Origin of the sequence: Streptomyces sp. WP-1, assembly GCF_030450125.1 — a bacterium.
GTDB classification, from domain to species: Bacteria; Actinomycetota; Actinomycetes; order Streptomycetales; family Streptomycetaceae; genus Streptomyces; species Streptomyces incarnatus.
The window spans coordinates 682243-795549 of record NZ_CP123923.1 but is presented as its reverse complement, the minus strand read 5'-3'; the positions used below and the strand labels follow the sequence as shown (position 1 = coordinate 795549).

Sequence of the window (113307 nt, the reverse complement as noted above, 5' to 3'; positions counted from 1 at the left end):
ACCCGCTGCGCACCGACACCTACAGCGAGACCGGCGCCCAGCTCAGCGGCATCGACCCGCGCGCCGTCGGCCCCTACCGGCTGCCCGCGAAGGAACGCGCCGCGCTGGAGTCGCTGGCCACCCGGGACAGGCAGTGCTACGCCCGCTACGGCCTGCGGACCACCGTGCGGCACACGCCCAGCGGGCGCCCCGTGCTCACCGGCGGCGACGGCTCCGACCCGTCCCGCTACGGCGTGGCGGCGTGCGGGGCCGACGGGTTCGACGCCCCCACGCCCACCGAGACCCGGGCCCTGGACACACTGTCCGGGCTCGCCCGCCCCTGTCTGCGGCAGGCGGGTCTGGACGTCGGCGGCGGCCCGCTGTTCCTCGCCTTCGACCCGCAGGCCGAGGACCACTTCGGCGGTGGCCCGCTGCTCGCCAAGGTCGGGGGCAAGGACAAGGAGGCGACCGTCCGCTCGGCCCAGAGCTGTGTGCTCGGCGCGCGCCGCGCCCAGCTGGAGCCCTATGTCGCCCCGGCCGCCGACCTCTTCCTCGGCATCGGCGACCAGAACCCGTCCCGCTTCGACATCTCACCGGCGAACAAGTCCAAGGTGGTCTCCGCGGCCGGGCTGGTCCTCGCCGTCACCGTCGCGGTGACCGCCGCCGTCGCCATCCGGCTGGTACGGCCGCTGCGCGCGCTGACCGAGGCCGCGCAGGCGCCGCCCGAGCAGCATGTCAGGGTGCCGGTGACCACGCGGGACGAGACCGGCATCCTCGCGGAGGCGTTCAACGAACTCACCGAGCGCCGTGCACGCCTGGAGGCCCAGCGCAAGGCCATGGTCAGCGACATCGCGCACGAACTGCGCAGCCCGCTCACCAATATCCGCGGCTGGCTGGAGGTGATGCGCGACGGCGTCGTCGAGCCGGATCCGGGCCTGCTGGACTCGCTGCACGAGGAGGCGCTCGTCCTCCAGCGGATCATCGACGACCTCCAGGACCTGGCCGCCGCCGACGCGGGCACCCTGCGCCTGCACCGCGAACCGCTGGCCGCGGGCGAGCTGCTCGATCAGGTCGCCGCGGCCCACCGGGTGGCCGCCGACGCGGCCGGGGTCGCGCTGCTGACCGAGGCCGACCCGGCGGTCTGGCTGGACGCCGACCCGGTGCGGATGCGGCAGGTGCTCGGCAACCTCGTCTCCAACGCGCTGCGGCACACCCCGGCCGACGGCACGGTCACCCTGACGGCCCGCCGGGACGACACCGACGCCGTGCTCACCGTCGCCGACACCGGCGCCGGCATCGCCGCCGAGGATCTGCCGCATGTCTTCGAACGGTTCTGGCGCGCCGAGAAGTCCCGCAGCCGCCGCACCGGGGGCAGCGGCCTCGGACTCCCGATCGTCCGCCAGCTGCTCACGGCCCACGGGGGCACGGCGCATGCCACCAGCGAGCACGGCGAGGGCGCGGTCTTCACCCTCCGGCTGCCCGCGACGCAGGCACCGGGGGAGGAGCCGTAGGGCGGGCTCGAACTGCTCCGAGTCCGGGTGCACCCCGGCCCCGCGAAGGCCCTTGTCGTCACGCCGGTTCAGCCCGAGCGGGAGTGGGAGCGGGCCCGGCGGCGCAGCTTGCGGCGTTCCAGTTCGGTGGTGCCGCCCCAGACACCGATGGCCTGACCGGTGTCCAACGCCCAGTCCAGGCACTGCTGTCGGACCGGGCACCGCTCGCACACCCGCTTGGCCTGCTCGGCCTGCACCTGCGCGGGCCCGGTACTGCCGATCGGGAAGAACAGATCGGGGTCCTCGTAACGGCACGCTGCTTCTTCGCGCCAGTTCTCCATGGGAGTCTCCTTGGTGTGGATCGGGAGTCGTCCGCGTTCTGCCGAAGTCGTTCTGCCGTATGCGGGTCACCGGTCACGGCGCTGTGAAACGGCCCGGCCTCAACTCCGCAGTGCCGCCGCCGCAGTTGCCGTCACCGCCGCGGCCAGTGCCGCCAGCGCGGGGGAGTCGAGCCTCCACTGCTGCCAGTACAGGGTGACGTCCATCCACTCGCCGGGCGCGAGCAGGGCCAGCCGGCCGTCGGCCAGCAGGGGGCCGGCCTGGACCTCCGGGACCATGCCCCAGCCGAGGCCCGCCGCGACGGCGTCGAGGAAGCCCTCCGAGGTGGGCACATAGTGGCGCAGCGGGGCGGCCGAGGTGCCGCCGAGCCGGCGGACATAGCCGTCCTGGAAGTCGTCCTTGCGGTCGAAGACGATCACGGGCTCCGTGGCGAGGGCGTCCGGCAGGGGGCGCCCGGCGACCCTGGTGCGGGCGAACTCCGGTTCCGCGACCGGGAGATAGCGCATCCGGCCGAGCGGCCGCGCCGTGCAGCCCGGGACCGGGTCCGGCGAGGAGGTCACCGCCGCCATCACCAGTCCCTCGCGCAGCAGGACCGCCGTATGCCCCTCGTCCTCGCGGTGCAGCTCGAAGCAGAGCCCCGGCGCCCGGCTCAGCGCGGGCAGGAACCAGGTCGCCAGCGAGTCCGCGTTCACCGCGACCGAGACCCGGGTGGGCTCCCCGGCGCCGCTGAGCCCCAGCTCGCCCCACGCGTCCCGCTCCAGCCGGGCGAGCTGACGGGCGTAGCGCACCAGCACCGCGCCCGACTCCGTGGGCCGGACCGGCTTGGTGCGCTGGAGCAGCACCCGGCCGGTGCGCTGTTCGAGGGCCTTGACCCGCTGGCTCACCGCCGACGGCGTCACATGCAGGGCGGCGGCCGCCGCGTCGAAGGTGCCCTCGTCCACCACCGCGAGCAGCGTCCGCACCTGATCCAGGGGAAGGTCCATCACGAGCGCTAAGGATACGTAAGAATCTTTAGCTGTACTTGAGAGCCCAGGTGTCCTTAGCTTCGAGCCATGAACCACACCGCCCTGACCGCCGCGGTCGCCGGCTTCGGCACCGGCCTCTCCCTGATCGTCGCCATCGGCGCCCAGAACGCCTTCGTCCTGCGCCAGGGGGTGCGCCGCGACGCCGTACTCGCCGTGGTCGGCATCTGCGCCCTGTCCGACGCGCTGCTCATCGCGCTCGGCGTGGGCGGCGTCGGCGCGGTGGTGGTGGCCTGGCCGGGCGTGGTGCGGGCGGTCGGCATCGTCGGCGGCGTCTTCCTGCTCTGCTACGGCGTGCTGGCCGCCCGCCGCGTCGTACGGCCGGCCGGGTCCGCACTGACCGCGGCGGGCGGGGCGGCTGGGTCGCCGCGCCGGGCCGTGCTCACCTGCCTCGCCATGACCTGGCTCAATCCGCACGTCTACCTGGACACCGTCTTCCTGCTGGGCTCGCTCGCCGCCGACCGGGGCCCGCTGCGCTGGACGTTCGGGCTCGGGGCCGCGTTCGCCAGCCTGTGCTGGTTCACCGCGCTGGGCTTCGGCGCCCGGCTGCTCGGCCGCTTTCTGGCCCGCCCCGGCGCCTGGCGCGTCCTGGACGGCCTGGTCGCCCTCACCATGCTCGTCCTCGGCGTCTCGCTGCTCGCCGAGGGCTGAGACCGGAAGCCGGGACCGGTGGCCGGGCCCGGTCTTCCGGACCGAGACGTTCTCCCGCCGGTGCGATGAGATAGTTAGGCTCTCGAATCGAAAAGATGTAACGAGCAACCAGGACATCCGTGAACACCAGCGAGAGCAGTACCGAGACCGGCGACGACGCCCCCGCGGCCGCGCCCCCGCCCCACCGCGGCTGGCGCCGCTGGGCCATGGACACCCGCCCGCTGCGCATCCCCGCCTACCGGCGCCTGTGGTCCTCCACCATCGTGACGTCCGTCGGCAGCCAGCTCACCGCCGTCGCCGTGCCCAAGCAGATCTACGACATCACGCACTCCTCCGCCTGGGTCGGCTACGCCAGCCTCGCCGGGCTCGTGCCCATGGTGCTGTTCGCGCTGTGGGGCGGCGCGGTCGCGGACACCGTGGACCGGCGCAAGCTGCTGCTGTGGACCAACATCGGGATCGCGGTCACCTCGCTGCTGTTCTGGGCGCAGGCCGCGACCAAGCTGGACTCCGTCGTGGTCCTGATGGTGCTGCTCGCGCTCCAGCAGGCGTTCTTCGGCCTCAACTCCCCGGCCCGCAACGCCTCCATCGCGCGGCTGGTCCCGGCCGCGGAACTGCCCGCGGCCAACGCGCTCAGCTCCACCGTGATGCAGACCGGCCTGGTGGCGGGCCCGCTGCTCGCCGGTGTGCTCATCCCGGTCATCGGCCTGCCCGAGCTGTACCTCATCGACGCCCTCGCGCTGTGCGTCACCGTGTGGGCCGTCTTCCGGCTGCCCGCGCTGCCCCCGCTCGGCGACGCCCCCACGCGCCGCGCCGGGGTGCGCGAGATAGCCGAGGGCTTCCGGTACATATCCCGGCACAAGGTGCTGCTGCTGTCCTTCCTCGCCGACATCGTCGCCATGGTGTTCGGCATGCCCCGCGCCCTGTTCCCGCAGCTGGCCGCGCAGACGTACCACTCCTGGGGCTCGGGCCTCGCGCTCGGTGTGCTGTTCGCGGGCATCCCGGTCGGCGCGGTGCTCGGCGGCCTGTTCTCGGGCGTGTTCTCCCGCGCCCGGCGGCACGGCTGGATGGTCATCGGCGCGGTCGTCGCCTGGGGCGTGGCCATCGCCGGGTTCGGGCTCAGCGGCAACCTCTGGATCGCCCTCGCCTTCCTCGCCGTGGCCGGTGTCGCCGACATGGTCTCGATGGTGTTCCGCGGCGCGATCCTGCTGTCCGCCGCGACCGACGAGATGCGCGGCCGGATGCAGGGCGTGTTCACGGTCGTGGTGGCCGGCGGCCCCCGCCTCGCGGACGTGCTGCACGGCACCGCCGGCGCCGTGTTCGGGCCGCGCGCGGCGGTGGCGGGCGGCGGTGCGCTGGTCGTCGTACTGATGCTGGCGCTGGCGGCGATGGTGCCCGCGCTGCGGCGCTACCGGATCTGAGGAAGCGCGCAGGCCGCCGCGCCCGTGATCTACAGCGGGCTGCGGCGGCCGAGCGCGTACTGGTCCATCAGCTTGCCGCGGGTGGTCTCCAGACGGTGGGCGAGGATCTCGGCCACCGAGCGCACCAGGGACAGCCCGAGCAGCGGATCCTCCACGCACAGCGCGAGCACCGAGGGCCCGTCGAACTCGTAGGCTCGTACGTTGCTGAAGGCCACCGAGCCGAAGTCCCACTGGTACGGCGGGAAGAGCCAGGACCACCCCAGCAGGTCGCCCGCGCCGAGCGTGGCCACGGTGACCCGCTGCCGCGAGGTGACCTGCTGGTCCAGATGGACCGCGCCGGAGCGGATCACCCAGAACCGGTCGGCCGTGCCGCCCGCCTCGAAGATGCGGCTGTCCTCCGGGAAGGACACCTCCTTGGCCAGCTCCATCAGGCGTTCGCGCTGCGCCTGGGGCAGGGCGGTCAGCAGTTTTATCGCTTTGGTCATGGCGCGGGCTCCTCGCCGGCGACGGTTCGGGTGCTGCGGTGCCTCGTGTGGGGGCCGGTGCGTTGCGTACACCCATTTCATCCGCTGGCGGCGGGCAGGGCACCTCGAAGGAAGCGGATTTCTTTCCGCCGGCCGTCGTCCGGGCAGAAAAAAGCCCTGGCTGGACGGGGGAAGCCAGGGCCGCTGAGGGTGACACGGCGGGCTCCGAGGCCCTGCCGCCATCACGTATGGATGAACGATAAACCATTTGAGGGCTGTTCTGGTAATCGGACACTGATCTAAATAGTCCGTCTCACGCCGTCCTCCTCCGCGGGGTTCGCCGCCGGATGCGCGCCCGGCCGCACGATCTCGTCCAGCACCCGCAGCACGGCCTCGTACGCCCTGGCACTGGCCGCGGCGTCCCGGGCGCCGTCCGGCTCGGTCGCCGCGAGGCGCCCCGCGCGGTCCGTCCAGCGTGCCTGCTCCTCGGCCGCGCGGTCCCTGCCCCGCCGGATGCGTCGCAGCAGTTCGTCCGCGTCCACGACATCGCTCATGTGGGGCGGGTACCCCGTCCGGGCCCGGTGATGACTTCCGTACCCAGCGTGTTTGAGGGCGCCGCCGGTGGTCAGCCGAAAGGGGAGAGAGCGCGACGCCGGCACCGCCCAGGGAGGGAAGGGATGCCAGAAACGTACTCCATACCCGTCGACGAGGCCCGGCCGAGGCCGCCGTGCCGCCCGGCCGACGCCCGTCGCACCGTACGGCGCGTGGTCGCCGAACGCTGCCGGGCCCGTCATCAGCGGCTCGGCCCGGGGGCCATGGACGATGCCCTCCTGGTCGCCTCCGAACTCACCACCAACGCGATCGTGCACGGCGGCGGCATCACCGGTTTCGACGTCGACGTCGACTCCGCCGGTGTCCGCGTCTCGGTCAGCGACCACAGCACCGAACTCCCGGTCGCGCGGACCTCCCCGCCCGGCCACGCCCAGTGCCACGGCCGGGGCTGGCCGATCGTCTGCCACCTCGCCCGTGACGTCCGGGTCAGCGAGCTGCCCTGCGGCGGCAAGCGCATCACCGCGGTGGTCCCGCTGGCGTGAGCCGCCCGAGCACCCCCACTTATCCCTTCGACACCCCCCTGACCTCGGGTTTCACCCCGTCCACCGGATTCCTTCCGACAAGGGTGTTTGCCCTCCGGGGCAGCGGGCAGGCGGAATCTCGTGCTTCGGACCGGAGGCGCAAGCCCAGCGGGTGAACCGACCGTTGGGGCCCCCTCCGGGCGGGCCCCGGCATACCCGCGGCGAACCTGACAAGCACCGTTCGGGCTTGGACCGGAATCCCCATTCCGGCCGTGCCCAGACACCACGTTCAGGAGCGATTCCGCATGCTGACCGATATGTCGACAGGCCGTCCCGGCACGCCCGACCCCGCCACCCACACCGCGCGCCGGAGCCATGACGACGCCCCGGAGACCGCGGAACTGTTCACCCGGCTCGCCGACCTGGAAGAGGGTCCCGAGCGGGACGCCGTACGCGATGAACTGGTCAACGCCTGGCTCCCCATGGCGCACCGTATCGCCGGCCGGTTCCGCGACCGCGGCGAGTCCGTGGAGGATCTGCGCCAGGTGGCGGCGCTGGGCCTGGTCAAGGCCGTCGATCGGTACGACCCCTCGCGCGGCGCGTTCGAGAGTTACGCCGTGCCGACCATCACCGGCGAGGTCAAGCGCCACTTCCGGGACCGGATGTGGGCGCTGCGCGTGCCCCGCCGGGTACAGGAACTGCGCAACCGGGTGCGCGTGGCCCGCCGCGAGCTGACCCAGAACCCGGGCAGCCCCGAACCCACCAACGCCGCGATCGCCGCCCACACCGGGCTCACCGAGGAGGAGGTCGCCGCGGGCCTGGAGGCGCTGGAGAGCTTCAGCACGCTCTCCCTCGACGCCGAACTGGCCAGTGGCGACGACGGCTACAGCCTCGCCGACACCCTGGGTGCCACCGACACGTCGTACGACGTCGTGGTGGACCGGGAGGCCGCCAAGGAGGGGCTGCGCCGGCTGCCCGAGCGGGAGCGGGCCATCCTCTACATGCGCTTCTTCGAGGACATGACGCAGAGCCGCATCGCCGATCAGCTGGGCATCTCGCAGATGCATGTCTCCCGGCTGATCAGCCGCAGCTGCGCCCGTGTCCGCGACGAGGCGGTGGGCCGCCGTTCCGGCGGCGCCGAGTGAGCGCCCGCCGATCCGGCGTCCGCCGGGCGACCCGTCACCGCTGCTTCGCGGGCACCGCCTCCGGCCGCAGCCCCAGCGGGCGGGCGAGACCGGAGACCGCCTCGTCGAGGCGTTGCAGATGTCGCAGCACCCGGTCGGTGACCCGGCCGTAGCGCGGCGTACGCAGAGTTCCCGGCTCCAGCATCGAGGCGATGCTGGGGCCGGTCTCGATCTCCCCGTCCGCACGCGGGTCCGCCACCTGCGCGGCGATCGTCTCGATGTTCCGCACGATCCGCGCGCCCGCCCCGCGCAGCCGGGGGTCCGCCGCGATCGAGGGATGCGTGGGCAGCAGCTCCGCCGTCGCCGCGAGGGACCGCCCGTGGTAGGCGCAGGTCTCCAGCAGCGCCACCACATAGCGGGCGGTGTCGCGCCGGGCCCGCATCGGGGTGATCGGATGCGTCAGCGGCTGGGTGGCGGCGCGCAGATCCGCCAGCGCCTGGTCCAACTCCCGCGCCCGCTCCACCAGATCGCCGCCCCACCCGCCGCTGAGCTGGTCGACCGCGCCCCGGGTGACCTCCGCGAGCCGGTCGAGGACCTCCACCAGCAGCTCGTTCGTCCTGCGGTCCGTGTGGATCGGCAGCACCAGCGCGGCCGCGATCACCCCGCAGGCCGCGCCCAGCGCCGTCTCCTCGATCCGCAGCACCAGCACGGCCGCGGTGTAGGTGTTGAGCAGCGTGTACAGCAGCCCCAGCGCGGCCGTCACGAAGAACGACATCAGGGTGTACGACAGCGGCGCGGTGTAGAACATCGCGAACACCAGCAGCAGCACCAGCGCGAACGCCGTCCAGGTGTGGTGTCCGACCAGCCCGGCGAGCCCGATACCGGCGATCACGCCGAGCACCGTGCCGAGGAGCCGCCGGTAGCCCTTGACCAGGATCTCCCCGGTGGACGCGGTGTTGATGAACACGATCCAGCAGGTCAGCACCGCCCAGTACCAGCGCTGGCTGGACAGCAGCTCGCCGCCGACGATGGCCAGCGAGGAGCCGACGGCGATCTGCACGGCGGCCCGGGTGGTGGGCCGGCGCAGGCCACCCGGCTCCGTCTCCTCGGGCTCGGTCTCCTCGCTGACCTCGATCGCGGCGTCCTCCGCGTCCAGCTCCTCGCGCGAGCGGGCGGTGGCGGGGGAGTCCTCGGACTCGTCCTGCGGCCCGTCGAGCGCGAGCCGCAGCCCCAGCGCGGCGCGCGCCGTCTCACCGAGGCCCCGGAAGACGTCCTGCACGGCCGGGGCGGCCTGCGGCAGGTTCTCCTCCTCGCGGTAGCCGAGCAGCCGGTTGCGCACCTGCGCGAGCGCGACGCCCGCGGCCTCGCCGGCCGGGCGCAGCGCCAGCAGCCGCAGCGCCTTGAGATCCCGGCGCAGCTCGGCCCCGGCCTCGTCCCGCACCGGCAGCTCGCCGCCCGAGGGCAGCGGGGCGCCCGGCAGATGCAGCGTGAGGGTGTCGGTGCGCTCGGCGCTGCGGGCCGTGAGCAGCAGCAGACCGAGCCGCTCGGCGGCGATCTCGGCGTCCGCGATCCGGCGCTGGAGCAGCCGGGCCGTCGTCTCGTCGGAGGTGCCGTCGTCCAGCCGGCCCTGGATCAGCAGCGCCGTCTCGTGCAGCCGCGCGGTGCCGGTGCGCAGCTCCTCCAGAACCTTCTCCGCGTCCTCGGGCCCCGCGTCCAGCAGCTCGATCTGGGTGTCGATCAGCTGCGCGAGCCGGGCCCGGAACGCCTGCCGCAGCCGGTCCAGCGTGCCCGCCGGGGTCTGCGGCAGCAGCACGAACCGGGCCAGGGCGGCGCAGCCGAACGCCACCGCCACGACGCCGTACAGCTTCGGCAGCAGGTCCGGGGTGGCGTGCACGAACAGGGAGAGGAAGTACGTCTGGAAGCCGATCAGCCCGAGGGCATGGCCCCGGTCGCCGAACCGGCGGCTGTAGACCGCGCTGAACATGAGCGCGACGAAGAACAGGTCACCCGCGACGACGTACCGGCTCAGCAGCGTGCCCAGGGTGACCGAGACGAGCGCCACCGGCAGTCCGATCGCGAGCGTGAGGGCCTGCTGGTGGCGTTGCTTCTCACGGATCGCGAACGTCGCGACCATCGCCGCGATGGCCCCGGCGACCAGCAGGGCCACCGGGGCGCCCAGCGCGGCGAGCACGGCGAGGGTCAGGGCGATCGAGACGACCGTGCGCAGCCCCGCGGTCAGTCTGAGCAGCCCGGGATCCCATGCCGCGACCCGGTCCCAGATCCGTACCCGCCCCGACCGCCCCGCTGCCCTCACGCCGCCGCGCTCTCCCGTCCGTGAACCCGTGCCAGAATCGATCTTTGCTCCAGCATCGCACGTGCGGCCGGACTACCTGCCCTCGGCCAGGTTCGCGGCCACCAGCGCGTCGGCGTGCCCGTGCCCCAGACCGTGCTCGGCCCTGAGCCGGGCGACCAGCTCCATGTGCCTGGTCGGCGGCGAGGAGCGGATCGGCTCCTGCCACGCCCCGGTCGGGCGCCCCGGGAAGCCCGCCGATCGCGCGTGCACTGATCGGCGGCCCTCGGTGATCCGCGTCACATCAGGGGCTGTCGATCACATCAGGGGCTGTTGACGCCGCCCTCCGCCCGGGCCCGTACCTGCTCCGGCGTCAGATACGAGTCCGTGAACTCGAAGTCCTTCAGCCGGGCGGGCTTGCGGGCCTGGAAGCCGGTGCGCACGAAATCGTCGCCGGCCAGCGCGTTGAGCGTCCAGTTGGTCATCACCCGGGCCTTGGCGACGCCGGTGCGCAGCGCCGACCAGTGGTAGCCGCGGGCCACCGCCTGCGCCGGCATCCCGCTCAGTTCGATGCCGAGCGGCTTGGACACCGCGTCCTTGCCGCCGAGGTCCACGACCAGGCCGAGATCCTTGTGGTGGTACGGCTGGAGGGGCTCGCCGCGCAGGGTCGCGATGACGTTCTCGGCGACCCGCTTGCCCTGGCGCGAGGCGTGCTGCGCGGTCGGCGGGCAGACCGCGCCCTCCTGGCCCTTGGCGAGATCGGGCACGGCGGCCGAGTCGCCGAGCGCGAACACCCCGTCCTGCCCCGGCACGGTCAGCTCGGGATCGACGGCGAGCCGGCCGCGGACCGTCTCCGCGCCCAGCGTGGCGATCAGCGGACTGGCCACCACACCCGCGGTCCAGATCAGGGTGTGCGTCGGCACCACCCGGCCGTCGGTGAAGGTGACCTCCTCCGCGCCGGCCTTGTCGATCGACACCCCGAGGGACACGTCGATGCCGCGCCGCCGCAGGATCTCCTGCGCACTGCGCCCGAGCTTGTCGCCCAGCTCCGGCATCAGCTTGGGCGCGATGTCGATCAGATGCCAGCGGATCAGCCCGGGGTCCAGGCGCGGATAGCGCCGTACGGCGGCGTGCGTGAGCCGCTGGAGGCAGGCGGCGGTCTCGGTGCCGGCGTAACCGCCGCCGACCACCACGAACTGGAGCCGCGCGGCCCGTTCGGCCGGGTCGTCGCTGGCGTCGGCGAGGTCCAGCTGGGAGATGACGTGGTCACGGATGTACGCCGCCTCGGCGAGCGTCTTCATGCCGAAGGCGTGCTCGGTCAGGCCCGGGATGTCGAAGGTGCGGGTCACACTGCCCGGGGCCAGCACGATGTAGTCGTACGGCTCGTCGACGATCTTGTCGGTGATGGTGCGCACGACACAGACCTTGGCCTTCAGGTCCACGCCGATCGCGCCGCCCGGCAGGATCCGGGTGCGGTAGCGCCTGCTGCGGCGCAGGGAGAGCGCGATCGACTGCGGTGTCAGCACACCGGAGGCGACCTGCGGCAGCAGGGGCAGGTACAGCTGGTAGGAGACGGGCGTCACCAGGGTGACGTCGGCCTCGTCGGGGGCGAGTTTCCGCTCCAGCCGGCGGACGCACTCGACTCCGGCGAAGCCTGCGCCGACCACGAGGATCCTGGGTCGTGTCACGGTGTCCATCCCTTTCCGCGGTTCCGGGTGGTGGCCCGGCTCGACGCCGTTCGCATACCCCGGAGCGCTGCGCACCAACTCCGATACCACCGCGACCCGGGCCGCTGCGCCAGTCGGGTGCGGCACGCGGTGGAGTAACCGCTCCACACGGAGTTACACCTCGCGGCCCTCACCAGGGCAGGAACACATGGATGTCCTTGCCCGCGTCGTGCACCACCACACTGACCTGGCTGCACAGCGTGTGCACCAGATGCCAGCCGATGCCGCCGCCGCCCGTGCGCGGATGGAAGGGCCGGGGCTCCGGCCTGGTGGTGCTGGTGTCGCGCATCGTCACGTGCACACCGTCGAAGGTGCGCCGCATCCGCAGATCGAACGGGCCGGGCGCGTACTGGATGACGTTGGCGGCGAGTTCGGTCACCACCAGCAGGATGTCGTCCCAGTACTCGTGCTCGCCGGGCGGCGCGACCCGGGCCAGTGCGCCCAGGAAGTCCTCCGCGGCGAGCCGCGCCTCCGTGACGTTGCGCAGTTCACCCGCGAAGGAGAACTCACGCTCGTACGTCTCCTCCGAAGGCGGTGTCTCGTCCCCTCGCGGCTCCGTCGTCATCTCCGCATCCCCCGGCCTCGGCCACACGCGGGGCCCCTGTGCTGCCCCATCGCGGCCAGGACGGTCGTCGTCGCTGATCTCTCGCTGCGCTGCGGGTTCCCACAGCCGGGCCGGATATCCGTCCTTCTGATCGCCTGCGGCACGGTCTCACGGGCTGCGAGCAGCCCGTCGCGCGGTGCGAACGGCTCCGGGGGACCACCGTAGACCCTGGGACACCCGGCGCGGCACACCGCCCTGTCGGCCGCTCGGACGGCCGCGCAATCGACCGGTGAGACGGGCGCCGGTGGGGACTCGGTGGACATGAGTGCAGACATGAGCCATGTGAGCCCGGATCCGGACCCCGAGAGCACCACCGGACTCGAACCCGGCGGCTCGGTGCCGCCCGGCGAGACCCCGCCCGCGGAGAGCAGCATGCCCCAGGCCGCCGTGCGCGAGCGGGGCGCCACCCAGCGCGGCTGGGCCAAGGCGCCGCTGGCGCTGATCCTGGCCCTCGTGGTGCTGTTCGCCGCGTTCTTCCTGGTGTACGCCCTGGTCCTGATCCGCTGACCGATCCGCCCCGATCGGCGGCCCGGCGCCGATCAGCCCGGCCCGGTGGGCCCGCTCACCCCTGCGTGTGCCGCACGCACTCCGTGACGACGTCCCGCAGGGTGCCGCCGCCCTCCATGATCCGCCGCTGCTCGCGCGCGCCGTTGCCGTGCCGGAGCAGATCCTCGACGCCCTTCTCGGCGCGGTCCGTGTCCCCGCAGGCGTCGAGCGCGTCCCCGACCGTGTCGAGCAGTGAGTACAGCACCCGCGCGGCGGGCCGGGGCCGCAGGCTCACGGGGTCCAGCAGCTTCTCCTCCAGTCCCGAGCGCGCCGCCTGCCAGGAGGCGAGCCGGAGCAGGCTCACGCTGTGGTCGGGCGCCGGCCGGCCCGCCCGCCAGTCCCGGGCGGCCGTCTCCACCAGGCCCCGGGTCAGGGTCGCGACGAGCAGCGCGGTGTCCGCGCGCAGACACACGTCCGAGACCCGCACCTCGACCGTCGGATAGCTCGCCGACAGCCGCGCGTCGAAGTAGACCATGCCCTCGTCCAGGATCACCCCGGTGGACACCATGTCCGCGACCCGGCGGTGATAGTCCTCGGGCGAGCCGAACAGCTCGGTCGGCCCGGCCGAGGGCCAGCGCGACCACACCCGGCTGCGATAGCTCTCATAGCCGCTGTCGTGGCCTTGCCAGAAGGGGGAGTTGGCGCTGATCGCGGTGAGCACCGGGAGCCAGGGCCGCAGCCGGTCGAGCACCGCGACGCCCTCCTCGTCGGACTCCACCGACACATGCACATGGCAGCCGCAGACCAACTGGTCCCGGGTGCCGATGCCGTAGCGCTCGGACAGCCACTGATAGCGCTCGTTCACGGTGAGCGAGGGGTTCACCGGAAGCGGCGAGGTGGCCAGCGCGGCGACCGTGCAGCCGATCTGCCCGGCGTGCCGGGCCGCCTCCTTGCGGCAGCGCACGATCTCGTCGCCGAGGTCCGCCATGTCCGACTGCGGATGCGTGGCGAACTCCAGCATCTGTCCGAACAGTTCCTTCTCGAACACGTCCTGACCGGGATCGTCCCGGTCGGCCCGTGCGAGTACGGGCGCCGCCAGCGCCTTCGGGTCGCCCGTGTCCGGATCGACCAGAAGGAGCTCCTCCTCCACTCCGACCGTGCGCACTCGGTGCCGCCTTTCCGCCCTGTGACCAGGGGCAGCCAGGATCTCGTATGAACCCCGACTGCCCCTGCGACGGGCGCCGACACCTGCGGCTTCAGCGCGCCGGGCCCAGGAACACCGTGGCCAGCGGCGGCAGCGTGAGCCGCAGCCCGCCGTCGGCCGGCTCCAGCGGCCCCGGCGCGCCGACCGGGATGCCGCCGCCCCCGTAGCCGATGTCGTCGGTGTTCAGCAGCTCACGCCAGGCCGGCACCTCCGCGGGCACCGGCAGCCGGTAGTCCTCGCGGACCACGGGCGAGAAGTTCGACACCGCGAGCAGCGGGGTGCCGTCGGCCGCGTAGCGCAGGAACGCGAAGACGTTGTCCTCCGCCGCGTCGCCCAGCACCCAGCAGAAGCCGCCCGGGTCGGTGTCGCGCTGCCACAGCGCGGGCGTCGCCCGGTACAGCGCGTTCAGGTCCCGCACCAGCGCCCGCACGCCCCGGTGGTCACCGGCGGAGTGGTAGTCGTCGGCCAGCAGCCACCACTCGGGCCCCTGCTGCTCCGCCCACTCGGCGCCCTGCGCGAACTCCTGTCCCATGAACAGCAGTTGCTTGCCCGGGTGAGCCCACATGAAGCCCAGGTAGGCGCGGTGGTTGGCGCGCCGCTGCCACCAGTCGCCCGGCATCTTCGACACCAGCGCCTGCTTGCCGTGCACCACCTCGTCGTGCGAGATGGGCAGCACGTAGTTCTCGCTGTAGGCGTACACCATCGAGAAGGTCATCTCGTTGTGGTGGTACTTGCGGTGCACGGGCTCCTTCTGGATGTACTGGAGCGAGTCGTGCATCCAGCCCATGTTCCACTTCAGCCCGAACCCGAGCCCGCCGCTGTCGGTCGGCCGGGTCACCCCGTCCCAGGCGGTGGACTCCTCGGCGATGGTCACCACACCCGGGCAGCGCCGGTAGACCGTGGCGTTCATCTCCTGGAGGAACGCCACCGCGTCCAGGTCCTCGCGCCCGCCGAACACATTCGGCTCCCACTGCCCGGAGTCCCGGGAGTAGTCGAGGTAGAGCATGGAGGCGACCGCGTCCACCCGCAGGCCGTCGACATGGAACTCCTCGCACCAGTAGACGGCGTTGGCGACAAGGAAGTTGCGCACCTCGATACGGCCGTAGTCGAACTCGTACGTCCCCCAGTCGGGGTGCTCGGCGCGCGTCGCGTTCCCGGGCTCGTACAGCGGGTCCCCGTCGAACCGGGCCAGCGCCCAGTCGTCCTTGGGGAAGTGCGCCGGCACCCAGTCCATGATCACGCCGATGCCCGCCCGGTGCAGCGCGTCCACCAGGTACCGGAAGTCGTCCGGCGAGCCGAGCCGGGGGGTCGGCGCGTAGTACGAGGTGACCTGGTAGCCCCAGGAGCCGCTGAACGGGTGGCCGGCCACCGGCATCAGCTCCACATGCGTGAAGCCCATCTCCACGACGTACGCGGGCAGTTCGTCCGCGAGCTGACGATACGTCAATCCCGGTCGCCAGGAGGGCAGATGCACCTCGTACACGGAGAACGGCGCCTCGTGGACCGGGATGTCACCGCGGTGCGCCATCCACCGCTCGTCGCCCCACGCGTAGTGCGAGACCGTCACGATCGAGGCGGTGTCCGGCGGCACCTCGGTGCGCCGGGCCATCGGGTCCGCCTTGAGGAAGCGGTGGCCGTGGCGGGAGGTGATCTCGAACTTGTAGCGGTCGCCCTCGCCGATCCCGGGCAGGAACAGCTCCCACACCCCGGACGCGCCGAGCGAACGCATCGGGTACTGGGTGCCGTCCCAGAACGTGAAGTCCCCGGCCACCCGCACCCCTCGGGCATTGGGCGCCCACACGGTGAACCGGGTGCCGGCCACGCCCTCGTGGGTCATCGGCTCGGCGCCGAGCGCCTGCCACAGCTGCTCGTGCCGGCCCTCGCGGATCAGGTGCAGGTCCAGCTCGCCGAGCGCGGGCAGGAAGCGGTACGGGTCGTGCACCTCCCGCTCGTCCTCGTCGTACGTCACCAGCAGGGTGTACGGCGGGATCTCCGGGTAGGGCAGCACGGCCGCGAACAGCCCGCCGCCCTCGGAGACGAGCGGGTTGGCCATCCCGTCGACCAGGACGCTCACCGCCCGCGCGTTCGGGCGCAGCGCCCGGAACAGGGTGCCGCCCGGCACCGGGTGGGCGCCCAGCAGGGCGTGCGGATCGTGGTGCGCCCCGGCCAGCAGCCGGTCGCGCTCGGCGGGGTCCAGCGCGGTGGCCGCGGCCTGCCCCGGGCCCGCGGTCTCGGGCGGCGTCGTGTCGCGCAGTGCCATGCCCTCAGCCTCCCCAGACCGCGAGCCGCTTGATCGCGGCCATCGGTACCGGCAGCCAGTCCGGCCGGTGTCTCGCTTCGTACAGCACCTCGTACACCGCCCTGTCCGTCTCGTGTGCGCGCAGCAGCGCGTGCTTCTTGCGTGGATCCCAGCCCGCGCGGGCCGCGTAGCCCGCGCAGAACGCCTCCCGGCAGCGGCGCGCCCACTCGGGTCGCCAGGGGCGGCGCTGCCGGGCCGCGTAGTCGAAGGAGCGCAGCATCCCCGCCACGTCCCGCACCGGGGACTGCGGAGCCCGCCGCTCGGTCAGCGGCCTGGACGGCTCGCCCTCGAAGTCGATGACGAACCAGTCGCGGCCCGCCCGCAGCACCTGTCCGAGGTGCAGATCGCCGTGGATGCGCTGGGCGGGCGGCCCGGTGTCGCAGGTGGCGAGCGCCCCGAACGCGGCCCGCAGACCGGGCACGAAGGGCTTGAGCCCCGGCACGGCGTGCGCGGCGGCCTCCAGGCGGGCGCACATCGCGTCGGCGGTACGGCCGTTCTCGCCGGGCCCGGCCGACGGGAACGCCTCGGCCAGCGCGAGGTGCACCTCGGCCATGGCGCGGCCCAGTTCACGGGCCTCGGCGGTGAAGTCGTCGCCCGCGGCGAGCGCGCCCAGCGCCAGCGTCCAGCCGTCGGTGGCGTCCGGCAGGAACGGCTGGAGCACCCCGAGCGTGGCCGGGCGCGGCGCGCTGGTGGAGAACCAGGCGACCGGCGCCGGTACCCGGGTGCAGCCCTGCGCGGCGAGCGCCGCCGACACCTCCAGGTCGGGGTTGACGCCCGGCTGGATGCGGCGGAAGAGCTTCAGGATGTACGCGTCGCCGTACACCAGCGAGGTGTTGGACTGCTCGGCGTCCAGCAGCCGCGGCGGCAGGCCCCCGGGCACCGGGGCGGCGGGGTCCGCCTCGAAGCGCAGCGGGCCCGCGCTGCCCGGCCGGCGCAGCCGCTCCAGGAGCAGGCTCGCCGCACGCGGGTCGTAGAGCGCGTCGTAGACCGCGAGCCCGGCCAGCGGTCCCGCGGCGGACCGCCCGATGAACGCCCGTTCCAGGCGCGGCGCGAGTTGCTCGCGCACCCCGAGCAGCAGCTGGTAGCAGTCGCCCGGCGGGGGAGTGCCGCCGGGGGCGGGCACCGGCGCGTGCGAGGCGTGCACCAGCAGATGCAGACACCCGGGGAACAGCTCGGTCACACTGAGCACCGACAGATCGGTCACGGGCCGGTCCTTGCCCGCGAACCAGCGCTGGCGCGGCAGCCACTCGCGCAGCAGCCCGCCGAGCGAGGCGAGGGGACCGTCGACGCCGGCCGCGGTTCTCGGCCGGAGGGTGATGGTCTTCGGCATGGTGACGCGTCCTTTCCTCGGCGCCGTGCGCTCAGCGGCGGCGGCCGATGCGGGATGCGACTCGGGTGAGCCGGAACCAGTAGAAGCCGTGGCCCTGAAGGGTGAGGAGATAGGGCAGTTCACCGATGGCGGGGAAGCGCACCCCGCCGATCAGCTCCACCGGATGGCGGCCGTCGTAGGCGCGCAGATCCAGCTCGGTGGGCTGGGCGAAGCGGGAGAAGTTGTGGACGCAGAGCACGAGGTCGTCCTCGTACTCGCGCAGGAAGGCGAGCACCGCCGGGTTGGACGAGGTCAGTTCGGTGAACGAGCCGAGTCCGAAGGCGGGGTTCTGCTTGCGGATCTCGATCATGCGCCGGGTCCAGTGCAGCAGCGACGAGGGCGAGGACATCGACGCCTCGACGTTGGTGACCTGGTAGCCGTGGACCGGGTCCATGATCGTGGGCAGATACAGCCGCCCCGGGTCGCATGTCGAGAAGCCGGCGTTGCGGTCGGGGGTCCACTGCATGGGGGTGCGGACGGCGTCGCGGTCGCCGAGCCAGATGTTGTCGCCCATGCCGATCTCGTCGCCGTAGTAGAGGATCGGCGAGCCGGGCAGGGACAGCAGCAGGGCGGTGAACAGCTCGATCTGGTTGCGGTCGTTGTCGAGCAGCGGCGCGAGGCGGCGGCGGATGCCGATGTTGGCGCGCATGCGGGGGTCCTTGGCGTACTCCGCCCACATGTAGTCGCGTTCCTCGTCGGTGACCATCTCCAGGGTCAGCTCGTCGTGGTTGCGCAGGAAGATGCCCCACTGGCAACCGGACGGGATGGCCGGGGTCTTGGCGAGGATCTCGGAGACGGGGTGGCGGGACTCGCGCCGAACGGCCATGAAGATGCGCGGCATCACGGGGAAGTGGAACGCCATGTGGCACTCGTCGCCGCCGCGTGCGTAGTCGCCGAAGTAGTCGACCACGTCCTCGGGCCACTGGTTGGCCTCGGCCAGCAGCACGGTGTCCGGGTAGCCCGCGTCGATCTCCCGGCGCACCCGCTTCAGGAACTGGTGGGTGGCCGGCAGGTTCTCGCAGTTGGTGCCCTCCTGCGCGTAGAGGTAGGGGACCGCGTCCAGCCGGTAGCCGTCGATGCCCAGGTCCAGCCAGAACTTCAGGGCGGCCAGGATCTCCTCCTGCACCGCCGGGTTCTCGTAGTTGAGGTCCGGCTGGTGGGAGAAGAAGCGGTGGAAGTAGTACTGGCCGCGCACCGGGTCGTACGTCCAGTTGGAGGCCTCCGTGTCCACGAAGATGATCCGCGCGTCCTCGTACCGCTTGTCGTCGTCGGCCCACACGTAGTAGTCCCCGTAGGGGCCGTCGGGGTCCTTGCGGGACTCCTGGAACCACGGGTGCTGGTCGCTGGTGTGGTTCATGACGAAGTCGATGATCAGGCGCATGCCCCGCTGGTGGGCCGCGTCGACGAACTCCACGAAGTCGGCGAGGTCACCGAACTCCGGGAGCACGGCGGTGTAGTCCGAGACATCGTAACCGCCGTCCCGCAAGGGCGATTTGAAGAACGGCGGCAGCCACAGGCAGTCCACGCCGAGCCACTGGAGATAGTCGAGCTTGGCGGTCAGGCCCTTCAGGTCGCCGACGCCGTCGCCGTTGCTGTCGTGGAAGGAGCGGACCAGGACCTCGTAGAAGACGGCACGCTTGAACCACTGCGGGTCGCGGTCCCGGGCGGGGGTGTCCTCGAAGGTGTCCAGTACGGGTTCGTTCACGGTCATGACGCTGCGGGCCCTCCGTTGCGGTGCGTCGATCGCTGGACGTGGAGCACATGCGCCGGCGCGCGGCCCGGCGTGAGGCGCACGTAGTTGGTCCTGCCCCAGTGGTACGCCTCGCCCGACAGTTCGTCGTGTACGGGCAGGTCGGCGTCCCAGTCCAGGCCGAGTTGCGGCATGTCCAACGAGACCGTGGCCTCCTGGGCGTGATGCGGGTCGAGATTGACGACCACGATGACCGTGTCCGTCCCCGTGCTCTTGCTGTAGGCGAGCACGGCGTCGTTGTCGGTCCGGTGGAAGCGGAGGTTGCGCAGGCGCTGTAGCGCCGGGTGTGCGCGGCGGACGGCGTTCAGCCGGGTGATGAGCGGCGCGATCGTACGGCCCTCACGTTCGGCCGACTCCCAGTCCCGGGGCCGCAGTTGGTACTTCTCGGAGTCGCGGTACTCCTCGCCGCCTTCCCGCAGGGGGGTGTTCTCGCACAGCTCGTAGCCGCTGTAGATGCCCCAGGCGGGGGAGAGGGTCGCCGCGAGCACGGCACGCACCTCGAAGGCGGGCCGGCCGCCGTGCTGGAGGTGACCGGGCAGGATGTCCGGGGTGTTCGCGAAGAAGTTGGGCCGCATGTAGGCCGCCGCCTCGCCCGACAACTCACCCATGTATTCGATGAGTTCCTGCTTCGTCTCGCGCCAGGTGAAGTAGGTGTACGACTGCTGGAAGCCGATCTGCGCCAGGGTGTGCATCATGGCCGGGCGGGTGAAGGCCTCCGCCAGGAAGATCACGTCCGGGTCCTTGCGGTTGATCTCGGCGATGACCCGCTCCCAGAACACCACCGGCTTGGTGTGCGGGTTGTCGACCCGGAAGATCCGCACCCCGTGGTCCATCCAGTGCCGCAGCACCCGGACCGTCTCCGCGATCAGCCCGTCCATGTCGGCGTCGAAGGCGATCGGGTAGATGTCCTGGTACTTCTTCGGCGGGTTCTCGGCGTAGGCGATCGTCCCGTCCGGACGGTGGTGGAACCACTCCGGGTGCTTCTGCACCCAGGGGTGGTCCGGGGAGCACTGGAGGGCGAAGTCCAGGGCGATCTCCAGGCCCGACTTCCGCGCCTCGCCCACGAAGTGGTCGAAGTCCTCGATGGTGCCGAGGTCCGGGTGGACCGCGTCGTGCCCGCCCTCGGGGGAACCGATCGCCCAGGGGACGCCGACGTCGTCCGGACCGGCGCCGAGGGTGTTGTTGGGGCCCTTGCGGAACGTGCTGCCGATCGGGTGAACCGGCGGCAGGTAGACGACGTCGAAGCCCATCTCCGCGATCGGCTTCAGCCGCCGGGCCGCCGTACGGAACGTACCGTGCGGATGCTCGGCGGTCCCCTCGCTGCGCGGGAAGAACTCGTACCAGGAGCCGTACAGGGCCCGCTCCCGCTCGACCAGCAGCGGCATCGGGTCCGAGGCGGTGACCAACTCCCGCAGCGGGTAACGGTCCAGCACCTCCCGCACACCGGGGGAGAGGGCGGGCCGGAAGCGCTCGTGGACCGAGAGGGAGTCGTCGCCGAGGGCGCGGGCGGCGGCCGCCACCAGTTCGCGCTCCGGGCCCTTGGGCACCCCGGCGGCGGCGCGCTCGTACAGCTCGGCGCCCTCCTCCAGGACCAGCCCGGTGTCGATCCCGGCCGGCACCTTCACCGAGGCGGTGTGCCGCCAGGTCGCCAGCGGATGGCTCCACGCCTCCACCCGGAAGGTCCAACGGCCGGTCACGTCCGGGGTGATCTCGGCGCCCCACACATCGCTGCCGGGGGACAGCTCGCGCATCGGGGTCCAGGGGCCGCGCCGGCCCCGGGGATCGCGCAGGACCACATTGGCACCGACGGCATCGTGTCCCTCCCGGAACACGGTGGCGGTGACCTGGAAGGTCTCCCCGGCCACCGCCTTCGCCGGGCGCCTGCCGCACTCCACGGCCGGCCGGACGTCACGTACCGGTACACGGCCGATGGCCGGGGTCCTGCGCATGTCATCACCTCCGCCGTGCGCGAAGCCGGGCACCGGCCCGGCTTCGCGCTCCGAGAGCGGGGCCGGCCCGTGCCGGTCCCCGAAGGGAACGCCTTGTACGGTGCCAGCTCAGGAGCTCGGCGCCGTGGAACGCCGCTCCGAAGCCGGCGCCCTTCGCACCGAACGGCGCGACACCGGCCGGCCGTCCTGCTCGCGCAGGTGGCCGACCCGACTCGTGCGCAGATACCGCTCCGCCGCGTCCGCCGCCTCGCGGGCACAGCGTTTGCCCATCAGAACGCACAAGGTGTAGCCCGAGTCCTCGAACGTGGCCCGGACCGTGCGGTCGTACGGCGAGGCGAGCATCACGCGCTCCCACGCCCGGTAACGCCGCAACTGCCGGGCCACTTCGGCCTTGGCGGGTAGCAGCATGGCCCTGTTCACCCTCCACGCTCTCGACTGGGCGCGTTCCCGACGGTCGGGTGGCGTCCGCGCAGGGGTGGGCACGGCACCGTTACGGCGATCGAGGCTTTCACTCATGGTGCACGCGCGTGGACGCAGCGTCTTGTTGGAGCTTCAACCATTGGGAACGGTGTGTGCTCGTGTTGCACGAATGGCGTAGCGCCCGCACCGTTGGAGATGACTCAGAAGCGATCACCGCTCACGCTGTGTGTCCGGGATCCCTCCCGGACAGGGCGAGGGGAGCGAGAGCTTCGCCGGTGAGGAGCAAGCGACGATGAAGACCGCAGTGCCCTGCTACTACCACCTCGACGTGGAAGTCAGCCCGGAACGGGTGGGACAGGTCAGCCGCATCCTGGCCGCCCACCTCCGCCACTGGGACCTCGACAATCTCGTGGCCCCCGTCTGCCGCGGCGCCGAACTGCTGCTGCGGGCGATCGACCAGCACGCCCGTGACAAGCACACCTCCATCGAGATGTGGTGGAACGGCCAGCACCTCATCACCGCCTTCGGTGACGACGACCCGGAACTGCGCCCGGACCAGGATCTGCGCGCCGCCCTCGCGGACATCGCCGCCATGAGCGACGGCTGGGGCTGCTGCGCCGCCGAGACCGGAGCCAAGATCATCTGGTTCTCGCAGCGCGCCCGCGCCGGCGAACGGGTGCCCCTGGTGCCGCTGCCGCCGGAGCCGTTCCTGAGCACGGGTCTCAAGGAGCCGCGGCGGCATCAGGTGGCCGTCCTCGCCGCGCCCGTGCCCGTCGGCGACCACAGCCTGGAGGGCAGCCGGTGAACGCCCGCACCACCAGGAAAGGGCTGCCCGTCTGGAGCGGGCAGCCCTACCCGTTGGGCGCCTCCTACGACGGACAGGGCACCAACTTCGCGCTGTTCAGCGAGGTCGCCGAGCGGGTCGACCTGATCCTCGTGGACGAGGACGGCCGGCAGACCTCCGTGCGGCTGCACGAGGTCGACGGCTTCGTCTGGCACGCCTATCTGCCCGGCATCGCCCCCGGGCAGCGCTACGGCTACCGGGTGCACGGCCCCTGGCAGCCCTCCCTCGGCCACCGCTGCAACCCGAAGAAGCTGCTGCTCGACCCGTACGCGCGCGCCGTGGACGGCCAGATCGACAACCACGCCTCCCTGTACGAGCGCGCGCCGGACGGCCCGGCCCCCGCCGACAGCGCCGGGCACTCCATGCTGGGCGTGGTCACCGACCCGTACTTCGACTGGGGCGACGACCGGCCGCCGCGCACCGCGTACGCGGACTCCGTGATCTACGAGGCCCATGTGCGCGGACTGACCCGCACCCACCCGGACGTCCCCGAACAGCTGCGCGGCAGCTACGCGGGCCTCGCCCATCCCGCCGTCGTCGAGCACCTGACCTCGCTCGGGGTGACGGCGGTCGAGCTGATGCCGGTGCACCAGTTCGTCCAGGACGGGGTGCTCCAGGACCAGGGCCTGTCCAACTACTGGGGCTACAACACCATCGGCTTCTTCGCGCCGCACAACTCCTACGCCGCCTTCGGCACCCGGGGCCAGCAGGTCAACGAGTTCAAGGCCATGGTGAAGGCGCTGCACGCGGCCGGCCTCGAAGTCATCCTCGACGTGGTCTACAACCACACCGCCGAGGGCAACGAGTTCGGCCCCACGCTGTCCTTCCGGGGCATCGACAACGCCTCCTACTACCGCCTGGTGGACGGGGACTGGGCGCACTACTACGACACCACGGGCACCGGCAACAGCCTGCTGATGCGGCACCCGTACGTGCTCCAGCTGATCATGGACTCGCTGCGGTACTGGGTCACCGAGATGCGTGTCGACGGCTTCCGCTTCGACCTCGCGGCCACCCTGGCCCGGCAGTTCCACGAGGTGGACCGGCTCTCGGCGTTCTTCGACCTGATCCAGCAGGACCCGGTGATCAGCCGCGTCAAGCTGATCGCCGAGCCCTGGGACGTGGGCGAGGGCGGCTACCAGGTGGGCAACTTCCCGCCGCTGTGGTCGGAGTGGAACGGCAGGTACCGGGACGCCGTACGGGACTTCTGGCGTGCCGAGCCCGGCTCGCTGGGCGAGTTCGCGTCCCGGCTGACCGGCTCCTCCGACCTGTACCAGCACAGCAGGCGCCGGCCGCGCGCGAGCGTCAACTTCGTCACCGCGCACGACGGGTTCACCCTGCGCGACCTGGTGTCGTACAACGACAAGCACAACGAGGCGAACGGCGAGGACAACCGGGACGGGGAGAGCCACAACCGGTCCTGGAACTGCGGGGCGGAGGGGGACAGCGACGATCCCGCCGTGCTCGAACTGCGCGGGCGCCAGCAGCGCAACCTCCTTGCCACGCTGCTCCTTTCGCAGGGCATCCCCATGCTCTGCCACGGCGACGAACTCGGGCGCACCCAGCGCGGCAACAACAACGCGTACTGCCAGGACAACGAGATCTCCTGGGTGGACTGGGAACTCGACCACGAGCAGCGGAACCTGGCGGACTTCACCCGGAACCTCATCGCGCTGCGCGCCGCGCACCCCGTGCTGCGCCGGCGCCGCTTTTTCCGAGGCGAGACCGCGACGAACGCCGCGCAGCCGCTGCCCGACCTCATGTGGCTGCGGCCCGACGCCCGCGAGATGACCGCGCGAGACTGGCAGCGCGGCGACGCGCACTCCGTCGGCGTCTTCCTCAACGGCGACGCCATCGCCGAACGGGACCCGTACGGAGGGAAGCTGACCGACGACTCCTTCCTGCTCCTCCTCAACGGCTACTGGGAGCCGGTGGACTTCCGGCTGCCGGACGAGACGTTCGGGGAGCGCTGGACGACACTCGTCGACACCGCGGACGCGGAGGGCGTGCCGGACGAGCGGGAGCGGAAGGCGGGCACGAGGCTGCGGGTCGAGGCCAGGAGCCTGGTCCTGCTGACCCGTCCCTCACGGGCGGCGGATTAGCGGATCCCGGCACGCGGGCCCGCGGGGCACGATCCGCGGGCCCGCGGAAGTCGGCGCGTGGGCCCGCGGAAGTCGATCGGCGGGCCTGCGGATCTCGGCGCGCGGGCCCGCGCGGATTCTCAGCGCGCGGGCCGCGACATCACCGTGAACTGGGCGCCGTCGGCGTCCCGCAGGATCGCCTCCGTGTCGTTCTCCTTCAGGACGCTGCCCCCGTGCTTCTCCGCCGCCCGGGCGCACCCGGGCACGTCCGCCACCGCGAAGTGGACCTGCCAGTGCGGCCGTACGGAGGGGTCGGGGGCGGCCTCCACCGCGCCCGAGTCGATGCGGGCCACCGCGTCCCCCTGGCTGCGCAGCACCACCTCGTCGCCGTCGTACTCGACCTCGCAGCAGCCCGGCTTCCCCGACGCCCAGTCGAGGATCTCGCCGTAGAACATCGCGGAGTCGAAGGCGTTGCGGGTGTGCAGCCGGATGAACGTGGGCGCCGCCCGCCGCCACGCCTCCCAGTTGGAGACCAGCTCGCCCTGCCAGATCCCGAACGTCGCCCCGTCGCGGTCGGCGAGCAGCGCGGCCCGGCCCGGCTGGAAGGAGAGCGGTCCGACCGCCGCCGTACCGCCCCGCTCCCGTGCCCGCGCCACCGCGACATCCGCGTCCGGCACCGCGAAGTACGGCGTCCACGCCACCGCCATCTGCCACATCGAGGCCACCGCGGCGATCCCGGCCACCGGCACCCCGTCCGCGAGCGCGACCCGGAAGTGCTCACCGAGCTTCGCGCCGCGCCAGCGCCAGCCCAGCACGGCCGTGTAGAAGTCCTGGGTGGCCTGGAGATCGCGGCTGGTCAGGCTCACCCAGCACGGCGCGCCGAAGACGGAGTGCGTATCGACGACCGTACGCGCGCGCGGCCCGTTCCCGGTGCCGTTCGCTCCGTCGCTGACGGGTGTCTCTCGGTTCATGTTCGGTAACGTCCTGCTCTCGGGGCCGGGGGTCACCGCTCTGGCTCCAGTGTCCAACCGGAAGCGGGTGGGGCGCCTGTCGAGTACCCCCGGTGACCGGGGATCAGCGCGGAACCGGAGGACGCCGTGGACCGGCCGCCCCCGGGCCGAGGCGGAGTCTCACCGCGGCTCCGCCAGCAGTTCCTCCCGCAGCCGGTCGAAGCAGCCGCTGAGCAGCCGCGACACATGCATCTGCGAGATCCCCAGCTGCTGCGCGATCCGGTTCTGCGTCATCCCCCGGAAGAACCGCAGGTAGAGGATGGTCCGCTCGCGCTCCGGGAGCGCCGCGAGGCAGGGCCGGACGGCGGCCCGGTCCACCACGAGGTCGAACCCGGGATCGAGGCCGCCGAGCGAGTCGCCCAGGGCGTAGCCGTCCGTGCCCGCCACCTCGGCGTCCAGGGACAGCGCGGAGAAGCACTCCAGCGCCTCCATCCCGGTGCGCACCTCGTCCTCGTCGAGCCGGGTGTACTCGGCTATCTCGGCGACCGTGGGCGGCCGGCCCGGCGTGGACTGGGACAGCTCCTTCACGGCCGTACGCACCCGGTTGCGCAGATCCTGGACCCGGCGCGGCACGTGCAGCGTCCACATGTGGTCCCGGAAGTGCCGCTTGATCTCACCCGTGATGGTCGGCACCGCGTACGCCTCGAAGGCGCGGCCGCGCTCCGGGTCGTAATGGTCGACGGCCTTCACCAGGCCCAGCGCGGCCACCTGGTACAGATCCTCCAGGGACTCCCCGCGACCGCGGAACCGTACGGCGATCCGCTCGGCCATGGGCAGCCACAGCCGCACCAGTTCGTCCCGCAGCGCCTGCCGCTCGGGGCCGTCGGGCAGCTCCGCGAGCCGCGCGAAGGACTCGCCCGTGTCGGGCGCGTCGTCATGGGGATGGGGGTGGGACCTGGGCTTGGTGCTGGTGCTGCCAGTGACACGCATCGCGCGCACCTCTTTCGCGCCGGTTGGACAGACACCGTGGGAGAAGCGCGCGCTCGGTCACGGGAAGGGACTCGGGGGCGGCAGGCCGCGCTGAGGGCCGGCTCCCACGGAAGTGCCTCCTGTCCGAAGCACATAGGTGCGTTTTCCCGCTCGCGGACATCACAAAACAATTCACCCGATAACCTCATAAATCGCACGGCACAGCGGCGTGCCCGCCTTGACCGCATCTTGGGGCCGCCCGAGGGGTGATAGGTCTGTAGCAGAGGTAATCTTCAGGCGTGGAAGACGAAGCGATACGCGGGCCCGGCGGCGACGCGCCGCCCGGGGCGCCCGAGACCTTCCCGGCCGAGCTGACCGACGCGCTCGTCGGCATCCAGCGGCTGATCCGGCGCCGGCTGCGGGGCGGCCTGGCCGGGCCCCGGCTGCGCGGTGCCGAGGTGGAGCTGCTGCGGCTGGTCGGGACCCGCCCGGGGATCGGTGTCTCGGAAGCCGCCAAGGAACTGCACCTGGCCGGCAATTCCGTCTCGACGCTGGTCAACCAGCTCGTGCGGGACGCCTACCTGGTCCGGGAGACCGACCCGGCCGACCGGCGGGCCGCGCGGCTGCGGCTGACCGGGGCCGCCGAGAAACGCCTGGAGGACTGGCACCGCCGCCGTGCCGAGCTGGTCGGCGGCCGTCTCGCCCGCCTCGACGGGGCCGACCGGGACGCCCTGCGCGCGGCCCTCCCGGCGCTGCGCAGGCTCGCCGGTCTGCTGCGCGAGGACGACGAGGCGGGCGAGGACCTGACGACGGCGTCCGTGGGCGCGCCGGCCGGGGCGGGAGCCGCCCCCGAGGGACCCTGGACGGAGGGGACGCCATCATGACGACCGACCCGGCGGACACGTCCGCCACCCCGGCGGTCACCGCCACCGCCGCGGCCGAGGCGGCGGACGCCCCCGCCGAGGCCGTCAGCTGCACCGGGCTCACCTACGCCTTCGGCGAGACCAAGGCCGTCGACGACCTCGACCTGGGCGTCCACGAGGGCGAGGTCTTCGGGCTGCTCGGACCGAACGGCGCCGGCAAGACCACCGCCATCCGCTGCATCACCACCCTGCTGCCGGTCCCCGTCGGCATGGTCCGCGTCTTCGGGCACGACGCCGCCAGGGAGCGCATGGGAGTGCGCCGCCTGCTCGGCTACGTCCCCCAGCAGCTGTCCGCCGACGGCGGGCTCACCGGGCGCGAGAACGTCGCCCTGTTCGCCCGGGTGTTCGACGTGCCGCGCCGGGAGCGCGCCGCGCGGGTCGACCTGGCGCTCCGTGCCGTCGACCTCTCCGACGCCGCCGAACGGCTCGCCAGTACCTACTCCGGTGGCATGGTGCGCCGCCTCGAACTCGCCCAGGCCCTGGTCAGCGCCCCCCGGCTGCTGATCCTGGACGAGCCGACCATCGGCCTGGACCCGATCGCCCGCACCGGCGTGTGGGAGCACATCAACGCCGTACGCGAGGCGACCGGCATGACCGTCCTCGTCACCACCCACTACATGGACGAGGCCGACCAGTACTGCGACCGGGTCGGCCTGATGCACCGCGGCCGGATCCGTGCCCTCGGCACCCCCGAGGAGCTGCGCCGGGGCCTCGCCGAACGCAAGGGCGCCGACACCCTGCCCACGCTGGAGGACGTCTTCCGCGACGTCGCCGGCAGTGGCCTCGACGACAACACCGGAGGAGGTTTCCGTGAAGTCCGAAGCACCCGCCGCACCGCACGCCGCGTCGGCTGACCGCACCCTCGGCAAGGACACCGCGCTGCTGCTCACCCCTCCGGTGCCGCGCGCCGGCTGGCGGCTGCTGCCCGCCCGGGTGCTCGCCATGTGCACCGTGGAGCTCCAGAAGCTGCGCCACGACCGCACCGAGCTGTACACCCGCGCCGTCCAGCCCGCCCTGTGGCTGCTGATCTTCGGTCAGACCTTCACCCGGATCCGGGCGATCCCCACCGGCGGCATCCCCTACATCGACTACATGGCGCCCGGCATCATCGCCCAGTCCGCCATGTTCATCGCGATCTTCTACGGCATCCAGATCATCTGGGAACGGGACGCGGGCATCCTGAACAAGCTGCTCGTCACCCCGACCCCGCGCTCGGCGCTGATCACCGGCAAGGCGTTCGCGGCCGGAGTGAAGTCGCTGGTGCAGGCCATCGTGGTGATCGTGATCGCCGCCCTGCTCGGCGTCGCCCTCACCTGGAACCCGCTGAAGCTGCTCGGCGTCGCCCTCGCGGTGATCCTCGCCTCGGTGTTCTTCTCCTGCCTCTCCATGACCATCGCGGGCATCGTGCTCAGCCGCGACCGGCTGATGGGGTTCGGGCAGGCGATCACCATGCCGCTCTTCTTCGGCTCCAACGCCCTGTACCCCGTCTCCGTGATGCCGGGCTGGCTCCAGGCCGTCAGCAAGGTCAACCCGCTGAGCTACCAAGTCGACGCGCTGCGCGGGCTGCTGCTCGGTACGCCCTCGCATCTCGGCGCCGATTTCGGGGTGCTGGCGATCGCCGCCGCGCTCGGCATCACGGCGGCCTCCTCACTGCTCGGCCGACTGGCCCGGTGATCTCGCCCGGAACGTGATGTGCGGCACGCACCGTGGCCCGCCGGGAACGGGCGCGGGGGGATTCTTCCTGGGCAGCGCTTGATCAACGATCAAAGCGGGCGAACCCCCTGGCCACGGCGCATTCCGCTCATTTGACAGTGCGCTGAGCCCACAGATAGACACTCGGGGGTCGAGAGGGGCACTGTGTACGAGCCGAACGTGGTCGGTGACTGGCAGGAGTACGAGGAGCATGCCGGTCTGCGGGTCCGCGTCCACCGCCTGGAGGCCGCCGAACCCCCGCGCGGACGCGACGACGCCGCGGCCGGGCTGACGTACTTCAGTGTCCGGGTGACGATCGAGAACCGCGGCACGCGGCACTTCGGCATCCATCTGGAGGACGGCCAGCTCGACGTCCGGGTCGGACCGGACGGTGAGGGCGCCTTCATCGACTGGCGCAACTCGCAGTTCATCGAGGGCTTCGACGTCTATCCGCTGCGCCGGGCCACCGCCGTGCTGTACGCCGCCGCCCCCGAGGCCGCGCTCACCCATGTGGACATCCAGGTGCAGCTGCGGGTGGACGAGGAGTGGACCGAGCGCCGGCTGTGGGCCGGCGGCACCGGCGTCCAGGAGACGACCGCGCAGGCCGCCCCCGTGGGCTCCGCACAGGGCGACCTGGCCCACCAGGTCAGCGCCTTCCTCAAGGAGCAGACGGAGCCCGGCACCGCCTGAGCCCCGGCCGCCCCCGGCCCCGCTCAGTGCGGGATGCCGTCGATGATCTCCCGCGCGCCCTGCCGCAGCAGCGCCACCGCGACCGAGGTGCCGAGCGTGGCCGCGTCGAGCCGGCCCGCCCATTCGTGGGCGTTCAGCCGGGTCTTGCCGTCGGGCGTGAACACACAGGCCCGCAAGGACAGTTCACCGCCGGCGTCGACCCGCGCGTACCCGGAGATCGGGCTGTTGCAGTGGCCCTGGAGCACATGCAGGAACATCCGCTCGGCCGTCGCCTCCCGGTGGGTGTCCGGGTCGCCGAGCCCGCTGACCGCGTCGATCAGCCCGGTGTCGCCCTCCCGGCACTGCAGGGCGAGGATGCCCGCGCCGATCGGCGGCATCATCGTCTCCGGGGACAGCACCTCGCTGATCACATCGGTACGGCCGATGCGCTCCAGACCGGCCACCGCGAGCAGCAGCGCGTCCGCCTCGCCGTCGGCCAGCTTCTGGAGCCTGCGGTTGGCGTTGCCGCGGAACGGCACGCACTCCAGATGCGGGTGGGTGGCGGCCAGTTGGGCGATCTTGCGCACCGCCGAGGTGCCGATCCGGGTGCCGGCCGGCAGCTCGTCCAGGGTGAGACCGCCCGGGTGCACCAGCGCGTCGCGGATGTCGTCCCGCTTCAGGAAGGCGGCGAACACCGTCCCGGCGGGCAGCGGCCGGTCGGCGGGCACGTCCTTCACGCAGTGCACCGCGAGATCCGCCGCCCCGGCCAGCAGGGCCGCGTCCACCTCCTTGGTGAACGCCCCCTTGCCCTCGACCTGGGCCAGATCGCCGAGCCACTTGTCGCCGGTGGTCTTCACGGGGACGACCTCGGTGCGCACCCCCGGGTGCATGGCACTCAACTCGGCGCGGACCCGCTCCACTTGGGCCAGGGCCATGGGCGAGTCACGGGAGACGATTCGGATCAGTTCGGGAACCGGCATGCGCACACGATAGACCCCCCCACCTCATGCCAGGTCCATGGGCAGGTCCGCCGCCGAGTCCTGCGGTGAAAGATCGGGACGCAGCCTTAGCCAGGACGGCTGACGCAGCAGCCCGGTCCGGGTACGGGTGCTGTAACCGACCTCCCCGACCAGCCGGGGCAGGACCCAGCGCGCGCCCGGCACGCGGGGCGCCGGCTCGAAGGGGCAGCGCCCGCTCGCCGCGTCCGCGAGCAGTTCCGCCAGCCGGGTCCGCTCCGCCTCGCTCCAGCCGGTGCCCACCCCGCCGACGTACCGCAGCCGGCCGGCCGCGTCCCGCTGGCCCACCAGCACCGCGCCGGGCAGCCCGGTCAGCCGCCCCTTGCCGGGCAGCCAGCCGCCCACGATCACGTCCTCGGCACGCAGATTGCGGATCTTGATCCAGGCGCGCGAGCGCACCCCCGGCTCGTACACCGAGTCGAGCCGCTTGCACACCAGGCCCTCCAGGCCGTGCTCCCGGGTGGCCGCGAGCGCCCGCGCGCCGTGCCCGGTCACCGCGCCGGGCGTCGACCAGTACGGCCCGGCCAGCCCCAGCTCCGTCAGCCGGTCCCGGCGCCGTGCGTACGGCTCCCGCAGCAGCGGCCCGGCCAGGTACGGCACGTCGAACAGCACCAGGTGCACCGGCACCTGCGCGGACCGGCGGGCCGCCCGGGCAGGCGCGTGGGCGAGGCCCATCCGGCTCTGCAGCAGCTGGAAGTCGGCCCGGCCGTCCGCGTCCAGGGCCAGCACCTCCCCGTCGAGGACCGCGGGAGTGGCGCCCAGCGCACCGCCCAGCGGCGCCAGTTCGGGATACGCCCCGGTGATCTCCTCGCCCGAACGGGCGCGCAGCACCAGGGTGCCGTCGCCGGGCAGATAGACCATCACCCGCTGCCCGTCCTGCTTGGTCTCGTAGGCCCAGCGCGCGTCCTGCGCGGCGGGCGGCAGCGAGCCGGGGGTGGCGAGCATCGGCGCGATGAACGGCAGGGCGGTGGGGGTCACGGCAGAAGATGTCGACCGAACCCGGCCCCGTCACGCGCCTTCGGCCCCCGGTTCCCCTGAACGGGGTGTCCCGCGCGGTCGCCGCCCGGTCGGCGCGTCAGTCCACCGGCGCCGGCGGCCCGTCCGCGTCCAGGCCCGTGCACGCCACCTTCCCGCCCACCTCGGCGCACGCCTCCACGCCCCGGGGCGAACCCACCGACAGCATCGGGCTGTTGACGCCGGTCACATCATCGGCCGGGTAGCTCGCGGAGAGGATGTCGTCGCCCGCGCGCACCGACACCTCCCGGGCCAGCCGGCCGCGCACCCGCACCTCCGACCAGGCGGTACGGCAGGACGGCGAGTAGCGCAGCCGTACGGCATAGGCGTGGTCGGCGACCCTGCTCCTGGTCTGCGCGTCCCGGGCGCACACCGAGGCGTCCGGCAACTCGCCCTGGCAGGACGCCCCGTGACAGCGCTGCACCTCGCTCAGGGGCTGGGCCACCGGCGCGGACCCCGGGCGCCCGGACAGGGCCACGGCCGCGGCCACCGCCGCGGCCGCGCCGAACAGGGCGAGCGCCGACACCGGGATCCACAGCGGGAGCCAGGGTGAGCGGCGGCCACCGGGGCGCTTTTCGGGCGGCTCCGGGGGAGCGGGCTCGTCGGCCGCCTCCCACAGCGCCAGTACGGCCGCGGCATCGGCGTCGGCCAGCCGGCACAGGGCCTCCACCGCGGCCCGCGGCGGGCGCTTGCCGCCCGAGAGATAGCGGTGCCAGGCGGACTTGCTGTACGGGGTGCGCGCGGCCAGCGCCGCCAGACTCAGCCCCGTACGGTCCTTCAGGTCGCGCAGTGTCACCACCAGCGACTCGTCCGGCGCGGTCGATCCTTGGGGGTGCCGCATCGTGCGTTCCTCGACTCCCATTCCCCTATGGGCGTTTCGCCCCTGATGCCGGGATGGTTTCCCTGCCGGACGGCCGCTGCAACACCGGACGAGGTATGGGCCGGGTCAAGCGCCCCCATGCCGAAGGCCCGTTCGGGACGCGGTTCCCGAACAGGCCCTCGGCGCTCAGTGGGTGGTGCGGCGGACGCCCGTCAGCACCAGGGGACGTACCGGTGGGTGGTCACGTAGTGGGCGGAGACGTAGCCCCGGTGCTGCGGGAGCCGGTACCAGACGTGGTTGCCGCGCACCCGGGAGCCGTAGGTCTTGCAGCTGACCGAGATGAGCCGGTCGGTGTGCCGGCTGCCGACCGCCCGGTAGCCGGTGCCCGGGCCGGAGCGGACGTTGAGCCGGACGCCGCCGGTGGCGATCAGGCCGGTGTGGTGGGGGTAGGTCTGGACGGGGTGCTGGGCGGTGGCGACGGCGGCCACGGGGTGCGCGGTGACGCTGCTCGCCGCGGCGGCACCGGCCGACACGGGGAGCAGTGCGAGAGCCGCGGCCGCGGCCGGCAGAACGCTCTTGAGGGCCCGACGGATCATGGAAACCTCCGGCTGTCGATCTCGTGACCACGAACCGTGATCACGCCGCCCAGCCTTGCCGTGCGAACCCCTCGCCATGCCGTTTCCGTGTCCCCTGGGACGGCGTGGGACGTCCCGGGGGACGGGCGGCGGGGCCTGGTCTCGGCGGAGGCGCGGGGGCCGCGAGGGCGTACCGGAGCGACTCGGTCCGTGCCGCCGGAGCCACCGGGACGAGGGGCCGCCCGAGTCACCGGGACGAAGCCGCCCGAGCCACCGACACGAAGGGCCGGGCCCGCCCGGTCTGCGTGGCCTCGAAGGCGTGCCCGCGCCCTCGCCGTCCGGCCAGGACGTGCCCGCGCCCTCGCCGTCCGGTCCGCACGCGGCCCTCCCGGCGGTCGCCGAGATCGAGCGCGCCCTCACCCGCCTCACCCGCCCCGGCACCCGCACCCGCCACCACGACCGGCTGCGCGCCCCGGCCGACGTACCGCTGGACCGGGCCGCCGTGGCGCTGCCGCGGCAGTTCGCGGACCGCGAGCCGATGCGACCGGGGGAGGTGGCGCACCGCTTCGGGGTCGACGCCCTGCCTGTGACCCGGACCGTGCGCAGCTCCAGTGGGCGGGGTACGTCACCCGGGCGCCCGACCCCGACGACCGGCGTGCCCGGCGGATCCGGTCCGCCGGAGCGGGTCGGCTCACCGACGTGGGCCGGCTCGCCGTCGGTCGGCCCTGGGCGGCCGGCGCCGGCGAGACGCGGCAGCCGGCCACGCCGTTTCACCGGATGGCCGACGACTTCCCCGCGCACTCGGCCGCGACGGAGACCGAGGTGGAGGCGGACGTGACGGCGGACGGGACGGCAGACGTGGCGGCTGCGGAGAAGTAGTCCCGCGAACCGGCCGCCCGGCGGCTTACCGTCCAGTAATATCCGGCGGCAGGCCACCAGAGGAGGAACCGGTCATGAGTGAGCGTGTCGAGGTCGGGGACAAGGCGGAGGACTTCGCCCTCCCCGACGAGTCCGGGACCCTCCGCAGCCTCGGCGAACTGCTCGCCGACGGGCCCGTGGTCCTCTTCTTCTACCCCGCCGCCCTCACCCCGGGCTGCACCGCCGAAGCCTGCCACTTCCGCGACCTCGCCGCCGAGTTCGCCGCGCTCGGCGCCCGGCCCGTCGGCATCAGCGGCGACGACGTCGACAAGCAGCGGGAGTTCGCCGGCCGCCACACGCTCGGCATGCCCCTCCTGTCCGACGCCGACGGCACGGTCCGCGAGCGCTTCGGGGTCAAGCGCGGTTTCACCCTCGCCCCCACCAAACGCGTCACCTTCGTCATCGCCGGGGACCGCACCGTACTGGAGATCGTCCGCAGCGAGCTGCGCATGAACACCCACGCCGACAAGGCCCTCGCCGCCCTGCGCGCCCACCTGGCCTGACCCCGCTCGCGGCCCCCGCGCTTGAGGAGCCGCGACAATCGGATCATTCTGGGCCTTATGGACCGTGTCGCCGCCGTGGCGATCATCGACACTCGGGGCTGGGTGACCGGGTGGAGCGAGGGCGCGCGGCTGCTCACGGGCCACCCGGCCGAGGAGGTCGTGGGCCGCCCCGCGGCGGAGCTGCTCGCCGCGGAACTCCCCGGGGAGGCCCGCAGCGCGCGGACGGGGACGCGGCACGGCACCGTCGCCCTGCGCCACCGCGACGGCCACCGCCTCGACCTCGCCGTCACCGCCTGCCCCCTCGACGGCGGCGACGGACGGCCCGCGGGCTACGCCGTGACGGCCGAACCGCCCGGCGTCGCGCTCGCCGCACAGGCTTTCGAGCAGGCGTCCATGTCGATGTCCGTCTTCGACCTCCAGCAGCGCTACCTGCGCCTCAACGACGCCGCCTGCAAGGTCATCGGCGTCCCCGAGGAGGGGCTGACCGGCAGGTTCTTCCTGGACACCGTGGCCGACACCGAGTCCAACCGGGGCTTTCTGCGCCATCTGCGCGAGGTCGCCGAGACCGGCCTGCCCGTGCGCTACGAGAGCTTCGCCGCCGCGCCCGCGCTGAACCGGGAGCACTTCTGGAGCCTGGAGATGTGGCCGCTGCGCGACGCCTCGGGCACCCCCACCGCCGTCGCCCTGGCCGCCTACGACAACAACGAGCAGTACTGGGCCAGACGCCGGCTCGCCCTGCTCAACGAGGCCGCCACCCGCATCGGCACCACTCTCGACGTGGTGCGCACCGCCGAGGAACTGATCGAGATCCTCGTCCCGCGCTACGCCGACTTCGCGACCGTCGACCTGCTCGACTGGGTGCTCGGCGCCGACGAGCCCCCGATGGCCGCCGTCGACGACATCGAGCTGCACCGCGTCGCCTACACGTCCACCCGGCCCGGCAGCCCCGGAGTGGCCGTCCGGGTCGGCGAGACCCAGATCTACCCGCCCTCCGCGCCGCCCGCCTGCGCGCTGCGCGAGGGCCACGCGATCCTCAGCCAGGCGGGCGAACCGGGATTCCGGGCCTGGCTCGCGGACCGCGACGAGCGCGCGCCCCGGGGCCGCCCCTTCCGGGAGGGCGTCCACTCCATGATCGCCGTACCGCTGCGCGCCCGTGGCACCACCCTGGGCGTCGCGGTCTGCGTGCGGCTCGCCCATCCGGAGGACTACGGCCCCGACGACGCCGTCTTCGCGGAGGAACTGGCCAGCCGCGCCGCCGTCTGCATCGACAACGCCCGCCGCTTCGCCCGCGAACGCAGCACCGCCCTCGCCCTCCAGCACAGCCTGCTGCCGAGCGGACTGCCCGGACAGGCCGCGCTCGACGTGGCCCACCGCTATCTGCCGTGCGGCTCCCAGGCCGGGATCGGCGGCGACTGGTTCGATGTCATCCCGCTCTCCGGCGGCCGGGTCGGACTGGTCGTCGGCGATGTGGTGGGCCACGGCATCAGCTCCTCGGCCACCATGGGCCGGCTGCGCACCGCCGTGCGCACCCTCGCCGACGTGGATCTGCCGCCGGACGAACTCCTCACCCACCTCGACGACCTGGTGACCCACCTGGCCGCCGAGAACGGCCGCGATGAGGTCGCCGAGATCGGCGCCACCTGCGTGTACGCCGTCTACGACCCCGTCTCGCGCCGTCTCACGCTCGCCACCGCCGGCCACCCGGCCCCGTTCCTCGTCCTGCCCGGCGGCGACGGCGCCGAACTCGTGCCCATGACCGCCGGGCCGCCCCTCGGCATCGGCGGACTGCCCTTCGAGGCGACGGAGCTGGAACTGCCCGAGGGCTCCGTCGTGGCCCTGTTCACCGACGGCCTGGTCGCCCACCGCGCCGGGAACCCGGACGGCGCCGACGACGAACTGCGGCGCGCCGTCGGGGCGTCCGCCGACTCCCTCGACGCCCTCGCCGACGGCATCCTCAAGGCCGTACTGCCCGACCAGCCCGGCGACGACGTGGCGCTGCTGCTGGTGCGCACCCGCGCCCTCGGCGCCGACCGGGTCGCCACCTGGGAGGTGCCCGCGCACCCCGCCCAGGTCGCCGTCCTCCGGCAGGCCGCCGGGGAGCAACTGGCGGCCTGGGGGCTGGAGGAGACCGCGTTCGTCACCGAACTCGTCGTCAGCGAACTCGTCACCAACGCGATCCGCTACGGCGAACCGCCCATCCAGCTACGGCTGATCCGCGACCGCGCCCTCATCTGCGAGGTCTCCGACGGCAGTTCCACCTCCCCGCACCTGCGCCGGGCGCACGCCTACGACGAGGGCGGCCGGGGACTGCTGCTGGTCGCACAGCTCACCCGGCGCTGGGGGAGCAGGCAGACGGCCGCGGGCAAGACCATCTGGGCCGAACAGCCGCTCCCCGACGCCTGATCACACTCCTACTCGAAGGCGCAGCCCGGGTTCGGCGCGTCCTCGGAGAACGGCGCGCCGTGCGGCAGCACGTACAGCACATCGAGCACGACCGGGGTGTCCCCGAGGTTGCGGCCTATGTGCACGTTCCCCGGCCCGGCCGGCTCCTGTATCGGCGCGCCCGCCCCGTACACCCCGTCCGGGGCGCAGGAGGAGTCGAAGTGGCTCAGCGTGCCCTGGCGCACCACGCCGTACAGCGGGCCGTCGTGGAAGTGCCAGCCGGTGCTCCGGCCGGGCGGGACGGTGATCTCCCGCAGGGTGTAGTCGGTGCTCCCGACGGTCCGTTCACCGATCGTACGGGCCGTCACCCCGGGGCCCGCCGGGGTCGCCCCCGCGGTTTGGCAGGTCAGTACGGTGGCGGCGGTCACGGCGCCGATCAGGGCGACGCCGCGTGGTGCTGTGCGCATGTCGGATGCCTCCAGGGCAGCGAGGGATGTCGGCGTGACCATAGGCTCCTCGCACACCCCTCGGGGCCGGAATCAGGGAATCCGGATTGCCGGTGCCCGCCCGGTCAGCGCGCGCCGCCGTCCGCCGCGACCTGGGCGAGGGTGCGCCCGGTGCGCACCGAACGGGCCCGCCGGGGGTCGGGGGACCCGTGCCCGGCCCGGCGCGCCGCACCCTTGCGCACCAGCAGCCAGGCGTCCTCCCCGTCCCGGCCCCGGAAGCGGGTCAGGGCGTACTCGCCGCGCAGTTTGGCGCCGTGCAGCCGGAACGTGGCATGTCCGCGCGCCAGCGACCCGGCGAAGTCCACCGGCCGCCCCTGCCGGTCATGGCTCAGCGGCTCGTACGTCCCCCGGTCCCACACGATCACCGTGCCGCCCCCGTACTGGCCCTTGGGGATCACGCCCTCGAAGTCCTCGTACGCCAGCGGATGGTCCTCCGTCGGCACCGCGAGCCGCTTGTCGCCCGGGTCGGCGGAGGGTCCCCTCGGCACGGACCAGGACTTCAGGACGTCGCCCACCTGGAGCCGGAAGTCGAAGTGCATCCGGCGCGCGTCGTGGATCTGCACCACGAACCGGGGCCGCCCGCCGCCCCGGCCCCCGGCGTCCTGTGCCGCCGAGGGCTCCCGGCCTCCGCCCGCAGCTTCCCGGCCTTCGTCCGCAGCTTCCCGGCCTTCGTCCGCGGGTTCCCGGGTCCGCTCGAAGCCGCGCTTCGCGCGGTACGTCCGCAGCCGGTCCTCCGCTGCCACGTGCGGCTCCTTCCGTGCGTCCGCCTCACCGCGCCCCGGGTACCCCGCTCACCCCGGTCTCAGAACTCCTCGTGCGTCTCCGGGTCCCCGCCGAGCCGGGTCGGGGCGTGCCGGGCGATCGCGGCCATCTGGTCCGAGTCCAGCTCGAAGCCGAAGACGTCCAGGTTGGCGCGCTGCCGCCCGGGGTCGGCGGACTTCGGGATGGGCAGCGCGCCCAGCTGGACGTGCCAGCGCAGCAGCACCTGCCCGGGGCCCACCCCGTGCTCGTCGGCGATCTGGGCGACCCGCGGATCGCCCAGCAGATGGCCGCCCCGGCCCAGCGGGCTCCAGCTCTCGGTGAGGATGCCCTGGTCGGCGTGGAAGGCGCGCAGCTCCTCCTGCGGGAACAGCGGGTGCAGCTCGATCTGGTTCACCGAGGGCAGCACCCCGGTCTCCTTCTCCAGACGCACGATGTGCTCCGGGGTGAAGTTGGAGACGCCGATCGAGCGGATCAGACCGTCCTCCCGGAGCTTGATCATCGCCTTCCAGGAGTCGACGTACTTGCCGACCCGGGGGTTGGGCCAGTGGATCAGGTACAGGTCCACGTACTCCACGCCGAGCCGCCGCCGGGACTCCTCGAAGGAGGCCAGGGTCTCCTGGTAGCCGTGGTGGCGGCCCGGGAGCTTGGTGGTCACCACCAGCTCCTCGCGGGGCACCCCGGCGTCCGCGAGGGCCCGGCCCACACCGGTCTCGTTGCGGTAGTTCACCGCGGTGTCCACCAGCCGGTAGCCGAGGCCGAGCGCGTCGCGTACGGCCCGCTCGGCCGCGGTGTCGTCCAGTGGCCAGGTGCCGAGGCCGAGGGCGGGGATCGTCGTTCCGTCGTTGAGCGTGTGCGCCGGTATGCCGTTCACGGGTAGACCTTCCGCTCGACAGTGTCGTGCCACCAGCCTCACCGATAGGGTGAGTGGTGATCAACCGGACGGACGCGACGAGGCCGGCGGACGGCACGGGCCCGGGGCCGGTACGGACGAGCAGCGGAGCGCGCGCATGACGACGGACAGGGCCGCCGCGCAGCAGCAGGAGCGGCCGGAACAGGCGGGACAGCCGGAACGGCGGGACCGGGCGGAGCGTCCGCAGGGGCCTGTGCGGCCCGGACGGGCGGACCGGCCGGACCGGCCGGATCCGGCCGCCGGTGTGGACATGCGGGCCGGAGGCGTGGAGGTACGGCCGGTCGCCGGGCACATCGGCGCCGAGATCACCGGCGTCGACCTCGCCGCCCCCCTCGACGACGCGGTGGCCGACCTGATCCGGCGGGCCGTGCAGCGCTGGAAGGTGGTGTTCTTCCGGGACCAGCGCCTGGACCACGCCGGGCATGTCGCCTTCGCCCGCCGCTTCGGCGAACCGGTCGTCCTCGGCCGCCGCGGCGGCGCCTCACCCCCGGACTTCCCCGAGGTGGAGACCACGGCCGACCGGCTGGAACTGGGCGGCCGCTACGGCATGGACCACGAGGAGTGGCTCGCCCGCCGCCGCCCCCACCTGCTGCGCGGCTGGCACTGCGACCACGGCGCGCGCGTCGACCCGCCCGCCGCGACCATCCTGCGCGCCGAGTCCGTCCCGCCCTACGGCGGCGACACCACCTGGGCCAACCTGGCCGCCGCCTACGCGGGCCTCTCCGCGCCCGTGCGCGCCTTCGTCGACGGGCTGCGCGCCGAGCACCGCCTCGGCGTCGGCTACCAGCCACGCCCCGGCGACGACGCCTATCTGCGCCACCTCCTGGACCACCAGATGGCGTCCGAGCACCCCCTGGTGCGGGTGCACCCGGAGACCGGGGAGCGGGTGCTGTTCATCAACGGCTACTACGTCGAGCAGATCAGCGGCGTATCCCGCCCGGAGAGCGCCGCCCTGCTCCAGATGCTCCTCGACCAGGCGGTCCGCCCCGAGTACACGGTCCGCTTCCGCTGGGCACCCGGCAGCGTCGCCTTCTGGGACAACCGGGCCACCATCCATCTGGCCCCCAGCGACCACACCCGGCTCGACGCGCCCCGGATCATGCACCGGGTGATGCTGCACGGCGAGGTGCCGGTCGGCGTGGACGGCAGGCCCTCCACACCGGTCACGGGCACCGAGGCGGGCCGCTGGTAGCGCCGGTACGACGGTCAGACCGCCGGACGCCAGCCGAGCGCGGGACCGAGCTTCGTCGCCATGTCGGTGAGGATCTGCACATAGTCCTCGTGCGCGAAGGTGAACGGCAGCGCGAAGGCCACCTCGTCCACCTCCCGGAACGCCGGGTCCGCCCGCAGCCGCTCGGCCAGTTCCGCCGAGGTGCCGACCAGGTCCGGCGCGAACAGCAGCCGCGCCGGGCCCTGCGGGGCGGTGGTGCGCGGCAGCCGCTTCGCCGCGAACTCGGCGTACCGGGCGCGCTGTCCGGGGGTCGCCGAGTCGGTGGGTATCACCACCAGGCCCTGCGAGATGCGGGCCGCCTCGCCGTCGGGGTGGTGCGCCCGGAACTCCCGGACGAGGGACCGCTGTATCTCCGCGAAGTCGTACGGCCCCTCACCCGGGCCCGCCGCCTTGACGACGCTGCTGGTCAGGAAGTTCATGCCGTGCTCGCCCGCCCAGCGCGCCGAGCCAAGGCTGCCGCCGCCGTACCACAGCCGGCCGCCGAGCCCGGGGGAGTGCGGCTGCACCACATCGCTGAACACCTCGAAGCCCCGGGTCCCGCTGAAGTCGCTGGCGGGCTTGCCGCGCACGAGGTCCAGGAGCCGCCGCACCCGCTCGTAGCCGAAGTCCTCGATGTCGCCGGTGTCCGGGTACAGGGCGTCCTTCACCTGGTCGTAGTGCATCGGCGGGCCCACGCTGAGCCCCGGGTTCAGCCGGCCGCCGGACAGCAGGTCGACGGTCGCCAGGTCCTCGGCGAGGCGCAGCGGGTTCTCCCAGCCGAGCGGTATGACCGCGGTGCCCAGTTCGATGCGGCGGGTGCGCTGGGAGGCGGCGGCGAGGACGGCGACCGGGGACGAGATGCCGTACTGGAGATGGCGGTGGCGCACCCAGGCGCTGTCGAAGCCGAGCCGCTCGCCCAGTTCGATGATCTCCAGCGTGGACTCGTGGCCCCGGGCCGGGTCCGCCGGGTCGAACAGGCCGATGGTGAGGAAGCCCAGCTTGCGCAGGGGGCGTGGGGTGGACGGCACGGGCTCCTCCAGCGGTCGTACAGCGGTTCTGCGTCGAGTGTGGCAGCCGAGTGTGACAACTGTGTGATCGGTTTTCGGAGCGGGGCCCGCACCCACCGGCGGGGTGGCGTCGGCGGGTTCACTTCAGGGGGTTGCTTCAGCGGGATGACGACCTCGTCCTCGATCGGGGGGTGTCCAGTTCCTGCGGGCGTAGAGGTGGCTGCGGAACGCGAGCGAGTCGCCGCGCAGCGGACAGCGCTGGTAGTTGTGGATGTCGCCGCCGATCGCGGCCACGTAGTGGTGCTCCGGGTCCCGGACGACGTCGTCCACCGTGCCGCCGCCGTCGATGGGGCAGGGGTGGTGCTCGCCGTCGACGTACAGCGGCGACCCGGTGATCAGGATCTTCGGGCGCGGGCGCGGGCGCGGGCGTGGGGCCGAGCGGCGGGGTGTCGGCGCGGAAGACCCGTATGAGGGCACCGAGGTCCTCGTACCAGTCGTGGTTGCCGGGTATCGCGTACATCGGCGCCGGGCCACCCGCCGGCCGCGGGTGCGGCCGGTGGGGTCGCCGAACCAGGAGGCCGGCGCGCCGTTGCGGGCCGCCCACAGCGTCCTGGGGTCCAGCCAGGACACCCTCCGGACGTGGGGCGGCAGCAACTGCCGGTAGGCCCCCGGCTCGGCCGAGCCCCAGTCGGCGCCCTTTGCGGTGTCGCGTGAGGAGTCGGACACGCGAAGCACCGTAACAACGCGCCGACCAGCGGCGGGAGGCCGGGGCTCGGGCCGACTCCGCGCGGCGGCGGGCCCGTTCGGCGCGGGCGCGCGAGCTATCCGGGCAGACCGGCCAGCCAGTCGATGAGCAGGCGGTTCGTCTCCTCGGGGCGCTCCTGCTGGACCCAGTGGCCGCAGTCGTCGAGCAGATGCGAGGAGACCAGGCCGGGCAGGGTGACCGGGAACGCCTTGACGGCGCCGGACAGCCAGGACAGGGTGACGTCCTGGGCACCGGCGATGAACAGGGACGGCTGGGTGAGCGGGGCGCCGTCATGGGCGGCGAGGTCGGTCCAGTCGCGGTCCATGTTCCGGTAGCGGTTGAGCGGTCCGGTCAGCCCGGTCCGCTCGAACTCGCCCGCGTAGAAGTCGAGTTCCTCCTTGCCGAGCCAGCCGGGCGGCGGGCCGTCGGGGCACCGGTCGCGCAGGGTGCCGCCGGGGCTGATGAGGTACGGGGCGGGTTCGTCGGGTCCGGGCATGGTCCCGGCGGACAGGGCCCGGTAGAAGCCCGCGAGCCAGCCGCGCACATCCGGCTCGATCTCGGCCTCGGCGCGGCCCGGCTCCTGGAAGTAGGAGATGTAGAACTCGCCCTGCTCGCCGCCCATGTGGGCGAAGAGCTCGGTGGGCCGCGGGCCGCCGCGCGGGGTGAACGGCACGCTGAGCATGCCCACCGCCCGGAACACCTCGGGCCGGAACAGACCCGAGGTGGAGGCGATGGGGGAGCCCCAGTCGTGGCCGACGATCACCGCCGACTCCTCACCGAGGGCGCGCACCACCGAGACGTTGTCCGCCACGAGTTCGGTCAGCCGGTAGGCGTCCACCGCGGCCGGTTTGGAGGACCTGCCGTAGCCGCGCACATCGATGGCCACCGCCCGGTACCCGGCCGCCGCGAGGGCCGGCAGCTGGTGGCGCCAGGAGTACCAGGACTCCGGGAAGCCGTGCACCAGCAGCACCAGCGGGCCGCTGCCCTGTTCCACGAGGTGGATCCGCCCGGTCTCGGTGGACACCAGGCGGTGCGTCGGTTCGGTGGGGTGTGTCATGAGCCCTCCCATGGGCTGTCGAGTGGACTTCGGCTGTCGGGTGAAGGGGAATTCAGGCCGTTTCGCGGTGCAACGAGGCGATGGCGTGCGCGGTCGCGGTGCCGATCGCGGCATTGATCGCGGCGTCGTCCGCGCCCGCCGACGACCGGGTGAAGACGGCGGCGGCGTACCGGCGGCCGTCCGGGTACGAGACGACGCCCACCTCATCGCGTACGATCCCGGCGAGCCCGCCGCTCTTGGCGGCCACCCGCACGGGCGTCCGGAACCCGCTCGCGATCCGGTGCCGGGTGAGCTGGCGGCCCATGACGGCCCGCACCCGCGCGCAGGCTTCCGCCGGCCCCGCCTGCCCGCTCCACAGGAGCCGCAGCAGCCGCACCATGTCGCGCGCCGTCGTACGGGTGCCCACGCCGGGGGTCAGCGCCCGCGTCGTCGGCGGCCCTGCGTCGGCGAGCGCCGATTCGGCCGCCGGGGCACGCCCCGACCAGTCCACGAGATCCGCCCAGCCCGCGCGGCCGAGGTCCTGGCCGATGGAGTCCAGCAGGGTGCGCAGATCGGACCGGACGGCCGTGTTCCGCAGCCCGAGCCGCGCGGCCGTCGCGTTCAGGGTGTCGACACCGAGCCGGTTCATCAGCGCGTCGGTGCACGGGTTGTCGCTGATGGTCAGCATCAGGACCACCATGTCCCGCCAGGACAGCGCGACATCGTCCTCGAACAGCGACACCCCGGCCAAACCGGGGGTGCGTTCGGGGGCGCCCAGCACCATCCGCTCCCGTGGATCCAGCAGGCCCTCGGCGAACCAGGTCTCCGCCGCCGGCGCCACCAGCACCTTCACCACCGACGCCGGCACCACGGGTTGATCGGCGCCGAACCCGAACTCCTCATTTCCATCCAGGGGTTGGACGAACAGAGTGCCCGTGCACCCGGCCCGCTCGAAGACTGCCCGTACCTCGTCGACCGCCATGGAGACGATCTTCCCAGGGCGGCCTCCCCTGTCACAGGCGCCCCAACACTTGTTTCATGAACGTGAATCGGCCACTGGGGAAGCTCACAGCGACGTCATAGGGAAAACCCTCGATTGGCTCCCACGCTGATGACATGGACGGTTCAAGACTGTCATTCTCCCAGCGCACGCCGATCCCCCACGAGCGCACCACGGATCTCGGTCCCGCACAGCACCGCCCACCGGACAGCAGACCCGGCTGTCCGGTCCCTCACCGGCCGCGACCCGGCGGCCTCCGCAGGAGGAGTAAGAGTGAGACCCCACAGACCCCTTTCTCACGGACGTCTTCCCCAGGGACGTCTCTCCAAGCGGGCCACGGTCGGAGCCGCGCTGCTCTCCACCGCGGCCCTCTTCGCCGTCGGTATGCAGGCCGGCCCGGCGACGGCCGCGCCCACCGCGCACCACCTCAGCCCCCTGCGCGTCGGCGCCCTGGAGGCCAGGCTCAGCCCGGCCCAGCACAAGGCCCTGATCCAGAGCGCCCAGGACAGGACATCCGACACCGCCCGCACCCTCGGCCTCGGCGCCAAGGAGAAGCTGGTCGTCAAGGACGTCACCAAGGACGCCGACGGTACCCTGCACACCCGCTACGAGCGGACCTACGACGGTCTGCCCGTCCTCGGCGGCGACCTCATCGTGCACACCCCGCCCGCCTCGCTGGCGGCCGGCACCGTGAGCGCCACGTACAACAACAAGAACAAGATCCAGGTCGCCTCGACCACGGCGACCTACACCAAGGCCGCCGCCGAGAGCAAGGCGCTGAAGACCGCCAAGGCCCTGGACGCCGCGAAGCCCGCCGCGGACAGCGCCCGCAAGGTGATCTGGGCCGGCAGCGGCACCCCGAAGCTTGCCTGGGAGACCGTGATCGGCGGCTTCCAGGACGACGGCACGCCGAGCAAGCTGCACGTCATCACCGATGCCACCACCGGCAAGGAGCTGTACCGGTACCAGGGCATCGAGACCGGCGTCGGCAACACCCGCTACAGCGGCCAGGTCTCGCTGACCTCGACCCAGTCGGGCTCGTCGTACAACCTGACCGACAATACGCGCGGCGGGCACAAGACGTACAACCTGAACCACGGCTCCTCCGGCACCGGCACCCTGTTCTCGCAGAGCAGCGACACCTGGGGCGACGGCACCAACTCCAACGCCGCCACGGCCGGCGCGGACGCCGCCTACGGCGCGCAGGAGACGTGGGACTTCTACAAGAACACCTTCGGGCGCAGCGGCATCAAGAACGACGGTGTCGGCGCCTACTCCCGGACGCACTACGGCAACTCGTACGTGAACGCGTTCTGGGACGACAGCTGCTTCTGCATGACGTACGGCGACGGCTCCGGGAACAACGACCCGCTGACCGCGCTGGACGTGGCCGGCCACGAGATGAGCCACGGTGTCACCTCCAACACCGCCGGCCTCGAATACTCGGGCGAGTCGGGCGGTCTGAACGAGGCGACCTCCGACATCTTCGGCACCGGCGTGGAGTTCTACGCGAACAACAGCTCGGACCCCGGTGACTACCTCATCGGCGAGAAGATCAACATCAACGGCGACGGCACCCCGCTGCGCTACATGGACAAGCCGAGCAAGGACGGCGGTTCGGCGGACAGCTGGTACTCGGGCGTCGGCAACCTCGACGTGCACTACTCCTCGGGTCCGGCGAACCACATGTTCTACCTGCTCTCCGAGGGCAGCGGCACCAAGGTCATCAACGGTGTGACCTACAACAGCCCGACCTCCGACGGTGTCGCCGTCACCGGCATCGGCCGGGACGCCGCCCTCCAGATCTGGTACAAGGCGCTGACGTCGTACATGACGTCCAGCACGAACTACGCCGCCGCCCGCACCGCGGCGCTCAACGCGGCCGCCGCGCTCTACGGCGCCAACTCCGCGCAGTACGCGGGTGTCGGCAACGCCTTCGCGGGCATCAACGTCGGCAGCCACATCACCCCGCCGAGCAGCGGTGTGACGGTCACCAACCCGGGCAGCCAGTCCTCCACCGTGGGCACGGCGGTCAGCCTCCAGGTCCAGGCGAGCAGCACCAACAGCGGCTCCCTGACCTACAGCGCCTCGGGCCTGCCGACCGGTCTGTCGATCAACGGCTCCACCGGTGTGATCTCCGGTACGCCGTCCGCGGCCGGCAGCTACAGCACCACCGTCACGGTGAAGGACTCCACCGGCGCGACCGGTACCGCGACCTTCTCCTGGACCGTCAGCACCGGCGGTGGCGGCGGCTGCTCCTCGACCCAGCTGCTGGCCAACCCGGGCTTCGAGTCGGGCAGCACCGGCTGGACCGCGAGCAGCGGTGTCATCACCACGGACAGCGGCCAGGCGGCCCACGGCGGCTCCTACAAGGCGTGGCTGAACGGCTACGGCACCACGCACACCGACAGCCTGTCCCAGTCGGTGACGATCCCCGCGGGCTGCAAGGCGAGCCTGTCCTTCTACCTGCACATCGACACCGCCGAGACCACCACCAGCACCGCGTACGACAAGCTGACGGTGACCGCCGGTTCGACCACCCTCGCCTCGTACTCGAACCTGAACAAGGCCTCGGGCTACGTCCAGAAGACCTTCGACCTGTCCTCGCTGGCGGGCCAGACGGTCACGCTGAAGTTCAACGGCGTCGAGGACTCCTCGCTCCAGACCAGCTTCGTCGTGGACGACACGTCCCTGACCACCAGCTGATCGCCCGCACCGGCTGAACACCGGCCGAACCGAAGGGTCCCGCTCCCCGGCCGGGGAGCGGGACCTTCTCATGCGGTCAGTCCAGCGGACCCAGTGCGAGGTACGCCTGCTGCGGATCGCCGTCGTTGACCAGCGACTCCTGGTTGCCGACGTCGTCGAAGGCGAACGCGTACGCCTTGCCGTCGGACATCCGCGCGTGCACCGCCTTCGCGTACTGGTTGGTCACCGCGTCCTGGTAGAAGTCGCCCGGCGTGTTGTCCGGCGCCTGCGAACTCACCAGCAGCGTCGAGCGGTTGAAGCCCGCGCACAGCGTGCGGGAGATGGGCCCGCGCACGGCGTCGTTGGGCGCGTCGAGCAGCTTGTGGCAGCCGAACACGCTGTCCGCGTCCGGCTTCTGGAAGCTGGTGACGACCGCGCCGGAGGTGTCGGTGAAGTTCATGACGTCCCCCGAGACCCGGCCGTAGAACTTCTTGTCCGGCTGATCGGCGAACGGCGTGACGGTCAGCGTCGACGACGCGTACTTCTGCCAGACCCGGTTCACGTAGTCGTCCATCGCGCTCGCGGGCAGCGCGCCGGTCTCCACGCCGTACAGCGGCGACAGCGCGCGCAGCACCGAGCCGTCGGAGCCCGTCTGGATCAGCCCCGACCAGCCGCCCGGCTGGGCGCGCAGGGCGTCGAAGAACCCCGACCACCCGCCCTGCTTGAGCTGCCCGGTGGTGCTGACGCTCCCGTCGGCGCGGCGCACCCCGACGGAGTACGGCGCCGAGAACATGTCCACCTGGGTGCTGTTGAGCCACAGCCCGGAGTCGTTGAGCGTGTACTCGGACCAGTTGAAGAGGATGTCGTGGTTGGGGTCGGACGGGTTCTGCACGGCCGGCTGCACCAGACCGCCCGTGGTGAGCTTGAAGACGAGCTTCTGGCCGTAGGAGAAGTAGATCCGGCCGGAGAACTTCGGTATGCGGATCGTGGCCGACTGCCCGGCGGCCGGTCCCGGAATCGCCGCGTCCGGCGCGGGAGTCGGCGGATTGCCGCCCGCCGGCCAGGCGTGGAAGGCGCCGTTCGCGTCCGCCCAGCCCTGCTGCCCGGAGGACAGCTGGGTGCCGAGGTCGTAGAGGTAGACGGGCTGGGTGCGGCCCGAGTTGTTGGTGATGGTCAGCGCGATGGTGTCCGGTACGGCCGCCCTGGCGTGTTGGGGGACGCCGAGGGCGAGCGCTCCGCCGACGAGGGCGGTGGCGGCGGCCAGGGGCAGCGCGCGCCGGGTTCGAGTGTGCGGCACTCTCCACCTCCGTGTGGGGGTCGGGGTCGTACGGACCGCCGATCTCGGGCCCGTACCTGTCTGAGAGCGCTCTCAGACTGGTGCCGAAGTCGTAGCCATGTCAACGACTTCGGCGTGACTTCCCGTTGCCCGAAGGTGTCACCGCACCCACCCGGCGCCCACCACGGGGCGGGCGCCGTGGGCCGGTGCCGAACGGTTCGGAGAGCGCGGGAGGTTGGGGACGCTCCGCGGGTGCAGAAGGCTCCGCGGGCTCAGAAGGCGCGGTCGAGCAGGGCCAGCAGCGCCGACCAGTGGCGCTCGTCGGCCTCCCGGTCGTACGCGGGGGTGTCGGCCTGGGTGTAGCCGTGCTGCGCGCCCGGATACACCTCGCAGGTGTGGCGCACCCCGGCCGCGTCCAGCGCCTGCTCCAGCTCGCGGATCTGCTCGGCCGGCATGGAGGCGTCCTGGTCGGCGAAGCCGAAGTACAGCTCGGCGGTGACGTCCCGGACACCCCGGTGCGGGCTGTCCGGGGCGTCCGTGACCAGCTTGCCGCCGTGGAAACCGGCCGCCGCGGCCACCCGGCGGGGGTGCGTGGCGGCCGTGCGCAGGGCGAGCCGGGCACCCATGCAGTAGCCGGTCAGCGCGACGGGGCCGTCGGTGACGAACGGGTTGTCCGCGAGGAAGCCCAGGTAGGCGTCGGCGTCCCGCCGGGACTGCTCGGGGGTGAGGGAGCCCATCACCGGGCCGATGCGCTGCCAGATGCCCGGGTCGGCCGCCGGGTCGATGAACTCCGGCAGCTCGCCGAGCGGGGTGGTGCCGTGCCGGTAGAAGACGTTCGGCACCAGGACCGTGTACCCGGCCGACGCCAGCCGGTCGGCCATCGAGCGCAGCTGGGGACGCAGTCCGTAGGCGTCCTGGTACAGCAGGACCCCCGGGTGCGGCTCGCCGTCGGCGGGATGGGCGAGGTAGGCGTCGGCGGTGCCGTCCTCGGTGGGGATCTCGACGGATGCTCCCTGTACGTCGGTCATGATGACGGGCCTCCTGGGGGGAAGGGATGGCGGGAAGGGATGGCGGGCGGCGGGTGCCCGGGTACGCCGGTGTCCTGCGCGAACAGGCGGCGCGAGCGGGCGGAACTCATGCTGCCACGCAAGATCCGGACCCTCGCGGGCGGTCCGCCGAACCGCCCCCCCGCCGTCACTCGAACCGTGACGTGTCGCCCGCGCCCCGCCGCACGATCTCCGCCTCGCCACCGGAGAAGTCGACCACCGTGGTCGGCTCGGTGCCGCACTCCCCGGAGTCGACCACCGCGTCCACCACATGGTCGAGGCGGTCCTTGATCTCCCAGCCCTGGGTCATCGGCTCCTCCTCGTCCGGCAGCAGCAGCGTGCTGGACAGCAGCGGCTCGCCCAGCTCGGCCAGCAGCGCCTGGGTGACCACATGGTCCGGGATGCGCACACCCACGGTCTTCTTCTTCGGGTGCATCAGCTTGCGCGGGACCTCACGGGTGGCCGGGAGGATGAAGGTGTAGCTGCCGGGGGTGGACGCCTTCACGGCCCGGAACACATCGTTGTCCACCCGCACGAACTGCCCGAGCTGCGCGAAGTCACGGCACATCAGCGTGAAGTGATGGCGGTCGTCCAGCCGGCGGATGGCCCGGATCCGGTCCACGCCGTCCTGGCTGCCCAGCCGGCAGCCGAGCGCGTAGCAGGAGTCGGTCGGATATGCGATCAGCGCCCCCGACCGCACCGAGTCGGCGATCTGCGCGATGCTGCGGGCCTGCGGGTTCTCGGGGTGCACATCGAAGTACTTCGCCATTCACCGAGCTTATGCCGTCGCCCGGGGCGACGCGGGCAGCGGGGTGCGCCGTCTGTCGCACGGACCGCCTGGCGCACGAACCCCGGTAGCCCCGCGCGCACCCGGTCCGCGGCGCCCCGGGATCCCCGGGAATCCCCTGGTGCGACCCCGGAAAATCCCCTGGTGTATCCCCGGTACCGGCGGGCACCCGAACCCTGAGCCATCCGGAGCCCTCCCCCCGGCCCCGGAGGCGTTGCCTCCGTCGGCGGCCCCACCCCCCCGGGTCGCCGGCGGAGCCATGTCCGGCCGGACGGCCAGGTGAACCGTCGGGTAACGTCCCGCTGCGAACATCGGCCGACAGGAAAGACAGGGGAGGGACACGTGGCCCGCCGAACGGAGGAGGAGCCGGTGTCCCGGCCGTCGTACGGAACCGACAGCGCCTGGGCGCGCGAGCTGCTCGACCAGCTGCGCCCCGCGGGGCGCGGTCTCGACCGGCTGATCGCCTGGCTCGCCCGCAGCACCGGATCCGCGGTGCGTCTCCAGGACGCGCGCGGCGCCCTCCTCGCCGAAGCGGGGGAGCGGCCCGCCCTGGACCCCGCCGTCGTCGCCGAGGTGGCCGCGGGCCGGGTCTCCGCCGCCGCGCTGGAGGACGGCACCCGCCATGTGCGCCTGGTCGGGATACGGCACCCGGGCCCCGCCCCGGCCGCCTCCGCCGTACTGGCCGTGGCCCGCCCCGAGCCCTTCGACCGGCACACCACCGACATCCTCGGGCACACCGCGGGCATACTCGAACTCCTGCTGCGCGAGCGCGAGTTGGCACACGCCGGCTACCGGCTGCGGCGGGCCACCGCCGATCTGCGCCTCGCCATCCTGCAACTGCTGATGGTGGAGGACATCGTCTCCGCCCGCCGGGTCGCCGCGGGACTGTGGCCCGGACTGCTGGAGAACGACACCGCCCGTGTGTACGTCATCGAGGGCACCGCCGCCGAACGCGACCGGCTCGCCGACGACTGCGGGGCGGCCACCAGCGGCGGCGCCCTCGTGGTGCGCTGCCCGGCGATGGACGAGCACGTCATCGTGCTCGGCCCGGCCACCGAGGTGGAGGAGCGGCTGCGCTCCCTGGTCGCCGTACGGCCCGGCACCTACCTCGGCGGCAGCCCCCGCCAGCGCCTCGCCCTGACCGCCACCGCCTACGGACAGGCCGTCACCGCCCTCGCCGTGGCCCGCTTCAGCCCGGAGCGGACCGCCGTCTACGCCGAACGCACCCGCCCCGCCCGCCTGATGGACCCGGCCGCGCTGCACGCCTGGTCGGCCGCCGTGCTGCGTCCGCTCGACACGCTGCCGTACCACGTGCGCGCCGAACTGCTCGCCACCACCCGGCTGGGCCTGGAGTTCACCGCCGTGAGCACGGCCAAGGTGCTCGGCGTCAGCCGCAACACGGTGCGCGCCCGCATGGACCGGGTCGCCGCGCTCCTCGGCGCCGACTTCTCCGCCCTGGCCGTGCGCGCGGTGGCGCACATCGCGCTCAACACCGAGGCGGCGCACGGCCCGTACGACACCGAGGGCAGCGCCCCCGCCGCGCCGACCGGGTTCGCGGACCTGCTCGGCGGGGACGCGCTGCGCTCCTGGGCCGAGGGGCTGCTCGGGCGCCTCGACGCCGACGGCCGGGATCTGCGCGGCACCCTGCGCGCCTGGCTGGCCGCCGACGCCAACGCCGGGCCCGCCGCGACGGCGCGGGGGGTGCACGCCCAGACCGTACGGGAGCATGTGCGGGCCGCCGAACCCGTCCTGGAGCGCCGGCTGCTGGCCGGGGGCACCGATCTGTACGAGGTCGTCCTCGCCCATCTCGTCACCGGTGAACTCCCCGTCCCCGCCCTCGGCACGGCGAACCGGGACCAAGCGGACGCGGCTGTGCACCGGTGAGTGCTACGCGCGTGGCGCCGGGCACCGGTGCGCTGGTACGGACCGTGTGTCGCACGTAAGTTCACTTCTCAGCGGGGCACGACCGGGACGGGGGGCCGGTCGGGGCCCCGCTCGCCGGTCTCGCGAGCCTCGCCCTGCGCACCGCCGGGCCGGAGCCCGAGCGCACCTGAGGCGTCGTACCGCACCTGTCCGGGCCGCCCGCTAGGACTCCTGCGGCCCGCGCGGCGGGGCGGCGAGGACGGTCAGTGTGCCGTTGGCCTGCCGCAGGGCGTCCTCCAGGGTGCCGGGGGAGTGCAGGATGCCGGTGCCGTCGGGCGGTACCAGCCACTCCAGGGAGCGGGCGGGCCGGTAGGGCGGCGGTACGGCGACCCAGGAGCCCCTGGTCGCGTAGCGAAGCCCCGCGCCGACCCAGCCCCCGTCCGGGTCCGGCGGCAGGAAGAAGCCGACCCGGCCGGCCGTGAGGTCCACCAGGGTCGGGCCCGGCACCGGCAGCGCGGGCCGCCACAGCAGGTCCAGGGTGAGCAGCCCCAGCCGCTCGGGAACGCTGAGCACGTCCCAGAAGCGCCCCGCCTCCAGCAGTGCGATCCCCTCCCCGTGATCCCACTCCCACTTGCACGCGCGCGGGTCGGCCGCCGATGCCGCCAGCCACTCCACGCCCCGCATCCACATCGTGTTCGTCATGCACTGCTCCGCGTTCTCGGGCACTCGGTGCGTCCGCACAGCAACCCGGCATATGCATGTTCGTAGATATTTCTATGCGGCGGAAGGGGTGGCGCGGCCTGGCGTTTCTGTCGAAGCGTTCGAACTCCGCGTGCCGATTCGTCAGCCGGACGAAGGGGAGAGGTCACCCTTCCGAGCGTGGCGTGCCGCTATGACGCATGATTCGAGTGTCTCAGCGATCGAATCATGCGCCAAGCTCTTGAGAAGGACATGGTTCCGGTCGTAGCCTCACGCTGTTCCGTCGACCGATTCAGCGAGGTTTTCCATGGACCGCACCCGCCTGCGCACCCTCCTGGCCCGCGAGAGCGCCGAGGCCGAGCGTCGTAACCCGCGCTCGCGCGCCGCGTACGCCGGGGCCGGCCATCTCTTCGGCCGGGTGCCGATGACCTGGATGAACAAGACGGCCGGAGCCTTCCCCCGGTATCTGGCGGGGGCGCGCGGCGCCCGGGTGAGCGATGTGGACGGGCACGAGTACATCGACTTCTGCCTCGGCGACACCGGAGCGATGGCGGGCCACTCGCCCGCGGCGGTCACCGAGGCGGTCCAGCGGCGCTTCGCCGGACTCGGCGGCGCCACCGCCATGCTGCCCACCGAGGACGCCGAGTGGGTCGGCGCCGAGCTGACCCGGCGCTTCGGCCCGGCCCGCTGGAGCTTCTCGCTCACCGCGACCGACGCCAACCGCTGGGCGATCCGGCTCGCCCGCGCCGTCACCGGGCGCCCGAAGATCCTCTTCAACAGCTACTGCTACCACGGCAGCGTGGACGAGTCGCTGATCGTCACCGGCCCGGACGGCGAGGGCACCGCCCGCCCCGGGAACGTCGGCGCGCCCTGCGAGGTGACCCTCACCAGCCGGGTCGCCGAGTTCAACGACCTCGCCGCGCTGGAGCGCGAACTCGCCCACGGCGACGTGGCCGCGGTCCTCATGGAACCCGCCCTCACCAACATCGGCATCGTGCTGCCCGAACCCGGCTACCTCGCCGGTGTCCGCGAGCTGACCAGGCGCTACGGCACGCTGCTGATCAACGACGAGACGCACACCTTCTCCGCGGGCCCCGGCGGCTGCACCGGCGCCTGGGACCTGGAACCGGACATGCTCACCATCGGCAAGGCCATCGGCGGCGGCATCCCGGCCGGTGCCTACGGCCTCTCCGCCGAGCTGGCCGACCGGCTGCTGGCCCGCGCCGACCTCGACCTCGTCGACATGGGCGGCGTCGGCGGCACCCTCGCGGGCAACGCCCTGTCGGTCGCGGCCACCCGCGCCACCCTCGAACACGTCCTCACCGACGAGGCGTTCGACCGGATGGGCAAGCTGTGCGAACGCTTCGAGGCGGGCGTGCGCTCCGGCATCGAGGCGTACGCCCTGCCCTGGTCGGTGAGCCGGCTCGGAGCGCGGACCGAGTACCGCTTCACCGCGCCCGCGCCGCGCACCGGCACCGAGTCCGCGGCGGCCGCCGACGCCGGGCTGGAGGACTTCCTGCACCTCTACCTCGCCAACCGGGGCATCCTGCTCACCCCGTTCCACAACATGGCCCTGATGTGCCCCGACACCACCGAGCAGGACGTCGACCGGCACACCGAGGTGTTCGCCGCCGCCCTCGCCGAACTGGCGGGATGAGCAAAGAGGCATGATGACGGCCATGGACGACATCGACCGGGCCATCCTGCGCGAACTCCAGACCGACGGCCGTATCGCCTACGCCGACCTCGGACCCAAGGTGGGCCTGTCCGCCTCGGCGGCCCGGCAGCGGCTCCAGCGGCTGCTGGACTCCCGGGCCGTCCAAGTGGTCGGCGTCACCGACCCGATGGCGATGGGCGGCCAGGCCATGGCACTGCTCGGCATCGGCGTGGACGGCGACCCGCGCGCCGTCGCCGACGCCCTCGCCGAGCGGCCCGAGGTCGTGTACTCGGTGCTCACCTCCGGCGGCTTCGACCTCTTCGCCGAGGTGGTCGCGCCCGGCCCGAAGGCCCTGCTGGACCTCGTCAACGACGTGGTCCGCCCGATCGAGGGCGTCCGCGAGATCAGGTCCTTCCCGTACTTCGGCATTCACACCCACCGGTTCCTGTGGGACGTGGGGTGACCGGGGCCGGGCGAAGAGCCCGCCCTGGTACGGCGCGGACGCGGGCCTGCCGACCGGGTCAGGCGGGCCGGCCGCCCGGCACCGGGGCCAGGACCAGCATCGTCGCGTCGTCGCGGACCTCGTAGCGCAGCCGCGCCAGGTCGTCCCACACGGCGGTGGGCAGCTCGCCGTCCCGGGTGTCCGCGAGGGCGGCCAGCCGGTCCGGCAGCGGATAGAAGACCCCGGAGCGGTTCCGTGCCTCCCACACCCCGTCGGAGGCCACCAGCAGCCGGTCGCCCGGTTCCAGCGGCACCGTGACCTCCTTCGGCGGATCGGCCCCGACCAGACCGATCCCCAGCGGGGCGCCGGGTGTCGCGGTGATCTCCCGCGCGTCGCCCTCCCGCAGCAGGACCGGCGCCGGATGCCCGCAGGCCACCACCCGCATCGTGGGCGCGCCGGCCGGGAACTCCACCAGCACCGCCGTCGCGAACAGCTCCCCGTCCGGCGTGCCCGCCGCGTCCGTCTCCAGCCGGCGGTCCATCCGGGCCGCCACCGACTCCAGGTCCTGCTGGTCCAGGACCGCCTCCCGGAAAGCGCCCAGCAGGGACACCACGGTCGAGACCGCCGCCAGCCCGTGCCCGCGCACATCGCCCATCACCGCCCGTACGCCGTACGGCCCTTCGCGCACATCGAAGAAGTCCCCGCCCACCAGCGTGCCGTTCTCCGCCGCCCGGTAGAAACCCGTGCAGCCGACACGCCCGACCCGCTCGGGCAGCGGCGGCATCACCGCCCGCTGCACGGCCTCGCCGATCGTGCGCTCCACCTGGAGCTGGGCGTCGCGGCGGCTGCGCACGAACGACACGAACACGCTGAGCAGGGCGACGAAGACGATGGTGAGCAGATCGGTGTTGCCGGGCCGGTTCAGATGGGTCTCGGGCACGTTCAGGGCCACGACCACCAGGACGCCGAGCAGGGCGGTGACGAGCGGGCCGTACGACAGGACCGCCAGCGGCGGGATCGCGCCCAGCAGGAATCCGAGGTCGCCGGCGTGGGTGGTGACGGTCGAGGCCAGCGTCACCCCGACCAGCAGCAGCACCGGCAGCAGCCGGATCCACCACGGCGGCGGCGCGCCCCGCAGCCAGCCGCGATCCTCCTGGCTCCTTCGCGAGGACCATGCGCGCACCGATAGCACAAGCCCACGCTACGCCGCCCCCGGGAGGAGGGCCCGTCGGTCGCTCCCCCGTACGCGGATGAGCGGTACGGACAACCGACGGACGTCGGCCGAGCGGCCTGGTCAGCGTGTGAGCGACGCGCACCGTGCACACCTGTTCCACACCATGCCCGACCCGCTGGCCCTCGCCGAGAAGCACCGGCTGGTCACCTTCCGCCCCGTATGGCAGCGCGTCGCCCTGCGCGACGGCCGCACCGTGGCCCGCGCCGCCCGGTGGGGGCGCGCCGCGGACACCGAACCACTGCTGATCAACTGGCTGGACGTGGCCGAGGGCGAGGAGACGGCCGGCGCCGAACCGCTGCGGACCGCGCCCTGGCGCCCCGACGAGCTCGAACTCGACCTGCCGGGCGGCTGGCGCGACGACCCGGGGCTGCGGGCCGCCGCCGAGACCCGCGCCACCGCGGCGCGCATGGCCGGCTACACGCCCCTGGTCGAGCGCTTCCTCTGCCGCTGGACCCCGGCCTGCGGCCTGCCCGAGCGCCCCGGCCGCCTGGTCTTCACCCCCGGAACCGGACGACGCCGTCTTCCTCGGCCTGCTGAGCCGCGTCCACTCCGTCACCCTCGACGCGCCCGCCCGCCGGGCCGTCGCGCAGGGCGGCGCCGAACAGGCCGCCCAGGAGGAGCTGGACATCTTCTACCGGGCCGAGGGCGCTGTCAGTGCCGGGTGACATGCTGAGCGCGCGGTGACCGGCGGCGGGACGGAGGAGGGGCCATGGGGTTCGAGGACCAGGTGTGGCGTGTGCGGTCCGGCGAGGAGCCGGTCGGCGAGATCGTGATCGAAGAGGCAGGCTTCCCGTGGCTGAACGGCGCGTTCACCCCCGCCGCCGGCTTCGCCGCCGTACGCGAGCTGTTCGCCCGGGAGCTGGTCCTGATGGACGAGGAGGACTGGGAGGGGGCCGATCTCGTGTACGAGGAGATACGGCGCCGGGTCACCCTCGCGTCCCCCCGCGGGGCCGGTCCCCGAGTTCCTGCTGCGCATCGAGGGGGACCGGGCGTGGTTCCGGTGGAGCGACGAGCCGTTCGAGGAGGACGGCGGGGCCGGGCGGGAGGGCGGTTGACAGGGGTGGAGACGGGGCGCTTTCCAAGATCGGGTGGTTCATGCCTCCGGCCGGGAAATTCCTTCCTTCGGGGGCACTTGGGCGGCTTTTTCTCACCGGGAGCCGGTGGCGAGCCGATAGTGGAGCCGCCGCCGGGCCCGCGAAGACCGGCGGTTCTTGAGCACCGTACGACCGGAGGGGAAAACACCATGGCCACCACCGAGGCGAACAACCGCGTCGAGCTCGTCTTCTCACTGTTCGACGCCAACGGCAACGGCGTCCTGGACCCCGGGGACTTCGAGCTGATGGGCAGGCGGGTGGTCGAGGCCGTGCCCGAGGCCGCGGACGGCGCGAAGCACCGGATGCTCAAGGCGTTCCAGGGCTACTGGGACACCCTGCGCACCGAGCTGGACGCCGACGGCGACGGGCAGGTCAGCCCCGAGGAGTTCAACGCCATCGTGCTCGACCCCCAGAGGTTCGACGTCACCGTCAACGAGTTCGCCGAATCCCTCGCCGCGCTGGGCGACCCGGACGGCGACGGCTATGTCGAACGCCCGCACTTCGTCGCCCTGATGACGGCCATCGGCTTCCAGCGCCCCAACATCGAGGCCCTGTTCGACGCCTTCGAGCCGGTCCACGGCGACCGCGTCCCCGTGGTCACCTGGGCCGACGGCATCCGCGACTACTACCGCCCCGAGAAGTCCGGCATCCCCGGCGACCACCTCACCACGGGCACCGGCCAGTGACCCACGACCCGAGCGCCCCCGTCATCGGACTGGCCGTGGGCCGGGGCACCGGACCCGAACTCGCGGACGTCTTCGAGCGGGTGCTCGGCGCGCTGACCGCCGGGCACCCGGGCACCGTGACGATCGAGCGCTCCCCGCGGCTCTACCACTCCTACCACTCGCTGCGCGGCGAACCCGACATCGCCCGGATCCGCGAGCTGACCGCCGCGGACGCCGACCACTACGAACGGTTCTGCCGCACCCGTGCCGAGCGGGGCACGACGGCGGTCTTCCGGACCGCCGTCAACGCCCAGTCCCTGTACCTCGTCCGCCGGCGCCTGCGCGCCGTCAAGGTGGACCTCCTCGGCGCCGACGGCCGCTCCCTGCTGCTGGTGCGCGACCAGGCACAGGGGTTCTACACCGGGGAGAACGCGCACACGCCCGGCGAGATCACCCGCACCATGACCTTCGGCCGGGAGATCACCCGCAGCGTGGTCCGCTACGCCCTGCGCCGGGCCCGGCAGGAGTGGCCGGACGGGCGGATCGGCCGCGTCGTCATGGCGTACAAGTTCCATCTCCTGGACGGCGCGCTGGACGCCTGGGTGAGCGAACTCGCGGCGGAACTCGGCGTGGAGATCGGCCTGTTCCAGCCGGACACGGTCAACCGCAACCTCATCACCCACGGCCTGCCCGACCGGACGCTGCTGATCGCCGGGAACGAATGGGCCGACATCATGCACGTCATGCTCCTCGACCGGTTCGGCTCCGACCGGCAGGAGAACCGTTGCACCGAGAACGTCTTCCTCGACCCGGCGCTGGCCGGACTCACCGAGTACCAGACGGTGCACGGCTCCGCCGACGACATCGCGGGCCGGGGCCTCGTCAATCCGGTGGCGACCATCCGCGCCGCCGCGCGCGTCGCCGAGGGACACGCCGGACGAACCGGCGCGGTCGAGGCCGTCGAGAAGGCGCTGCGGATCCTGGAGGAACGGGGCATATCCACGCCCGACCTCGGCGGCCGGCACTCCACCACCGCCGTGGCCGACGCCCTGCTCGACGCCCTCGACACCCCCGGCGCCGGGACACCGTCGGACGCCGCCCTGGCCGGCGGCTCATGACCGGCCCGACGGGGGAGCGCACGGCCCTGGTCGTCGTGGACGTGCAGAACGACTTCTGCACCGGCCCGACCGCCCTGGCCCGCTTCGGCGGCGACCCCGCCGTCCTGGACGCGGCCGTCGCCGGCACCGTCCGGGCGGTGGCCGAGGCCCGCGCGCGCGACGTGGAGGTGGTCTTCGTACGGTTCACCGGCGACCCCGAACACCAGGGCGCCGCCTGGCGGTCGCGGGACCACGCCCTCGGCAAGCGGCCGAAGTGCCTGGAGGGCTCCTGGGGCGCCGAGTTCCACCGGGTCGCCCCGGCCCCGGGCGAGCACGTCTTCACCAAGCGCGCCCGCTTCGACGCCTTCCTCGGCGAGGGCTTCGAGGACCACCTCGGCGCCCGGGGCGTCGGCCACCTGGTCTTCGCCGGGGTGTACGCCGACGTGTGCGTGGACACCACCGCCCGCACGGCGTTCCAGAAGGGCTTCCATGTGACCGTCCTGACGGACTGCACCACGGCCCTGCATCTGCCCTACGACGACGTCCTGCGCTTCATGCGCGTCGTCTACGGCGCCCGGACGACCACCTCCCGCGACCCGGCGGCCTGGACCGCACCGGCCCTCGGGCCCGAGGAGGTGCCGTGCGTACGGCAGGAGGCCTGACCGCCGGGGTGGCCCGGGGCGTGGGCCGCACCGCCCTGCTGGTGGCCGCGGCCCGCGCCATCGAGACGCATCGCCCCGACGCGCTGGCCCGGGACCCGTTCGCCGAGCACTTCGTGCGCGCGGCGGCGGCCTCGGCGAACTGGCCGGTGCGTCCCGGGCAGGTGCCCGACGGGGACGCCGACCCGCTGTGGGGCCGGCTCGGCCGGTACTTCGCGCTGCGCACCCGCGTCCTGGACGACCATCTGCTGCGCTCCGCCCATCTGGGCGTGCGCCAGGTGGTCATCCTCGGCGCGGGCCTGGACTGCCGGGCGTACCGGCTGGACTGGCCGCCGGGGTGCGCGGTGTACGAGGTGGACACGGCGGAGGTGCTGGCCTTCAAGCAGACGGTCCTCGACCGGCTCCGGGCCGCCCCCGCGGCCGAGCGCCGCCCGCTCGCGGCCGACCTGCGCGAGGACTGGGCCGACGGGCTGCTGTCCGCGGGCTTCGACCCGGCCGAACCCACGGCGTGGCTGGCCGAGGGGCTGCTGCTGTATCTCCCGGCGGCGGCCGAACGGCGGCTCGTCGCCACGATCGACCGGCTCAGCGCGGCGGACAGCACCCTGGCGTACGAGATCAAGGACCTCGCGGAGTCCCCGCAGGTGCGCTCGAGCCCCGTCTACACCGACACCCGCCGGCGCATCGGCATCGACCTGCTCGCCCTCTTCGACGGCGAGCCCCGCCCCGACTCGGCCGCCGAACTCGCCGCCCTGGACTGGACGGTGACCGTCCGCACGCCCTACGACTTCACCCGCCGCCACGGCCGCGGCCCGCTCCCGGAACCGAACGACGCCCTGGCCGCCAACCGCTGGATCTTCGCGGCGGCGTCGCGGGACAGGGCGCCCGTGGTCACTCCGTGTGCGCCGCCAGGCGGGCCTCCGCCGCCGCCAGGATCTCCGTGACCCGCAGACCGAAGGACGCGTCGCAGGGGTGCGGGCGGCCGGTCCCGGCGGAGACCAGGAGGGCGTCGGCGGCTCGGGTGAGGGCGGTGACGGCGTCCTCGGAGGCGGCGGGCATGACCGTGGCGCCGGATTCGCCGCGCAGCTCGTACTCGGTGCCCGCGGCCGCCGGTGGCACCGTCTGGCTGAGGGTGACCGTGCTGGAGGCCCCGGCGGCATGGTCGAGGATCAGGTGCACGGTGCCTTGCGGGCCGTGGCCCGCCGCCACCACCCGGGTGACGTCACCGAGGATCGGCATCAGCACGGACAGCGCGTGCGGGCCCAGGTCCCACAGCGCGCCCTTCTCCTGACGCCACGGAGAGGCCGCGAAGGGGCTGTCGGTCGTGAACACCGCCCCCAGCCAGTGCGCCCGCGCCGTGAACCAGCCCGCCAGCGCGGCCTGTTCCTCGATCCACGCCTGGGGCTCCTTCTGGAAGCGCGCGGTGAAGAACACCACCGAGGCCACCCCGGTACGCTCCGCCTCCTCGGCCACCGCACGCGCGTCGGCGACCGACAGCGCGAGCGGCTTGTCGAGGAGCAGATGCCGCCCGGCCCGCGCCGCCCGCGCCGCCAGCGGGGCCTGCACGGAGGGCGGCAGGGCGACCGCTACCGCGTCCACGTCGGCCAGCAGCGCGTCCACGTCGGCGTACGGCCTGACGTCGTACCGCTGGGCCAGCTCGGCGGCCGCCTCCGGGCGGCGGCCCCACACCCCGGCGAACTCCAGGCCGGGGTGCCCGGCGAGGGCGGGGGCGTAGGCCGCCGTCGCCCAGGGGCCCGTTCCCAGCAGTCCGATGCGCATATGACGTTCCTCTCTCCGAACCGGTCCTGGCGACCTCAACGGCCCGCGCCCGTGGCGGCGTTCGTCCGTCCGTCCCCCGAAAGCCCGTCCCCCGCGAGCCATTCGGCGATGGTCGCGGCGATCGGCTGCCCGGTGTCCATCTCCACGAACCCGAACTGGCCGGACTGGTTGCACTCCAGGAACCACCAGACGCCGTCCGCGTCCTCCGCGAAGTCGAACGCACCGTACGCCAGTTCCGCTCCCCGGAGATAGCGCAGGACCCCCTCGGCGACCCACGCGGGCACCGTCACCGGCAGCCACGGTGACACGGACGGGGCGAACCGGACGTCCACGTCGTCGGGATGGGCGTCCGGATCCACCGGCTTGCGGGCCGCCAGCAGGGTGTCGCCGACGGCGGTGAGCCGGATGTCGGCCTGCTTCACGACGCGTTGCTGGAGCAGCGTCGGGCCGTAGGCGACCGCCGAGAAGTCCGCGTCCGGCGCGACCCTGCTGGTCGGCACCGCCCGCGGCGGCTCCTGCGGATGCGCTCCGGAGACCGGCTTGACCACCAGGTCCGGGTGACGCTCCGCGAACTCCCTTGCCGCGCCCGGGAACGTGGTGATCAGTGTGGCCGGCACGCCGAGTCCGCTGCGCTGGGCGTGCCGAAGCTGCCAGGGCTTGTACCGGGCGCGGCGGGCGGCGTCCGGATGGTTCATCCAGCGTGCGTCCGTGCAGCGGAGCATGCCGTACAGCGCCTGCGCGGACTCCTCGGTCAGCCAGGCGGACGGCTGGGCGGCGCGCGCCGCCGCCGCCCCGGGCCTGCGCACCCAGACGGAGCGCAGGCCGTCCAGGTCCACCAGGCGCCCGCCGACGGACAGTTGCCCGTGGCAGGCGCCGTGCGCGTACTCGCCCGACAGCGCGACCCCGTCGGTCAGATCGGCGGGGTCGAGCCGGACGACGGGCACCTGGGCCTCGCGGAGGCGGAGGACCACCATGTCCGCCGTCACGTCTTCGTCACTGGTCAGGATGAGCACGGTCATCGTCTTCGGGTCCGTGGCTCAGTCGTCGAAGTGCGTCTTGGAACCGGCGGTCGAGGTCGTGGTCCCCAGCGCGCGCAGGGTCGCGTGGTCCGTCGCGGCGATCCGCCCGTCCGGGAGGACGTTCAACTGCAGTCCGGAGTCGTACGCGTACGGAACGGTTACTTCCAACTGCACAGCCGGGCGCGCGTAGTTGAGCGTGAACGGTTGCATGGTCTCTCCCTGGTTCGGCTTTCACGTCCTTATACGATTCGAACGGGTGATTGGTTTCCTTACGCTGCGTGACCATGGCGCGGATGGGCGCCTTCCGCCGCGGTGCCGGACGCCCCCGCTCACACAGCGAGTGCCCCGCGCGCCACGGACAGTGCCTGCTCCGCGTATCCGCGGCCGAACAGCACCGCGTGCACGAGGAGCGGGAAGAGCTGGTGGACGCCGACGCGTTCGCGCCAGCCGTCGGCGAGCGGCGCCGATTCCCGGTACCCCGCGAGGACCCGGTCGAGGTGCGGGCAGCCGAAGAGCTGGAGCATCGCCAGATCGGTCTCCCGGTGCCCGCCGTGCGCGGCCGGGTCGATGAGCCGCACCTCGCCGTCGGCGCCCCACAGCACATTGCCGTTCCACAGGTCGCCGTGCAGCCGCGCGGGCGGTTCCGCGGGCCCCGCCAGTTCCGGCAGCCGGGCGCAGAGCCGCTCGAACACCGCCGCCTCGCCCGGCCGGAGCGTCCCGCGCCCGACCGCGCCGCGCACGTACGGCAGCACCCGGTGCTCGGCGTACCAGCCGGACCACTCGGCGCCCTCGGTGTTGCGCATGGGTGCGAGCCCGATGTACGCGTCCTTCGGGCCGCCGGGCGGCGCCGAACCGAAGCGGGGCGCGCCGGACGCGTGCAGGGCGGCCAGGGCCTGACCGAAACGGAGCGCAGCCTTCGCGTCGGGTTCCCCGGTCGCCACCCGCTCGGTCACCATCCAGCGCTCGTCGTGCCCGAGCACCTCCGGCACCCGTACGGCGCCCGCCGCGGCCAGCCAGCGCAGCCCCGCCACCTCCGCGCGGACCGCACCGGGGGCGTCGGCGCGCTTGACCATCACCGGGGTGCCGTCGTCCAGCAGCACCTCCACGGGCGACCCGGACAGCCCCCGCGCCGCGCCGACGGGGCGCCCGGTGAGCCGGGACGCCGCCTGTCCAGGATCCTCGTCTCGCGTGACCACGGCTTCAGAGTACGGCGGACAACACCAGGTCAGGAGAGGCTACTTCGACCGTTACTACGACGCTTTCAGGCCATTCGGCGGAGCCTCGCGCGCGGATCGGTGCCGCGTGGGCGGCGTGAGTGCGCGAAGTGGCCACACGAGGCGCCCGCCGTACCGTCAGTCGCCGACCGGGGCCGAACGCGCGGGCAGACCCACCGGGTTGCCGGGCGGCAGCAGATCCGAGTCCTGCACCGCGCGGGCCAGGGGATCCAGCAGCGCGGCCAGCCGGGCGGTGCGGTCCGGGCCGAGGGCGCGCCAGGGGCTCTCGGCCGCCGCGTCGGTCAGCGCCTCGACCTGCGCGCGCGCCGCCGCCCCGGACGCGGTGAGCGATCCGTCCTCGGCGAGCAGCCCGCGCTCCCGCAGCCGGACGCCAGCCGCCGTCCAGTCGCTCGGCGCCCACTTGCGGGTCTCCCGCAAAAACCCCTCGTCCGACTCGCCGGCGGCCGCCTTGAGCACCATGGCCTCGACCGGCCCGAGCCCCTGGCCCACCAGTACCGCGACATGCCCGTCGCCCCGGTGCTCGCGCAGGGTCGTCAGCGCCTGCCACAGCCGGGCCGTGGGCCGCTCCGGGCGCTCCAGCGCCTGGTTGGCGGCAGCCAGCACCCGGCCCGTGGTGTCCGCGGCCGCCGCGGCCTCCCAGGCGAGATCGGCGGCCTCGGCGAACGCGGCGGAACCGGTGGCCTCCGGTCCGTACAGCCCGGTCATCGCCGCGTCCATGGCGGCCTCGCGGGCCGCGAGGATCCGCTCGGGGGCCGCGTACCCCCAGGCATCCGGCAGCGCCCTGGCCACCCGGTCGGGGTGGAAGACGTAGAAGCCGCTCGTCACGACGGCGGGGGAGACCGGGCCGAGCGGGGCGGCCCGCAGCGCGAAGTAGCCCATCCAGTAGCCGCGCAGACCGAGGTCCTTCGCGGCCTGGTGCGCCTGCGGCGCGAAGTACACGAGGTCGTGCACCGGTTCGTAGCGCTCCCACAGGGCCCGCGCCATCCCGTCCGCCACTGCCGCCTCCCACCGCCTCGGCCGCTCTGGGGCCGTGTGCCGTCGTACCGTCCGGCACCAGACTGCGCTATGACCGCTGTCATAACAAGGACGACCCGCGAACCCCTCCCGGCTTCTCCGCCGGGCTTCCGCCCGGCGGGACGCGACACGGTCCGGCGGGGGTTCGGATTGGACCGGACGGGGGGCGCGGGACAGGGCGCACTGTGGCAGACGGGTGGGCCGTTGACACGGCTGGGCGGCTCGGATGGTGGGAGCCGGGGGCCTCACTGACGGTGGTTCATGTCGAGACCGGGTCCATCCAGCTGATGAGGCGTCCGCTGCCCGGTCACGGCGGAAGGACTACACGATGCGTTCTGCCCGTACCCTCCTGGCCACGGCAGCCGCCGCGGCCGCCCTGGCCTTCGCCACGCCCGGCGCCGCGTTCGCGGTCCCGGCCGGGCACGACTCGGGCCGCGGCGATTCCTCGTACAACAGCGACTCCGGCGGTGACCGCGACAAGGGATCCGACCGGGACCAAGACAACGGCAGCGGAGGCGACAACGACCGCGGACACGACCGGCCCCGCGGCGGAATGCACACGGGTGGCGGAGCGCTCGCCACCGTGCTGCGCACCGACAGCAGTGGTGACATCCGCTTCGACCCCGAGTCCTACCAGGAGGACGGCGGGGGCAGGGGCGGCAGCGACGAGGGCGGCGGCGGTGGCGGTCGCGGCAAGGGTGGTGACGACGACAGCGGCGGCGGTGGCGGCCGGGGCAAGGGTGGTGACGACGACAGCGGCGGCGGTGGCGGTCGCGGCAAGGGTAGTGACGACGACAGCGGTGGCGGCGGTGGCCGGGGCAAGGGCGGCGACGACAGCGGCAGCGACTGGGGCGGCTCGGACGGCGGCGGCGGCAAGCCGCGCGGCGGCATGCACACCGGTGGCGGCGCGCTCGCCAACCCCGGCGTCACCACGGGTGGCCTCGCGGTCCTCGGGGTGGGCGCGGCCGGCATGTACGCGCTGCGCCGCAAGAAGGCCGCGCAGCCGGCGTCCTGACCGGGGCCACGGACGCCGCCGGCGCGCTGCGAGCGCCGGCGGCGCGTGCCCCTCGCGCGGGCGTGCGGCGCCCTCCTGCAAGGGCGAACCCCCGCCGTCACCATCCATCCCGTACCGCCGTGTCCCAGTGAGGTGATGTCCGATGGCAGCGGATCCGTCCCCCGCGCAGCCCCCCGAACCGGAGCCGGACGCGTCAGGTGCCGCTCGTGGCGGGCGGCTGGTGCTCTGGGGGGTGGCGATCCTCTTCCTCGCCGTCAGCATGTTCGGCGGGCATCACGGATCGTTCCCGGCGCCGCGGGCGACCCCGGCCTCCGGGGCCAGCTCCACGGGGCGCGCCCCGGTGCGTGTGGGGCTGCCCCGGTCGGAGCCGGTCAGGCTGGTCATCCCGAAGATCGGCGTCGACGCCCCCTTCACGCAGCTGACGCTCAGTGCCACGGGGCAGCTCCAGCCGCCGCCCGCGGCGAACACCAATCTCGTCGGCTGGTACGCCGGGGGCGCCGCACCCGGCGAGAAGGGCACCGCCATCATCGCCGGGCACGTGGACACCAAGGTCTCCGCGGCCGTCTTCGTCAACCTCGACCAACTGGACACCGGCGACCGCTTCTCCGTGGAGCGCGCCGACGGCCGCACCGCGAACTTCGTGGTGGACAGCGCCTCGACCTTCGCCAAGGACGACTTCCCGAGCGACCGCGTCTACGCCGACACCTCCCGCCCCGAGGCCCGCCTCATCACCTGCGCCGGCGACTACGACCACACGGCCAAGGACTACACCGACAACCTGGTGGTCTTCGCCCACCTCGTATGACGCACAACGGGCCGCACAGCGGTTCCCCCACCCGCAGCCGCGGGCACGCTCACAGCCGACGGCTGCGCAGTTCCCCTCGGGGGGCGCGGGGAACTGCGCGATCAACCACGACGCACCCGCGGCTGTCGACGAACCGCCGCCGACGCGCCCCCCCCGCAGCCGACGGCCCGGCAGTTCCCTAGGGGCGCGGGGAACTGCGCGACCAGCCACGACGCACTCGCACGCCTCCACGAACCGCACCCCGACGGCGCGCCCCCCCAACGGCCTGGCCCACTCACCCCGCCGATGACGAGAACGCGCCACCCCGGCCGAAGGCCACCGTCGCGAACCGCTCACCGATCCTGCGATGCGCCGCCGCGCCCGGGTGGAGCCCGTCCGCCAGCGGAAGTTCCGCGAAGTCGGCCTCGCCGTACAGCTCGCGCCCGTCGAGATGGAACAGCTGGCCGTCCTCGGCCGCCCGCTCCCGCACGATCCGCGCAAGCTCCGCCCGCACGACCCCGAGCGTGAGCTTGCCGGCCGCCGTCTCCGCCGGATCACCGGAGGCATGGAACGCGAGCCTGCCCTCGGCGAGCGCCGCGAGATCCCAGGCCGTGGGCCCGGGCGTGTCCTCGTGCATCGGGCACAGCACCGGCGAGACGACGAGCAGCGGTGTGTCCGGGTGCCCCTCGCGGATCGTGTCGAGGAAGCCGTGCACCGCGGGCCCGAAAGCGCGCAGCCGCATCAGGTCGCTGTTGACGACGTTGATGCCCAGCTTGACGCTGATCAGATCGGCCGGGGTGTCCCGCAGCGCGCGGGCGGTGAACGGGTCGAGCAGCGCGCTGCCGCCGAGGCCCAGATTGATCAGCTCAACCCCGCCGAGAGCGGCGGCCAGCGCCGGCCACGTGGTGGTGGGGCTCGCGGCGTCGGAGCCGTGGCTGATCGAACTGCCGTGGTGCAGCCAGACCTTGCGGCCCCGGTCCGGTACGGCCGTCACCGGGGCGTCGGAGCGCAGCGCGACCAGCTCGGTCCGCTCGTTGTGCGGCAGCCAGATCTCCACGTCCTTGGGCGTGTCCGGCAGCCCGCCGAACCGTACGGTGGCGACCGGGCCCGGCGTGTGCTCCGTGCTCCCGGTGGCCATGTCGATGGTGAGCACGTCACCCCCGGCCGCGCTGGCGCTGCCCGCCGGGCGTCCGTCCACCAGCAGGTCGTACACCCCGTCGGGGCGCGGGGGAAGGCCGGTGTAGACCCGCTTGGTCGGCAGGGTGTCCAGCTCGACGGTGGTGGCGCGGGTGCGGAACACCAGCCGTACCCCGGCGGGCTGCGACTCGGCCAGGGCGAGCTGCGGGTCGGCGCACTGGGCGCGGGCCCTGGCGGGCAGCCGGTGCGGCAGCAGTCCCCGCTCGGTGCGTTCGAGGTCGAGGGCCCCGCGTACGAGGTCGGCGGTGAGGGCGGTGGTGTGCATGATGTCGGCCTGTGTTTCGTGGGGAGACGTCGGCTCAGCGGGTGGGCCAGTTGCGGAGCAGGGAATCCAGGGCGTCCACGATCCGCGTCCAGGACTCCTGGGAGTCGGGGGCGCTGTGCGCGAACCCGCCGGCCGTCTCCAGGCTGACGTAGCCGTGGAAGACGCCGCCCAGAAGGCGCACCGCGTGGGTCTGGTCGGGTTCGGGCAGGTCGTAGCCGCGCAGGATCGCCCGGGTCAGCTGGGCGTGCCGGGGGCCCGCGCTCGCGGCGGCCGTCTCGGCGTCCAGCGGGTACCGGGCCGCGGTGTAGCGGCCGGGGTGGGCGAGGGCGTAGTCGCGGTAGACGTCCGCGAAGGCGCCGAGCGCGTCCTTGCCGGAGCGTCCGGCGAGCGCCTCGGCGGCGCGGTCGGCCATCTCCGCGAGGGCGAGCAGCGCGATCCGCGTCTTGAGGTCCTGGGAGTTCTTCAGGTGCGAGTACAGGCTCGCGACCTTGACGTCGAACCGCCGGGCCAGCGCCGACACGGTCACCTGCTCGAAGCCCACCTCGTCGGCCAGCTCCGCGCCCGCGCGGACCAGCCGGCCGGTGGTCAGTCCCACACGCGCCATCAGCTTCCTCCCTCTTTCCGATAGGGATTATGCGACTGCCTAAAGCTTTTAGGCAAACGGCTGAGCAGTCAAGGCGCCCGGAGGCTGCCCGGGAACGCGAACGGCCGCCGACCGGGGAGTCCGGTCGGCGGCCGCGAGGGCGCCGGAGGCTGGGGCGTCAGACCGCCGTCGCCGGGTACGTCGGGTACTCCACGCCCGACACGTGCTGCACGACCCGCACGACCTGGCACGAGTAGCCGAACTCGTTGTCGTACCAGAGGTAGAGGATCGCGTTGTCGCCGTCCACCTTCAGCGCGCCGGCGTCCACGATCGAGGCGTGGCGCGAGCCGATGAAGTCGCTGGAGACCGCGTCGGGCGCCGTGGTGAAGTCGATCTGGCGCTTGAGCGGCGAGGTCAGCGAGACGTCGCGCAGGTAGTCGTGGACCTCCTCGCGGGTGGTCTCACGGGCCAGCTGGAGGTTGAGGATCGCGATCGAGACGTCCGGCACCGGGACGCGGATCGAGCTGCCGGAGATCGGCGCCTTGAGGTCGGGCAGCGCCTTCGCCACGGCCGAGGCGGCACCGGTCTCGGTGATCACCATGTTCAGCGGCGCGGAGCGGCCGCGGCGCTCGGCCTTGTGGTAATTGTCCAGCAGATTCTGGTCGTTGGTGAACGAGTGGACCGTCTCCACGTGGCCGCGCAGCACGCCGTACTCGTCGTCCATGGCCTTCAGCGGCGGGACGATCGCGTTGGTGGTGCAGGAGGCGCAGGACAGGATCTGCTCGTCCGGCTTGATGGTGTCGTGGTTGACGCCGTGCACGATGTTCGGGACGTCGCCCTTGCCCGGCGCGGTCAGGACGACCTTCTCGATACCGGGGCGCAGGTGCTCGGACAGGCCCGCGCGGTCGCGCCACTTGCCGGTGTTGTCGATGAGGATGGCGTCGCGGATGCCGTACTCGGTGTAGTCCACCTGCGAGGGGTCGTCGGCGTAGATCACCTTGACGGCATTGCCGTTGGCGATGATCGTGCTGTTCTCCTCGTCCACCGTGATGGTGCCCTGGAACTGGCCGTGGATCGAGTCGCGCCGCAGCAGCGAGGCGCGCTTGACGATGTCCTCGGCGCCGCCGCCGCGCACCACGATGGCCCGCAGGCGCAGCCCGTTGCCGGAGCCGGCCTTCTCGATCAGCAGGCGGGCCACGAGGCGGCCGATGCGGCCGAAGCCGTACAGCACGACATCGCGCGGCTCACGCCGGTCGATCTTGTTGGCGCCGGTGGCGCCGGCGACCGCCTCGGCGGTGAACTCCTCGACGCTCAGGCCGCGTTCGTCGGCCTGGTGGAGGGTGGCGAGCATGCCCAGGTCGATCTGGGAGGGGCCGAGGTCCAGGGCGGTCAGGGCCTTCAGGAAGGGCATCGTCTCGGTGACGGACAGCTCCTGGCCGGCGATCTGCCGGGCGAAGCGGTGCGTCTTGAGGATGCTGACCACCGACTTGTTCACCAGGGAGCGGCTGTGCAGCAGGACGGTCACGTCCCGCTCGCGGTGCAGCTTCCCGATGAGCGGGATCATGGACTCCGCGATCTCCTCGCGGTTCTTCCAGTTGGTGAACGAGTCGTCGTTGACAGTCACAGGTCCGGTCCATCTTTCGAGCTAGGCAGCGCTCATATGATAACCACACCCTACGGGGGTCCTCCCGGGGGTTCGCAGGGGGGTGCTCGAAGAGGGGTTCGAGGCGCTGGAACGAGTGACCGTAAGGGACTTACACCCATTTCTTGACCAATTCCTGATTCAGGGTGGAAGTACGTAAGAAACCCGAGTCGTGGATTGCACGTCTTACCCGGCGTGCCCAAGGTCGACAGCGTGAGCACCTCCTCCGTACCCCGGCCCGAACCGGCCGCCCCGTCCCGCCCCGCGGGCCGCTTCGATCTGCCCCGGATCGTCCGGCGCGGAATCCCCGAAGGGGCGGTGCCGGCCCTCGCGTTGTTCGCGTGCGTCCGGCTCGCCGGGATACTCGCGGTGATCGTGACCAACGCCCTGCGCGGGCACCCGCTGGTCCGCACCCTCGCCCACTCCTGGGACTCCCGCTGGTACCTGCACATCGCGGCCCAGGGCTACGGCCACAAGATGTGGATCACCCCGCAGGGCGCCGTCCAGACCGACTGGGCGTTCTTCCCCCTCTACCCGGCGCTCATCCGAGCGCTCACCACCGTGCTGCCGCTCACCCCGGGCCGGGCCGCGCTGCTGATCGCCTGGCTCGCCGCGGGCGTGGCCGCGTACGGCGTCTACGTCATCGGACATCTGCTGTACGGCCGGGGCGTGGCCACCGCGCTGGTCGGACTGTGGGCGGTCATGCCGCACGCCGTCGAACTGACCATCGCCTACACCGAGTCGCTGTTCGCCGCGCTCGCCATCTGGGCCCTGTACTGCGTGCTCAAGGGCCGCTGGCTGTGGGCCGGGGCACTGGCCGCGTTCGCCGGTCTCGCCCGGCCCAGCGGCTTCGCGGTGGCCGGCGCCGTCGCCCTCGCCGCCGTGTACGAGGCGTGGCGCCGCCGCGGGAGGGTCTCCTGGCGCCTGTGGGCCGGGGCCGTCCTCGCCCCACTCGGCTTCCTCGGCTATGTGCTGTGGGTCGGCACCCAGGTGGGTAACCTCTTCGGCGGCTACTTCAAGGTGCAGAGCGCCTGGGACTCCCGCTTCGACTTCGGCGTCGGCGCGGCCCGCTTCGTCAAGGCGCTGCTGCTGCACGGCGGCGGCGTCGTCTACACGGTCGCGCTGCTGGTCGTGGCCACCGGGGTGCTGCTGTTCGCCCTGCTGTGCCTGGACCGCCCCCCGCTGGTCCTGGCCGTCTTCGCCGGGGTGCTGATCCTGCTCGTGCTCGGCGGCTCCGGCTCCTTCTCCTCCAAGCCCCGCTTCCTGCTCCCGGCGTTCCCCCTGCTCATCCCGATGGCCCGCGCCCTCGCCCGGACCTGGCGGGTGCGGCCCGTCCAGGCGGTCCTCGTCTACGGCGCGCTCACCCTCGTGTCCCTGTTCTTCGGCGCCTACGTCACGGCGGTGGCCCATTCCCCGCTGTGAGCGCCCGGACCCGGTGAGGAGTCCGTAAGAAGCCGATCACCCCGGACACCCCGTGCGAAGGCCGGGAAACGGGGTAGTCGAGGGGACGCCCGAGGAAAGGACCGTCATGACGACCTACCTGATCAGCGTCCCCGGCACCTTCACCGCCGGGGTCGGCGCGGACACCCGGACCCGCCTGACCCGCGCGCTGCGCCCCGTGGACCCGCACAGCACCCGGATGGGCAGCAGCGAGGACCTGGATGTGCTCAACGTCAACGACGACAACACGTTCACCCTCCGCCTGACCGTCGAGGCCGACACCGGCCCGCACGCCGAGGAGGAGGCCCGCAGGCTCGCGGACTCCGCGCTGCGCGGCGCCGGCCTGGACGAACGCAGCGCGCCGCTGGGCCCGGCGGTGATCACCGGGATCGACTCCGACGCGAGCTGAGCCGGCGCGGACTGCGGCCGGGACACCGGCTGAGCGGCCCGCCCCGGCGGGCCGCGCCGAGTTCGGTCACTTTGGGTAAAATCGAGGCGTTTGCCAATGATTCGGGCAGCCGTGCTCCTCGGAGGCGGCCGTCTCCGAGGGCACCCTCCGCCGGAAGTGAACCGATGCCCCGCAAGCGCTCCACCGACGACGGCGACGAACTGCTGGCCAGACTCGGTTCGCTCACCGCGCAGGCGCGCGAGCGCGCGGAACTCCAGCGCACCCAGGTCGAGCTGGCCATCGCCCTCCAGCGCGGCATGCTGCCCCGGGACCTGCCCACCGCCCCCGGACTGCATCTGGCGGTCCGCTACGCCCCCGCCTGCTACGGCCTCAACGTGGGCGGCGACTGGTACGACGCCTTCCCGCTGCCCGACGGCCGGATCGGGCTGGCCATCGGCGACGTACAGGGGCACAACATCGAGGCCGCCGCCTTCATGGGCCAGGTACGCGCCGGACTGCGCGCCCTCGCCTTCGCCACCGGCGAGCCCGGCGAACTGCTCGCCCGCACCAACGACCTGCTGCTCTCCCTCGGCAGCGAACTCTTCGCCACCTGCACCTTCATGCGGCTCGACCCGGCCACCGGCGCGATGGAGAGCGCCCGCGCCGGCCACATCCCCTTCGTATGGGCCACGGCGGACGGCAAGTCGGGTGTCGTCGACGACGAGGGCGGGCCGCCGCTCGGCATCCAGCGGGGCGTCGAGTACCCGGTGACCCGGCACCGGCTGACCGCCGGCGGGCTGTTCGTGCTGCTCACCGACGGGGTGGTGGAGGGGCCTTCGCTGGCCGTCGAGGACGGCCTGGAACAGGTGACCCGGCTCGCGGGCATAGCCGCCGTCGCGGGCCTGGAGAGCCACGCGCTGGCCGCCGCCGTGATCAAGGGCGCCGAGAACGTCGGACACGAGGACGACGCCGCCGTACTCGTCGTCGGCCTCGACGGACCCGCACGGCCGTAGCGTCCCTCATTTCAGCCAGAGGGCCGGATCCCGGGCGCTCTCGCCTCGCCGAGCCGCGCCGGGCGGTGTGAGATGGCTGCTGTGGTGGGTAACGCGGAACTGCGCCGGCCGGGCGGCTATGTCGTCCAGGTGCTGGCCGTCGCGGCCCTCTACTACGGCTCCGCCCGCCTCGGACTGCTGCGCGAGCTGACCGTGGAGAGCGCCGTCGTCACCCCGATCTACCCGCCGACCGGCGTCTCCGTCGCCGCCCTGCTGCTCTTCGGCATCGGCTGCTGGCCCGGCATCACCCTCGGCGCCCTCGCCTTCATCCTGACCATCTCGTCACCCGGCCCCGACCTGGTCGGCATCCTCTTCGGCAACACCGCCGCCCCCGTGTGCGCGGCGATCCTGCTGCACTGGGCGCGCTTCCGCCCCGACCTCGGCCGCTTCCGGGACGGTCTCGCCCTGGTGTTCCTCGGCGCGCTGGCCGCCATGACGATCAGTGCGACCGTCGGTGTGGGGATGCTCGTGCTCACGGACAAGCTGGACGTGAACGAATTCTGGCCGGTGTGGCTCGCCTGGTGGGTCGGCGACGCGATGGGGGTCCTGCTGGTCACCCCGCTGCTGCTGATGCTGGGGAGGCTGCGCCGTCCGCCGCCGCTGGGCCGCTGGCGGGAGGCGACCGCGCTCGCCGTCATCGCCTGCGTGCTCGTCCCGCTGGCCACCTACAGCTCGATCAGCCTGCTCTTCCTGGTCTATCCGCTGATCATCTGGGCCGCCCTGCGCTTCCAGCTCGCGGGCGCGGTGCTGTGCGCGCTCTTCACGTCCGTGATGGCGACCATCGCCGCCACGGACGGCAGCGGCGCGTTCCAGGGGCTGAGCCCGGTCGAGATCATGGCCAAGCTCCAGGCCTTCAACGGGACGATGGCGCTCACCGCGCTGCTGATGTCCGCCCTCATCGCCGAGCAGCGCAACACGCGCCGCTCGGTGGAGCGGGCATGCCAGGAACTGGTCCAGGTTCTCGAACACCTGACCGCTGGCGATGTCCCGCTGCCCCTGCCCCAGACGGACCCCGACGGGACGGAGGGCGACGACGACGACACCGGGGGCCGGTCCTCGCCGACGCGGTGAGGCGTGCGGCGGTCAGGTGAGGGCGGGCGGTGGTCCGTCCGCTTCCTCAGTGCGGGTGGTGCGGCTCCTGGTCGCCGCCCCGTTCCTCGGTGCCCCTGCTCCTGGAGCTGCGTTCGGCGACGTCCCGGGGCGTGGGCGTGGGCGTCGGCGAGCTGCCGGACCTCTCGGCGGCGTGACGGCGCTCCGTCTCGTGGCGACGGTTGGCGTCCCGCTGTTCCTGTCGGCTCTGCCGCTGGTCATCACGTGCGTTCATACGGCGCCGGGTACCCCCGCCCCGGCCACCGCAACGCCCCTCCCGGCGTGTCGGCCGGCCGCCCCGGGGCGCCGGGGGACGATGGGCGGGCCCCGCCGGGGCAGGGAGGGGCGGAGGGAAGGGCGGCAAGGGCGGAATGGAACAGCGGATGACCGCGCGGGCGCGGGACGGCGCCGGTGCGGGACATGAGGCGGCCCCGGCGGACGACACGGCCGGTGCGGCCCGCGAGACCGATACCGAGGCCGATACGGCGGCTACGACACCCCCGGCCGGCCGGGACCCCGGCGCCCCCGACCCCCGCCGCCGTATCCCTCGTACCGACGATCTCCTGCGCGACCCCCGTTTGGCCGAAGCCACGCACCGGCTCGGAGACGCCGTCGTCAAAGGGGCCGTACAGGAGGCGCAGCGGCGGGCCAGGGACGGGGAGCTGCCGCCCGAACGCGTGCCGGAGACGGTCCTGGGTCTGCTCCCCGACACCGCGAGCGGACTGCGTCCGGTGCTCAACGCCACCGGGGTGCTGCTCCACACCAACCTCGGCCGCGCCCCCCTCTCGGACGCCGCCCGGCGTGCCGTGACCGAGGCCGCCGGACCCACCGACGTGGAACTCGACCTGGCGACCGGCGCCCGGGCCCGCCGGGGCCGCTCCGCCCTCGCCGCCCTGCGTGCCCGGGTGCCCGCCGCCGGTGACGTCCATGTCGCAAACAACGGCGCCGCCGCCCTCGTCCTCGCCGCCACCGCGCTCGCGGCCGGCCGGGAGATCGTCGTCAGCCGGGGCGAGATGGTGGAGATCGGCGACGGCTTCCGGCTGCCCGACCTGCTGGTCTCCACCGGCGCGCGGCTGCGCGAGGTGGGCACGACGAACCGTACGACCGCCGCCGACTACGCCGACGCGATCGGCCCGGGGACCGGGTTCGTGCTCAAGGTGCACCCGTCCAACTTCCGCGTCACCGGCTTCACCCGTGCGGCCCAGACCGGGGAACTCGCCTCGCTGGGCGTCCCGGTCGTCGTGGACATCGGCTCCGGGCTGCTCGCCCCGCACCCGGGCCTGCCCGAGGAGCCCGACGCCGACACGCAGCTGCGCGCGGGCGCCGCCCTGGTCACCGCGAGCGGCGACAAGCTGCTCGGCGGACCCCAGTGCGGACTGCTGCTCGGCGACCGCGACCTGGTGCGCGTCCTCGCCCGGCACCCGCTGGCCCGCGCCCTGCGCGTCGACAAGCTGACCCTGGCCGCCCTGGAGGCCACCCTCACCGGGCCGCCCACCCCCACCGCCCACGCCCTGACCACCGACCCCGGCGCCCTCCGGGCCCGCGCCGACCGGCTCGCCGCCGAGCTGGCCGCGCACGGGATCGACGCCCGCGCCGTCAAGAGCACCGCCACGGTCGGCGGGGGCGGGGCGCCCGGGGTCGGGCTGTCCAGCGCCGCGCTCTCCCTGCCCGAGCCGTACGCCGCCGCGCTGCGCACCGGCCGTACCCCGGTCGTCGGACGTCTGGAGGCCGGGCGCTGCCTGCTGGATCTACGCTCCGTGCCCCCGGCCGACGACGAGCGGCTCGCGGGAGCCGTACGCGCGGTGCGCACGAGCGGCGGTCCGGTCGCCCGCGAGGGCCGGGCCTGATGCGGGTCCTCGCCACCGCGGGGCATGTCGACCACGGCAAGTCCGCCCTGGTCAGGGCGCTCACCGGGATGGAACCCGACCGGTACGAGGAGGAGCGCCGCCGGGGCCTCACCCTCGATCTGGGCTTTGTGTGGACGCGTCTCGACGCGCTCGGCGACCATCTCGCCTTCGTGGACGTGCCCGGCCATGAGCGGTTCGTGCCGACCATGCTCGCCGGGGTCGGGCCGGTGCCCGCCGTGCTGTTCGTGGTCGCCGCCGACCAGGGCTGGCAGCCTCAGTCGGGGGAACACCTCGCCGTCCTCGACGCGCTGGGCGTGCGGTACGCCGTCCTCGCGGTGACCCGCAGCGACCTCGCCGACCCCGAACCGGTGCGCGCGGACGCCGTGGCGCGGCTGGCGGACACCTCCCTCGGCAAAGTGGGGTCGGTCGCCGTGAGCGCTGTCACCGGCACGGGACTCGATGAACTGCGCGCCGAACTCGCCCTACTGGCACGGGAGTTGCCTGCCCCCGACCCGGACGCCGACGTACGCCTGTGGCTGGACCGGGCGTTCACCGTGCGCGGTCACGGCACCGTGGTGACCGGCACGCTCGGCGCGGGCACCCTGCGCGTCGGCGACCGGCTGGTGACCGGGGACGGCTCGGCGGTGCTGCGGGTGCGCGGGCTCCAGAGCCTGCACGAGGAGCGGGAGGCCGTCAGCGGGGTGGCCCGCGTCGCGGTCAATGTGCACGGGCCCGGGGACGCGGGACTGTGCCGGGGGCAGGTGCTGCTGAGCCCCGGGTGCTGGCGGGCCAGCGAGGTGCTCGACGCGAGGATCGACGGCGAGCCGGTGGCCGACCTGCCCCGCCAGGTCACCCTGCACCTCGGGACCGCCGCCGTGCCGGTCACCGTCCGCCCGCTCGGCACCGACACCGCCCGGCTCACCCTCGCCCGCCCCCTGCCCCTGCGGATCGGCGACCGCGCGGTGCTGCGCGCACCCGGCGGCGGCCGGCCGCCCCGCGGGGTCACCGTCCTCGACGTACGGCCGCCCCGGCTGACCCGGCGCGGCGCCGGCCGGGCCCGCGCCGCCGAACTCGCCGCCCTGACCGGCCACCCCGACCCGGCCGCCGAACTCCGCCGCCGCAAGCTGATCCGCCGCGCCGACCTCAACGCGATGGGCGTCCCGGCCCCCGGCGACCCCGTCACCGGCGACTGGCTGGCCGACCCGGCGCACTGGGCCGAACTGCGCGACCGGCTCACCGCCGAGGTCGAACGGCACGCCCGCGCCCACCCGTTGGACCCCGGACTGCCCACCGAGGCCGCCCGCCGCCTGCTCGGCCTGCCCGACCGCGCCCTCGTCGACACGCTGGCCGACACGTCCCCCCGACTCCGGGGCGACCAGGGCAGGTTGTTCGCCTCCGACAACTCCCGCCCCGACCTGCCCCCGGCCGTGGACGCCGTACGCCGGGACCTGGAGCGGACGCCGTTCCGCGCGCCCGAGGCGGGGCGGCTCGCCGAACTCGGCCTGGACCGCAGGGCGTTGGTCGCCGCCGTGCGCGCCGGGGCGTTGCTGCGGATCGCCGAGGGGATCGTGCTGCTGCCCGGTGCCGACGCCGAGGCCGCCGCCGTACTGCGCGCCCTGCCCCAGCCCTTCACGCTCAGCGAGGCCCGCCGCGCCCTGGACACCACCCGCCGGGTGGCCGTGCCGCTGCTGGAGTTCCTGGACGCCCGGGGACACACGGAACGCGTCGACGACCGGCGCAGGCGCTGCCGTACCGGGCCGGGGAGCGGAGGCGGACGGGAATCGAACCCGCCTGCCCGAGATCCTCGGGCACCTCGGTTTTGAAGACCGGGAGGGCCACCAGGCACCCACACGCCTCCACCGCTCGCCAGGCTAGTGCCCGAGGAGACCACGATGACAACGACCCGCCAAGCGGCCGTCCGGCTCACGCAGTTCGCCCACGGCGGCGGCTGCGCCTGCAAGATCCCGCCCGGTGAGCTGGAGCAGGTGGTCAGCGGACTGACCGCACCCCGGCTCACCGGGGCCTTCACCCCGCTGCTGGTCGGCCTCGCCACCGGTGACGACGCGGCCGTCGTCACCCTGCCCGGACAGCCGGGCACGGCCGTGGTGTGCACGGCCGACTTCTTCACCCCGGTGGTGGACGACCCCTACGACTGGGGGCGGATCGCCGCCGCCAACGCCCTGTCCGACGTGTACGCCATGGGCGGCCGCCCGGTGCTCGCCGTCAATCTGCTGGCCTGGCCGCGCGACACGCTCCCCTTCGAGCTGGCCCGCGAGGTGCTGCGCGGCGGCCTGGACATCGCCACCGAGGCGGGCTGCCATGTCGGCGGCGGCCACAGCGTGGACGACCCGGAACCCAAGTACGGCATGGCCGTCACCGGAATCGCCGACCCCGGGCGGCTGCTGCGCAACGACACCGGGCGCCCAGGTCTCCCGCTGTCCCTGACCAAACCGCTCGGTCTCGGCGTCCTCAACAACCGGCACAAGGCCACCGGCGAACGCTTCGAACAGGCCGTCGCCACCATGACCGCGCTCAACCGCGAGGCGTCCGAGGCCGCGCTCGCCGCCGGGGCCACCTGCGCCACCGACATCACCGGGTTCGGCCTCCTCGGCCATCTGCACAAGCTGGCCAAGGCGTCCGGGGTGACCGCCGTGCTCGACACCGCCGCCGTGCCCTACCTGGACGGCGCCCGGGAGGCCGTACGGGACGGCTACGTCAGCGGCGGCACCCGGCGCAACCTCGAATGGGTCGCCCCCCACACCGCGTTCGGCACCACCGACGCCGACACCCGGCTGCTGCTGGCCGACGCCCAGACCTCCGGCGGACTGCTGGTCGCCGGGGAGGTGCCGGGCGCGCCGGTGGTGGGGGAGCTGGTGCCGTACGACGGCTCCCACACCCTCGTGCTCCACTAGCCCGCCGCCACCGGGGGCTTACGGCTCGGTGCCCGTGTGCGCGTCGACGCCCGCCCGCGCCCGGTAGGCCCGCACCAGCTCCGTGGCCGCGGGGCCGCGCGGCCTGCGCCCCGGCCGGATGTCCACCGCGAACGCCTTGGCCTCCTGGATATGGGTGTTGGGGTCCAGGGACAGGTGCAGCAGCTCGTTGGCCGCGTCGCCGGTGCTGTAGCCGTTGGGGCCCCAGTGGTAGGGCAGGCCCACCTGGTGCAGCCGGCGGCCGTGCACGGTCAGCGGGGCGATCCGGTCGGTGACCAGCACCCGTGCCTCGATCACCCCGCGGGCACTGACGATCGTCGCCCAGCCGGTGTGCTCCAGACCCCGCTCGGCCGCCAGCTCCGGGGAGACCTCGCAGAAGAACTCCGGTTGCAGCTCGGCCAGATAGGGCTGCCAGCGGGACATGCCGCCCGCCGTGTGGTGCTCGGTGAGCCGGTAGGTGGTCGCCACGTACGGGTAGACCTGGGAGCCGCGCTCGTCACCGCTCGGCTGGTAGCGGTTGTCGGGCAGCGTGGGCAGCAACTGCCGTACGGGGTTGCGCTGCTGGTCGTAGAGGAGATTCGGGAACGGCGAGTCCTGCGGCTCGTAGTGCACGGGCAGCGGGCCGTCCGTGAGCCCGGACGGCACGTACAGCCACGCCTTGCCGTCGGCCTGCATGATGAACGGGTCCCGGCCGGACAGCGCCGCGGGCCCGGTGGCGTCCTCGTCCGGCTCGAAGTTTGGCGCCTTGTCCTTCTTGAAGTCGGGGACGTCGTGCCCCGCCCACTCGCCCTTGTCCGCATCCCACCACACCAGCGCCTTCCGCGCGCTCCACGGCCGGCCCTCGGGATCGGCGGAGGCGCGGTTGTACAGCACCCGGCGGTTGGCGGGCCACGCCCACGCCCACTCGGCGGCCACCCAGTCCTGCTCCCCGCCGGGCTTGCGGCGGGCGGCCTGGTTGACACCGTCGGCGCGCACCCCGCAGTAGATCCAGCAGCCGCAGGCGGTCGAGCCGTCGGGCTTCAACTGCTCGTACGAGGACAGCGGTCCGCCGTTCGCGTCATGGCCGTTGATCTCGGCGAGCACCGCCTCCGCGTCCGGCTCGGCCAGCGGGCCCCTCGTCGGGTAGTCCCAGGCGAGGTCCAGCACCGGCCGGTCCATCTCGTCGGCCGACCCGGCGAGCTTCTCCCGGATGATCCGCCCCAGATGGAAGGCGAACCACAGGTCGCTGCGTGCCTCGCCGGGCGGCTCGACCGCCTGGTGGTGCCATTGCAGCAGCCGCTGCGTGTTGGTGAAACTGCCGTCCTTCTCGGTGTGCGCGGCCGCCGGCAGGAAGAACACCTCCGTCCCGATGTCCTTGGTGCGCAGCTCCCCGGTCTCGATCTCCGGGCCGTCCTTCCACCAGGTCGCCGACTCGATCAGCGAGAAGTCGCGCACCACCAGCCAGTCCAGGTTCGCCATGCCGAGCCGCATCAGCTTGGCGTTGGCGTTGCCCACCGCGGGGTTCTCGCCCATCAGGAAGTAGCCCTTGCAGACGCCCTCCAGCTGGGCCATCGTCGTCTCGTACGTCGAGTGCGAACCGGTCAGCCGCGGCAGGTAGTCGAAGCAGAAGTCGTTCTCCTGCGTCGCCGCGTCGCCCCAGTACGCCTTGAGCAGGCTCACCAGGTACGAGCGCATGTTGCCCCAGTAGCCCTTGTGCGCCGACTCCGCCTCCACGAACGCGGCCAGGTCCTGGTCCTGGTGCGCGTGCGGCATCGGGATGTAGCCCGGCAGCAGGTTGAACAGGGTCGGGATGTCCGTGGAGCCCTGGATGGAGGCGTGCCCGCGCAGCGCGAGGATGCCGCCGCCCGGCCGGCCGATGTTGCCGAGGAGCAGCTGGAGGACGCAGGCCGTGCGGATGTACTGCACACCCACCGTGTGCTGGGTCCAGCCCACCGCGTAGGCGAAGGCCGTCGTACGCTCCCGCCCGGAGTTCTCCGTGACCAGCTCGCACACCCGCCGGAACAGCTCGCGCGGCACACCGCACACCTGCTCCACCATCTCCGGTGTGTAGCGGGCGAAGTGCCGCCTGAGCACCTGGAAGACACAGCGCGGGTGCGTCAGCGTCTCGTCCCGCTCCGGCTCGCCCTCGCCGATCACCGCGCCACCGGAGCCGTGCGCCTCGCCGCGCGCCGCCTCGGTCACCGAACTGCCGTCCCGGGTGCGCTCGTCGTACTCCTGGTCGCGCTCCCCGGAGGGTGCCTGTACCTCCGAACCCTCGTACTGCCAGCTGGAGTTGTCGTACGAGCGGGTCTCGCCGTTCAGACCCGAGAAGACGCCGGCCAGATCCTCGGTGTCACAGAAGTCCTCGCGCAGGATCGTCGGCGCGTTGGTGTACGCCACGATGTAGTCGCGGAAGTACTTCCCCTGCTCCAGCACGTAGTTGACGATCGCGCCGAGGAAGGCGATGTCCGAGCCCGCGCGCAGCGGCACATGCAGATCGGCGAGCGCGCTGGTGCGGGTGAACCGCGGGTCGACATGGATCACCTTCGCGCCCCGCGCCTTGGCCTCCATCACCCACTGGAACCCGACCGGATGGCACTCGGCCATGTTCGAGCCCTCGATGACGATGCAGTCCGAGTTCTGCAGGTCCTGCTGGAAGGTGGTCGCGCCGCCGCGTCCGAACGAGGTTCCCAGACTGGGAACGGTGGAGGAGTGTCAAACGCGCGCCTGGTTCTCGATCTGGATCGCGCCGAGCGCCGTGAACAACTTCTTGATGAGGTAGTTCTCCTCGTTGTCCAGTGTGGCCCCGCCGAGGCTCGCGATGCCCAGGGTGCGCCGGGTGCGGGTCCGGTCGACCTCCCATTCCCAGCCCGCCCGGCGGGCCGCGATCACCCGGTCGGCGATCATGTCCATCGCGGTGCCGAGGTCGAGGCGCTCCCACTCGGTGCCACCCGGGCGCCGGTGCAGCACCTGGTGCTCGCGGGCGGCGCCGGTGGTCAGCTGGAGGCTCGCCGAGCCCTTGGGGCACAGCCGGCCACGGGAGACGGGGGAGTCGGGGTCGCCCTCGATCTGGGTGACCTTCCCGTCCTGGACGTACACGTTCTGGCCGCAGCCCACCGCGCAGTACGGACAGACGGACTTCACCACCCGGTCGGCCGAGGCGACCCGGGGCGTGAGCCGTTCACTGGTCCCGCTCTTCGCGGCGGCACCCCGGCCCAGCGGGTCCGTCCCGGTGAGCTGACGGTAGACCGGCCAGGAGTCGATCCAGGTGCGTACGCCCATGGCCACTCCTCTCACACTCGTCGTCCCGATTGTCGCGCGGGGGTGCGGGGACGGCATCTCGTGTGCCGGTACCCAGGGGCGAACGGCAGCGGGCGGGGCCTGGGAGCGCGGACAGCCGGGGGCAGGCGGGTTCGATTCCCGTCCGCCGTAGCCGGAGCAGCCGCTCAACACCCCCGCGCCGTCAGCCTCTCCCGCTGCGGTACGACCGTGTAGCGCGGGTCCTCCGCCGAGGCCACGCCCGCGTGGAAGACGCCGAAGCGCAGGGCCGCCGAGCCGGTGAGGAGGGCGGTGCCGGCGGCCAGCGCCACACGGCGGTCGCGCAAGCGGCCGGAAAGGAGGGCCAGGGCGGCACCGGCGACGGTCAGGGCCTCGGAGGCGCGGAGCAGGACGCGGGGCCTGCCCTGGTCGAAGGGCTCGGCCGCGATCCCCGTCCGGCGTTTCATCAGCTGGAAGGCGCCCAGCTCCAGTCCGGCGCCGAGCAGCGCCGTCCGGCGGGCCGGTCCGGCCTCCTCGATCGGCGCGGTGGCCAGCGCGAGGCCGGATGCGGCGGCCGCGGCGGAACCCGCGAAGACGAAGGGGAGTTGACGGTAGCCCTCGTGCCAGGAAGGGACCGCCGTGTTCGAGAGCAGCACCGCGGTGTAGGTGGCGACGGCGGGGCCCAGCACCGCCGATGCGACGGTGGCGGCGGAGCCCGACAACCGGTAACGGCAGGCCACTTCGGCGGCGGTCGAGCCCAACAGCCGGTAGCGGCCCGCCGCTTCGAAGGCCGCCGCCGCCATGGTCAGCGGCGCGTACCCCACCAGGATCCACGAGCCCAAGCTCATCGGCGAGGTCGGTTTGAACACCCGCAGCATGTTCAGGAACCGGGCCGGGCGGCCCAGGTCGTGCACCAGCGCGGCCAGCGACAGGGAGATCGCCCCGGCCGCCCCCAGTTTCGCCGGTGCCGCGAGCCCCGGCCGGCCCGTCAGCTCACCCCCCGCGGCCAGCAGCGAGGAGGCCCCCGCGAGCCCGCCCAGGAACAGGTATCCGGCGATGTCCACCGCCTTCCACGTGGGCTTGTTCAGCACGGGTCTGCCGTAGTACGACGAGAAGGACGCGTCCGGCACCATGGGCTGCTCGCCCCGCCCGCGCCGCCGACGTCGGCGCCCGGCGTACACCCCGGCCGGCGCCTCCCGGCCGGGGCGCCCGCCCCCGGGGCCGCCCCGACCGCCCCCGGCACCGCCCGGCCCGGCCCCCGGTCCGCTCATCGCGCCGTCGTCCGCGCTCATCACGCCCTCCTTCGACGACCGGCGAAGCCGCCCACCGCGAGCCCCGCCAGCGTCACCGCCGCCAGCGCCGCGTGCCGCCACATGTCGGGCAGATCCCGGGTGGTGACCACCGGGTCCGGGGGCAGCCCGTAGACCTCGGGCTCGTCCAGCAGCAGGAAGAACGCGCCGTCGCCGCCGACCCCGTCCTCCGGGTCCGCCCCGTACAGCCGCGCGTCCGCCACCCCGGCCGCGTGCAGCCGCGCCACCCGGGCCGCCGCCCGCTCCCGCAGCTCGTCCAGCGGCCCGAACTGGATGGAGTCCGTCGGGCATGCCTTGGCGCAGGCGGGCTCCATGCCGACGCCCAGCCGGTCGTAGCACAGCGTGCACTTCCACACCCGGCCGTCGTCCTCGCGCTGGTCGATGACGCCGTAGGGGCAGGCGGGCACGCAGTAGCCGCAGCCGTTGCAGACGTCCGGCTGTACGACGACCGTCCCGAACTCGGTGCGGAACAGCGCCCCGGTGGGGCACACGTCCAGACAGGCCGCGTGCGTGCAGTGCTTGCACACGTCCGAGGACATCAGCCAGCGCAGCTCGGTGCGGCCGTCGGGGGAGAGCGGGGAGATCTGCCCGGCGGGAGTGCCCTCGGGGGAGCCCGGCGGCGGGGGAGCGGGGGCGCCGGAACCGGGGGAGGGGGCACCGGTGCCGAGTCGCGCGGCCGCCGCGAAGACATCCGTGTCCTCGTGCCGGACGCCGGGTTCCTGGCCGCCGAACGGCCCCCGCTGCTCGATGAACGCCACATGCCGCCAGGTGTCCGCGCCGAGGGTCCCCGTGTTGTCGTAGGACATCCCGGTCAGTTCGAGGCCGTCCTCCGGGACCGCGTTCCACTCCTTGCAGGCCACCTCGCACGCCTTGCAGCCGATGCACACCGAGGTGTCGGTGAAGAACCCCAGCCGCGGCGGTGCGTCCGGATAGCCGGAGGCGCCGGCCACGTCCGGCTGGGGGCCGTACCACTGGTTCCCGTAGACCTCGGGGCCGTCGCCCATGACACGCCTCCTCGCGACCGGTGTCCGGGGACGACTCGCGCACGATCCCCCTGCCCACCGCCCGGTGCCGGTCGTTCACTCTCGGTGCCTTCTTCCGAGCGTGGCACGGGGACCGGCACTCCGCGCGCCCGACGGGGCACCGCCCGCGGGGCCGGGTGCGCGCGGCGTACGCGCGGCGAGACCTCGTGGTCCGTGGGGGGCGGGCGGCGAAGAGGAGGCCGCCGTCCTCAGCCGCCGTGGCGTGGGCTCACCCCTCGCCCCGGGGTCCGCCGTCCCGGGGTCCGCCGCCCTCGGTGACGAGCGGCACCGTCGCGGTGACCCGCTTGCCCTCCGGCAGCATCGTCACCTCCAGGTCCCGCGAGAGCATCGTCACCAGGTGCAGACCGTGGCCGCCGACCCGCCCGGGGTCGGGCGGCCGGGGATGCGGCGGCGAGGTGGAGGTGTCCGTCACGCAGATCCGCAGCGCGTGGCCACCGGGCCTCAGCTCCAGGCTGAGGGCGCACGGGCCCGGCGCGTGTTTCTCCGCGTTCGTCACCAGTTCGCTCACGACAAGCTGCGCGTCCTGGACCGAGCGTCGCAACGGCGCCGGGTGTGCCGCGGCGAGCAGGGCGGCGACGGCGTCACGCGCGTCGGCGCTGCTGCACCTGCCGGTGTCCCAGGTGCGGCTGTAGCCCAGATCCTGCGTCCTCGGATGCGTCCTCAGCGAGATGTCCATACCTCGTCGCCCTTTTCCCTCCGGGGTTCGGGGTCCCTTCCTGCGCGCGTGCGGGGAATGTGCCGTCCTGTCGGTTCGGCTACCCGCTGCTCCGTCGATCAAGGGGACGTGCACCGGGAATCCTTCGGTTGCACACGAGCCCCTGCCGGCAGCGGATGCCGGACGTGACAACGGGTCCCGGAAATCCGCTGGGGGTGGATTCCCGGGACCCGTGGGAGTCGATCGTCCGGGTCAGCGCCATGGCTGACGGCGGGCTTCAGTGCTTGAAGGTGTCCTTGGCCTTCTCCTTGGCCTGCCGGGCATCGCCCTTGGCGCCTTCCATGCGGCCCTCGGCCTCCATCTTCTCGTTGCCGACGGTGCGGCCGATGGCCTCCTTGGCCTTGCCCTTGGCCTGCTCCGCCTTGCCCTTCGCCTTCTGGTTGCCTGCCATCGGGTCTCACTCCCAACGTCGCGTGAAGTCCGTTCGCCATTCGGTTTGCCCCTGCGACGCCCCTCAAACCGATTACCCGCCTTTGGTTGTACAGGCCAGACTGCTAAACCTATTGTTACTAATCATGGATGTGGCGACGGAAGACGCGGCGGAGACGGCCGCGGAAGGCCCGGGCGGCGACCCGGGGACCAGCGCGCTCGCGGGCTCGCTCCGGCTGGCCATGGGCCGGATCGTGCGCAGGCTGCGCCAGGCCCACGCGGTGGGCGACCTCACCCTGTCCGGTGCCTCGGTGCTGGCCCGGCTCTCGGGCAGCGGCCCCGACTCGCCGGGCGCGCTCGCCGAGCAGGAGCGGGTACGGCCGCAGGCGATGGCCGGCACCCTGGCCGCCCTGGAGCAGCGCGGCCTGGTCAGCCGTTCGCCCGATCCGGTCGACCGGCGCCGGGCCGTCATCGCGATCACCGAGGAGGGCCGGACCGTGCTGGAGCGGCGCCGCTCCGAGTCCGCCGACCGCCTCGCCCACGCCCTGGACGGGTTCACCGCGCGGGAACGGCAGGCTCTGACCGACGTACTGCCCCTCCTCGACCGACTGGCGGAACAGCTGTGAACGCCGGCACGCCCGCGGGCGGCATACGCGCCCGGCTGCTCGCCCGCTCGGCCCGGCAGCGGGACACACCCCCCGGCCCCGGCTACAAGTGGGTCGCCCTGTCCAACACCACGCTCGGCGTCCTGATCGCCACGATGGACGCCTCCATCGTGATCATCTCGCTGCCGGCCATCTTCCGCGGCATCGGCCTGGACCCGCTCGCCCCGGGCAACATCGGCTATCTGCTGTGGATGATCCTCGGCTATCTGCTGGTCTCGGCCGTCCTGGTGGTGGTCCTCGGCCGGCTCGGCGACATGTTCGGCCGGGTGCGCATCTACAACCTGGGCTTCCTGGTCTTCGCCATCGCCTCCATCGCCCTGTCCCTCGATCCGTTCCGGGCCGGGGCGGGCGCGCTGTGGCTGATCCTGTGGCGCGTCGTGCAGGCGTTCGGCGGTTCCATGCTCACCGCCAACTCGGCCGCGATCCTCACCGACGCCTTCCCCTCCCGGCAGCGCGGCATGGCGCTCGGCATCAACCAGATCACCGCGCTCGCCGGGCAGTTCCTCGGCCTGCTCGCCGGCGGTCTGCTGGCCGCCGTGGACTGGCGGGCCGTGTTCTGGGTGAGCGTCCCGATCAGCGTCACCGGCACCATCTGGTCGTATCTCAGCCTGCGCGAGACCGCGGCCGGCGGGCGCGGCCGGGTCGACTGGCTCGGCAACATCACCTTCGCCTCGGGCGCGGGCATCCTGCTCGCGGGCATCACCTACGGCATCCAGCCGTACGGCGGCCACCCCACCGGCTGGACCAACCCGCTCGTCCTCACCGGGCTGATCGGCGGTGTGTTCCTGCTGCTCGTCTTCTGCGTGGTGGAGAAGACGGTCGCCGAGCCGATGTTCCGCCTCTCGCTGTTCAAGGTGCGGGCCTTCGCGGCGGGCAACCTGGCCGCCCTGCTGACCGCGATCGCCCGCGGCGGGCTCCAGTTCATGCTGATCATCTGGCTCCAGGGCATCTGGCTGCCGCTGCACGGCTACGACTTCGAGGACACCCCGCTCTGGGCGGGCATCTTCATGCTGCCGCTCACCCTCGGCTTCCTGCTCGCCGGTCCCGTCTCCGGTTATCTCTCCGACCGGTTCGGCGCCCGGATCTTCTCCACCGCCGGGCTGCTGGTGGTCGCCGGGTCCTTCCTCGGGCTGCTGGCCCTGCCGGTTGACTTCGACTACGGGCCGTTCGCCGCGCTGCTGCTGCTCAACGGGCTGGGCCAGGGCATGTTCTCCTCGCCCAACACCTCGTCGATCATGGGCAGCGTGCCGGCGAGGTACCGGGGCGTGGCCTCCGGGATGCGCTCCACCTTCCAGAACTCCGGTACGGCCCTGTCCATCGGCGTGTTCTTCTCGCTGATGGTCTCCGGCCTGGCCGCCACCCTGCCGAAGACGCTGAGCAGCGGCCTCGCGGCGCACGGGGTGCCCGCCGCGACCGCGCACCAGGTGGCCTCGCTGCCGCCGGTCAGCACCCTGTTCGCGACGTTCCTCGGCGACAACCCCATCGGCCATCTGCTCGCGGGCGGCACCCTGGACCGCCTGACCGCCGCCCAGCGCGCCACCCTGACCGGGCACACGTTCTTCCCCGAACTGGTCTCCGGTCCCTTCCACCACGGCCTGACCATCGTCTTCAGCGTGGCCGCCGGGATGGCCCTGGTCTCCGCCGTGGCCTCCGCGCTGCGCGGCGGCCATGAACGCGCCGAGGAGGCGCCGACGGCCGGCACCGGGCAGCCCGCGCCGAAGCCGAGCGGTGCGGCGCGCCCCTCCTGAGGCTCCGGGCCCCTGGAGTCAGCCGGTCCCCTCGGACTCCGCGCGCTCGTGGCGCCGTCGTACGACATGGCGGGCCACGAGCGCGAGGACCAGGACCGCGAGGGCCGGGAGGAAGTAGAGCTCGTAGCGCTTGATCTCCTCGTACACCGCGTCGATGTGGCTGCCCGCCAGATAGGCCAGGGTGGTCCACAGGCCCACCCACAGGGCGGCGCCGAGGGCGTTGAAGGCGAGGAAGCGGCGCCAGTGCATGCCCGAGGTGCCCGCGACGATGCCGTTGGCCTGGCGCAGGCCCTCGACGAACCGGGCCACGGTCACGATCACGGCGCCGTGCCGGGTGAAGAAGTCCTCGGCGGCCGCGAACCGCTTCGGGGTCAGAAGGACGTACTTCCCCCAGCGGTGCACGAAGGCGCGCCCGCCGAAGTGGCCGATGAGAAAGCCGATGTTGTCCCCGACGACGGCCGCGGCGAACGCGATGAGACCCACCTTCACGACGTCCAGCGCACCCGCGCCCGCGTACACCCCGGCCGCGAGCAGGATCGTCTCACCGGGTGCCGGGATGCCGAAGTCCTCCACGAGGATCACGGCCCCCACGGCCCAGTAGCCGTAGTGGCCGAGCAGCGGCGCCAGATGGGCCAGCGGTCCGGGGAGCGGAGGGGCGGCCATGCCTCAACGGTACGGGCCGACGCCGATGGGGGCCCTCACAGGGCCGGGCCCCCGGCGCTACCGGGGGCCCGCTGGCAACTGGGGCACAGCTCGTGCTCGCCGTCGCGGCTGACGACGGTCCCCCAGCCGAGGCAGCGCTCGCAGTCGCGGGCGCGGCTCAGGTCCGGGTGGGGCGGCGGGACGTGGCTGGGACGGGCTGCGTGCACCATACGGCGAGCGGCTCCTTGCGGTGGTGAGAGAGTCGTAAGGATGTCCGAGTTGCCAGATTAAGTCTTATTTATCCTTCATTTCTGTGGCGTACGTCACATACCCCGAAGTCAGTCCAGATTTCCCAGCCGGGCCTCGCGCCACAGGTCGACGCCGCCGTCCATGGCGTACGAGTCGATCTCGGCCAGTTCCTCGTCGGTGAAGCCGAGGTTGTCCAGGGCGGCCACGTTCTGCTCCAGCTGCTCGGTGCGGGAGGCGCCGATGACCAGGGACGTCACCCGCTGGTCGCGCAGCGCCCAGGCGAGCGCCAGCTGGGCGAGGGTCTGCCCGCGCCGGGCGGCGATGCCGTTCAGGGCGCGCAGCCGGCGCAACACGTCCTCGGTCAGCCAGGAGCGGTCGAAGGAGTCGCCGCGCGCGGCCCGCGAGTCGCCCGGCACGCCGTCCAGGTAGCGGCCGGTCAGCAGGCCCTGGGCGAGCGCCGTGAAGCCGATGACGCCGAAGCCCTCCTCCTGGGCGACGTCCAGCAGGCCCTCGGTCTCGATCCAGCGGTTGAACATGTTGTACGACGGCTGGTGGATCAGCAGCGGGGTGCCGAGGTCGCGCAGGATCGCGGCGGCCTGCCGGGTGCGCTCGGCGTCGTAGGAGGAGATGCCGACGTAGAGCGCCTTGCCCTGGCGGACGGCCGTGTCGAGGGCGCCCATCGTCTCCTCCAGCGGCGTGCTCGCGTCCAGCCGGTGGGAGTAGAAGATGTCCACGTAGTCCACGCCCATCCGGCGCAGCGACTGGTCCAGCGAGGCCAGCAGGTACTTGCGGGATCCGCCGCCCTGCCCGTAGGGGCCCGGCCACATGTCCCAGCCCGCCTTGGTGGAGATCACCATCTCGTCGCGGTACGGCGCGAGGTCCTGCCGCATCAGCCGGCCGAAGTTGGTCTCCGCCGAGCCGTACGGCGGGCCGTAGTTGTTCGCCAGGTCGTGATGGGTGATCCCCAGGTCGAAGGCGCGCAGGGCGATCTCGCGCTGGGTCTCGAAGGCGCGGTCGTCACCGAAGTTGTGCCAGTAGCCCAGGGACAGGAGCGGCAGGTCGAGGCCTGAGCGGCCGGTGCGCCGGTAGCGCATGGTGCCGTCGTAGCGAGCGGGGTCCGCGACGTGGGTCATCGGGTGTTCTCCGGGTGGTGCGGTACGGGTGTCCCCAGGGGTCCGAGGGGGGTCAGTCCACCCTGCGCCGAGGTGATCCATAAGTCCAATTGCACAGCCGGATGGGATTGAGCGGTCCTGTTTCTGAGTGCGGACTGTCCGATCCTACGAATTTCACGCGGGCCGGGTTACCGGCCTCTTCCAGGTCTGATAGGAAACTTTCCTACCAATACTCGCCAGCGCCTTCGTACTGGCCCAACTCGCCACCCCCCACACCTCCTTGGAGACCCCAGTGGTGCACGAACACCGCGGATCCGCAGCCCCTGCCCGGCTTTCCCGCCGTACCCTCGTCGCCGCGCTCGGCGCCGTGGCCGCCGGTGCCGCGCTCGGTGTCCCGCGCGCCGTCGCGGCGGCGCAGCCCGGCACCGCCGCCGCGAGCGGCCTCGACGATCCCGCGAAGAAGGAGATCGCGATGAAGCTGGTGTCGAGCGCGGAGAACTCCTCGCTCGACTGGAAGGCCCAGTACAAGTACATCGAGGACATCGGCGACGGCCGCGGCTACACCGGCGGCATCATCGGCTTCTGCTCCGGCACCGGCGACATGCTCGACCTCGTCCAGCTCTACGCCGACCGCAAGGCCGGCAACATCCTCGCGCAGTACCTCCCCGCGCTGCGCAGGGTCGACGGCAGCGACTCGCACTCGGGGCTCGACCCGGACTTCCCCAAGGACTGGCGCAAGGCCGCGCAGGACACGGTGTTCCAGAAGTGCCAGGACGACGAGTGCGACCGCGTCTGCTTCGGCCCCGCCGTCGCCCAGGGCAAGACCGACGGACTGCGCGCCCTCGGCCAGTTCTGCTACTACGACGCCATCGTCATGCACGGCGACGGCGACGACCCCACCAGCTTCCGTAACATCCGCAGGCGCGCCCTGCGCACGGCCGAGCCCCCGGCGCGGGGCGGCGACGAGACGGCGTACCTCGGCGCCTTCCTCGACGCCCGGGTCTGGGCCATGAAGCAGGAGGAGGCCCACAGCGACACCACCCGCGTCGACACCGAACAGCGGGTCTTCCTGCGCAAGGGCAACCTCGACCTGAAGACTCCGCTCGACTGGAAGGTGTACGGGGACCGTTACCACATCGGCTGACGGCCGCCCGCCGCTGCGAGGCCGTGGCAGACCGGCGGACGCGGGCGCCACGGCCCGGCGACGGCAGCCGCGCGCGGCGGTCCAAGGAGTTCCGGGAACGGGTGCGCAGGCGGGCGCGGTCACGGTGGCGGGCCCGCCTCGACGCGTGCCGCGCGGGTGGCCGGACGGCACCGGGAGCGACGGATCATAAGGTGGGGCGTACTCGCGCGTCATGCTCCTGACGAGGAAAGATGGGCGTGAGCGAGCGACCGAAACCGACGCGGAGGAACGCACTCATGGCGCACGAGCGAGCCGGCCGGCCGGCCGGTCCCGAGGACCTTGTCGATGTGGCGAGGCTGGTCACGGCGTACTACGCGCTGCACCCGGACCCGGCCGACCCGGCCCAGCGGGTGGCGTTCGGCACCTCGGGGCACCGGGGCTCGTCCCTGGCGAGCGCCTTCAACGAGGACCACATCGCCGCCACCAGCCAGGCCATCTGCGAGTACCGCGCCGCCCAGGGCATCGACGGCCCGCTCTTCCTGGGCGCCGACACCCACGCCCTGTCGGAGCCCGCGAAGGTCACCGCGCTGGAGGTGTTCGCGGCGGGCGGCGTGACCGTGCTCATCGACAGCGCGGACGGCTACACGCCCACCCCCGCCGTCTCGCACGCCATCCTCACCCACAACCGGGGCCGCACCACGGGGCTCGCCGACGGCGTGGTCGTGACCCCCTCGCACAACCCGCCGGCCGACGGCGGCTTCAAGTACAACCCGCCGAGCGGCGGGCCGGCCGCCTCCGACGCCACCTCCTGGATCCAGGACCGCGCCAACGAGATCATCACCGGCGGCCTCAAGGACGTACGACGGCTGCCGTACGCCCGCGCGCTCGCCGCGGACACCACCGTCCGCTACGACTTCCTCGGCACGTACGTCGACGACCTGCCCGGCGTCCTGGACCTCGACGCGATCCGCGCGGCCGGGGTGCGCATCGGCGCCGACCCGCTCGGCGGTGCCTCCGTCGCCTACTGGGGCCGGATCGCCGAGCAGCACCGCATCGACCTCACGGTGGTCAACCCGGGCACCGACCCCACCTGGCGGTTCATGACCCTGGACTGGGACGGCCAGATCCGCATGGACTGCTCCTCGCCCTACGCGATGGCCTCGCTGATCGAGCAGCGCGACACCTACCGCATCGCCACCGGCAACGACGCCGACGCCGACCGGCACGGCATCGTCACCCCGGACGGGGGCCTGATGAACCCCAACCACTACCTCGCGGTCGCCATCGACTACCTCTTCCGGCACCGCGAGGACTGGTCCGCCGGGGCGGGTGTCGGCAAGACCCTGGTGTCCTCCACGATGATCGACCGGGTCGCCGCCGACCTCGGCCGCCGCCTGGTCGAGGTGCCCGTCGGCTTCAAGTGGTTCGTGGACGGGCTGATCGGCGGGGAACTCGGCTTCGGCGGCGAGGAGTCGGCCGGCGCCTCCTTCCTGCGCCGCGACGGCTCGGTGTGGACCACCGACAAGGACGGCATCATCCTCGCCCTGCTCGCCTCCGAGATCACGGCCGTCATGGACCGCACCCCCTCCGAGCACTACGCGGGTCTGACCGCCCGCTTCGGCGAGCCCGCCTACGCCCGCATCGACGCCCCCGCCACCCGCGAACAGAAGGCGCTGCTCGGCAAGTTGTCGCCCGCCCAGGTCACCGCGGACACCCTCGCCGGGGAGCCGGTCACGGCGGTGCTCACCGAGGCGCCCGGCAACGGCGCGGCCATCGGCGGTATCAAGGTCACCACCGACAACGCCTGGTTCGCGGCCCGCCCCTCGGGCACCGAGGACGTCTACAAGATCTACGCCGAGTCCTTCCTCGGCCGGGACCATCTGGCCCGGGTGCAGGAGGAGGCCCGGGCGGTGGTGCAGGGCGCGCTGGGCGGCTGAGCGGAGACATATCGGTGCCGATCACCGGCATCGGCGGGCGGCGGCCTCCGCACCGATGTGCACAGGCCGCCGCCCGCCGTGCTCAGCGGTGCCCGTGCTTCCCCGTGAGCCGGTGCAGGACCGCGCCCGCCATGGCCTCCTCGCCCCGGGCGTTGGGATGTGCCGGGGCCGCGGGCGCGGCCGGCTGGAGCGGCTCGATCCAGCGGTCCGCGGGCGCCTTGCACATGTCGTGGCCCACGGTCGGGCCGTACGTGTCCACGTACTCGGCGCGGTTGCGCCCGGCCACCGTGCGCAGCATCAGGTTCAGCCGCTTCTCGGTGTCCCGCAGGTAGCCGAAATCGCCCTGCGCGAAGGGGACTTGCGGGAAGCAGCCGACGCCGTCGTCGGGCAGCAGATCGGGGTAGCCGACGACCACGACCCGGGCGTGCGGCGCCCGCCTGTGCACGGCCCGCAGCACCTCGGTGATCTTCGGCGCGGTCTGCCGCACCGCGAGCGCCAGCGCGTCCTGTCCGGACGCCTCGTAGGAGCGCTCGCACGGATTGCCCGCCGGGTCCTGGACACCGAGCCGGGCGCAGGTGGCGATGATGGTGCCGAATCCGACGTCATTGCCGCCTATTTGGAGCGACACCAGGTCGGTGTGGCGCGAAACGGCCTCCAGCTGGGGCCGGTTGGTGCCCTGGGCCTGCCACATCTGCACGGTCGTCGCTCCCGAGCAGCTGACGTCCGTGAACGCCGTCGCCCGCTCCCGGTGCCCCACCAGGGAGGGGTAGTTCCGGTCGGAGCGGGCGCAGTCGGCGTCCACCTGGGTGGGTATGCCCGGGCCCGAGGTGTAGGAGTCGCCGAGCGCCACGTAGGCGAGGCGGTGGCCGTGGCCCGCCGGGTGCGCCGCGGCCGCAGTGGTGCCGGCGGCGACCAGGGCGCATCCGCCCACCGCCGCCAGCACCGCGAGCCGCCGCCGGGCTCTCGCCCCGCCGGCCGGACGCCTGTCGTTCGTCATCGTTCCCCCCTGGGACCGGTACACCACGCGGACGGCGGCGCCATGGAGCGGCCCGCACGCGATCGACTGGGTCTGTATACCGTCCGGTAGGCCCCGCCGACCAGAAGCGGGAGCCCATGAGTTCGGGGGAGCGCGGCGGTGAGCCGCTGGTGGGGCGCGGTGCCGGGGCGGCGGTGCGCGGCCCCGCGCCCCGGCCTCAGGCGACGGCCGGCTCGGGGTCCTGGAGCACCGAGTCGTCCTCCGGGCGGGCCCCGGACAGCCGGTGGCGGGCCGCGATCAGGGCCATGTCGACATCCCGCGTCCCGGTGGCCACGCACAGCGTGTACGAGACGTCCGCGAGCCGCTGCCGCGCCCCCGGGGTGCTCTCCTCGGCGCCGAGCAGCGCGAGGGTCTCGTACTGGGTGATGAGGTCCTTGAGTACGGCGGGGTGTGCCATCAGCATGGGGTCGGCCTCCTGGTATGTCGCCGATGTACGACGTCGCAGGCGCGCATACCCGGGCCTGCGCCCGGCATGCCACCCCGATGGTCCCCGGTCCCGCGCGCACTGCCCGCACCGGACAGGGAGACGGACACATCACCCGCACGGGTGCTCTCCGGTCGGTATGCGCCGGTCGCGCCCGCGTCGCCGTACTCCTTGGCTGATCATGCACCTGTGAGTCTGCACACCCGAAGTTCCGTACCGCGCCGGGTCGTTCCGGCCGTGCTCGGCACCCTCAGTGTCCTGTCCCTGCTGTCCGCCCTGCCCGCCGCCGCGCAGCCCGCGCGCCCGGCGGTCCGGCCCGCCGCGCCGCCGTCCCGGCAGGCCACGGCCGCCGAGGCGCGGACCGACGCCTACCTCCGCTCGGTCAAGAACCGGCCCGCCGCTCTGCGGGCCTTCTTCCGGCAGCTCCCCAAGGGCGGGGACCTGCACAACCACCTCTCCGGAGCGGTGAGCACGGACTACCTCATCGAGCTGGCCGCCGAGGACGGCCTGTGCATCGACGCGACGATGACCGCCGTCGCCGCGCCCTGCGGCCCCGGCACCCGGCCCGCCGCCGACGCCCGCACCGACCGCGCCTTCCACGACGCGATCGTGCGCGCCTGGTCCATGCAGGACTTCCCGCCCGACGAGAACGGGCACGACCACTTCTTCGACACCTTCGGCAAGTTCGGCGAGGTCACCTGGCGGCACCGGGGCAAGCTGCTCGCCCAGGTCGCCGACACCGTCGTGGCCGACAACCAGTCGTACCTGGAGACGATGGTCACCCCCGCCTCCGACGGCGCCAAGCAGCTCGCCGACCAGGTGGGCTGGGACGCCGACCTCACCGCCCTGCACCGCAGGCTGGTCGCGGGCGGCAAGCTGGACAAGCTGGTCGCGGACGCCCGCAAGGAGACCGACGACGGCGACGCGGAGTTCCGCGCCGCCGAGCGCTGCGGCACCGCCAAGGCCCGGCCCGCCTGCGGGCTCACCGTCCGCTGGATCTCCCAGGCGTCCCGGGGCGGTTCACCGGTGCGGGTCTTCACCCAGCTGGACCTCGGCATGCGGCTCGCCGAGGCGGACTCCCGCTACGTCGCCGTCAACCTGGTGCAGCCGGAGGACTGGGACAGCTCGCTGGCGAACTACAGCCTCCAGATGCGCATGGTCGGCTATCTGCGCACCGTGTACCCGAAGGCCCATGTCACCCTGCACGCGGGCGAGTTGTGGCCCGGACTGGTCAAGCCCGAGGCGCTGAAGTTCCATATCGCCGAGGCGGTCGACGTCGCGCACACCCAGCGCGTCGGACACGGTGTCGACCTCGTCCACGAGGACGACTGGCAGCGCACCGCCCGCACCATGGCGGCCCGGCAGATCGCCGTCGAGGTGCCCTTCTCCAGCAACGCCCAGATCCTCGGCGTCAAGGGCGCCGAGCACCCCTTCACCACGTACCGCCGCTACGGCGTCCCGGTCGTCCTCGCCACCGACGACCCCGGAGTCTCGCGCATCGACATCAGCCACGAGTACCAGTACGCCGCCGCCACCTACGGCCTCGGCTACCCGGAGCTGAAGGACCTGGCCCGCGCCTCCCTCCAGTACGCCTTCCTGCCCGGCGCGAGCCTGTGGCAGGGCAACCCCACCGCCCAGGGCTACCACCCGGTCGCGGCCTGCCGCGCCGAGCGCCCCGGACAGCCCGTGCGCGGCGCGGCCTGCCGGCGGCTCCTCGACGGCAGCCCCCGGGCACGCCTGGAGTGGCGCCAGGAGGCCGCGTTCGCGGCGTTCGAGCGGGCGCACGCCCGGGGGTGACCCGTGCGCGGTCGCGCCGGTCCTCTCGCGGGGGACCGGCGCGGCCGGAATTCTCCGAATGGCCGGGAAGCGCGTGGCCGTACAACCGGATGACCCGATTCCGCACGCGAGTGCGGGTCGGGTCTTCGCCATTACCCCGGCTTTGCGACGACGTTTCCGGTAACCCCATGCACCTCAGTCATCACGGCCCGTATCGTGCAGCGATGCCCCTCCGGCAAGATCGTCACATCATCATCACATCGCCTTCACCGAACGACCGCTTTCGGCCGATCGTGCTTCGGGCCCTCGTGACGGGGCAGACGCGGCGCGCGCCCCGCGCCTAGCCTCCCGGGCCATGCGATCACCTCTGCTGAGACGCCTCGGTCTCGCCGCCGTCCTCGCCGCCGTCCTCGCCGTCTTCGGCTTCAGCACCGTCGCCAGCGCGGACCCGGCCCCGGCCGCCCTCACCTTCAGCGCCGACAGCGCCACCACCACCCCCGGCGGGTCGGTCAAGCTGTCGATGACGCTGACCAACAACAAGACGTACGACGTCCTGTTCGTGTACCAGACGATCGATCCGACCTGGCTGACCACCCAGCGTCCGGACCTGAAGTACAGCTTCGCCGGCTGCACCCTGGCCGCCGCCGACGGCAGCACCACCTCCTGCTCCGGTACCGGCCCGACCAACCTCGGCACCAACTACGGCGCCACCATCCCGCCCGGCCAGAGCCGTACCGTCACCCTGACCCTCCAGGTCGCCGCCGACTCCGGCTGCAACGGCAACATCGGCTTCTACTCGTACTTCTACGCCGAGTTCAGTGACGGCACCAACAGCAACGGCGGCCCGGTGTACACGCCCGAGACGCGCGTGCTCTGTTCCTGACGGCCCGCCCGCACCACTCGCGGAAGCCGGTACGTCGCCCGGTGGACCCGACGGCCCGCCGGGCGATGCGGGGCACGACGGAGAAAAGGTCAATCGGGTTGCGTCACAAAGCAGTTGGACACCCGCCATTTTCCGTCAGGTTCCGTGACCCGACCACAAAAGCTACACACATCCATCACTATGTGACGCGACGGATGCACGACGACCGGCTTCTGAGGGGGACGCCGGGGTCGTGCGAGGGGGTGCGTCCGCTCCATGCGAGCCGTGCTCACCCCTGTCCGGGGAGGGGAACTTCACCGCATGAAGCGGACCATTCGCACCACCACGCTCACGGTGGGCGCGCTCATCGCCGCACTCGGCCTCCAGGCCGGACCGGCCCAGGCCGACGGCGGCACACCACGTATCGACCTCAGAGTCCTGGTGGTGAGCGACGGCGGCCCGGCCACCGACGCCATCACCGCCGAACTCACCTCGGAGGGAACGCCGTTCACGAAGGTCGACCTGACCAGTGGCGGCCGCCCCACCATCGACGCCGGCTTCCTCGCCGACACGGTGAACGGCCGGGCCCGCGCCAAGTACCAGGCCGTCGTCCTGCCCAACGACAACCCGTTCGCCGCCGGCAGCGCCGAGATGAGCGCGCTCGCCGCCTACGAGCAGACGTACGGCATCCCGCAGGTCGACGCCTACACCTACGCCCGCCCCCAGGCCGGGCTCCAGGTCCCGACCACCGGCGGCTACTCCGGCAGCGTCGACGGCGTCCAGGCCCAGGTCTCCGCGGCGGGCAAGGCGGGACCCTTCGGCTACCTCAAGGGTGCCGTGCCCTTCGAGGACAACTCGCCGACCGTGGCCGAGAGTTACGGCTATCTGTCGACCCCCGCGCCCGGTGCCGACTTCACCCCGTACGTCCAGGCGACCATCCCCGGCACCACCACCCAGGGCTCGCTCGTCGGCGAGTACCGGCACGACGGGCGGCGCGAGCTGGTCATCACCTTCGTCTACAACCAGTACCAGCAGCAGTTCCGGCTGCTGGCCCGCGGCATCGTGGACTGGATGACCGGCGGGGTGCACCTCGGCGCCTCCCGCAACTACTTCGCCGTGCACGTGGACGACGTGTTCGCGGCCGACGACCGCTGGGACACCCAGCTCAACTGCACGCCCGGCGACGTCGACTGCACCAACAGCTCCGGCACGCCGAGCCCGATCCGGATGACCCCGGCGGACGTCGACTACGCCGCCGCCTGGGAGCAGAGCCACAACTTCACCCTCGACCTCGCCTTCAACGGCTCCGGCAGCGTCGACCAGCGCGCGGACAACGACGGCGTCGACCAGCTCGCCGACAAGTTCATCGCCGACCGCAACAAGTTCCGCTGGATCAACCACACCTACACGCACGCCTTCCTCGGCTGCGAGCAGGACACCACCGTGGTGCCGTGGAAGTGCGAGACCAACGCCGACGGCAGCACCCAGTGGGTCAGCCGGCAGACCATCGACGACGAGATCACCAACAACCGCGTCTGGGGCCTCACCAACGGACTGCCCCTGGACAACACCGAGTTGGTCACCGGCGAGCACTCCGGGATGCGGATCCTGCCGCAGCAGCCCGACGACAACCCCAACCTCGGCCCCGCGCTCACCGACAGCGGCGTCAAGTGGCTCGGCTCGGACGCCTCCCGCGACCCCGCCCAGCGCCAGGTCGGCCCCGCCGAAACGGTTGCCCGCTACCCGATGAACGTCTTCTACAACGCGGGCAAGGCCTCCGAGGAGGCCGACGAGTACAACTGGCTCTACACCAGCCGCGCCCAGGGCGGCAGCGGGGTGTGCGAGGACAACCCCGCGACCACCACGTGCCTGCCCGCCCCGCTGGACACCAGCACCGGCTACCAGGACTACATCGTGCCGCTGGAGACCCACATCGACCTCGGGCATGTGCTCTCCAACGACCCGAAGCCGCACTTCATCCACCAGTCCAACCTCACCGAGGACCGCATCGCCTACCCCGTCCTCAACGGTGTGCTCGACGGTTACAGCAGCCTGTTCAACGCCAACACCCCGCTGGTCAACCTGCGGATGAAGGACATCGGCACCGAACTCCAGCGCCGCACCGCCTGGGCCAACGCCCTGAACGCCGGCCAGGTCACCGCCTACCGCATCGGCAACACCGTCACCGTCCAGGCGCCCAGCGGTACCTACACCGACGCCACCCTGCCCACCGGCAGCACCTACATCCTGGGCGGCTTCGGCAGCGCCTACGGGGGTGAACTGTCCGGCTGGACCGCCTCCCTCGGCCTCGCGCAGACCTTCACCCTGCCGGCCACCGCATCCGCCGCCACCCCGGGCACCCACGGCCACACCCACCCGGCGGCCACCGCACCGGCACCGCGCACCAGGCTCCCCAAGGGCGTCACCGAGCAGGTCCCGTACGCCCCGCGCCATCAGGTCAGGCACTCCTCGCACCACTGAACGCGCACCGACCCGAGGGCCCGTCCGACACCCTCGGACGGGCCCCGGATCCCGGCCGCCCCGACGCGGCCGGGACCCGCACGACCACCCCACAACTCTGGCCGTGGAGCCCGATCGATGCACGTTCACGACGGTGCACGCCGCCCCGGCGCGGCGCACGTCACCCTGCTCACCGAAGGCACCTACCCGCACAGCCACGGGGGCGTCAGCGTCTGGTGCGATCAGCTCGTCCAGGGCATGCCCGACCTGGACTTCGACGTCATCGCCGTCACCGGCACCGGACGCGAACCCGTCGTCTGGGAGCTGCCCGCCCAGGTCGGCCAGGTGCTGTCCGTCCCCATGTGGGGCGAGCCGCCCGAGGGCCGCGCGCCCCGGGGCCGCACGCTCACCCGGCTCACCGCCGCCTACGAACGCTTCCTCACCGCGCTCCTCGACCCGTGCGCCGAGGACCAGTTCCCGCCCGCCCTGTACCTGCTGGCGCGGGCCGCCGCCGACGGGACGCTGAGCCCGTTCCTGCGCGGCGACCGGGCCATCGCCCTGCTCGCCACCGTGTGGAACCGCCCGGGCCTCGCCGTGCGCGAGGCCCGCCCCACCCTGCACGACGCGGTCACCGCCACCGCCCTGCTGGAACACGCCCTGCGCCCGCTCGCCGCACCCGCGCCCCGGCACGGCGTGGCCCACGCGGTCAGCGGGGGAGTGGCCGTACTGCCCGGACTCGCCGCCCTCGACCGGCACGGGGTCCCGCTGCTGCTCACCGAGCACGGCGTCTATCTGCGCGAGCGCTACCTCGGCTACCGCACCGCGCCCTACCGCTGGCCCGTGAAGGCCGTCGTGCTCGGCTTCTTCCGGCTGCTCGCCGAGGAGAGCTACCGCAGGGCCGCCCTGATCACCCCCGGCAACCGCTACAACCGGCTCTGGGAGGAACAGGGCGGCGCCGACCCGAAGGCCATCCGCACCGTCTACAACGGCGTGGACCCGGCCGCCTTCCCACCCGCCGGACCCGAACCCGGGACACCGACCCTGAGCTGGGCGGGCCGGGTCGACCCCATCAAGGACCTGGAGACGCTCATACGCGCGTTCTCCCTGGTCAGAGCCGAGATACCCGAGGCCCGGCTCCGGCTCTTCGGCGGTACGCCCCGCGGCGGCGAGGCGTACCGGGAGCGCTGCGCCGCGCTGGCGGCCGAGCTGGGCCATGGCGACGCCGTCGCCTTCGAGGGCCGCGTCGAGGACATCAAGGACGCCTACGCGGCCGGGAACGTGGTGATGCTCTCCAGCATCAGCGAGGGCTTCCCGTTCACCCTGATCGAGGCCATGTCCTGCGGCCGGGCCACCGTCTCCACCGATGTCGGCGGGGTGCGCGAGGCGGTGGGCGACACCGGCCTCGTCGTACCACCGCGCGACCCGGAGCGGATGGCCGCGGCCGCCCTGGAACTGCTCCGCGACGGCGACCGGCGCCGGGCCATGGGAGAGGCCGCGCGGCTGCGGGTGATCGAGCAGTTCACCCTCCGCCAGACCATCGACACCTTCCGCTCCATATATCTCGAACTCCCTTACCACACGAAGGAGTTCATGACGTCGTCCGCCCCGGAGCGCGAGTCCGGGCGCCGGACCGCAGCGGGGAGCCTGGCCGGATGAGCGGACCCATGGCCCTGGAGCCGGGCGGCACCGAACAGGACACCCTCGCCCTCCGGCTCGCCCGCCCCGACGACCGCACCCTGTCCCTGCGCCTGCCCGGCCTCGGCACCGACGAGGCGGCCGTCAGCCTGCTGGCCGCCGAACTCGCCGACCGCATCGGCCCCGCCGTCCACCCCTACGAGGTCGCCGCCCTGCTGGAGGCCGAGGGCCTCACCGCCGAGACGGTCAAGGACCGGTACGGCCATCCGAACCTGTTCTCGCTGGCCACCGCCCTCTACGAGCAGGTGCCCCGCGCCTTCCCCGAACCCGCGCAGGCCGCCGACCCCTGGCGTCCCGACCACGTCCGCTGCCTGCTGCGCGGGCTGCTCTTCGCCCTGCCGGGCCTCGCCTACCCGCTCACCGCACCCCTGTGGCACCCCGGCCGGCACGCCGCCGCGCTGATCCTCGCGGGCCTGATCTCCTGGGCCTGGGGCCAAGGGCTCGGCCACCGCGCCCATGTGCGCAAGGCGACCGGCCCCCGGGAGGCCGCCCGCACCCTGGCCGCGGGCGCACCCCTGGGCGCCGCGCTCGCCACCGCCCTCGCCGCCCCGCTCACCGGCGGCGGCCCGGTCCTGCTCGCCGTCGCCGCCCAGTCGCTCTACCTCGCGGCCGCCGGCGTCCTGCTGGTCCTGGCCCGGGAGAAGACGCTGCTCGCCGCGCTGAGCCCGCTGCTCGCGGGCGCCGCCTACCTGCTCCGCTGGGACCCGGGGACCCTGCCGCGGCTCGGCCTTCCCCTGCTGGCGCTGCTCGCCACCCTCGCCGCCACCGCCCACGCCCTGCGCGGCCTGCTCAAGGAGCCCGGCGCGGACGGCGGCAGGCGGCCCCCGCTGCGCTGGTCACTGCCGTACGGCCTGTTCGGTCTTGCCGCCGGGCTGCTGGTGCTGCTCGAAGGGCGCCGGGAGCCGTACGCGGTGATCGTGCTGACCCTCAGCATGGGCCCCGCCGAATGGCTGCTCTACCGCTACCGGGGCCTGTCCGTCGCCGCCCTGCGCGCCACCGCCACCCCGGCCGGATTCCTGCTGCGCTCCACCGGCGTCCTCGGCCTGTGCCTGCTCGGCTATCTGCTGCCGCTGCTCCCCGCCGCGTACCTGACGGGCGCCCCACCGGCCCCGCTGCTGCTGCTCGCCGCCACCCTGTGGACCGCGCTGCTCCTCCAGGCGTTCGGGACCGCCTGGCCGCCCGCCGTGATCTGCCTGGCCGCCGCGGGCACGGCCGGCGCGGTCACCGCGCTGCGTCTGCCACCCGGCTCCGCCGCCCTGCCGCTCGCCTGCGCGGCCGCCGTGCCGTGTCTCCTGGCATGCGCGCTGCGGCTGCTCGGCCGCCCGGCCCGGCACGCCTGAACCAGACCCCTCTTCTTCCTCGACTCACCGGAAGGACCCACCAGTTGACCTCCCAACCGCTCGCCGCCGTCACCGGCGCGGAGGGCTTCATCGGCTCCCACCTCACCGAGGCCCTGGTCGCCTCCGGGCACCGGGTGCGCGCCATGGCCCAGTACAACTCCTTCTCCTCCTACGGCTGGCTGGAGACCCTCGCCCCGGACGTCCTGGACCAGGTGGAGATCGTCCTCGGCGACGTCCGCGACCCCGGCTCCGTGCGCGGCCTCGCCGAAGGGGCCGACGTGGTCTACCACTTGGCCGCCCTGATCGCCATCCCGTACTCCTACCAGGCGCCCCACAGCTATGTGGAGACCAACGTCACCGGCACCCTCAACGTGCTCGAAGCGGTCCGCGCCCTCGGCACCCCCCGACTGGTGCACACCTCCACCAGCGAGACCTACGGCACCGCGCGGACCGTGCCGATCACCGAGGACCACCCCATCAACACCCAGTCCCCGTACGCCGCTTCGAAGGCCGGCGGGGACCGGCTCGCCGACAGCTACCACGCCAGCTTCGGCACCCCGGTGGTCACCCTGCGGCCGTTCAACACCTTCGGACCGCGCCAGTCGATGCGCGCCGTCATCCCCACCGTCATCGGGCAGGTCGCGGCGGGGGAGCGGACCATCACCCTCGGCGATCTGCGGCCCACCCGCGACTTCCTGTTCGTCAAGGACACCGCGCAAGCCTTCCTCGCCGTGGGCGGCGCCCCCGCCGAGCAGGTCGTCGGGCGCACCTTCAACGCCGGTACCGGCGGCGAGATCTCGGTCGGCGACCTCGTCGCCCTGATCGGCAAGGTCATGGACACCGCCCTCGACATCCGGGCCGACCCCGCGCGCATCCGGCCCGCGAACTCCGAGGTGATGCGGCTGGTCGCCGACGCCGGCCGGCTCACCGCCGCCACCGGCTGGGGGCCCGCCCACACCCTGGAGCAAGGCCTCGCGCAGACCGTGGAGTTCTTCCGCGATGCGGCCAACCTGTCCCGCTACAAGACCGGCATCTACAACATCTGACCCGTCCGGCACGTCACGACGACTTCCAAGGAGGCATCCCATGCACGCAGTGATCCTGGCGGGAGGCAAGGGCGTCCGGCTGCGGCCCTACACCACCGCGCTGCCCAAACCGCTCGTGCCCATCGGCGACCAGCACGCCATCCTGGAGATCGTGCTGCGCCAGCTCTCCTCGGCCGGCTTCACCCGCTGCACCCTCGCCATCGGCCACCTCGGCGAGATCATCCGCGCCTATGTCGGCGACGGCTCCCAGTGGGGCATGAACGTCGACTACGCCACCGAGGAGAGCCCGCTCGGCACCATGGGCCCCCTGCTCAACCTGAAGGACCGGCTGCCCGAGGACTTCCTCGTGATGAACGGCGACATCCTCACCGACCTCGACTACGCGGACGTACTGCGCCACCACCGCGCGTCCGGCGCGCCGCTCACCATCGCCACCTACGCCCGCAAGGTGCACATCGACTTCGGCGTGCTCACCACCGACGCCAGCAAGGTCGTCGCGTTCACGGAGAAACCCAGCATGGACTACCGGGTCTCCATGGGCGTCTACGGCCTCTCCCGGGCCACCCTCGACGGCTACACCCCCGGCCTGCCGCTCGGCTTCGACGAACTCGTCCTCGACCTGCTCAGATCCCAGAACCCGCCGCACGCCTACGAGTTCGACGGATACTGGCTGGACATAGGGCGCCCCGACGACTACGACCGGGCCAACGCCGAGTTCACCAGCCGCAAGTCCCTGCTGCTCAAGGGAGCCTGAGTCCCGCATGCGCATTCTCGTCCTGGGCGGCACCGGATATCTGGGCCGCCGGGTGACCGAGCAGGTGCGCGCCCTCCCCGGCGCGCACCTGCTCGCCGGGGGCCGCACCGGCGCCGAGTACGCCGTCGACCTCGCCACCGACCCGCCCGAGCGGCTGGCCAAGACCCTGGCGGCGGCCGCGCCCGACGCCGTGGTCAACTGCGCGGGCGCCACCGGCGGCGACCCGGTGACCCTCGCGGAGGTCAACGCCCGGGGGCCCGCCGTGCTCTGCGCCGCGCTGCGCGAGGCGGCTCCCGCGGCCCGCCTGGTCCACCTCGGCTCCGCCGCCGAGTACGGCCCCGGCACCCCGTGCGCGGCGGTCACCGAGTCGGCGCCCGCCTGCCCCGTCACCCCGTACGGCGCCACCAAGCTGGCCGGCACCCTCGCGGTGACCTCGGCCGGGCTGGACGCGGTGGTGCTCCGGGTCGGCAACCCGGTCGGGCCCGGGGCGCCCGCGGCGAGCCTGCCCGGCCGGATGGCCGCGCTGCTGCGGGCGGCCGGCCCCGATCCCGGCGCCGTGCTGCGGCTCGGGGACCTGTCGGCCTACCGTGACTTCGTGGACGTCCGCGACGTGGCCCGGGCCGTCGCCCTCGCCGTCACCGCGCCCGGACCGCTGCCGCCCGTGCTCAACATCGGCGGCGGCGGGGCCGTACCGGTGCGCGACCTGGTGCACGGGCTGGCCCGACTCGCCGGATTCCGTGGGCGGTTGGCGGAGGACGGGGGCGGCTCGGCGCGCTCCGCCCAGGTGTCCTGGCAGTGCTCGGACATCGGCGCCGTCGAACGCGCCCTCGGCTGGCGCCCGGCCCACGGCCTGGACGAGGCCCTCGCCGCGCTGTGGGCGGCGACGCCATGAGCCTGCTGATACCGCTGTACGTGCATCCGGCTCAGGACCCCGGCGCCTGGCACCGGCTGATCACGGCGGCGGCCCGCACCTGGGCCGTCGTCCTCAACCCCGCGAGCGGGCCCGGCGCCGCGCCCGACCCCGCGTACACGGCGGCGGCACAGGCGCTGCGCACGGCGGGCGCCCGGCTGCTCGGCTACGTCGACACCGACTACGGGACGCGGGAGCGGGCCGCGATCACCGAGGACGTGCGCCGGCACCGGCTCTGGTACCGCACCGACGGCTGCTTCCTCGACCGGGTCACCGCGACCGCCGAGGGGCTGCCCGACTGCCGCCGGCTGGTCCGGGAGCTGCGGCGGCTCGGCACCGGCACCGTGGTGCTCAACCCCGGCGTCCACCCGGCGCCCGGGTACGCCCGGCTCGCCGATCTCACCGTCACGTTCGAGGGACACTGGTCGACGTACGTCTCCGCGTTCACCCGGCCGACCTGGGTCGCGCGTCAGCCACCCGACCGGATCTGCCATCTGGTGTACGGCGTCCCCGCCGCCCTGGTACCGCTCGCCGTGCGCACCGCGCGGGAGCGGGGGGCCGGGGTGTGCGGGCCGGTGACCGGTGAAGGACCCAACCCTTGGGCGGCGTTGAGTCCCGCGCTGGAGTTCGCGGACGGTGTGCGAGGCTGAGCGCGATCAGCACGCTCACACCGGGGAGACCACCACCTCATGGCCGTCATCCACCACACGACCCTCACCCCCTCCAAGGCCGAACTGCTCGCCGAGTGGCTGCCCACCCGCCCGTGGTACCGCGGCGGTTCCGGCACCCCCGTCCTGGAGAAGACCGGCGGCTTCCGGCTCGACGACCCCGAGGGCGAGGTCGGCATCGAGATCATGATCGCCACCGACACCACGAGCCCCGAGCGGACCGCGTACCTGGTGCCGCTGAGCTACCGGGGCACGCCGCTGGAGGGCGCCGAGCACGCGCTCGTCGGCACGATGGAGCACGGCGTCCTGGGCAGGCGCTGGGCGTACGACGGCATGCGCGACCCGGTGCTGGTCACCGAGCTGCTGCGGCTCCTCGCGGGTGAGACGCAGGCGATGGCGCAGAGCATCACCGACTTCCCGGACCACGAGGTGACGCACGCCTACACCGGCGCCCCGTTCACCCCGGTGGCCTTCACCCCGACCCCGGTCGACGACGCGGACGGCACCCATCTGCCCACCCCGCACGGCACCGCCCTGCGCCTGCACCGCGTCCTCGCCCCGGCGGACCAGAACCCCCCGGTCCCGGCGACGCCCTGCCTCGGCCATGTCGCCACGGGCTGGCCCGCGCCGTCGGGCGACCGCCTGCGCGCGGTGCTGCTGACCGTGCAGCGGCACTGACCCGACCGGGCCGCCCGGCCGCCGGCCGTCCTTTGGCGGGCGGTGGCCGGGCGGCTCAACCGCGCCCGCCCGGCCCCGGGGTCACGTCCGCCGGCCCCTCCTCTCCCACCCTTCCCAGGCCGAACCGACGGAACCGTCTGGCATGGACGGGTCAAATCTGGCACTCTTTCGGCAGTCGTCGCCCCGACCCCAGCGGGGGAGGCGACCGGTTCCTCAGCACAGCGCTCGCGCAAGCCCCGTACGCGGCCGCCCCGGCGCATCCCAGCCGGCCGGGCGGCCGTCGAGCAGGCCGGGACCCCGGCCGCCCCGAAGGAGTAGCGTGTGAGAACGCCCCCCCACAAGGCCGCAGGTGTTGCCGCGCTCACCGCCGCCGCACTGGCCGCCTTCTTCCTCCCGGCCGTACCCGCCGCCGCGCACACCGCGTCCGCGCGTGCGGCCGCCGACTGCACGCCCGCCCAGGTGGTCACCGACGGCGGCTTCGAGAACGCGAGTCCGGCGTGGACCGCGTCCCCGTCGACCGTGATCACCAGCCGCACCGGGCAGAGCCCCCACGGCGGCAGCTCGTACGCCTGGCTGGACGGCACCGGGAAGAGCCGCACCGACAGCCTCACCCAGAGCGTCACCGTCCCGAGCGGGTGCGCCACGGCCACCCTCAGCTTCTACCTGCACATCGACACCGCCGAGACGACGTCGAGCACCGCCTACGACAAGCTGACCGCCAAGATCGGCAGCACCACGCTGGCCAGTTGGTCCAACCTCGACAAGAACACCGGCTTCGTGCAGAAGTCGTTCGACGTGTCCTCCTTCGCCGGGCAGACGGTGAACCTGTCCTTCACCGGCACCGAGGACTCCAGTCTCCAGACCAGCTTCGTCCTGGACGACATCGCCCTCGACACCTCCGGCGGCACCGCGCCCCCGGCCACCGACACCACCCGCACCCCCGCCGCGCCCGGCTACACCGTGAACCTCAGCAGCGACACGAGCGGCACCGCCTGGACCGGGCACGAGAGCGCGACCTTCACCAACGCCTCCGCCACCGCGCTGAACGAGGTCTACCTGCGGCTGTGGGACAACTACCACGGCACCTGCTCCGCGATGCCCATCAAGGTCACCAACGTCACCGGCGGCACCGCGGGCGACCTCTCCGTGGCCTGCACCGCGCTGAAGATCACCCTGCCCGCCCCGCTCGCCCAGGGACAGAGCGCCACCATCGGCTTCGACCTCGGCATCACCGTGCCCAGCGGCGCCGACCGCTTCGGCCACGACGGCGCGTACAGCTTCATCGGCAACGCCCTGCCCGTCCTCGCGATCCGCGACGGCGCGGGCTGGCACCTCGACCCGTACACCAACAACGGCGAGGCGTTCTACTCGCTGGCCGCCGACTTCAAGGTCACCCTCGACCATCCGACCAGCCTGCTGGTCCCGGCCACCGGCACCTCCACCGACACGCCCGGCACGAGCGGCCGTACGATCACCACCGCCACCGCCTCCAAGGTCCGCGACTTCGCCTGGGCCGCCGGGCCCTTCAGCAAGATATCCGGCACCTCACCGGCCGGTGTCGCGGTCAACGTCTACTCGGTGTCCGGCATCAGCTCCTCCAGCGCCCAGTCGATGCTCAGCACCGCCAAGTCCGCCGTCGACACCCACGCCGGCCGCTTCGGGGCCTACCCCTACGGGGAACTCGACGCGGTCCTCGACAACAACTACTGGTTCGGCGGAATGGAGTACCCCGGCTTCGTCCTCGACCTGGTCAGCAGCACCGCGCTCACCCATGAGATCGCCCACCAGTGGTGGTACGGCATCGTCGGCGACGACGAGTACAACAACCCCTGGCTGGACGAGTCGTTCGCGGACTACTCGACCGACCTCGCCCAGGGCATCACCGGCGCCAACTGCTGGAACAGCGTCTCCTGGGCCTCCAGCACGGAGAAGATCACCAACTCGATGGCGTACTGGGACGCGCACTCCTCCCGCTACTCCACCGTGGTCTACGGCTACGGCAAGTGCGCCCTGCACGACCTCCGGCGCGTCCTCGGCGACACCGCCATGGCCAAGCTGCTGAAGGACTACGCGACCGCGCACTGGTACGGCGTCTCCACCACGGCCGAGTTCAAGGCCGCGGCCCAGGCCGCCACCAGCACGGACCTGACCTCCTTCTGGACCCAGCACCGCATCGACGGCTGACGGACCACCGGCCGGTCGCGGACCCCCGTAAGGGGTGCCCGCGACCGGCCGGCGGGCCACCCGGATGGACCAAACCGGCCGGTGGCCGCCATCGTTGGGCGCAACCCGGCGTGCGGTACGGCCCGATGCCGGGTCAGATGGAAGCCGTGCGAAGCTCGAGAGCTCTTTCCCGCGGCCGCTCACGCCTGACCGTCACCGGCGTGCTGACCGGCATCCTCCTCACCCTGTCCGTCCCGGCGGCCGTGCCAGAGAACGGCGCCGTGACCCCCGAGCGGGGCAGCGCCTACATGGGCATGGGCGTGCTCGCCCACGACGGTGTCGCCCCCGCCCCCACCGCCGACTCGCTCTCCGACTCCCGCACCGGCCAGACCGAGGGCGTGGACGTCTCCAGCTACCAGCGCAATGTCGCCTGGTCGACCCTGTACGGCAGTGGGGTGCGCTGGGCGTACACCAAGGCCACGGAAGGAACCTCGTACAAGAACGCCTACTTCAACCAGCAGTACACCGGCTCCTACGACGTCGGCATCGTGCGCGGCGCCTACCACTTCGCGACCCCGGACAGCACCGGCGGCGCCGCCCAGGCGGACTACTTCGTGAACCACGGCGGCGGCTGGTCGGCGGACGGCAAGACGCTCCCCGGGGTGCTCGACATCGAGTGGAACCCGTACGGCGGCGACTGCTACGGCAAGACCAAGAGCCAGATGGTCACCTGGATCCGTGACTTCCTCAACCGCTACAAGGCCCGTACCGGCCGCGCCGCGGTGATCTACACCGCCACCAACTGGTGGACCGCGTGCACCGGGAACTACAGCGGCTTCGGCGCGACCAACCCGCTGTGGATCGCCCGCTACGCCTCGACGGCGGGCACGCTGCCGGCCGGCTGGGCGTACTACACGATGTGGCAGTACACCTCCACCGGCAAGACCGTGGGCGACCACGACCGCTTCAACGGCAGTACGGCGCAACTGAAGACGTTCGCCTCCCGCTGACCCGCTGACCCGCTGTCGGCGGCCGCCGTCACCCCGCGCCCGACGTTCCGCGCCAGGGGCGGCCGTCGACCAGGGGAGGAACGGTGACAGGCTCCATGTCACCGACCACCGGCTCGTCTTCGACGCTCACCGGGTCAATCGCCCGCACGGCCGGTTCACCTTCGTCGTCCGGGGCATCCCCAGGCTGATCGCCACCCTCGACCGGCTCCGCGCCGCGCTCACCCCGGAGCGGACCCGGTGGCCGGCCGGCGCCGCGCTCGCGGACCACGCCCGGGCGGGCGGGGGCCTGCGGATCGCGCCGGGCATCGAGGCCGCCGACATCGCCGTGCGCGAGACGCTGTCGGCCGCCCACGCCTTCCGCTCCGCGATCACCCCCGCCCTGAACCCGATCGAACCGGCGGGCGCCCTCGGCCTGCTGGTGCTCCTCGATCGCCGGGAGCGGGACGGCGAGCAGGCTCGAAGCGTGGCACGCGTCGAGATCCTCCAGCTGCTGGTCTCCCCGGTCCACCGGCTCGCCGGCCGCCCGGGCGCGGCGTGCCCGAGCTGCCGTCCGGGGAACTGGTGGAGAGCGTGCGGGTGCGCGCGGGCCTCGGCATCGTCGGCGACCGGCACTTCAACCACCCCGCCCACCGCAACGCCTCCCTCACCCTCATGGCCGCCGAACGGCTCCCGCACCGGGGCCCGCCGGAACCGGGCCTGCTGCTCACCCGGCGCAACGTCCTGCTGCGGGGCGTCGACATCGACGGCCACATCGGCGCGACCGTCTTCCTCGACCGCGGCACCGGCCGGGTGGAGCTGGAGGTGCGCGGTGCGGCGCGGCCCTGCGCCTGGATGGACGTCACCCTCGGACCCGGCGCCCAGCGGGCGCTGCGCGGCGGCGGGGGAGTGCGGTGCCGCCCGGTGAGCGACGGGGTGCTCGCGGTGGGGACCGCCGAGTTCGGGGTGCTGCGGGCCGCGGGCATCTGACGGCCCTCACGCGGTGGAGGCCAGGAGCTGGTCGGCCAGACGGTTGGCCTGGGCGAGGAGCGTGCCGTAGGTGGCGATGTCGTCGGGGTGGTCCGTCGTGGAGCGGGCCAGCTCCTGGCGCAGGGTGTCGAGATTGTCGCGCAGCCCGGTCACCTCGGCGCGCAGCTCGTCCTCGTGGGCGGCGTCGAAGCGGCTGTGGCTGTACAGGCGCAGGGCGCGGGCGGTACGGCACAGGAACCGGGCGTAGCTGAGGGCGAGTTCGGGGTGCGGGCGGGGTACCGCGCGGTCCTCGGCGGTGACCTCCAGGACCGTGCGGGTCACCCCGGCCGTGTGTACGGCCGCGTAGTCCAGCACCGCGAGGGCGTCGTCGTACCCCTTGCCGGGCGCCGGCACGGCACCGCGGCGGCGCATGTTGCCGCGCAGGCTCTCGCGGCTCCACTCGACCGACGCGCGGGCCTCGTCCACGCGCCGGTGCAGCCGCAGCGCCCGTTCGTGCCAGGTGCCCGCCTCCTCGGCGTCCCAGCGTCCCGAGGCCAGCCCGTCGGCCACCGCGTGCAGGATGTCGTGGGTCTCCTCGGTCGCGTCCCGCAGCACGGCCCGGGTGTCGCGCAGATACAGCGGCGGGCGGACCAGCGCGTTCACGGCGATGCCGACCCCCGCGCCGAAGAGCGCGGCCGCGATCCGGAAGGCGGAGGTGGTGACGGTGACCGCGCCGTCGGTGAGGACGAACAGGGCACCCGTGGCCGCGTAGATGCCCTGGTTGCCCAGGCGCCGCCAGTGCCCGAGCAGCAGCCCGAGCGGCAGTACCACGGCCATCGCCACGGCCGTGCTGTGCAGCACCAGGCCGACCGCGGTGGCGGTGACCGTGCCCGCGGTGAGCGCCCCGAGCTGCTGGAGGCCGTGCGCGAGGGACCGGTAGACCGTGGACTCCACCAGGACCACCGCGACCCAGGGCGCGACGAACGCCACCGGCGTGTGCAGCCACCAGCCCGCGATCATCCAGGTCAGCCACGCGGCCAGCGCCGCCTTCAGCGCCTGCGCGGTCAGATCCCGCTCCCGTCCGGGCCCGGCACAGGCCCGGCGCAGACTCCCCGCCGCGGCTGACAGATCGAGCCGGGCGGCGCGGATCGCCCGTCGTACGGCGTGTTCCGAACGGCCATTTCGCATGGGGCACGGGTGACCAGAGGGCCGCGGGTTACGCACAGTCGTTCGAGTCCTCGGGCCGTACGACGGCGGCGCCGCCTCCTTGGGACGAGGAGGCGGCGCCGCTCTTCTTCACACGCCCCGCGGCGTCAGACCAGCCACCCGACGAGGTGGACGAGACCGGCGAGGACGTTCGTGAGGATGTTCATGGTCGTGTCGCTCCTTGCGATGTTTCTCGTGGGACCTGTGCTCGAACACGGTCTGCAGCCCGTCACTCGCACACCGTAAGTATCACCCGGTCGGAGTAGCCAAGGCGCTCTGATGAACGACGTCCACCTGTTCGAGGGAACAGGTGATCCCGTGTTCGGGTCAGGCGGGTGCCACTCAGGGCGGTACGGCCCGCAGCGCCCGCAGCACCGCCCACACCACCGAGATCAGCGGAACCGCGACGATCGCGCCGATCACCCCCGCCACGATGCTGCCCGCGATCACCGACACGGCGACGACCAGTGGATGCAGCCGGACCGCCCAGCTCATCACCACGGGATGCAGCACATGCCCCTCCAGCTGGCCGATCACCACGATCAGCGCCAGCACGGCCAGGGCGGTGAGCGGCCCGCGCCCGGCCAGCGCCACCACCGTGGCGACCGCGAGCGCCACCGGCGAGCCCACCAGCGGGACGAACGCGGCGAAGAACTCCAGCAGGGTCAGCGGCAGCGCCAGCGGCACCCGCAGCAACAGCAGCGCGATGCCCACCAGGACGGCGTTGGTGGCGGCCACGATGATGATGCCGCGCGTGTACCCGGCGAAGCTCCGCCAGGCCGCCCGCCCCGCCCGGTCCCAAGCCGTACGCGCCCCGGCCGGCAGCAGTTCCTCGCGGGCCCAGGCCCACAGCCGTTCCCCGGAGTGGATGAAGAACACCGAGGCGAACAGCGCCAGGGCCCCGCCCGCCGCCAGCTCCACCACCCGGCCGAGGCCGCTGACGGCACTGCTGAGCAGGTTCGAGCGGTGCGCGGCGAGATAGTGGGTGAATTGGCGTTCGAGGGCGGTGAGCCGACCGGGGCTCAGCCGCAACGGCGGCCGCTGGAGCCACTCCTCGATCCGGTGCACACCGCCGCGGAACTCGCCCGCGAGCTTCGGCGACTCGCCCGCGACCGCGTTGCCCACCAGCGCGAGCAGCGTGAACAGCACCAGCAGGCTGCCGACCAGCGCGGCGGCGACGGCCGGCGGCCTCGGCAGGAACCGGTTCAGCAGATCGGCGAGCGGGCGCAGCACCGAGGTGACGACCAGTGCCAGGAACAGGGCGACGGCGATCAGCTGGAAGCTGCCGAGGACGACGAACACACCGTAGACGACGATGCCGACGAGGATGAGCCGCCAGGCGTAGGCCGCGGCGACGCGCAGCCAGGGCACGGTGCGTTCGGTCACCGGCTCCGACGGCTCGGGACGCGGGGAGGCCGCGAGCCGTACGGAGTACGCGGGCCTGCTGCCGAGCCCCGCCCGCCGCCCGCCGCCCCGCGGTCCGGCCGTCCGCCGCCGCGCATCGCCCACCGTCG

The 113307-nt window shown here is 73.0% G+C and carries 101 protein-coding genes, 1 tRNA gene and 5 pseudogenes (1 of these 107 only partly in view); 52 read left to right on the top strand and 55 right to left on the bottom strand.

Going from position 1 to position 113307, the window contains the following annotated elements; all coding sequences use genetic code 11:
- A protein-coding gene (locus QHG49_RS03195; protein WP_301487150.1) for a cell wall metabolism sensor histidine kinase WalK crosses the window boundary here: on the top strand, positions 1–1490 show its 3' portion. 388 nt of this gene lie to the left of the window's left edge; the window shows 1490 of its 1878 coding nt (coding positions 389–1878); the start codon falls outside the window, past its left edge; it ends in the stop codon at positions 1488–1490.
- Positions 1491–1558: 68 nt separating this feature from the next.
- Here QHG49_RS03195 and QHG49_RS03190 read toward each other — a convergent pair whose 3' ends face one another.
- The gene (locus tag QHG49_RS03190) at positions 1559–1810 is read right to left on the bottom strand and encodes a WhiB family transcriptional regulator (RefSeq protein ID WP_145491261.1); all 252 of its coding nucleotides are present in this window, start codon (positions 1808–1810) and stop codon (positions 1559–1561) included.
- Between the two features lie 99 nt (positions 1811–1909).
- On the bottom strand, positions 1910–2791 hold the full coding sequence (locus tag QHG49_RS03185; RefSeq protein ID WP_301492680.1) for a LysR family transcriptional regulator ArgP: 882 nt from the start codon (positions 2789–2791) through the stop codon (positions 1910–1912).
- Between the two features lie 69 nt (positions 2792–2860).
- On the opposite strand from QHG49_RS03185, the gene QHG49_RS03180 reads away from it, so the two are divergent.
- Positions 2861–3481 (top strand): LysE/ArgO family amino acid transporter, encoded by a 621-nt coding sequence (locus tag QHG49_RS03180; protein WP_301487149.1) that lies wholly within the window; start codon positions 2861–2863, stop codon positions 3479–3481.
- A gap of 119 nt (positions 3482–3600) precedes the next feature.
- Positions 3601–4899, top strand: coding sequence for an MFS transporter (locus tag QHG49_RS03175; protein WP_159698499.1), 1299 nt, complete (start codon positions 3601–3603; stop codon positions 4897–4899).
- A 29-nt stretch (positions 4900–4928) separates the two neighbouring features.
- Here QHG49_RS03175 and QHG49_RS03170 read toward each other — a convergent pair whose 3' ends face one another.
- Together QHG49_RS03170 and QHG49_RS03165 are read right to left on the bottom strand one after the other, a co-directional pair.
- Entirely contained in the window at positions 4929–5384 is a 456-nt protein-coding gene (locus tag QHG49_RS03170) for a cyclic nucleotide-binding domain-containing protein (RefSeq protein WP_085563251.1), read from the bottom strand.
- Positions 5385–5662: 278 nt separating this feature from the next.
- Entirely contained in the window at positions 5663–5917 is a 255-nt protein-coding gene (locus QHG49_RS03165) for a hypothetical protein (RefSeq protein WP_159698496.1), read from the bottom strand.
- Positions 5918–6040: 123 nt separating this feature from the next.
- Here QHG49_RS03165 and QHG49_RS03160 point away from each other — a divergent pair, with 123 nt between their 5' ends.
- Together QHG49_RS03160 and QHG49_RS03155 are read left to right on the top strand one after the other, a co-directional pair.
- Entirely contained in the window at positions 6041–6457 is a 417-nt protein-coding gene (locus tag QHG49_RS03160) for an ATP-binding protein (RefSeq protein WP_301487148.1), read from the top strand.
- 284 nt (positions 6458–6741) lie between these two features.
- A complete protein-coding gene (locus QHG49_RS03155) occupies positions 6742–7581 on the top strand; it encodes a SigB/SigF/SigG family RNA polymerase sigma factor (protein WP_145491249.1) in 840 nt (279 codons plus the stop codon).
- 34 nt (positions 7582–7615) lie between these two features.
- On the opposite strand, the gene QHG49_RS03150 is transcribed toward QHG49_RS03155, so the two are convergent.
- The 4 genes from QHG49_RS03150 to QHG49_RS03135 all read right to left on the bottom strand — a co-directional run bounded on the left by QHG49_RS03150 (position 7616) and on the right by QHG49_RS03135 (position 12142).
- Positions 7616–9874 carry an FUSC family protein gene (locus QHG49_RS03150; RefSeq protein ID WP_236576198.1) on the bottom strand — a complete coding sequence of 753 codons (2259 nt, stop codon included), beginning with the start codon at positions 9872–9874 and terminating at the stop codon, positions 7616–7618.
- Between the two features lie 72 nt (positions 9875–9946).
- Positions 9947–10123: a DUF4287 domain-containing protein gene (locus QHG49_RS03145; RefSeq protein WP_370530419.1), complete on the bottom strand. Its 177-nt coding sequence runs from the start codon at positions 10121–10123 to the stop codon at positions 9947–9949.
- A gap of 50 nt (positions 10124–10173) precedes the next feature.
- A complete protein-coding gene (locus tag QHG49_RS03140) occupies positions 10174–11547 on the bottom strand; it encodes an NAD(P)/FAD-dependent oxidoreductase (protein WP_301487147.1) in 1374 nt (457 codons plus the stop codon).
- A gap of 160 nt (positions 11548–11707) precedes the next feature.
- On the bottom strand, positions 11708–12142 hold the full coding sequence (locus tag QHG49_RS03135; protein ID WP_111583419.1) for an ATP-binding protein: 435 nt from the start codon (positions 12140–12142) through the stop codon (positions 11708–11710).
- Between the two features lie 312 nt (positions 12143–12454).
- Between QHG49_RS03135 and QHG49_RS03130 the strand changes: the two genes are divergently transcribed.
- The gene (locus QHG49_RS03130; protein ID WP_145491437.1) at positions 12455–12688 is read left to right on the top strand and encodes a DUF6480 family protein; all 234 of its coding nucleotides are present in this window, start codon (positions 12455–12457) and stop codon (positions 12686–12688) included.
- Positions 12689–12743: 55 nt separating this feature from the next.
- On the opposite strand, the gene QHG49_RS03125 is transcribed toward QHG49_RS03130, so the two are convergent.
- The 6 genes from QHG49_RS03125 to QHG49_RS03100 form a co-directional block, all read right to left on the bottom strand.
- Positions 12744–13832: a glutamate--cysteine ligase gene (locus tag QHG49_RS03125; protein WP_145491240.1), complete on the bottom strand. Its 1089-nt coding sequence runs from the start codon at positions 13830–13832 to the stop codon at positions 12744–12746.
- 91 nt (positions 13833–13923) lie between these two features.
- Positions 13924–16131, bottom strand: a complete 2208-nt coding sequence (gene glgB / locus QHG49_RS03120; RefSeq protein WP_301487146.1) for a 1,4-alpha-glucan branching enzyme — start codon at positions 16129–16131, stop codon at positions 13924–13926.
- Between the two features lie 4 nt (positions 16132–16135).
- Positions 16136–17500 (bottom strand): maltokinase, encoded by a 1365-nt coding sequence (locus tag QHG49_RS03115; protein WP_159698484.1) that lies wholly within the window; start codon positions 17498–17500, stop codon positions 16136–16138.
- Positions 17501–17531: 31 nt separating this feature from the next.
- Positions 17532–19250, bottom strand: coding sequence for a maltose alpha-D-glucosyltransferase (treS, locus tag QHG49_RS03110; RefSeq protein WP_301487145.1), 1719 nt, complete (start codon positions 19248–19250; stop codon positions 17532–17534).
- Entirely contained in the window at positions 19247–21238 is a 1992-nt protein-coding gene (locus tag QHG49_RS03105) for an alpha-1,4-glucan--maltose-1-phosphate maltosyltransferase (protein ID WP_301487144.1), read from the bottom strand. Before QHG49_RS03105 ends, treS begins: the two co-directional genes overlap by 4 nt.
- A 108-nt stretch (positions 21239–21346) precedes the next feature.
- Complete coding sequence (locus tag QHG49_RS03100; RefSeq protein WP_159698475.1) at positions 21347–21646, bottom strand: DUF5133 domain-containing protein; 300 nt, start codon at positions 21644–21646, stop codon at positions 21347–21349.
- Between the two features lie 304 nt (positions 21647–21950).
- Between QHG49_RS03100 and QHG49_RS03095 the strand changes: the two genes are divergently transcribed.
- Together QHG49_RS03095 and glgX are read left to right on the top strand one after the other, a co-directional pair.
- A complete protein-coding gene (locus QHG49_RS03095) occupies positions 21951–22463 on the top strand; it encodes a pep a2 (protein ID WP_145489777.1) in 513 nt (170 codons plus the stop codon).
- Positions 22460–24604 (top strand): glycogen debranching protein GlgX, encoded by a 2145-nt coding sequence (glgX, locus tag QHG49_RS03090; protein ID WP_145489775.1) that lies wholly within the window; start codon positions 22460–22462, stop codon positions 24602–24604. The genes QHG49_RS03095 and glgX overlap by 4 nt, the downstream gene beginning before the upstream one ends.
- A 119-nt stretch (positions 24605–24723) precedes the next feature.
- On the opposite strand, the gene QHG49_RS03085 is transcribed toward glgX, so the two are convergent.
- The gene (locus tag QHG49_RS03085; RefSeq protein ID WP_159698472.1) at positions 24724–25554 is read right to left on the bottom strand and encodes a VOC family protein; all 831 of its coding nucleotides are present in this window, start codon (positions 25552–25554) and stop codon (positions 24724–24726) included.
- 159 nt (positions 25555–25713) lie between these two features.
- Entirely contained in the window at positions 25714–26523 is an 810-nt protein-coding gene (locus QHG49_RS03080; RefSeq protein WP_145489772.1) for an RNA polymerase sigma factor SigF, read from the bottom strand.
- Positions 26524–26816: 293 nt separating this feature from the next.
- Here QHG49_RS03080 and QHG49_RS03075 point away from each other — a divergent pair, with 293 nt between their 5' ends.
- The 4 genes from QHG49_RS03075 (at position 26817) to QHG49_RS03060 (ending at position 29807) form a co-directional block, all read left to right on the top strand.
- Positions 26817–27386, top strand: a complete 570-nt coding sequence (locus QHG49_RS03075; RefSeq protein ID WP_301492679.1) for a MarR family winged helix-turn-helix transcriptional regulator — start codon at positions 26817–26819, stop codon at positions 27384–27386.
- Positions 27383–28279 carry an ABC transporter ATP-binding protein gene (locus QHG49_RS03070; RefSeq protein ID WP_145489769.1) on the top strand — a complete coding sequence of 299 codons (897 nt, stop codon included), beginning with the start codon at positions 27383–27385 and terminating at the stop codon, positions 28277–28279. Before QHG49_RS03075 ends, QHG49_RS03070 begins: the two co-directional genes overlap by 4 nt.
- Positions 28236–29099, top strand: a complete 864-nt coding sequence (locus QHG49_RS03065) for an ABC transporter permease (protein WP_086810484.1) — start codon at positions 28236–28238, stop codon at positions 29097–29099. Before QHG49_RS03070 ends, QHG49_RS03065 begins: the two co-directional genes overlap by 44 nt.
- A gap of 183 nt (positions 29100–29282) precedes the next feature.
- Entirely contained in the window at positions 29283–29807 is a 525-nt protein-coding gene (locus QHG49_RS03060) for a hypothetical protein (RefSeq protein ID WP_145489766.1), read from the top strand.
- Positions 29808–29830: 23 nt separating this feature from the next.
- On the opposite strand, the gene hemC is transcribed toward QHG49_RS03060, so the two are convergent.
- From hemC to QHG49_RS03040, 4 genes are all read right to left on the bottom strand, one after another.
- Positions 29831–30772, bottom strand: coding sequence for a hydroxymethylbilane synthase (gene hemC / locus QHG49_RS03055; protein WP_201300498.1), 942 nt, complete (start codon positions 30770–30772; stop codon positions 29831–29833).
- 18 nt (positions 30773–30790) lie between these two features.
- On the bottom strand, positions 30791–31747 hold the full coding sequence (locus QHG49_RS03050) for an ATP-dependent DNA ligase (protein WP_159707871.1): 957 nt from the start codon (positions 31745–31747) through the stop codon (positions 30791–30793).
- A gap of 130 nt (positions 31748–31877) precedes the next feature.
- A complete protein-coding gene (locus tag QHG49_RS03045; RefSeq protein WP_159698466.1) occupies positions 31878–32657 on the bottom strand; it encodes an XRE family transcriptional regulator in 780 nt (259 codons plus the stop codon).
- Between the two features lie 191 nt (positions 32658–32848).
- Entirely contained in the window at positions 32849–33232 is a 384-nt protein-coding gene (locus tag QHG49_RS03040) for an SH3 domain-containing protein (protein ID WP_301487143.1), read from the bottom strand.
- A gap of 328 nt (positions 33233–33560) precedes the next feature.
- Here QHG49_RS03040 and QHG49_RS03035 point away from each other — a divergent pair.
- From QHG49_RS03035 to QHG49_RS03025, 3 genes and pseudogenes are all read left to right on the top strand, one after another.
- Positions 33561–34090: pseudogene (locus QHG49_RS03035) on the top strand (MarR family winged helix-turn-helix transcriptional regulator).
- 74 nt (positions 34091–34164) lie between these two features.
- Entirely contained in the window at positions 34165–34632 is a 468-nt protein-coding gene (locus tag QHG49_RS03030) for a peroxiredoxin (protein ID WP_301487142.1), read from the top strand.
- A 57-nt stretch (positions 34633–34689) separates the two neighbouring features.
- Positions 34690–37035 carry a SpoIIE family protein phosphatase gene (locus tag QHG49_RS03025; protein ID WP_159698463.1) on the top strand — a complete coding sequence of 782 codons (2346 nt, stop codon included), beginning with the start codon at positions 34690–34692 and terminating at the stop codon, positions 37033–37035.
- Positions 37036–37043: 8 nt separating this feature from the next.
- Here QHG49_RS03025 and QHG49_RS03020 read toward each other — a convergent pair whose 3' ends face one another.
- The 3 genes from QHG49_RS03020 to QHG49_RS03010 form a co-directional block, all read right to left on the bottom strand.
- The gene (locus tag QHG49_RS03020; protein WP_159698460.1) at positions 37044–37481 is read right to left on the bottom strand and encodes a cupin domain-containing protein; all 438 of its coding nucleotides are present in this window, start codon (positions 37479–37481) and stop codon (positions 37044–37046) included.
- Between the two features lie 104 nt (positions 37482–37585).
- Entirely contained in the window at positions 37586–38263 is a 678-nt protein-coding gene (locus QHG49_RS03015; RefSeq protein WP_301487141.1) for a DNA polymerase ligase N-terminal domain-containing protein, read from the bottom strand.
- A gap of 59 nt (positions 38264–38322) precedes the next feature.
- Positions 38323–39153 carry an aldo/keto reductase gene (locus QHG49_RS03010; protein ID WP_301487140.1) on the bottom strand — a complete coding sequence of 277 codons (831 nt, stop codon included), beginning with the start codon at positions 39151–39153 and terminating at the stop codon, positions 38323–38325.
- A gap of 289 nt (positions 39154–39442) precedes the next feature.
- Here QHG49_RS03010 and QHG49_RS03005 point away from each other — a divergent pair, with 289 nt between their 5' ends.
- Positions 39443–40384: a TauD/TfdA family dioxygenase gene (locus QHG49_RS03005; protein WP_145489805.1), complete on the top strand. Its 942-nt coding sequence runs from the start codon at positions 39443–39445 to the stop codon at positions 40382–40384.
- Between the two features lie 14 nt (positions 40385–40398).
- Here QHG49_RS03005 and QHG49_RS03000 read toward each other — a convergent pair whose 3' ends face one another.
- The 4 genes and pseudogenes from QHG49_RS03000 to QHG49_RS02985 form a co-directional block, all read right to left on the bottom strand.
- Positions 40399–41430, bottom strand: a complete 1032-nt coding sequence (locus QHG49_RS03000) for an LLM class flavin-dependent oxidoreductase (protein WP_159698451.1) — start codon at positions 41428–41430, stop codon at positions 40399–40401.
- A gap of 180 nt (positions 41431–41610) precedes the next feature.
- Positions 41611–42135, bottom strand: a pseudogene (locus tag QHG49_RS02995) (hypothetical protein); the annotation flags it as partial.
- 95 nt (positions 42136–42230) lie between these two features.
- Positions 42231–43211 (bottom strand): alpha/beta fold hydrolase, encoded by a 981-nt coding sequence (locus QHG49_RS02990; protein WP_301487139.1) that lies wholly within the window; start codon positions 43209–43211, stop codon positions 42231–42233.
- A 52-nt stretch (positions 43212–43263) separates the two neighbouring features.
- Positions 43264–44172: a serine hydrolase gene (locus QHG49_RS02985; RefSeq protein ID WP_301487138.1), complete on the bottom strand. Its 909-nt coding sequence runs from the start codon at positions 44170–44172 to the stop codon at positions 43264–43266.
- 402 nt (positions 44173–44574) lie between these two features.
- On the opposite strand from QHG49_RS02985, the gene QHG49_RS02980 reads away from it, so the two are divergent.
- The gene (locus tag QHG49_RS02980; protein ID WP_301492678.1) at positions 44575–46896 is read left to right on the top strand and encodes a M4 family metallopeptidase; all 2322 of its coding nucleotides are present in this window, start codon (positions 44575–44577) and stop codon (positions 46894–46896) included.
- 76 nt (positions 46897–46972) lie between these two features.
- Here the strand turns inward: QHG49_RS02980 and QHG49_RS02975 are convergent, their stop codons facing one another.
- The 3 genes from QHG49_RS02975 to QHG49_RS02965 form a co-directional block, all read right to left on the bottom strand.
- On the bottom strand, positions 46973–48172 hold the full coding sequence (locus tag QHG49_RS02975; protein ID WP_301487137.1) for a glycoside hydrolase family 64 protein: 1200 nt from the start codon (positions 48170–48172) through the stop codon (positions 46973–46975).
- A gap of 251 nt (positions 48173–48423) precedes the next feature.
- A complete protein-coding gene (locus tag QHG49_RS02970; RefSeq protein ID WP_301487136.1) occupies positions 48424–49179 on the bottom strand; it encodes a dienelactone hydrolase family protein in 756 nt (251 codons plus the stop codon).
- A gap of 166 nt (positions 49180–49345) precedes the next feature.
- Complete coding sequence (locus tag QHG49_RS02965; protein ID WP_167532395.1) at positions 49346–49966, bottom strand: L-threonylcarbamoyladenylate synthase; 621 nt, start codon at positions 49964–49966, stop codon at positions 49346–49348.
- Between the two features lie 360 nt (positions 49967–50326).
- Here QHG49_RS02965 and QHG49_RS02960 point away from each other — a divergent pair, with 360 nt between their 5' ends.
- Positions 50327–51868 (top strand): helix-turn-helix domain-containing protein, encoded by a 1542-nt coding sequence (locus tag QHG49_RS02960; RefSeq protein ID WP_145489742.1) that lies wholly within the window; start codon positions 50327–50329, stop codon positions 51866–51868.
- A gap of 201 nt (positions 51869–52069) precedes the next feature.
- Here QHG49_RS02960 and QHG49_RS02955 read toward each other — a convergent pair whose 3' ends face one another.
- Positions 52070–52549, bottom strand: coding sequence for a hypothetical protein (locus QHG49_RS02955; RefSeq protein ID WP_159698436.1), 480 nt, complete (start codon positions 52547–52549; stop codon positions 52070–52072).
- 304 nt (positions 52550–52853) lie between these two features.
- Here QHG49_RS02955 and QHG49_RS02950 point away from each other — a divergent pair, with 304 nt between their 5' ends.
- Both QHG49_RS02950 and QHG49_RS02945 read left to right on the top strand, forming a co-directional pair.
- Positions 52854–54203, top strand: a complete 1350-nt coding sequence (locus QHG49_RS02950; protein ID WP_301487135.1) for a transaminase — start codon at positions 52854–52856, stop codon at positions 54201–54203.
- A 22-nt stretch (positions 54204–54225) separates the two neighbouring features.
- Positions 54226–54666, top strand: a complete 441-nt coding sequence (locus QHG49_RS02945) for an Lrp/AsnC family transcriptional regulator (protein WP_145489735.1) — start codon at positions 54226–54228, stop codon at positions 54664–54666.
- A gap of 58 nt (positions 54667–54724) precedes the next feature.
- On the opposite strand, the gene QHG49_RS02940 is transcribed toward QHG49_RS02945, so the two are convergent.
- Positions 54725–55837: a PP2C family protein-serine/threonine phosphatase gene (locus tag QHG49_RS02940; RefSeq protein WP_301487134.1), complete on the bottom strand. Its 1113-nt coding sequence runs from the start codon at positions 55835–55837 to the stop codon at positions 54725–54727.
- A gap of 145 nt (positions 55838–55982) precedes the next feature.
- On the opposite strand from QHG49_RS02940, the pseudogene QHG49_RS02935 reads away from it, so the two are divergent.
- From QHG49_RS02935 to QHG49_RS02910, 6 genes and pseudogenes are all read left to right on the top strand, one after another.
- Positions 55983–56511: pseudogene (locus tag QHG49_RS02935) on the top strand (GNAT family N-acetyltransferase); the annotation flags it as partial.
- Between the two features lie 77 nt (positions 56512–56588).
- A pseudogene (locus tag QHG49_RS02930) lies at positions 56589–56934 on the top strand (hypothetical protein).
- Between the two features lie 188 nt (positions 56935–57122).
- Positions 57123–57659, top strand: coding sequence for an EF-hand domain-containing protein (locus QHG49_RS33995; RefSeq protein ID WP_145489729.1), 537 nt, complete (start codon positions 57123–57125; stop codon positions 57657–57659).
- Entirely contained in the window at positions 57656–58756 is a 1101-nt protein-coding gene (locus QHG49_RS02920) for an isocitrate/isopropylmalate family dehydrogenase (RefSeq protein WP_201300496.1), read from the top strand. The genes QHG49_RS33995 and QHG49_RS02920 overlap by 4 nt, the downstream gene beginning before the upstream one ends.
- Positions 58753–59397: a cysteine hydrolase family protein gene (locus QHG49_RS02915; RefSeq protein ID WP_145489726.1), complete on the top strand. Its 645-nt coding sequence runs from the start codon at positions 58753–58755 to the stop codon at positions 59395–59397. The genes QHG49_RS02920 and QHG49_RS02915 overlap by 4 nt, the downstream gene beginning before the upstream one ends.
- Positions 59376–60335 carry an SAM-dependent methyltransferase gene (locus tag QHG49_RS02910; RefSeq protein ID WP_244320349.1) on the top strand — a complete coding sequence of 320 codons (960 nt, stop codon included), beginning with the start codon at positions 59376–59378 and terminating at the stop codon, positions 60333–60335. Before QHG49_RS02915 ends, QHG49_RS02910 begins: the two co-directional genes overlap by 22 nt.
- On the opposite strand, the gene QHG49_RS02905 is transcribed toward QHG49_RS02910, so the two are convergent.
- The 5 genes from QHG49_RS02905 to QHG49_RS02885 form a co-directional block, all read right to left on the bottom strand.
- On the bottom strand, positions 60283–61170 hold the full coding sequence (locus QHG49_RS02905) for a Gfo/Idh/MocA family protein (RefSeq protein ID WP_301487133.1): 888 nt from the start codon (positions 61168–61170) through the stop codon (positions 60283–60285). The two genes, QHG49_RS02910 and QHG49_RS02905, sit on opposite strands and share 53 nt — an antisense overlap.
- A gap of 35 nt (positions 61171–61205) precedes the next feature.
- Positions 61206–62189 carry an ATP-grasp ribosomal peptide maturase gene (gene tgmB / locus QHG49_RS02900; RefSeq protein WP_301487132.1) on the bottom strand — a complete coding sequence of 328 codons (984 nt, stop codon included), beginning with the start codon at positions 62187–62189 and terminating at the stop codon, positions 61206–61208.
- Between the two features lie 18 nt (positions 62190–62207).
- Positions 62208–62399 (bottom strand): putative ATP-grasp-modified RiPP, encoded by a 192-nt coding sequence (gene tgmA / locus QHG49_RS02895; protein ID WP_046416733.1) that lies wholly within the window; start codon positions 62397–62399, stop codon positions 62208–62210.
- A 119-nt stretch (positions 62400–62518) separates the two neighbouring features.
- A complete protein-coding gene (locus QHG49_RS02890) occupies positions 62519–63385 on the bottom strand; it encodes a fructosamine kinase family protein (protein WP_301487131.1) in 867 nt (288 codons plus the stop codon).
- A gap of 156 nt (positions 63386–63541) precedes the next feature.
- Entirely contained in the window at positions 63542–64420 is an 879-nt protein-coding gene (locus QHG49_RS02885) for a hypothetical protein (protein ID WP_301487130.1), read from the bottom strand.
- A 346-nt stretch (positions 64421–64766) separates the two neighbouring features.
- Between QHG49_RS02885 and QHG49_RS02880 the strand changes: the two genes are divergently transcribed.
- Together QHG49_RS02880 and QHG49_RS02875 are read left to right on the top strand one after the other, a co-directional pair.
- The gene (locus tag QHG49_RS02880; protein ID WP_301487129.1) at positions 64767–65453 is read left to right on the top strand and encodes a hypothetical protein; all 687 of its coding nucleotides are present in this window, start codon (positions 64767–64769) and stop codon (positions 65451–65453) included.
- A 142-nt stretch (positions 65454–65595) separates the two neighbouring features.
- Positions 65596–66258 (top strand): class F sortase, encoded by a 663-nt coding sequence (locus QHG49_RS02875; RefSeq protein ID WP_145489716.1) that lies wholly within the window; start codon positions 65596–65598, stop codon positions 66256–66258.
- A gap of 274 nt (positions 66259–66532) precedes the next feature.
- Here the strand turns inward: QHG49_RS02875 and QHG49_RS02870 are convergent, their stop codons facing one another.
- The 3 genes from QHG49_RS02870 to QHG49_RS02860 all read right to left on the bottom strand — a co-directional run bounded on the left by QHG49_RS02870 (position 66533) and on the right by QHG49_RS02860 (position 69906).
- The gene (locus tag QHG49_RS02870; RefSeq protein WP_301487128.1) at positions 66533–67699 is read right to left on the bottom strand and encodes a GDSL-type esterase/lipase family protein; all 1167 of its coding nucleotides are present in this window, start codon (positions 67697–67699) and stop codon (positions 66533–66535) included.
- A 34-nt stretch (positions 67700–67733) separates the two neighbouring features.
- A complete protein-coding gene (locus QHG49_RS02865; RefSeq protein ID WP_301487127.1) occupies positions 67734–68303 on the bottom strand; it encodes a TetR/AcrR family transcriptional regulator in 570 nt (189 codons plus the stop codon).
- A 157-nt stretch (positions 68304–68460) separates the two neighbouring features.
- Positions 68461–69906 carry a glyceraldehyde-3-phosphate dehydrogenase gene (locus QHG49_RS02860; RefSeq protein WP_159698415.1) on the bottom strand — a complete coding sequence of 482 codons (1446 nt, stop codon included), beginning with the start codon at positions 69904–69906 and terminating at the stop codon, positions 68461–68463.
- Positions 69907–70137: 231 nt separating this feature from the next.
- Here QHG49_RS02860 and QHG49_RS02855 point away from each other — a divergent pair, with 231 nt between their 5' ends.
- From QHG49_RS02855 to QHG49_RS02840, 4 genes are all read left to right on the top strand, one after another.
- On the top strand, positions 70138–71346 hold the full coding sequence (locus QHG49_RS02855) for a mannosyltransferase family protein (protein ID WP_301487126.1): 1209 nt from the start codon (positions 70138–70140) through the stop codon (positions 71344–71346).
- A gap of 106 nt (positions 71347–71452) precedes the next feature.
- Entirely contained in the window at positions 71453–71773 is a 321-nt protein-coding gene (locus QHG49_RS02850) for a hypothetical protein (RefSeq protein WP_145489708.1), read from the top strand.
- Positions 71774–71937: 164 nt separating this feature from the next.
- Positions 71938–72765: a PP2C family protein-serine/threonine phosphatase gene (locus tag QHG49_RS02845; RefSeq protein WP_145489706.1), complete on the top strand. Its 828-nt coding sequence runs from the start codon at positions 71938–71940 to the stop codon at positions 72763–72765.
- Positions 72766–72846: 81 nt separating this feature from the next.
- Positions 72847–73875, top strand: a complete 1029-nt coding sequence (locus QHG49_RS02840) for an MASE1 domain-containing protein (protein ID WP_301487125.1) — start codon at positions 72847–72849, stop codon at positions 73873–73875.
- Between the two features lie 46 nt (positions 73876–73921).
- On the opposite strand, the gene QHG49_RS02835 is transcribed toward QHG49_RS02840, so the two are convergent.
- Positions 73922–74128: a hypothetical protein gene (locus QHG49_RS02835; RefSeq protein WP_159698406.1), complete on the bottom strand. Its 207-nt coding sequence runs from the start codon at positions 74126–74128 to the stop codon at positions 73922–73924.
- A gap of 148 nt (positions 74129–74276) precedes the next feature.
- Between QHG49_RS02835 and selA the strand changes: the two genes are divergently transcribed.
- Complete coding sequence (selA, locus tag QHG49_RS02830; protein ID WP_301487124.1) at positions 74277–75740, top strand: L-seryl-tRNA(Sec) selenium transferase; 1464 nt, start codon at positions 74277–74279, stop codon at positions 75738–75740.
- Positions 75740–77422 (top strand): annotated as a pseudogene (locus QHG49_RS02825) (GTP-binding protein); the annotation flags it as partial. The gene selA and the pseudogene QHG49_RS02825, both read left to right, overlap by 1 nt.
- Before the next feature lie 83 nt (positions 77423–77505).
- On the opposite strand, the gene QHG49_RS02820 reads toward QHG49_RS02825, so the two are convergent.
- A tRNA-Sec gene (locus QHG49_RS02820) sits at positions 77506–77598 on the bottom strand.
- A gap of 34 nt (positions 77599–77632) precedes the next feature.
- Here QHG49_RS02820 and selD point away from each other — a divergent pair.
- The gene (selD, locus tag QHG49_RS02815) at positions 77633–78652 is read left to right on the top strand and encodes a selenide, water dikinase SelD (protein ID WP_159698400.1); all 1020 of its coding nucleotides are present in this window, start codon (positions 77633–77635) and stop codon (positions 78650–78652) included.
- 18 nt (positions 78653–78670) lie between these two features.
- On the opposite strand, the gene fdh is transcribed toward selD, so the two are convergent.
- The 5 genes from fdh to QHG49_RS02790 all read right to left on the bottom strand — a co-directional run bounded on the left by fdh (position 78671) and on the right by QHG49_RS02790 (position 85366).
- The gene (gene fdh / locus QHG49_RS02810; RefSeq protein ID WP_301487123.1) at positions 78671–81931 is read right to left on the bottom strand and encodes a formate dehydrogenase; all 3261 of its coding nucleotides are present in this window, start codon (positions 81929–81931) and stop codon (positions 78671–78673) included.
- Between the two features lie 164 nt (positions 81932–82095).
- Complete coding sequence (nrfD, locus tag QHG49_RS02805; RefSeq protein WP_301492677.1) at positions 82096–83040, bottom strand: NrfD/PsrC family molybdoenzyme membrane anchor subunit; 945 nt, start codon at positions 83038–83040, stop codon at positions 82096–82098.
- Between the two features lie 158 nt (positions 83041–83198).
- Positions 83199–84221, bottom strand: a complete 1023-nt coding sequence (locus tag QHG49_RS02800) for a 4Fe-4S dicluster domain-containing protein (protein WP_301487122.1) — start codon at positions 84219–84221, stop codon at positions 83199–83201.
- A gap of 247 nt (positions 84222–84468) precedes the next feature.
- On the bottom strand, positions 84469–84936 hold the full coding sequence (locus tag QHG49_RS02795; protein ID WP_159698391.1) for an ATP-binding protein: 468 nt from the start codon (positions 84934–84936) through the stop codon (positions 84469–84471).
- 256 nt (positions 84937–85192) lie between these two features.
- A complete protein-coding gene (locus QHG49_RS02790; protein ID WP_145489689.1) occupies positions 85193–85366 on the bottom strand; it encodes a CsbD family protein in 174 nt (57 codons plus the stop codon).
- A gap of 124 nt (positions 85367–85490) precedes the next feature.
- Here QHG49_RS02790 and QHG49_RS02785 point away from each other — a divergent pair, with 124 nt between their 5' ends.
- Together QHG49_RS02785 and QHG49_RS02780 are read left to right on the top strand one after the other, a co-directional pair.
- Positions 85491–85970 carry a MarR family winged helix-turn-helix transcriptional regulator gene (locus tag QHG49_RS02785; RefSeq protein ID WP_301487121.1) on the top strand — a complete coding sequence of 160 codons (480 nt, stop codon included), beginning with the start codon at positions 85491–85493 and terminating at the stop codon, positions 85968–85970.
- A complete protein-coding gene (locus QHG49_RS02780) occupies positions 85967–87757 on the top strand; it encodes an MFS transporter (RefSeq protein ID WP_370530418.1) in 1791 nt (596 codons plus the stop codon). Before QHG49_RS02785 ends, QHG49_RS02780 begins: the two co-directional genes overlap by 4 nt.
- An 18-nt stretch (positions 87758–87775) precedes the next feature.
- On the opposite strand, the gene QHG49_RS02775 is transcribed toward QHG49_RS02780, so the two are convergent.
- The 3 genes from QHG49_RS02775 to mgrA form a co-directional block, all read right to left on the bottom strand.
- The gene (locus QHG49_RS02775; protein ID WP_301487120.1) at positions 87776–88420 is read right to left on the bottom strand and encodes a DedA family protein; all 645 of its coding nucleotides are present in this window, start codon (positions 88418–88420) and stop codon (positions 87776–87778) included.
- 35 nt (positions 88421–88455) lie between these two features.
- Complete coding sequence (locus QHG49_RS02770) at positions 88456–88629, bottom strand: hypothetical protein (RefSeq protein ID WP_201300494.1); 174 nt, start codon at positions 88627–88629, stop codon at positions 88456–88458.
- Positions 88630–88737: 108 nt separating this feature from the next.
- Positions 88738–89781, bottom strand: a complete 1044-nt coding sequence (gene mgrA, locus QHG49_RS02765) for an L-glyceraldehyde 3-phosphate reductase (RefSeq protein WP_159698385.1) — start codon at positions 89779–89781, stop codon at positions 88738–88740.
- A 271-nt stretch (positions 89782–90052) separates the two neighbouring features.
- On the opposite strand from mgrA, the gene QHG49_RS02760 reads away from it, so the two are divergent.
- Positions 90053–90904: a chitosanase gene (locus tag QHG49_RS02760; protein ID WP_301487119.1), complete on the top strand. Its 852-nt coding sequence runs from the start codon at positions 90053–90055 to the stop codon at positions 90902–90904.
- Positions 90905–91179: 275 nt separating this feature from the next.
- Positions 91180–92820, top strand: coding sequence for a phosphoglucomutase (alpha-D-glucose-1,6-bisphosphate-dependent) (pgm, locus tag QHG49_RS02755; RefSeq protein ID WP_301487118.1), 1641 nt, complete (start codon positions 91180–91182; stop codon positions 92818–92820).
- Positions 92821–92902: 82 nt separating this feature from the next.
- On the opposite strand, the gene QHG49_RS02750 is transcribed toward pgm, so the two are convergent.
- Positions 92903–93817: an SGNH/GDSL hydrolase family protein gene (locus tag QHG49_RS02750; protein ID WP_301487117.1), complete on the bottom strand. Its 915-nt coding sequence runs from the start codon at positions 93815–93817 to the stop codon at positions 92903–92905.
- 196 nt (positions 93818–94013) lie between these two features.
- Entirely contained in the window at positions 94014–94259 is a 246-nt protein-coding gene (locus QHG49_RS02745) for a DUF5133 domain-containing protein (protein ID WP_145489674.1), read from the bottom strand.
- Between the two features lie 210 nt (positions 94260–94469).
- On the opposite strand from QHG49_RS02745, the gene QHG49_RS02740 reads away from it, so the two are divergent.
- The 12 genes from QHG49_RS02740 (at position 94470) to QHG49_RS02685 (ending at position 109642) form a co-directional block, all read left to right on the top strand.
- Positions 94470–96077 (top strand): adenosine deaminase, encoded by a 1608-nt coding sequence (locus QHG49_RS02740; RefSeq protein WP_159698373.1) that lies wholly within the window; start codon positions 94470–94472, stop codon positions 96075–96077.
- 334 nt (positions 96078–96411) lie between these two features.
- Positions 96412–96939, top strand: coding sequence for a hypothetical protein (locus tag QHG49_RS02735; protein WP_301487116.1), 528 nt, complete (start codon positions 96412–96414; stop codon positions 96937–96939).
- 300 nt (positions 96940–97239) lie between these two features.
- Positions 97240–99399, top strand: a complete 2160-nt coding sequence (locus QHG49_RS02730; protein ID WP_301487115.1) for a hypothetical protein — start codon at positions 97240–97242, stop codon at positions 99397–99399.
- Positions 99400–99516: 117 nt separating this feature from the next.
- Positions 99517–101034 (top strand): GT4 family glycosyltransferase PelF, encoded by a 1518-nt coding sequence (gene pelF, locus QHG49_RS02725; protein ID WP_301487114.1) that lies wholly within the window; start codon positions 99517–99519, stop codon positions 101032–101034.
- Positions 101031–102413, top strand: coding sequence for a hypothetical protein (locus QHG49_RS02720; protein ID WP_301487113.1), 1383 nt, complete (start codon positions 101031–101033; stop codon positions 102411–102413). The genes pelF and QHG49_RS02720 overlap by 4 nt, the downstream gene beginning before the upstream one ends.
- Before the next feature lie 44 nt (positions 102414–102457).
- Entirely contained in the window at positions 102458–103459 is a 1002-nt protein-coding gene (locus QHG49_RS02715; protein WP_301487112.1) for a GDP-mannose 4,6-dehydratase, read from the top strand.
- Positions 103460–103499: 40 nt separating this feature from the next.
- A complete protein-coding gene (locus QHG49_RS02710; RefSeq protein WP_145489662.1) occupies positions 103500–104213 on the top strand; it encodes a nucleotidyltransferase family protein in 714 nt (237 codons plus the stop codon).
- A 7-nt stretch (positions 104214–104220) separates the two neighbouring features.
- Positions 104221–105105, top strand: coding sequence for an NAD(P)-dependent oxidoreductase (locus QHG49_RS02705; RefSeq protein ID WP_159698358.1), 885 nt, complete (start codon positions 104221–104223; stop codon positions 105103–105105).
- Positions 105102–105773 (top strand): spherulation-specific family 4 protein, encoded by a 672-nt coding sequence (locus QHG49_RS02700; RefSeq protein WP_159698355.1) that lies wholly within the window; start codon positions 105102–105104, stop codon positions 105771–105773. The genes QHG49_RS02705 and QHG49_RS02700 overlap by 4 nt, the downstream gene beginning before the upstream one ends.
- A 39-nt stretch (positions 105774–105812) precedes the next feature.
- Entirely contained in the window at positions 105813–106469 is a 657-nt protein-coding gene (locus QHG49_RS02695) for a 1,4-alpha-glucan branching protein (RefSeq protein ID WP_145489656.1), read from the top strand.
- A gap of 321 nt (positions 106470–106790) precedes the next feature.
- A complete protein-coding gene (locus QHG49_RS02690) occupies positions 106791–108653 on the top strand; it encodes a M1 family aminopeptidase (protein WP_301487111.1) in 1863 nt (620 codons plus the stop codon).
- A 137-nt stretch (positions 108654–108790) separates the two neighbouring features.
- A complete protein-coding gene (locus QHG49_RS02685; protein WP_301487110.1) occupies positions 108791–109642 on the top strand; it encodes a lysozyme in 852 nt (283 codons plus the stop codon).
- Between the two features lie 28 nt (positions 109643–109670).
- Here the strand turns inward: QHG49_RS02685 and QHG49_RS02680 are convergent, their stop codons facing one another.
- The gene (locus tag QHG49_RS02680; RefSeq protein WP_301487109.1) at positions 109671–110150 is read right to left on the bottom strand and encodes a hypothetical protein; all 480 of its coding nucleotides are present in this window, start codon (positions 110148–110150) and stop codon (positions 109671–109673) included.
- A 26-nt stretch (positions 110151–110176) separates the two neighbouring features.
- Here QHG49_RS02680 and QHG49_RS02675 point away from each other — a divergent pair, with 26 nt between their 5' ends.
- A complete protein-coding gene (locus QHG49_RS02675; protein ID WP_301487108.1) occupies positions 110177–110608 on the top strand; it encodes a molybdenum cofactor biosysynthesis protein in 432 nt (143 codons plus the stop codon).
- A gap of 6 nt (positions 110609–110614) precedes the next feature.
- On the opposite strand, the gene QHG49_RS02670 is transcribed toward QHG49_RS02675, so the two are convergent.
- Together QHG49_RS02670 and QHG49_RS02665 are read right to left on the bottom strand one after the other, a co-directional pair.
- Positions 110615–111775, bottom strand: a complete 1161-nt coding sequence (locus QHG49_RS02670) for an aromatic acid exporter family protein (RefSeq protein WP_301487107.1) — start codon at positions 111773–111775, stop codon at positions 110615–110617.
- 360 nt (positions 111776–112135) lie between these two features.
- Positions 112136–113302 carry an AI-2E family transporter gene (locus QHG49_RS02665; RefSeq protein WP_301487106.1) on the bottom strand — a complete coding sequence of 389 codons (1167 nt, stop codon included), beginning with the start codon at positions 113300–113302 and terminating at the stop codon, positions 112136–112138.
- Between the last annotated feature and the right edge of the window lie 5 nt (positions 113303–113307).

Excerpts from the sequence above, each read along its gene's own strand:
- mgrA (WP_159698385.1), bottom strand. The coding sequence starts at position 89,781 with ATGACCCACGTCGCGGACCCCGCTCGCTACGACGGCACCATGCGCTAC.
- treS (WP_301487145.1), bottom strand. The coding sequence starts at position 19,250 with ATGACCGTGAACGAACCCGTACTGGACACCTTCGAGGACACCCCCGCC.
- QHG49_RS03095 (WP_145489777.1), top strand. The coding sequence starts at position 21,951 with ATGAAGACCGCAGTGCCCTGCTACTACCACCTCGACGTGGAAGTCAGC.
- QHG49_RS02905 (WP_301487133.1), bottom strand. The coding sequence starts at position 61,170 with ATGCGCATCGGACTGCTGGGAACGGGCCCCTGGGCGACGGCGGCCTAC.
- QHG49_RS02945 (WP_145489735.1), top strand. The coding sequence starts at position 54,226 with ATGGACGACATCGACCGGGCCATCCTGCGCGAACTCCAGACCGACGGC.
- QHG49_RS03185 (WP_301492680.1), bottom strand. The coding sequence starts at position 2,791 with ATGGACCTTCCCCTGGATCAGGTGCGGACGCTGCTCGCGGTGGTGGAC.
- QHG49_RS02670 (WP_301487107.1), bottom strand. The coding sequence starts at position 111,775 with ATGCGAAATGGCCGTTCGGAACACGCCGTACGACGGGCGATCCGCGCC.
- QHG49_RS03180 (WP_301487149.1), top strand. The coding sequence starts at position 2,861 with ATGAACCACACCGCCCTGACCGCCGCGGTCGCCGGCTTCGGCACCGGC.
- QHG49_RS03050 (WP_159707871.1), bottom strand. The coding sequence starts at position 31,747 with ATGCTCGCCACCCCCGGCTCGCTGCCGCCCGCCGCGCAGGACGCGCGC.
- QHG49_RS03135 (WP_111583419.1), bottom strand. The coding sequence starts at position 12,142 with ATGACGACGGAGCCGCGAGGGGACGAGACACCGCCTTCGGAGGAGACG.
- QHG49_RS02835 (WP_159698406.1), bottom strand. The coding sequence starts at position 74,128 with ATGAACGCACGTGATGACCAGCGGCAGAGCCGACAGGAACAGCGGGAC.
- QHG49_RS02730 (WP_301487115.1), top strand. The coding sequence starts at position 97,240 with ATGAAGCGGACCATTCGCACCACCACGCTCACGGTGGGCGCGCTCATC.
- QHG49_RS03045 (WP_159698466.1), bottom strand. The coding sequence starts at position 32,657 with ATGCGGCACCCCCAAGGATCGACCGCGCCGGACGAGTCGCTGGTGGTG.
- QHG49_RS03070 (WP_145489769.1), top strand. The coding sequence starts at position 27,383 with ATGACGACCGACCCGGCGGACACGTCCGCCACCCCGGCGGTCACCGCC.
- QHG49_RS03190 (WP_145491261.1), bottom strand. The coding sequence starts at position 1,810 with ATGGAGAACTGGCGCGAAGAAGCAGCGTGCCGTTACGAGGACCCCGAT.
- QHG49_RS03155 (WP_145491249.1), top strand. The coding sequence starts at position 6,742 with ATGCTGACCGATATGTCGACAGGCCGTCCCGGCACGCCCGACCCCGCC.
- QHG49_RS02775 (WP_301487120.1), bottom strand. The coding sequence starts at position 88,420 with ATGGCCGCCCCTCCGCTCCCCGGACCGCTGGCCCATCTGGCGCCGCTG.
- QHG49_RS02845 (WP_145489706.1), top strand. The coding sequence starts at position 71,938 with ATGCCCCGCAAGCGCTCCACCGACGACGGCGACGAACTGCTGGCCAGA.
- QHG49_RS33995 (WP_145489729.1), top strand. The coding sequence starts at position 57,123 with ATGGCCACCACCGAGGCGAACAACCGCGTCGAGCTCGTCTTCTCACTG.
- QHG49_RS03020 (WP_159698460.1), bottom strand. The coding sequence starts at position 37,481 with ATGCGCACAGCACCACGCGGCGTCGCCCTGATCGGCGCCGTGACCGCC.
- QHG49_RS02915 (WP_145489726.1), top strand. The coding sequence starts at position 58,753 with ATGACCGGCCCGACGGGGGAGCGCACGGCCCTGGTCGTCGTGGACGTG.
- pelF (WP_301487114.1), top strand. The coding sequence starts at position 99,517 with ATGCACGTTCACGACGGTGCACGCCGCCCCGGCGCGGCGCACGTCACC.
- selA (WP_301487124.1), top strand. The coding sequence starts at position 74,277 with ATGACCGCGCGGGCGCGGGACGGCGCCGGTGCGGGACATGAGGCGGCC.
- pgm (WP_301487118.1), top strand. The coding sequence starts at position 91,180 with ATGGCGCACGAGCGAGCCGGCCGGCCGGCCGGTCCCGAGGACCTTGTC.
- QHG49_RS02710 (WP_145489662.1), top strand. The coding sequence starts at position 103,500 with ATGCACGCAGTGATCCTGGCGGGAGGCAAGGGCGTCCGGCTGCGGCCC.
- QHG49_RS02770 (WP_201300494.1), bottom strand. The coding sequence starts at position 88,629 with ATGGTGCACGCAGCCCGTCCCAGCCACGTCCCGCCGCCCCACCCGGAC.
- QHG49_RS02880 (WP_301487129.1), top strand. The coding sequence starts at position 64,767 with ATGCGTTCTGCCCGTACCCTCCTGGCCACGGCAGCCGCCGCGGCCGCC.
- QHG49_RS02745 (WP_145489674.1), bottom strand. The coding sequence starts at position 94,259 with ATGCTGATGGCACACCCCGCCGTACTCAAGGACCTCATCACCCAGTAC.
- QHG49_RS02985 (WP_301487138.1), bottom strand. The coding sequence starts at position 44,172 with ATGGCGGTCGACGAGGTACGGGCAGTCTTCGAGCGGGCCGGGTGCACG.
- QHG49_RS03085 (WP_159698472.1), bottom strand. The coding sequence starts at position 25,554 with ATGAACCGAGAGACACCCGTCAGCGACGGAGCGAACGGCACCGGGAAC.
- QHG49_RS03105 (WP_301487144.1), bottom strand. The coding sequence starts at position 21,238 with ATGCGCAGGACCCCGGCCATCGGCCGTGTACCGGTACGTGACGTCCGG.
- QHG49_RS03025 (WP_159698463.1), top strand. The coding sequence starts at position 34,690 with ATGGACCGTGTCGCCGCCGTGGCGATCATCGACACTCGGGGCTGGGTG.
- QHG49_RS02800 (WP_301487122.1), bottom strand. The coding sequence starts at position 84,221 with ATGGGCGACGGCCCCGAGGTCTACGGGAACCAGTGGTACGGCCCCCAG.
- QHG49_RS02790 (WP_145489689.1), bottom strand. The coding sequence starts at position 85,366 with ATGGCAGGCAACCAGAAGGCGAAGGGCAAGGCGGAGCAGGCCAAGGGC.
- QHG49_RS02705 (WP_159698358.1), top strand. The coding sequence starts at position 104,221 with ATGCGCATTCTCGTCCTGGGCGGCACCGGATATCTGGGCCGCCGGGTG.
- QHG49_RS03140 (WP_301487147.1), bottom strand. The coding sequence starts at position 11,547 with ATGGACACCGTGACACGACCCAGGATCCTCGTGGTCGGCGCAGGCTTC.
- QHG49_RS03170 (WP_085563251.1), bottom strand. The coding sequence starts at position 5,384 with ATGACCAAAGCGATAAAACTGCTGACCGCCCTGCCCCAGGCGCAGCGC.
- QHG49_RS02785 (WP_301487121.1), top strand. The coding sequence starts at position 85,491 with ATGGATGTGGCGACGGAAGACGCGGCGGAGACGGCCGCGGAAGGCCCG.
- QHG49_RS02695 (WP_145489656.1), top strand. The coding sequence starts at position 105,813 with ATGGCCGTCATCCACCACACGACCCTCACCCCCTCCAAGGCCGAACTG.
- QHG49_RS03160 (WP_301487148.1), top strand. The coding sequence starts at position 6,041 with ATGCCAGAAACGTACTCCATACCCGTCGACGAGGCCCGGCCGAGGCCG.
- QHG49_RS03005 (WP_145489805.1), top strand. The coding sequence starts at position 39,443 with ATGCGGGCCGGAGGCGTGGAGGTACGGCCGGTCGCCGGGCACATCGGC.
- QHG49_RS02965 (WP_167532395.1), bottom strand. The coding sequence starts at position 49,966 with ATGGCGAAGTACTTCGATGTGCACCCCGAGAACCCGCAGGCCCGCAGC.
- QHG49_RS02735 (WP_301487116.1), top strand. The coding sequence starts at position 96,412 with ATGCGATCACCTCTGCTGAGACGCCTCGGTCTCGCCGCCGTCCTCGCC.
- selD (WP_159698400.1), top strand. The coding sequence starts at position 77,633 with ATGACAACGACCCGCCAAGCGGCCGTCCGGCTCACGCAGTTCGCCCAC.
- QHG49_RS02700 (WP_159698355.1), top strand. The coding sequence starts at position 105,102 with ATGAGCCTGCTGATACCGCTGTACGTGCATCCGGCTCAGGACCCCGGC.
- QHG49_RS03115 (WP_159698484.1), bottom strand. The coding sequence starts at position 17,500 with ATGCCGAAGACCATCACCCTCCGGCCGAGAACCGCGGCCGGCGTCGAC.
- nrfD (WP_301492677.1), bottom strand. The coding sequence starts at position 83,040 with ATGGTGCCGGACGCGTCCTTCTCGTCGTACTACGGCAGACCCGTGCTG.
- QHG49_RS02685 (WP_301487110.1), top strand. The coding sequence starts at position 108,791 with ATGGAAGCCGTGCGAAGCTCGAGAGCTCTTTCCCGCGGCCGCTCACGC.
- QHG49_RS02990 (WP_301487139.1), bottom strand. The coding sequence starts at position 43,211 with ATGACACACCCCACCGAACCGACGCACCGCCTGGTGTCCACCGAGACC.
- QHG49_RS03040 (WP_301487143.1), bottom strand. The coding sequence starts at position 33,232 with ATGATCCGTCGGGCCCTCAAGAGCGTTCTGCCGGCCGCGGCCGCGGCT.
- QHG49_RS02850 (WP_145489708.1), top strand. The coding sequence starts at position 71,453 with ATGACGACCTACCTGATCAGCGTCCCCGGCACCTTCACCGCCGGGGTC.
- QHG49_RS03165 (WP_159698496.1), bottom strand. The coding sequence starts at position 5,917 with ATGAGCGATGTCGTGGACGCGGACGAACTGCTGCGACGCATCCGGCGG.
- QHG49_RS02795 (WP_159698391.1), bottom strand. The coding sequence starts at position 84,936 with ATGGACATCTCGCTGAGGACGCATCCGAGGACGCAGGATCTGGGCTAC.
- QHG49_RS02970 (WP_301487136.1), bottom strand. The coding sequence starts at position 49,179 with ATGACCGACGTACAGGGAGCATCCGTCGAGATCCCCACCGAGGACGGC.
- QHG49_RS02875 (WP_145489716.1), top strand. The coding sequence starts at position 65,596 with ATGGCAGCGGATCCGTCCCCCGCGCAGCCCCCCGAACCGGAGCCGGAC.
- QHG49_RS03030 (WP_301487142.1), top strand. The coding sequence starts at position 34,165 with ATGAGTGAGCGTGTCGAGGTCGGGGACAAGGCGGAGGACTTCGCCCTC.
- QHG49_RS03080 (WP_145489772.1), bottom strand. The coding sequence starts at position 26,523 with ATGCGTGTCACTGGCAGCACCAGCACCAAGCCCAGGTCCCACCCCCAT.
- QHG49_RS02870 (WP_301487128.1), bottom strand. The coding sequence starts at position 67,699 with ATGCACACCACCGCCCTCACCGCCGACCTCGTACGCGGGGCCCTCGAC.
- QHG49_RS02950 (WP_301487135.1), top strand. The coding sequence starts at position 52,854 with ATGGACCGCACCCGCCTGCGCACCCTCCTGGCCCGCGAGAGCGCCGAG.
- QHG49_RS02865 (WP_301487127.1), bottom strand. The coding sequence starts at position 68,303 with ATGGCGCGTGTGGGACTGACCACCGGCCGGCTGGTCCGCGCGGGCGCG.
- QHG49_RS02955 (WP_159698436.1), bottom strand. The coding sequence starts at position 52,549 with ATGACGAACACGATGTGGATGCGGGGCGTGGAGTGGCTGGCGGCATCG.
- QHG49_RS03100 (WP_159698475.1), bottom strand. The coding sequence starts at position 21,646 with ATGCTGCTACCCGCCAAGGCCGAAGTGGCCCGGCAGTTGCGGCGTTAC.
- tgmA (WP_046416733.1), bottom strand. The coding sequence starts at position 62,399 with ATGCAACCGTTCACGCTCAACTACGCGCGCCCGGCTGTGCAGTTGGAA.
- QHG49_RS02720 (WP_301487113.1), top strand. The coding sequence starts at position 101,031 with ATGAGCGGACCCATGGCCCTGGAGCCGGGCGGCACCGAACAGGACACC.
- tgmB (WP_301487132.1), bottom strand. The coding sequence starts at position 62,189 with ATGACCGTGCTCATCCTGACCAGTGACGAAGACGTGACGGCGGACATG.
- QHG49_RS02750 (WP_301487117.1), bottom strand. The coding sequence starts at position 93,817 with ATGACGAACGACAGGCGTCCGGCCGGCGGGGCGAGAGCCCGGCGGCGG.
- QHG49_RS03130 (WP_145491437.1), top strand. The coding sequence starts at position 12,455 with ATGAGCCATGTGAGCCCGGATCCGGACCCCGAGAGCACCACCGGACTC.
- QHG49_RS02980 (WP_301492678.1), top strand. The coding sequence starts at position 44,575 with ATGCAGGCCGGCCCGGCGACGGCCGCGCCCACCGCGCACCACCTCAGC.
- glgB (WP_301487146.1), bottom strand. The coding sequence starts at position 16,131 with ATGGCACTGCGCGACACGACGCCGCCCGAGACCGCGGGCCCGGGGCAG.